Raw genomic sequence first — 115,343 nt, forward strand, 5'->3', positions numbered from 1 at the left:
AGTGGATTAATTTAATGGCTCTGCTTTAGCATCTAATTATGTGCTAAAACAGAGCAAAATACTATCTTAACGGCGTAAGAGTGTTGATAAAATAAAACCAATACCGGCTGCCATTAGTAGAGTTGCCATGGGGCGAGCATGTACTTGTTGCACCAATTCATCAGAATAAGTACGAAGTGACTCTTGTACTTCGGCTACTCTATGTCTTCCTTCTTCATATAATCCGTTAGCTACTTTTTTACCATCTTTTAATAGGTCACTTGCTGCTTCGCTTAAATCGCTATGTCTAGAAGAAGAATTGCCATTAAGTGTAGTGCCTCTGCTTGAACCAGCACCCATGTTTTGGAAATTTTGAGAGCCAGTAGTCCTTCCTGTGACATCCATTTTTTCTCTCCTTGTTGCTTTGTAATTGATTTAGTGTCATATAAGATTCTAATTGGTGATTTCATTTGTGTGAAATCACCGCTCAACCTCATGTTAAGCATAGACAAGATTTTAAAAATAATAAATTTTTTTTGATAAACTGCTATAATTTACGTGAGTCATATATACAAGGAGTTGCCATGAGTCTAATTGGGTTATTGATTCTAATTCTGCTCTTAGCAGCAGTACTGCCTGCTTGGCCGTATAGTAGTGGTTGGGGCTACGGTCCATCAGGAATTGTGGGATTATTAGTTTTAATCCTCGTTGTACTTTTAATCTTGCGTGTTTTACCTGTCTAAGGACTCGAGGAATTAGCTTCCGATTTAGAAGCTTAATTCCTCTTGTTTATCTAAGTTGGGGATAATAAGTTTGGTAAGTCTTCGTTAGTTTATTCAACTTTTATATTGGTAGCACCGTAATTTTTTAAAATATCTATTACTTCATTAATTTGATCTTCGTTAGTGATAGTTACCCAAATAACAAAGCCGCCTTGATTTTCTTGCTTACGATGCGCTTTTTTTCGGCTAAGTGTAATGAGTCGAGAGAGTAAATAGCCTACTGCACCGCCGACTATAGCGCCAAGAACACCAAAAATTAGATTATCAGTGAGCGAGCGTACATCGCCTATGATAAAAATACCAATAACAATTCCTATAAACATAGGAATTGAAAAAGCAAAGCCCATAAGCCAACCAAAATCATCTTCTAAATAAGGTTCTTTTTTAGGTGCATCCTGACTTCTTTGTACAACATCTGGTTCTACATATTTAGTACCAAATTTATCAGCAATAGCACTAGGATCACCTTGGATGGTAATATCATGTCTTGCAACTGTTGTTTGAGTTAATTTATTAAAAACTCGTTCTACTCTGTGCTCGCTGCTAATGATAGCGCTAATTTTTCGGGTGGATACCGTATCCATGATAATTCTCCTCATACAACTTTAGTTTTAAAGACTTTAAAAAACCCGCATGAACGTATAGCTCGCGGGTTTTTTATAAAAAATTAAATTTTAGTTTAATCTGTTAACTATTATTGCTAATCTTGACAACATAATCTATCTTTCTTTAATAAATTGATAATATTGAAAAATTCAATAGCCATAGATTAAAATGATTTTTATACTAGTTAAAAGTTAGCCTATAAGTATTATTGACTAGTTAATTAAATTTCCATAACAATAGATAGTGTTTTTAGATATATCGACCTATAGTAAGATAAAGGAAGTCTATACTAGGGCCGGTGTATAATATTTTGCATACGGGTGAATTGGGAAGGAGAGGACTATGCTTATTACGCGGGAACCTGCTACTGAAAAAAAGACCCAATTTCGAATTCGCATGAGTGAGGCAGTGTACAATGAGATAACTGCTTATTGTGAATGGGCTGGCATTCGCTATAGGGACTTTTTTATTGAGCATGCTTGCCGTTATATTTTTACTCACGATGATGAGTGGGTAACTTATAAACAAAATCAATCAACAGAACAGTCAAACAGTGGTTCTGAATCAAAGTAATTTAGCTTTAAGCAAGTATTGATATAAGCAGCATAGTTTTAGTAAACGATTTATAACTTATTAATAGGGAGTAATAACTATGAGTAGTAGTAGAAGTGTTGTGAAAGCCAGTGAAGTCACTGGAGTCGATGTTAAAAGTGTAACACATGAGAATCTGGGTACAGTTAATGATATCGTAATTGATAAAGTATTTGGCAAAGTAAATTATGTTGTGCTTGATTTTGGTGGATTCTTAAGTTTTGGTAATAAGTTTTTTGCTCTACCTTGGCATTTATTTACATATGATCCTGCCGAAGATTGCTTTATTATTAATATCGATAAAGAAAGATTAAAAAATGCGCCAGGCTTTGATAAAGATAATTGGCCTAATTTTGCTGACACACAATTTACTGCTGCAATTGACGATTATTATCGCTAATTCGCCGCATTAATTTAAAATTGTGACCTGCAATGATAAGACTTAGAACTTATATTAAGTTCTTGTCTTATTAGATATTGACAGTATTTTTATTATGAACTAACTTAGGATGGTCACATTTTTTGAGTTATAATTTGTGACGAAGTAATGGAGTTAAGCTTTAAACTCTTAAAAATAAGAATAATAAAGGAGAGATTTATGTTAAAGAAGAGCGTGCTCTATAGCGCACTAGCTATAGCAGCAATCAATCCAGCAATTACATTTGCTGCGTCTCAAACTAATACTACAGCTCCAGCTACGTCTACTTCAACTCAAAGTGATACTACAGTAACTACGCCTACAACTTCATCTACGCAGGGCGATACTACAGCTACTACACCTACGTCTTCAACGACCAGTAATGCACAACATGCAATAAGTGATACCGAGATCACTAACCAAATCAAAGCACTTTATCAAAAATCACCTTTAGTCAATGAGCAAAACATTACAATAAGCACAGCAAATCAGCAAGTTGTGTTACGTGGTAAGGTTGATACGGACATGGAGTATGAACGTGCCATATCGTTGGCGGAGTCAGTTGCGGGGGTCAATGATGTAAATGCTGATAATTTATTAGTTAAAGATAGCAAATCACCTTTAGCAGATACCTTTATTACCGCTAAAGTGAAAGGCGCTATCATGAAAGAAAAGTTATTTGGTGATAAAGATGTGGAATATTGGCCAGTTAGCGTTGAAACTAAAAATAGCGTTGTTTACTTAGCTGGTAATGTGGATACCAATGAGCAGCGTACTAATATTGTTAATTTAGTAGAAAAAGTTAAAGGGGTGAAATCAGTTAAATCATCTTTGACAGTTAACCAAACTAACAATGCTGCAGGTCAAAATAATAACGCTCAGAATGTTACAAATTCTAGCGAATAAGGACTAAACTTTAACAAGGGTTATTGCATTAGAATTAACTTAGCTAATTTTAGTGTTTGGGCGAGGGTGCCTAAGTAAGATGAGAGTTTACTTAGGTAATTTAATGTGTTTAATCAAGGGGATGGTATTATGGGTACTGACAAAAATAATGGACGTGACGCTGTAACAGATGCTAAAAACTCTGCCAGCGATATGTATGAAGAAGGAAAAGACAGAGTAAATCAAGTCTATGAACAAGGTAAGGAAAAAGCTGAAGAGCTTTATAAGCAAACAAAAGAAAAAGCAAGTGAGATGTATGAAGAAGGTGTAAAAAAAGTGTGTGAAGCTCATGAAAGCTTAAAAGGATATTCAGATGAGCTTGTTAAAAATGTTAAAGAAAAGCCACTTACTTCTTTATTGATTGCAGGCGGTATCGGTTTTATTCTTTCTGCATTACTTAAAAAATAATGAAGTTTATAGAGCACTTAGAAGGGCTTATTTCCAGCAAAATAGAGCTAGCCAAAGGAATTTGGACTCTATTTAAGCTGGAAGCAAAGCTGGCGGGATTAAATATCTATCCCTTATTCCTTAATCTTGCTCTATTACCAATTTTGTTGCTGACTATCTGGTTTTCGGCAATGGCATTGGTAGGATATATTGTAGCGGTATTAAGTGACTATGTTTGGATGGGAATAGTAGCTATTTTATTGCTTAATGCTATTATCCTGGCCATTGTAGTAAAACGCTTAATAACCAATGCACGTCAAATGAGTTTTGAAAAAACACGAGCTTGTTTTACAAGCAATAAAGTGAGGGATGCTCATGAGCTCCAAAAAAGAACTGCTAGCGCTGATAACCAGCACGAGCTTAAAAGTTCGGAACAACCAAGTGCAGTTGGCAGAACATAAGTACTATTTTGAGAAGTTAGCTAATCGACATAAATTAGCGGTCGTTTCCCTGTTGGTGCCATCTTTCGTTGCAGGCTGGCAAAGTGCTAAAAGAATAAACTTTAGGCAGTGGTTAAGGCAGGTGGCTAGGTTAGGGTTTTCATCAGCTTTAAATAGTATGAAGAGTTTGTACCTGGGTATTTAATTATTTTTATAACAAGGAGAGGATTATGCTGAAGTACTTGCTTGCTTGGTTATTAGGCGTACCACTAAGTATACTTGTTTTAATTTGGCTAGTTTCACACATTTTTTAATTGTAGGATTGCCTAAAATCAGACTAAGGAAAGTAACATGAATGAACACACCACTGTTGTTGATCCCGTATCAAGTCCTGTTGCAGGACCTATTGATGAGACGTATCCTTCTTGGAAGCGTATTTCCTGGAGTGCAGTATTTGTTGGTGCGCTGGTAGGGGTAGGTTTAGGATTTTTATTAAATCTATTTGGCATTGCCATTGGTTTAACCGCATTTACTATAAATAGCGATACTGGGGCTACTGCAGTAGCAATTGGTGGCTTAATTGGTATGTTAATTGGTATCATTGCCTCTATGGTAGCTGCGGGTTATACAGCAGGTTATTTAGGAAGACATTATTGCCCTAAAAGAAATATAGGGGTTATCTATGGATTTACTACATGGACCCTTGCTCTTTTATTGAGTGCTATTGTAACTGCTCATATAGGAAATTATGTAGCAAGTTATACAAATAATATGGCTCGCACAGGTACAGTACTTTCTAAAAATAACACCATGGCTACGGCTGCAAACTCCCTTACAGCGACATCTACTCAAGCTGGCAATGGTGGTCAAAATACAGTAGCAGCTTCACCTGAAAGTTTAGCTGTAAGCGCTTTTATTGTGTTTGTGTTATTTTTCATTGGCGCACTTGCTAGTTGTTTTGGGGCAGTCTGGGGTATGAATTGTAAACGAGTTGACTAAAGTAGATTGCCGCAAAGCTTAAATGCTTTGCGGTTTTTGGTTTAAAGTTAAGTAATGGCTCAGATGGGATGCTAAATCTTGTTGAAAACTGGATTTAAGCCTAGGTTGATTGAAGATCATGCTGAAAAGCGCAGCAGGACTATCTACAAGCGCATATTGAAAGATGGTTTTCGTTTATGAACCAAATACGGCCGTTGGTGATAGGGAGGAGCTGTTACAAAACAAAGTTAAAGGATAGAAGATGCCTGATTATATCTATAAAGGGTTTAAAGTTGTTTATAATATCAATAAGGATAAAAGCAACAATAAATTATATAAAGCAGATGGGTATGTGCAATGTCTTCTAGATAAAAATAATAATCCACCACAAAAATTTCATACAGAATACAGTACGTTAGCTGGCGTTCAAGAAGAAATTAAAAAAATGCTTGAAGATTATATTGATTTTGAATGGAATGAATTTAATAAAATGCATGACTAGATACCTTGGTAGCGAGTAGGCTTTATAAAGCCATTAAACCTAGAATTTAATGGGACTCTATAAACAGGAGGCTGATATGAGCAAAGGGGATAAATCAAAATACACTGATAAACAAAAGCGCCAAGCAGAGCATATCGAAGAAGGGTATGAGAAAAAAGGCGTTTCTAAGAAAGAGGCAGAAAAACGCGCTTGGGCTACTGTCAATGATAGAAGCGGCGGTGGTAAAAAATCTGGTTCAGGCCGTGGAAAAAAATCCAGTTAGTCATAAGTTAATGTAAGCTTTAACAGATGTTAAATAGTTTGTTTACAGTAAAGCAAAATAATTTATTCTAACTATTTTTGCTTTACTACTTTCTCTATTTTCTTAATAACAGCTGAAGGCGAAATAGGTGTAATATTGCCTCGTTTATCTGGAATTAATAAAACATCGACTTCCATTATATTACATAAGAATTGCCACTCAGTAATGGTTAGGCCCTGATTAATAATATGATCTACATTAAGAATTTTTGTAGCCAAACCAACAAAGGAGGTAATGACGGTAACTTCATTTTCTGTGAAGTTAATTTTCACTTTTTCCATAGTAATTCCTTACTAACAATAGATTAAGTAATTATTGTAAGTATGACATGAGTTTAAGACTTAGTCTGTATGAAAACTGATTTTAACTTACAAATTTTAATGCCAAACCCGAAGTTGCTAAACAGTTTATCGCTTTTAAGTGAAGCGTTATGTAAGCAATGTTTCTAATCTTCAAATAAACAAGTCTTGTGTTGTTCTAACCAATAAAGTAATAATTCGTCCTCACCAATTGTGCTAAGTTTTTTGCCTCGTCGCTTAGCCCACGTTGAAAAACGATTATCTTTCCACCAGTCAATGATTTCGGCATAGATATAACTTTTTTGGCAAATAGTTGGTGTGTGCCCTAAAAGTTCTGCAACTTCTTTAATCACATCTTTAAGCAAGGCTTGTTCAGTGGCGTCTAAATAGAGTAAGCGCTTTAGCGTTTCTCGGCATGCAGCCCAGGTGCGAAAATCCTTTGCTGTAAAACACTGACCAGTTAAGGTCTGTAAATACGCATTAATATCTTGTGAGGAGATAACATTTAATTGATTATTTTCATCAAAATATTTAAATAATTCATAGCCTGGAATGGCTTCACATTTTTTAAGAACCTTAATAATTTTTTTCTCTTTTAGAACAATATGCCAGGGTTTAGCACTTTTACCCATAAATTCTAAGATAGCTTTATCGTATTCTAAGGTTAAATGTTTTTTGCGCAGCGTAGTAAGCCCATAAGATTTATTTTGTTTGGCATAGATAGCGTTACCAATTCTAATAAAGAATCCATCAAGCAAATAAATAATAGCGCAAATAACTTGCGTTTTAGTGAGCTTAATCGTTTTATCCAATTCTTGATTAATATGCTCGCGAATCATAGGAAGGGCCTTACCAAAATCAACGAGTGCATGAAATTTTTTTTGCTGGCGCTCTTGTTGCCATAAGGCATGGTAGCGATATTGTTTGCGATTTTTAGTATCACGTCCAGTAGCTTGAATGTGCCCATTAGCATAGGGGCAAATCCAAACTTGGCTGTAGGCAGGTGGAATGGCAAGTGATTTAATTCGCGCTAATTCTTCCGGATCAACAACTTGCTTGCCATCAGGATAATGATAGATAAACTTTTTACCCACTTTCTTACGGGTAATACCTGGCATGCTGTCTTTGACATAGCGTAATGACGCAGCCTTCGCGATGCGCTCACATTCTTCTACTGAATATAATGAAATTTCCATATATTCTCTTAGTTCATACAATACGTAAAATAAATTCTGGCTTATATTAATTTAACTAGTCAGACCAAGGTTCAGGTGTTTTAATAGGTTCTGGCTCAGGTGTATTATTGGGTTCTGGTTCTGGAATATCTGAAGGTGGGGGCTCATAAGGTTTAGGACTTTCTAATTTCATTGGTTTAAATGCGGCAGGGTGTAGGTCTGAGAGTAGGTAATGCCTTAACATAGGTTTCTCCTCATTATATTTCACATATACTGTCATAATAGTAGGATATTTTGTAAGAATATACTTTAGGGTTAGGTTATATGATAATTGCGTATTTATATAGTAATACTTTTAAATCAGAAGTTATTTCTGCTGCAAACTTATCTTTGCTGAATGACGCAGTCTGGATAGATTTAATTGAACCAACGAAAGAAGAAGAGGCTTGGGTTGAAAAAATACTGACAATAGAAGTTCCAACGCAGGAAGAAATGCGCGAAATTGAACTTACAAGCCGTTTATACAAGGTAGATGATACATTATTCATGACGGCGATGATGATTGCGCAATCCTCGTCTTTACGCCCTCAATACGATTCCGTCACGTTTGCGCTAACACCTAAAAAATTAATTACCATTCGCTATATCGAGCCGCAATCGTTTAAACTATTAAGTAATAATCTCTTAAAAACAACTAAGAATTATTACGCATCCGATATTTTAATAGCTCTTTTAGAAGCAACTGTTGATAGGCTGGCTGATGTCTTGGAGTATGTAGGTCAACAACTAGACGAATACTCTCATCATATTTTCCAACATGATTATATTAATGGCGCAAAACACAAGCCTGACTATCAGAAATTGATGCAAAACATTGGTATAAAAAGTAATTTAACAACCAAGGTACGGGAAAGCTTAATTAACTTTAATCGTATAATAGTCTTCTTTAGGCAATCCATTGATATCACCAAGGCTAAAGAAAGCAAAATAAGATTAATTAATTTAATGAAAGATTTAGATTCTTTAAGCGATTATGCTAATTTTATTTCTAATAAAATTAACTTTTTACTCGATGCTACGTTAGGTATGATTAGCATTGAGCAAAGTGCAATTATCAAAATTTTTTCTGTTGCTGCAGTTATTTTTTTGCCACCGACCCTAATTGCAAGTATTTATGGTATGAACTTTCAATTCATGCCCGAGTTATCTTTTAAATGGGGCTATGAATTAGCTATTTTAATGATGTTAATTTCTGCTTGGCTCCCTTATAAATATTTTAAGCATAAAGGATGGTTATAAGATGGGGGAGTTAAATGAGATAATTGGATTTGATAAATTACTTGCTTACGATCTTTATATACGCAGTTTGGTTATAACCCTGTATGCGCTGTTTTTATTTCGAGCCACATCAGCGCGCTTGTTTGGCGAGCATTCTACGTTTGATTTTATTATCTCAATTATTCTTGGTGCAATTTTAGGGGAAGCAATCGTTAATAATATACCCTTACTACCTTCTATGATTGCGTGCGCCATTATCGTCATTGTACATCGTATCTTAGCCTTTTTATCTTATAAAAGTCATTATGTCGGCAAATACATAAAAGGCGAAAAAATAGTCATTATTAAAGATGGCCAATATCAATGGGATAAACTTCATTGTTGCCGTATTACTGAAAATGATATTCTGCAGTCGCTAAGAGCTCAACATAGTACAGATGATATGAGTAACGTAGATAGGGCAATTTTAGAGAGAAACGGCGAAATTTCTTTTCTTTTTAAAGAGGCAAAGCGCAGCAGCGTCTAAGTAATATTCGAATTAAATGTAGCCTGGGTGCAGCGAAGCGAAACCCAGGTTCCGGCCCCGCTAAGGACATTAGGTTGCTCTGTGCCATAATTTAAGCGCCACATTACTGGATACCGCGGTCAAGCCCTGTAGATCCTCACAAAATTAAAACACCACGTACCGCGCTTTATACTTAAAATCCTACGTACCACGGCTTGTCCACTGTATCCAGAACAATGGCTTGTCTTAAGCAGGGCCATGTTGTTCTTAGATAAATGCTTTTGGATACCGCGCATAAAGCGCGGTACGTAGGGATGAGATGATGTTTCTATAGATAACAGTTAATTATGGGCAAATTTTGTGAGGATCTCTTAGGGGCAAGCTGCGGTAATTCGCTTTCTCTTTGGCTGCTTTCCATGCTCTCGAAATACCGTGGCTTGACCACGGTATCCATTAGCCTGAGTGCAACCCGGGATTAGTTTTTGTCAACCTGCGCCCAGACTACCTACTGATTTTCCCAAACAAACTTTCGCCATAGGCAGAACTGCTTTCTGAGTTAGACCCCTATAGTTCATTAATATTTTAATCATAAATAAATTTATTTTGTCAAAAAGTATGTTTAATGATCTACTTAATAATTTATTAATCAATTATGCGTACAATAAACATCTAGATAGTTTTTTGTACAGGTTAAAATGTCTAAAGAGAAAAGTGAACTATTTAAAGGTCAAGTAATTATTTATCCTACTTATGTTAAATCTAAAATGCTTGGAGAACATTTTAAAGAAAGAAAATTTCGCAAATTAGATCGTACGGATATACCAGGTGTTGCTTCAAAAATTTTTGAGATTTGTGTTGGCTTAATAGGTGGTATGAAGCTCTATAATCCTATTTTTCATAAATCTTTTGGCGTAAATGTTGATTTCTTGGGTCAAGCTATTTTCTCTGCAAAAGCTTTATCTAGAAGAGGAAATGTTCTAATAAGTAACAAATTCCCACATATTGATCTGATTCATGTCACTGCTAGTGTGAGTGATTTTATAAAGATGGCAGATAACAATTTAATTCATCCAAAAGATAGCCCTTATTATAAGGATGGGCTTACTTATATTCCTACACAGAAAAGTGATTGGTCTATTGTTTATGTTGTCTCTTTATGTCCTTTAAAAGAGCTGATGAAAGAGGGATTAAATTATGGCTACATTACTGAATCATTTAACGATGCGGTTCAATTGGGCGAAATGATTTATGATGGTAAATTTCCACCTCCAGATAAATACCATTCAACACAGCAATATGTAGATACGGGCTACCTTTCTCCCGCCCAAATTGCAGATAAATTGTTTGATGAAGCTTCAGATTCAGAAGTAGAACTCCCTGAAGAGAATCATCAGATAGTAGACGAAGATTCTCCAGTACGTATCATAGATAAATTACTTGATGCGGATTATTCAGATTCCGATAATGAATATTCAGAGACTGAAAGCACGGATAGTCCTGAAGAATCGACTGGTTTTAAAATTTAAAATAAGTAGCCTGGTTGTAAGCAACCGGCTACTTTATAAAATTTAATACGTCTAGCTTTCTGTGATTTCAATCATGTTCTGTAACGCTTTTTTAGCATTGTCTATAACCCACTGCCGGTCATTTAATTCCAAACGATGACGGGCACCTGTGAATTCGTTAACCATATCGCCAGCTTTTACCTCGTTATAGGACATGGTTTTACCCTGGCGGAGGAGATCGATTAAGGCAACTAGATGAGGGGGATCATTTCTTGACATGGTTGCACAGCCACAACCCATGCCTATTTCATCATTTTTACGGGGCGCTTCGGCCAAATTAACTACAGTGATACCTAAGCTTTTACAATACTGCTTTAGATTGTCTACCATGTGATTTTCCGTGCCAATTGCGTAATGCTTGGTTCCAGCGCGATCATTAACGACAAAATCCCAGATAAACGCAGTCGATCCAGCATGCTGTGCGATTTTAATAACGTCATTACGACACTCAGGATGAACAACCGTGGTGTAGCCTAAGTTTTGCCAGTAATCGCACATCTCAGGCGTATAATGGGTGTGGACAGCACATTGACTAGCAAATAAGATAAGCTCTGCTTTATCAAAGCGTTCTAACATTGCTTTTTCTTGATCAAATAAAGAATATTGGGCGCCTGCCGTGCCTCCAGGCCAGTAGGCCAGATTTTTAATACCAAGCCAGTAAGCTACGTTTTCGCCCATGTGTTGATCAGGGATGAAGAAAATCTTTTTGTTTTGTTGCTGTGCCCAACGAAATATTTTTTTAACATTCGAACTTGTACAGACTGCACCTCCCTGGGCACCGGTCATGGCTTTAAGACGGCCAGACGTGTTCATGTAACAAACAGGTAAAATATTATCTCTACCATAGCGTTCGTTTAAATCCATAAAAGCAGGTTCAACCATAAAATCTTTAGCAAGCATTTCCATGGTACAGCCCGATTTAGGATTGGTAATATAAACATGTTGATGATCTTGGGCCAAAATACTAATAGATTCTGCCATAAAATGAACAGCAGACTCGATAATAACCGATTTTTGGGGATTATTAGCAGCCATAAGCGCTAATTGATAAGAATCGCCTATTTGACCACCAAATTGTTCTATTAAGCGTACTATTTCCCCGCCCATATAATAATGAGCCAATAAAAGCAGCCTTTCGCCAAAATGTGCCTGCGCCTTTTGCATGTAGGGCTTCATCCAAGCAAGCACTGTGGTTAATTTTCGATCTGGAAGGGCTTGGTATTCTTCAGCATAAGGGATAAATTCTTCTTGATACCAGTCAAGAGGGTAATCACTCTGACAGATTTGCATATCATTAGTGATATGCATGAGCGTCCTTTCTGGATGATAAACTTCAGGGTTATTAAACATAAACTAACACCTTTTAGATAAATGGATTAAGAGGTAAATTAAGCCGAGAAATACTTTCTTTAGCTTGCGCATTTTTAGCAGGGAAATCCTCACGGTAATGGCCCCCACGCGATTCTCGACGCGCAAGCGCTGCTCGTACGATAAGTTCTGCATTTAAAATAATATTACGCAATTCAATAAAGTCTCGTGTAATACAGTGCTTCCAATAATATTCCTCAATAATTTGTTGGCGCTTCATAATTAATTGTAGTAAATCTTGTAGCCCTGCTTCGGTACGTACGATGCCAGCATATGAGGTCATTTCGCCTCTTAATCCGCGCCAATGCGCATTAATTTGACTGGCTCGACGATTATTGACTTCGCTTGGAGAATTCCAATTATCAATATTGTCGACGTTCTTAACAGGTAGCTTAATATCTTTTAAGCTATGCTGCGCTGCACTACTAGCCATGACAATCGCTTCAAGTAAGGAATTGCTTGCTAGCCGGTTTGCACCATGTAAGCCTGTAAAGGCTACTTCCCCAATTGCATAAAGCCGATTTAAATCAGTTTGACCATAATTATCTGTTAAAACGCCACCGCATTGATAATGGGCAGCAGGGACGACAGGAATCATATCTTGGCTTATATCAATGCCAATGGTTAACAGATTAGCATAAATATGAGGAAACCGTTTCTTTAAAAATTCTTTCGGCTGATGGGTGATATCTAAATAAACAAAGCCACTTTGACCTTGTTCTATTTCAGTAAAAATAGCACGCGCAACCACATCTCGCGTTGCCAATTCTAATTGCTCAGGAGCATAGTGCTGCATAAAACGGGCTCCCGTTTCAGCATTCTTAAGTAAGGCACCTTCGCCTCGTACCGCTTCTGAAATTAAAAAATTATTTAAGGTATGGTGGTGCAGCAGCGTTGGGTGAAACTGATAAAATTCCATATTACCAACGCGAGCCCCTGCTCGATAAGCCATCGCAACGCCATCTCCGGTCGCTACCATTGGATTAGTAGTGTAGCGGTAAGTTTTACCAGCACCACCCGTCGCTAATACAACGCAGCGGGCTAAAAAAGTATGAATCACATTTTTTTGACAATCTAATATGTAAGCGCCTAACACCTCGCCTTGGTTGTCGACTGAATGTGGTTGGAACTGGGTAATAAGATTAACCGCCACATGATCTTCAAAACAGGTAATCTGTGGTTGTTGCTGGATTGCATTGAGTAAGGTCTGGGTAACAATTAAGCCTGTCTGATCACCGCTATTAAATATACGTCGATGTGAATGCCCACCTTCTTTGGCTAAAACATACTCACCGGCCTGCTTAATAAATTCAACAGGGTAATCTTGTAATTCTTTAATTGCCTTTGGCCCTTGGCGAATAATAAATTCAACTGCAGGTAGATAGCATAAGCCGTCGCCGGCATTTAATGTATCTTGAATATGGGATTCAATGGAATCTTTTTCAGAGACGGCAGCCGCAATGCCACCTTGGGCATATTTACTATTGCATTCACTTAAAGAGGCTTTACTAATTAAGGCAATGCGTGTATCAGGTTTAAGTTTTAATAACTGCATGCAGTAATGTAGGCCTGCTAATCCTGAGCCTAAAACTAAAACATCAAACTCATGCGCTATGCCCTGTTGTGAGCTAACACTCATGAAAATGCCTTGACCAGTAATGCCGCAAGTCCTATGTATTTTTCAGGCGTTAAATTAAGTAATTGCTCTTTAGCGGGCATAGGTATTTCTAAAGAATTGATAAAATCAATTAATGCGTTTTTATCAATACCATTTTGACCGCGAGTTAATGCTTTTAATTGTTCATAGGCATTTGGAATTTGATAACGGCGCATCACTGTTTGAATGGCTTCTGCCAACACTTCCCAATTGCTGTCTAGGTCTTCTTTTAGAGCTTGACGGTTAATTTGTAGCTTATCGTTTCCTTTAGCAATAGCTTGATAGGCTATTAAGCTATAAGCAAATGCTGAGCCTAAATTACGCAACACGGTTGAATCCGATAAGTCTCGTTGCATGCGCGATTTAGTTAATTTATCAGCAAAATGACAAAATAAGGCATTCGCTAAGCCTAGATTGCCTTCCGCATTTTCAAAATCAATCGGATTGATTTTATGAGGCATTGTTGATGAGCCAACCTCACTTGCTACGGCTTTTTGCGTAAAATAATTTAAAGAGATATAACTCCAAACATCGTTGGTATAATCCAGTAATATATTATTAATACGCATCATGATATGACAAACTTCAGCAATGCCATCATGGGGTTCAATCTGTGTAGTATAAGCACTAAAAGACAAGCCAAGCGAGGTCACAAAGTTAGAGCAATGTTTACGCCAGTCTACTTCAGGATAAGCAATAATATGTGCATTATAGTTACCTACAGCACCATTGCATTTAGCAGGAATCAGCACTTCAGCTAATTGCTGCTGTGGCCGCTTGAGTCTAGCAACAAAATTGACCAATTCTTTACCAACAGTAGTGGGTGTAGCAGGTTGCCCATGCGTGCGAGCTAGCATTGCTGCATCGCCGTGTTGTTTACCCAACATGGTAATACCACCAATAATTTCAGCTAATGTCGGTTGAATAACTTGCGCAAGCGCTTCTTTCATCATTAACGCATAAGCTAAATTATTAATGTCTTCCGACGTACAAGCAAAATGAATGAATGGTGAGTATTTTGCTAGGGCTTCACATTGGCTAAATTTATCACTTAAATAATATTCAATGGCTTTGACATCATGATTTGTTTGTTTCTCAAGGAGCTTAACTTTCTCAGCTTCACTTTCATTAAAATGATTAATAATATCATTAAGGAAAGTGGCAGCCTCAGCGTTTAGCTCAGGCACTTCTTTAATATCACGGTTAGACGCTAAAGATTTTAACCAGTGAATTTCAACTAATAAGCGATAATAAATAAGAGCAAATTCGCTAAAGTAAGGGCTAAGCGCACTTGTTTTTTTCTGGTAGCGTCCATCAATAGGGGAAATAGCATTTAAAGTCGATAAAGTCATTTAAAATTACCCAAACCTAAGTTGCTTGTTAGTATATAAGATAATCATGAAAAAAGCATGGTAACTATAGGTTAGGTACGGTGTATAAGCAACTATAAATTACTAAGTGATAGCTAAATTAACGGCGCTGAAGGGCCTTAGTCCGGAATATTTAGCCCGTATTTACTTATCTTTAAGACCTTTTCCAAACATGCTTTCACATCCATGTCGCTCGATGAAGGGCATCCATGCCCTTCAACGGTTTGGAAAAGGCCTTAAAGACAAGCAAATATTAGTTCTGTGATTATACTTTGTTGCAAGCTCCCTCGGCTAAGTTATTTACTTCAATGTACACTTCTTCGCCTCGCTCCTTTGCGGCTTGCCTAAAGCTCAGTGGGCGATGCTGTACAAATTCCGAAGTGGGATGAGAAATTTATTGCTTGCATTTCTGCCATTCAATTTACCAGTACTTATAAGCTCATTCACATTAATTAATAATTTAAGTAGAATGGCACCATTTTGAGGATTAGGGGTTTTTATGGCAAGTACGCACACAATCGAATTTGAACACTTAAGTATGAAGGATTTGGAGCAAGTAGGCGGTAAGAATGCTTCGCTTGGTGAGATGATTAGCCATTTAACAAATCTTGGGGTCTCAGTTCCTACAGGCTTTGCAACAACTGCAGACGCTTTTCGGGTGTTTTTATCGACCAATGGCCTAGATAAACAAATTTATTCTCTATTAGATTCTTTAGATGCAGATGATATTGCTGAGTTAGTTTCAGTAGGTAAAACCATTCGTGAGCTTATCATTAAAACCCCTTTTTCTGTTGACTTTGAACAGTCTATTAAACAGGCTTACGACAAACTGGTTCAAACACTTGGCCATGATAACTTTAGCGTCGCAGTCCGTTCTTCGGCTACTGCAGAGGATTTACCCGATGCCTCGTTTGCCGGCCAGCAAGAGACCTTTTTAAATGTGCGTGGTATTGACGCCGTGCTTACCGCGATTAAACAGGTGTTTGCTTCGTTATTTAACGATAGAGCTATTGCTTATCGTGTACATCAGGGCTTTAAGCATCATGATATTGCTTTGTCAGCTGGCATTCAGCAAATGGTACGAAGTGACTTGGCTGCAAGCGGTGTGATGTTTACTATGGATACTGAGTCTGGTTTTAATGATGTTGTTTTCATTACCTCATCCTACGGGTTGGGTGAAATGGTGGTACAAGGCGCAGTCAATCCTGATGAGTTCTATGTTCATAAAGAGGGATTACAACAAGGCAGACCAGCTGTTATACGTCGCACCTTAGGTAGTAAAGCGAATAAAATGGTTTACTGTACAGAACAATTAAAGGGACAAACGGTCAAGACAGTTGAGGTAGCACCACAAGAGCGTCTTAAATTTTCTTTAACAAACCCTGAAATTGAAGAATTAGCGCGCCAAGCATTAATTATCGAAAAACATTATGGCCGCCCCATGGATATTGAATGGGCTAAAGATGGTGAAGATGGTCATTTATACATTTTGCAAGCAAGACCTGAAACAGTAAAAAGCCGTACGAGTGAGCAGAAATTGGAGCGCTATACGCTACAAGCTAAAAGCCCAGTCATTGTTGAAGGGCGCAGTATTGGTCAGCGAATTGGTCAAGGTAGGGCAAAAGTAATTAAAGACATTAGTGAAATAAGTCGAGTAGAGCCAGGCGATGTACTCGTTTCTGACATGACTGATCCAGATTGGGAGCCGGTTATGAAACGTGCTGCAGCCATTGTCACTAATCGTGGTGGGCGAACTTGTCATGCAGCTATTATAGCGCGTGAATTGGGAATTCCGGCGGTCGTTGGTTGTGGTGATGCAACCCGATTGATTGAAGATGGTACTGAAGTGACTGTAAGTTGTGCAGAAGGTGATATCGGCTATGTTTATGAAGGACTAGTCCCTTTTGAGCGCGTCACATTAGACGTAGAAAATATGCCGGAACTACCCTTAAAAGTCATGTTAAATGTAGGTAATCCTGAGCGGGCTTTTGCTTTTCAAGCCATTCCCAATCAAGGTGTGGGTTTAGCAAGGCTTGAGTTTTTAATTTCTAATACCATTGGTGTTCATCCCAAAGCTCTTATTCACTATGATTCTTTAGAAAGTGAAGAGTTAAAAAAATTAATTCAGGAGAAAACGCTAGCCTATGCCTCTCCAATCGATTTCTATATCGATCGCCTAAGTGAGGGGATTGCAACGATTGCGGCAGCGTTCTACCCTAAACCTGTGATTGTTCGCTTATCAGATTTTAAATCCAATGAATATGCTAATTTAGCGGGTGGCAAATATTATGAGCCACTTGAAGAAAATCCAATGTTAGGTTTCCGCGGCGCTTCCCGTTATGTATCACCGGATTTTGCTGATTGCTTTGCGCTAGAATGTAAAGCGATTCGGCGTGTGCGTGAAGAAATGGGCTTTAAAAATGTAGAAGTGATGATCCCCTTTGTCAGAACAACCTCAGAAGCAGAGCAAGTTATCGAGGTACTTAAGCAAAATGGCTTAGAAAGAGGTAAAGAGGAACTGCGCATTATTATGATGTGTGAATTACCATCCAACGCCTTATTGGCCAATGAGTTTCTAAATTATTTTGATGGATTTTCAATTGGCTCAAATGATTTAACGCAGCTAACGCTCGGCCTAGATAGAGACTCAGGCTTAGTTGCGGCGCAATTTGATGAGCGTAATGAGGCAGTAAAAGCATTATTACATATGGCCATATCAACGTGTAAAGCGCAAGGCAAATACGTAGGTATTTGTGGGCAGGGGCCTTCTGATCATCAAGATTTTGCCCAGTGGCTCATGCAAGAGGGAATTGACAGTGTTTCTCTAAATCCAGATTCTGTTTTAGAGACTTGTCTATTCTTAGCAAAATGTAAGTAATGACTATGTTAAATAAGTTTTATTTTTTTAGTTTATTTATTTTAATGCCTGTCCCTGTTTTAGCGGGGACTATGCAGGATCATGATCCTATTGCGAATGTTATTTTATGGGTAACCTTGTTTTTTTCATTTGCTATTTTAGGTCGTTATGTTGCTAAACGCTTAAATCAACCAGGTGTCTTAGGCGAGCTATTAATGGGGGTCTTCGTCGGAAATATTTTTTATTTCTTTGGCTCACCATTGATAGTGGTGCTGCGTGAAGGATCAGCCATTTATTCCATTTTAAAAGACTTACTAACCAATATACCGCTAGCCCAATCTGTAGCTCAAAGTATTTCCAATCCCTATTATGCAGCACAAGTGCTGCAGGCTTTAAGTAGCTCTCATGGTATTGAATTTATTAAAGTAGGCTATGTGCTTGATGTGTTTTCTCGCTATGGGGTTATTTTTCTTTTATTTAAAGTGGGTTTAGAGAGTTCTATTCAGGAGTTAAAACACACAGGTCTTGCCTCTATAAAGGTAGCTGTTATTGGTGTCATTGCGCCTATTGTTTTAGGGTTTGCTGTCGCTTATATGATAATTCCTGAGGCCTCCTATAAAGTAAATTTATTTGTGGCAGCAACCTTATCGGCCACAAGCATCGGTATTACAGCGCGGGTTCTTTCAGAAATGCGTAAACTACAGACCCGAGAAGCTAGAACGATAATTGGGGCAGCCATGCTTGATGATATTTTAGGGCTTATCATTCTTGCTATTGTGAGCAGTATTGTCATCCAGGGGCATATTGAAATGTTTATGGTTGGTCAAGTTATTGTCTCAACAATTATATTCTTTACAGCTGCTTTGTTAATGGGACCCTGGCTTTTGCATAAAACGATTGGGTTTTTTAATTTTTTAGATTTATGGGAAGAAAAATTATTTAGCTCGTTTATTTTTGTCATGTTTTTTGCCTGGCTTGCTACCGTTGTTAAGCTTGCTGCAATTATTGGCGCGTTTGCTGCAGGACTAATTATTAATGATAGTTTTTTTGAGAACAAATCGAAATCACGCCAGCATACTTTAAAAATTAAAGACTTAATTTCTCCTATAGAATCCTTATTGGCCCCCTTATTTTTCATGCTGATTGGCTTACAAGTAAAAGTAGAAGCGTTTATGCATTGGCAAGTGATTATGATAGCGAGTGGCTTAATTGTTGCTGCAATCTTAGGTAAATTGCTCAGTGGCTTAGGTGGTAGCAGCAAAGATGATCGTATGTTAATTGGTATTGGTATGCTGCCGCGGGGCGAAGTAGGGCTAGTGTTTGCTTCAATTGGAAGAACATTAGGCGTCATTTCAGATGAACTGTTTTCTGCTATTATTTTGATGGTTATTGTCACCACAATAATAGCGCCACCTTGGCTTAAGAGCCGTTATGCTAAAAAGAAGGTCGTGATTAAAAATGATTGATTCAGCTCAAGTGCTAATTGATGTTCGCCGTGGCTTAGAGGAAGATATTGGCAGTGGTGATGTAAGTGCTGCTTTATTAGCAGCAGATTTATATGCAGAAGCAGAAATAATTTCACGCGAGCCTATGCTAGTATGCGGCAAGCCTTGGGTTGAGGCGACTTTTCATGAAATAAATCCTAATATAAGCCTGCATTGGCTAGTTCAAGAAGGTGAATGGTTGCCTAAAGAAGCTGTATTGTGCCTGATTAAAGGGCTAGCAAAAGATATCTTAACAGCTGAGCGTTGTGCTTTAAATTTTTTCCAAACCTTATCAGCAACAGCGACCCAAACTCGCCACTATGTTAATGAATTGCAAGGTACTCAGGCTCGCTTATTAGATACAAGAAAAACAATACCTGGTTTACGTTATGCGCAAAAATATGCGGTCGCTTGCGGAGGTGGTGTTAATCATCGTATGGGTTTATATGATGCATTTTTAATAAAAGAAAATCACATAAAAGCCTGTGGTTCTATTACGAAGGCAATTAAACGGGCGCGTGCAATGGGTAATTCGTTATTTGTTGAAGTCGAGGTTGAGACAATCGATGAATTACACGAAGCACTACAGGCAAAGCCCGATCGCATTTTGCTTGATAATTTTACTCAAACAATGCTAGTAGAAGCCGTTGGCTTAAATATACCTTATTGCTGTGAATTAGAAGCTTCTGGAGGTATTAATCTTTCTAATATTAAAGCAGTTGCGCAAACGGGCGTAGATTATATTTCTGTTGGGGCTATTACTAAATCAATTCAAGCAATTGATTTAAGTTTACTAATTAATGAGAGCTTGGTTTGAAAGTAATTCATTTTTATATCAAATCGCTCATTTTGGTAGGTTATAGGATAATATTCTCTTAATGACATAAAAGCTATAAAATAGCTATTATGTAGGATTCATATTAGAGCTTGCTAAGGCATTAGGAGTAGAGATGAAGCCAAAAATCGTGTTTACAGGTGGTGGTACTGCAGGCCATGTGACTCCAAATTTAGCACTAATTGAAGCAGCGCAACAAGAAGGTTGGCAAGTAGATTATATTGGTTCAAAAAATAGTGTCGAAGAAACCATGATAAGGGGCCGGATTCCTTTTTATAGGATTAGTTCGGGTAAATTAAGACGCTATTTTAGCTGGCAAAATTTTATCGACCCCTTTCGAATCTTAGTTGGTATTGGTCAGGCTTATTATTTACTCCGTAAACTTAAAGCAGATGTAGTCTTTTCTAAAGGCGGATTTGTTGCTTTTCCGGTTGTATTTAGCGCTTGGTTAAATCGTATACCGGTGATTGCCCATGAATCTGATATGAGCCCAGGATTAGCAAATCGTTTAAGCCTGCCCTTTGTTGATAAAATCTGTGTTAGCTTTGCAGCTGCGAGGGAGCATTTCAAACATCAAGAGTCTGTTGAGATAACAGGAACGCCAATCAGACCACAGCTTTTTTTAGGCGCGCGTACGCAAGGATTAGCGCGTTGTCAATTTAATGACGATAAAAAACCTTGTTTATTAGTTATGGGCGGCAGCCAGGGAGCAAGTAGTTTAAATGCAATCATCAGGCAATCATTAAGTGAGTTAACCCAAGTTTTTCAAATAATTCACTTGTGTGGCAAAGGAAAAATGGATAACTCGTTGGTCCAACCTGGTTATTGTCAATTTGAATATGCTAATGAGGAACTGCCCGATTTACTAGCCGCTGCTGATGTAGTTGTCTCACGAGCTGGCTCTAATACATTATTTGAGCTACTTGCTTTGCAAAAACCACATGTTCTAGTTCCGTTGTCTTTAAAAGCAAGCCGTGGTGATCAAATTCAAAATGCGTTTTATTTTAATAAATTAGGTATTAGTACAGTGCTTGATAACGATACTTTAACTTATCAGGTCTTAATTAGCGCAATTAATGAGACTTATGAGCGTAGAGAAGGTATTGTTGCTAAGATAAGAGCACTTAATATTGAATCAGCAACCGCCAGGATATTAACTATTATTAAGGAGCAACTTCATGCTGAATCCCGAAGGTTTGTATAATTTTATTGCAGAAGAATGGGATCAAGCAATTTTACCTAGTCTTTGTGACTACATAAAAATTCCTAATAAATCGCCGCATTTTGATGCAGATTGGGAAAAGCATGGATTTATGGAGCAAGCAGTTTGCCATATTGCTCATTGGTGCCGGACGCATGCACCGGCAGACACAACATTAGAAGTAGTCCGACTACCAACGCGTACACCTTTATTGTTTTTAGATATTCCTGGCACTACTGACGATACCATCCTTTTATATGGACACCTTGATAAACAACCTGAAATGGTAGGTTGGCAAGAAGGGCTTAGTCCTTGGGAGCCAGTTATTCGAGGAAATCGTCTTTATGGGCGAGGAGGTGCTGATGATGGTTATGCGGCTTATGCTTCCTTAACGGCTATTCGCGCACTACAAAATCAAAATTTACCTCATGCGCGCTGTGTAATAATTATTGAAGCTTGTGAGGAGAGTGGTAGTTATGATTTGCCTTATTACATGGAAGTTCTTAAAGAGAGGATTGGTAAACCTTCCTTAGTGATTTGCCTGGATTCAGGGGCAGGGAATTATGAACAATTATGGATGACTACCTCATTACGCGGTAATGTGGTTGGTGAATTAAAAGTAGAATTACTCACCGAAGGTGTGCATTCTGGTAGTGCTAGCGGTATTATTGCTGATAGCTTTAGAGTAGCGCGTCACTTACTTAATCGTATTGAAGATGAGCAAACTGGGCAGGTTACTTTAAAATCGTTATACTGTGACATTCCGGAGCAACGAAAAACACAAGCAAGCGAATGCGCAGATGCTCTAGGGGAGAGTATTTATACCGCATACCCTTTGCATGAAGGCGTTGAGCCTACTGCGTATGAAGGCACTGAGTTAATTTTAAATCGCACTTGGCGTCCCGCATTAGCCATTACCGGTGCTGCTGGTCTGCCGGCAATTGCTGATGCAGGAAATGTGCTTAGGCCAACAACCGCGTTAAAATTATCTATGCGTTTGCCTCCTTTAACAGAGCCTAAACAGGCAGCCTTGAGCATGCAACAGACCTTAACCGAAAATCCACCTTATAATGCCCGTGTTACCTTTGATATACATGATAGTGCACAAGGCTGGCATGCGCCGCTATTAGCCGATTGGTTTGCCGAGGCTGTCAATGACGCGTCAATGACTTTTTACCAAAAACCAGCGATTTACATGGGTGAGGGAGGAACAATCCCTTTTATGGGTATGCTAGGTGAATTATTTCCTCAAGCACAATTTATGATTACGGGCGTTTTAGGTCCTCATTCCAATGCGCACGGGCCTAATGAGTTTTTGCACTTAGATATGGCTAAAAAATTAACAGCGTGCGTTGCATTTGTTATTAATAAACACGCTAACTTACCTGATTAAATGGTAATTCGAATCAATAAAATGTTTTATAAATCAATCTGTTTATAATAATTTTACTCGACATTATCTGCATTTACTGACATACTTCACGTGCTTTAGTTACGGAATATAGCTGAAGCAAGAGATGAGTAATCGTATAGTCCAATCAATATGGAGAAAAATAATGAAAAGAAGACTTTTAGGTCTTGCGTTATGCTTTTTTGTTTTACCCGCATTTTCTCAAACTAGCCTTTCTGGCAATTTATCCAAAGTATCGGTTATTGATAAACAAATCAATTTAAATACGGCTGATATTAAAACCTTGTCTAAATCCATTAAGGGGATTGGTAGTAAACGTGCTGAGGCAATTATTACCTATCGTCAAAAGCATGGTAACTTTAAATCAGTAACTGATTTAGCACACGTACCTGGTCTTGGCCAGAAGTTTGTTAATAGTCATGCCGATGAATTGCAGCGCATTTTTATTGTTGAATAATTGTAAGAGGTAAGTTTGGCAGAAAGGGTGGTATGTTTTCTGCTAAACCTGTATTTATACATTCCTGGCGATTTACTTCAGTAAGATACGACAATTAGACTGGATACCGTGGTCAAGCCACGGTATTTTGATAGCATGGAAAGAAACCAAAGAGAAAAACGAATTACCGCGGCTTGACTGCGGTCTCCAGCGATTCACTTAGGTGTTCAACACTTTTTAAAAACTCATTAAAAAACCAGTACTAAATAGGTTAATTTCCTTGCTGCATTATATTGCGGCCAAATAGTTATTTTTTATAGTGAACTCATGTTAATAATAAATCTTCATCAAGAGGTGTCGATTTTTAGGCAAATTTAGGATACAGTACTGTCCCAAAAAGCTTGAGGGTAATGTAGCATATGTTAAGGAAGTTAAGGGGTGTATTTTCCAATGACTTATCTATTGATTTAGGTACTGCCAATACATTGATTTATGTTCGAGATAAGGGAATTGTTTTAAATGAACCTTCCGTTGTTGCCTTACGTAGTGAGTCGGGTCAAAAGCGTGTGGCTGCTGTTGGCTTAGAGGCTAAACGAATGTTAGGGCGAACCCCAGGTAACATTAATGCTATTCGCCCTATGAAAGACGGCGTAATCGCAGATTTCTTTGTGACTGAGAAAATGTTGCAGCACTTTATTCATAAAGTTCACGAAAATCGTTTTTTAAGACCAAGTCCTAGAGTTCTTGTTTGTGTACCTTGTGGGTCGACGCAAGTTGAAAGGCGGGCGATTCGCGAGTCAGCAATGGGCGCTGGTGCACGTGAAGTATTTCTTATTGAAGAGCCCATGGCTGCAGCCCTTGGTTCAGGTATGCCTGTTGAAGAGGCTAGTGGCTCAATGGTTGTCGATATCGGTGGCGGTACGACGGAAGTAGCGATTATTTCTTTAAGCGGTATTGTTTACCATCAATCTGTTCGCATAGGTGGCGATAAATTCGATGATGCCATTGTTTCTTATGTTCGCCGTAATTATGGCACCTTAATTGGTGAAACCACTGCTGAACGAATTAAGCATGAAATTGGCTCGGCATTTCCAAGCCGTGATTTGTTTGAAATTGAGGTTAGAGGTAGGAATTTAGCTGAAGGTGTTCCGCGCAGCTTTACATTAACTAGTGCCGAAATTTTGGAAGCCTTACAAGAACCTCTTTCTGGTATAGTAGGCGCTGTAAGAGCAGCTCTTGAGCTAGCTCCGCCTGAATTAGCAGCAGATATTGCTGAGCGTGGTATGGTATTAACTGGTGGTGGCGCTTTATTAAAAAATATGGACACCCTTTTAATGGAAGAGACAGGGCTACCCGTTTTAGTCGCAGAAGATCCCTTAACTTGCGTCGCACGTGGTGGTGGTAAGGCACTCGAAACAATGGATCTACGTGGCGGTGATTTCCTCTCAACCGAATAATTCCAAAGATAGACTATTTTCACGGGGCAAACACCGTTTTTTGGGTTTTTTGTTTGCCTGTGTGCTATCAATTGGACTCATGTTTTTTGACTATCATTATCATTATTTAAATAATGTGCGTCATGCTTTTTCTTTTATTGTAGCTCCCCTACAATATGCCGTGGATTATCCAGTTCGAATTATAGGCTGGGTTCAGTCGCTAGTGAGTGCTAAGACTGCGTTAATCAATGAAAACATGCAACTTCGCTATCAACAAACACTACTGGAAGCGGAGCTACAAAAATTATTGGTCATTAAAGAAGAGAATTCACAATTAAGAGAATTGCTTTTAACTTCTTCGCGCGCAAAGATGAAAGCGATGGCCGCCCAAATTTTAGCAGTTGATACAACGATAGCAAGGCAAGTTGTTATTTTAAACAAAGGAAAACGAGACGGTGTCTATGTTGGTCAGCCTGTATTAGATGCTAAGGGTGTGATGGGTCAGGTTATTGATGTTGGTTATATGACAAGCACGGTCTTATTAATCTCCGATGCAAAAAGTGCTGTTCCCGTTCGTAATAATCGTACGGGTGAGCGTGCTATTTTAGTCGGCTTAAACAATATAAGCCAACTTTCTTTAATTAATCTTCCAAAGACCTCATCCATTGCTAAAGGTGACTTGCTAGTTACCTCAGGTTTAGGCAGACTTTATCCTGAAGGTTATCCTGTTGGCAAGGTAGATAGTGTGACAAGTATTCCGGGAGAAGCATTTATTAAAGTGGATGTAAATCCAATTGCTTTATTAAATAGAAATCGTTTAGTGCTTTTAATATGGCCGGATAAAGACCAGTCAGAATTAACAGCCCAGCTTAATGAACGCATGAATACCATAGAGGCCTCTCTATGAGCTCGCTAACAGTTCGGTTAATGATTGCTTTTGTTATTGCCCTGTGTTTAACCATTTTTCCTATGCCTCATTGGTTAGCAGGCATTAAACCACCCTGGGTTCTCTTACTTGTTTTGTATATTCAATTTTATATTCCTGATCGCTTTAATTTAATAAGCTTAATTATCCTTGGGCTTACATTAGATGTCTTGTTATCAACGGTGATCGGTGAGCATATGTTTGCTTTGTCTCTTGTAGCCTGGGTTGCTACGAGCAAAGCACGGCGATTTTATTTCTTTTCAATAGGGCAGCAAATGGCACTTGTTGGCTTTTTCTGCTTTTTATATCAACTTATTATCATCATTATTGATGCTTTTTTAGGATTTCATATTAATTTCATTCCTGTTTTTGTAAACGCGGTAATTAGTATTTTAATATGGCCTTGGCTGCGATTAATAGCCGATGATGCCTTGTTTAACAAGATTAAAAACTATTCATCATAATGGTTTTTAATCTCGCATAAGCGATATTCCCCAGGTAATAAATTGCCTAATGACCAATCAGCGATACGATGACGGACAAGCCGGAGCGTTGGAAATCCAATGGCTGCTGTCATCTTACGAATTTGATGGTTTTTCCCTTCTTTTAAAATGACTTCAAGCCAGGTAGTGGGGATTGATTTCCTAAACCGAATAGGAGGAATTCTTTTCCACAGCGCAGGTTCGTCAATACAATGAGCTTCTGCAGGCAAAAAATGGCTATCTTTAAGAGTAAGGCCTTTTCTTAGCGGCTCTAAATCCTGTTCAGTAGGCTGGCCTTCAACTTGAACCCAATAGTGTTTGCGCTTATTGTAATTAGGGTGACTTAATTGATGCTGAAGCTTGCCATTATCCGTTAAAAGAAGTAAACCCTCGCTATTTTTGTCTAAGCGTCCTGCGGCATAAAAATTAGGTAATGAAATAAAATTAGCAAGCGTTTCTTCGCCAAGACTGCCGGTAAATTGACTAACTACGCCAAAGGGTTTATTGAAAAGTAAAATGGTAGTCATTGTCTAAGTTAGGTTAGATAAAATTGTAATTATGGCGTTATTCTTTCTTGGGGCAAGACTTTTCGCATGTTATGATGGTTCTCTTTAAAAGTAGGGGATAGCGATGACATTTGAGAAAATTCATATACCAGAGCAAGGACAAGCTATTACTTGTGCTAATGGAAGATTAAATGTACCTGATTTTCCAATTATTCCGTTTATAGAAGGTGATGGAATTGGGGTAGATGTTACGCCAGCAATGCGCAATGTCGTCGATGCTGCCGTAGCGAAAGCCTATGGCAATAAAAGAAAAATCGCCTGGATGGAAATTTATGCCGGAGAAAAAGCCACTCAAGTTTATGGTGGTGATCAATGGTTACCTGCTGAAACATTGCAAGCAATCAAGCAATTTATTATTGCCATTAAGGGACCATTGACAACGCCTGTTGGCGGTGGGATCCGCTCATTAAATGTTGCCATTCGGCAAGAATTAGATTTATACACCTGTTTGCGACCCATTAAATACTTTAAAGGCACGCCTAGCCCACTTAAAGAGCCTTGGAAAACCGATATGGTTATTTTTAGAGAAAACTCTGAAGATATTTATGCGGGTATTGAATGGCAAGCCAATTCTGAAAAAGCAATAAAGGTCATTAATTTTTTAACGCATGAAATGGGTGTGACTAAGATTCGCTTCCCTGACAATTGTGGCATAGGCATTAAACCCGTTTCACAGCAAGGAACAGCGAGACTTGTAAGAGCGGCTATTCAATATGCTATTGATAATGATCGTGACTCCGTCACTTTAGTGCATAAAGGTAATATTATGAAATTTACTGAAGGTGCATTTAAAGAATGGGGTTATGAAGTCGCACGTGATGAGTTTGGCGCTGAGCTTTATGAAGGTGGCCCGTGGATGCAACTCACTAATACTAAAACAGGTAAGAAAATTATTGTAAAAGACACGATAGCAGATGCATTCCTACAGCAAATCTTACTGCGCCCAGAAGATTACAGTGTCATTGCCACACTTAACTTAAATGGCGATTATATTTCAGATGCGCTAGCGGCTCAGGTAGGGGGGATTGGTATTGCTCCAGGTGCAAATTTAAGCCAAGAAGTTGCTGTTTTTGAAGCAACGCACGGCACAGCGCCAAAATATGCTGGTCTTGATAAGGTGAATCCTGGCTCTTTAATTCTTTCAGCCGAAATGATGCTAAGGCATTTAGGTTGGGTAGAGGCAGCTGATTTAATTATTAAGTCAATGGCAGATACTATTGAGTCTAAAACCGTTACCTATGATTTTGCGCGGATGATGGAAGGTGCGAACTGCGTTAGCTGCTCAGGATTTGCACAGGCGATGATTGAGAGAATGTAAGGTCTAATGGCGTTAAATTGTTCTTTTTAAGTTAAATCCCGTATAAATGCTTTGCATTTTACGGGATAACTTTTATTTAGCGTCCCAAGCTATTTTATAACTTTTACGTTAAACGCATTTTACATTAAGAAAAAGTGGCTATAATTAACTTAAGTTGTTAAATTGTTCATATCGGAAAGAGTAGCTCTCTTGCCATTACTTTTCCACTAACTAAGTAACAAACCTTGAGCCAAAAGTAACGCCAGCATTTAGGTCATTACTTAAGTTCATATTGTCACAATGTATAATTGAATTTCAGTAAACAGGCATGTGACTAACTGGTAGGGTAGATAAATAAACCTGGTTTACTTGAGGTGAGACATATAAAAAAAGTATGGTAGAAATCAATAAAAGCATTGTTCAAAAGTATCAGTATGGGTGCTATCTAATCATCATGATATACATTGCCACAAAGTTTGATTTTTTTATAACAATAAAATCATTTTTTACTGGCCAAATGCTCATTGAAAGTCTATAAAATTAGTAAAGGGTATAAAGATGAGTGGCCGGTATTTAGAGGAGTTTGTTGAATATAAAAACGCAGAGGCAGAAGTTCTCCCTGCAGTCAAAGTTCCAAAGAAATATAAAGTCATTTTATTGAATGATGACTATACACCAATGGATTTTGTAGTGGATGTATTAAAGCGTTTTTTTCGATTAAACGAGGAGCTGGCAACCCAGATTATGTTACAGGTTCATATTTTGGGAAAAGGTGTATGTGGTATTTATACCAGGGACATAGCAGAGACTAAAGTTGCTCAGGTAAACGATTATGCCAGAAGTCATGAGCATCCTCTATTGTGTACTATGGAACCAGAATAATGCAGGTGGGTGAAGAGGAGCAATGCCAATGTTAAATAAAGAACTTGAATTCACCTTGAATCTTGCTTTTAAGGAAGCCAAAGAAAAACGTCATGAGTTTATGACGGTTGAACATCTACTGTTGTCTTTACTTGACAATCCTGCTGCAGGCAATGTTCTCCAAGCTTGTGATGCAAATATTGACTCATTAAGACGAGATTTGATTGAATTTATTGATGAAACCACGCCTCGAATTCCTGAAGGGGAGCATGACAGAGAAACGCAACCCACCTTAGGCTTTCAACGTGTTCTGCAACGCGCAGTGTTTCATGTGCAGTCAGCTGGCAAAACTGAAGTAACAGGTGCTAACGTACTGGCAGCTATCTTTAGTGAACAAGAAAGCCAAGCTGTTTATTTTCTGCGCCGCGAAAACATTACCCGACTGGATGTCATTAACTATATTTCTCATGGGGTTTATAAACACCATAGTAACGAAGCCAATGATCACCTTAATTCTGCTATGGATGAAGAAGCAATGGCAGGTGAAGGCAGTGAATCACCTCTAGAGAGCTATTGTCTGAATCTTAACAGAAGAGCTCGACTCGGGAAAATTGACCCGCTTATTGGCCGACATGAAGAAATTCAACGTACTATCCAAGTGCTTTGCCGACGTCGTAAAAATAATCCGCTCTTAGTGGGCGAAGCAGGGGTAGGTAAAACTGCAATTGCAGAAGGCCTTGCTAAGCGTATTGTAGATGGCGAAGTGCCAGAATCCATTAATAACTGTGTGGTTTATGCGCTTGATTTAGGTGCACTGCTAGCAGGTACTAAGTACCGCGGTGATTTTGAAAAACGTCTAAAAGCCGTATTAAAACAGTTAGGCCAACAAGACGGCGCTGTGCTGTTTATTGATGAAATTCATACCATCATTGGTGCCGGTGCTGCTTCGGGTGGCGTGATGGACGCATCAAATCTAATTAAACCATTACTGGCCAATGGTGAATTGAAATGCATAGGTTCTACAACTTATCAAGAGTATCGCGGCATCTTTGAAAAAGATCGCGCACTCGCACGTCGTTTCCAAAAGATTGATATTAGCGAGCCTACAGTTGAAGAAACATTTGAAATCCTTAAAGGATTGCGCTCTAAGTTGGAAGAACATCATGGCGTGAAGTTCTCAATTCCGGCACTAAAAGCAGCGGCTGAGCTTGCAGCAAAATATATTAACGATAGATTTCTCCCTGATAAAGCAATCGACGTAGTTGATGAAGCGGGTGCTTATCAAAACCTCTTAACAGCCAATAAGCGTCGAAAAATTATTAGTGTGACGGAAATTGAAAATGTGGTCGCTAAAATTGCCCGTATCCCGGTTAAAAAAGTATCTGCCAGAGATAAGGATACATTACGTAATTTAGAGCGTGACTTAAAATTACTTGTCTATGGTCAAGACAGTGCAATCACAGCATTAGCTTCTGCTATTAAGTTAGCGCGCTCAGGGTTGCGTGACCAACAAAAACCAGTCGGTTGCTTCTTATTTGCAGGCCCAACAGGCGTAGGTAAAACGGAAGTCACGAGACAACTAGCTAATGTATTAGGCATTGAATTACTGCGTTTTGATATGTCTGAATACATGGAGAAACATACGGTTTCACGTCTAATCGGCGCACCTCCTGGCTATGTTGGTTATGATCAAGGCGGGTTACTCACTGAAGCTGTGACTAAAAATCCTCATTCAGTTTTATTGCTTGATGAGATTGAAAAAGCACATCCTGATGTGTTTAATCTCTTATTACAGATTATGGATCATGGCACTTTAACTGATACGAATGGCCGCCAAGCCGACTTTAGGCATGTTATTTTAGTCATGACTAGCAATGCTGGCGCTACGGAAATTACCAGAAACTCCATTGGTTTCTCATTGCAAGATAATGCTAATGATGGACTTGAAGTGATTAAGAAACAATTTAGTCCTGAATTTAGAAATCGCTTAGATGCCATTATTAATTTTGCTTCCTTAGATACAGAAACCATTGGACTTGTTGTTGATAAATTTATCATGGAATTAGATGAGCAGTTAAGCAACAAAGGGGTTACCTTTAAAGTTGATAAAGCCGCACGTGATTGGTTAATTGAACATGGTTATGATAGAACAATGGGCGCTCGACCAATGGCTCGCTTAATTCAAGAACAAATTAAAAAACCGTTAGCAGATGAGTTATTGTTCGGAAAATTAATGAAAGGTGGTCATGTTGTTATCAAAGTAAAAGATGGTAAATTGCATTTTGATAGTCATGATCATTGTGAAGGAGTTATTTAATTAACTAATTAATTATCCTATCTAAGGGGTCTAAGCGTTAAGCTTAATCAGAGGGTTTAAATTGAGCTAAGTCAGGATAAATGCATTAAATTTATCCTGATTTAAGCCATAACATTTTATATCTTATTTATCCACTCTTGGTTTATCTATTATTTTTGCCTGTAAATACATTTGCTTGAAGTACGACACCTAGCTACAATTACAGCAATCTAGGTAAATGATTAATTATATTTTTAGGTTACTTTATGCTAAGCGTAATTATTATCAGTAAAAATGAAGAGGCTAATATTAAGCGCTGCCTTGAGTCAGTAAGCTTTGCGGATGAAATTGTGGTACTTGATTCAGGAAGTACTGATAAGACAATAGAAATAGCTCAAAAATATACAGAAAATGTCTATACGAGTGAGGATTGGTATGGCTACGGTGTGCAAAAACAACGCGCGCTTAACTTAGCAACAGGCGATTGGGTTTTAAATCTTGATGCTGACGAATCAGTCTCAGAGCATCTGCGTACCGCGATTGAAGAAGCGATGGAATCTGATGAAGCAGATGCTTATCGAATTCCTATTTGCATGAATTTCTACGGTAAACCGTTGCGCTATTCATCAAGCCCCACCAGACATATACGGCTTTTTAAACGCGAAGGCGCTCGTTATAGCGATGATATTGTGCATGAAAAAATAATTTTACCGGCAGAAGCACGCATTAGTAAACTAACACTTCCTATCATGCATCATTCATTTCGTGATGTAAGCCATGCTTTATACAAAATTAATCGCTACACTTCTTATAGTGCGAAAATACGTTCACAAAAAGGTGATCCGCCAGGGATTGTGAAAATTCTATTTAGTACAGGTTGGATGTTTTTCCGTTGTTTTTATTTACAGCGTGGCTTTATGGATGGTGTTGCTGGATTTCTGTTAGCCGTATTTAATGCCCAAGGCACCTTTTATCGGGGCATTAAGCAACTTTATCCGGACGTTAGACACACGATTTCAATGTCACCTGACCGAAAAGACATACAGGCAGTTCCTAGTCTGCCAGATAAGTCAGCTGACGAAGTAGAGGATAAGCCTCTTCCTCAAGAGCAACTGACCACTGAGTCGGAATCTATAATAGAGGTAACTGAGCCTAACCAAGAAGCAACGGATAATGATGAAAAGCTTCCAGTTGAAGAAGTGATTGAACACGATGCTTTTTTGCAGCGAGAGCAAGATGAGCCATTGGAAGAAGATGTGATTGAGCCGGAAGATATTTTTGAGGAAGAGGAAGCTATTGAGCAAGATAAATTGCTAGTAAATAAGCAATCTTCAGAAGAGAAGTAATATCTTTATAATCTGATTACTTTAAAAAACCAACTTAAGTTGTTGCCAATATTGGTTATATAAAGCAAGTGTCTCTTCACCAACATCGCGCTGAAAATAACCTCTCGCCAAAATATTTGCTGGCGGATAAACAACCGTGTTATTTCGAATAGGCTCGGGTAATAAGGCGCGCCCTTTCGCATTGGTAATTGCTTGCCCACTAATTAATGCCAATTGCGCAACAACATCAGGCTTAAGTAAAAAATTAATAAAGGTGAGCGCTTCCTGCTGATGAGGCGCATTTTTAGGGATTGCTAAACAATCTACCCAAATAACAAATCCGTCTTCGGGATAAATAAAATTAACCTCTTTATTTTCTTTGGCAGCCTTGTAAGCATCTGCATTCCAAGCAACGCCTAATGAGCTGTCTTCATCAATCATGATTGCTTGAATGCTGTCGCTAGCGAATAGTTTAATGTTTGGGGCAAGCTTTACTAATTGCTGATAAGCCGCTCTAATAAGATTAGGATCTCTACTATTAGGATCAAAGCCAAGGCTAAGTAAAGCGATAGCAAAAACTTCACGGGAGTCATCAAGCATCATTAGTTGATTAAGCCATCGCTTATCCCATAATCCTTGCCAGCGCTTAGGTGGGTTACTAACATTAGTTTGGTTAAAGAAAATCCCAGTTGTTCCCCAGATAAAGGGAATACTGTATTGATTGCCTTTGTCATAGTCGTTTTGAGTAAATCTTTGATCTAAATTAGTGATATTAGGTAATTGGCGGTGATTAAGCTTAGTTAACATACCTTGATTGACCATGCGCTCTACAAAATAGGCAGAAGGTAAAATTACATCATAAATAGCTTGCCTACTTGCCTTGAGTTTAGCATACATGGTTTCATTGCTGTCGTAGGTAGAGAAGTTAACTGTGATCCCTGTCTCCTTTTCAAAGCGCTGGATAATTTCTTTAGGTATTTCACCGCCCCAAACATACACATTAACAACATTGGCATAAACAGCAGGACAAAGCAGTAATAGAATTAATACTCTAAATCGTTTCATGATGGTTTACCTGAAAGGCGATAAGATAAAGTCACCAAAATCATAGAAATAAAAAAAGTAATGGTGCACAGCGCATTAAGCTCAGGAGTTACGCCTGTGCGTACTAAAGAGTAGATGGCAAGTGGTAAAATATTAAAATCAGGCCCTGCGACAAAATAACTAATCATGACATCATCAAAGGACAGAGTAAAACTTAAGAGCAAAGCACTTAATATAGCTGACCAGAGTAATGGTAATAAAACCTTGGTTAAAGCAACATAACGGCTTGCTCCTAAATCTAGGGCACTAAAATAAATATTTGGATCGAGTGTATTGATACGCGATTTAATCGTTAAAATGACAAAAGGTAGGCAAAAGGTAATATGAGCAATAAGCAGGCTTAAGAAACCGAGCGGTATTTGCATAATATTAAAGAAAAGGAGTAAAGCAACACCAAGCACTAAATCAGGAATGATAATTAATAATAACAGTAAAATATAAAACGAATTTTGTTTTCTTGTGCGAAATAAAAATAAATTCACACTGGCAAGCAAACCTAATAAAGTAGCAATGAAGGATGCACATACCCCTAGAAAAATAGAGTTAAAAAAAGCAGACCATAAACCTCTGTCTTGGAAAAGCTCTCTATACCACTGCCAAGAAAAGCCATGCCATTGTAAGGAAAATTTAGCATCATTTACTGAATAAAGAATTAAAATTAAGATAGGTGTATAAAGAAAGAAGAAAACAAAAAATAAAAAAGCTTTTTGTGTAAATGCCTTCATTTAATAACCTCACTGCTTTTATGACGATAAAAAGCTAATAAAATTAATAACAGTAAGGTTAAAATAACGCTTGTTGCCGCACCCTGCGGCCAATTCTCAATGACTAAAAATTGATTTTGAATTAAATTGCCTAACAAAATAGAACGAGCGCCACCTAAAATATTAGGAATATAAAATAACGTCATGGCCGGTAATAACACGAATAAACAACCTGCTAAAATTCCTGGTGCGGTGTTGGGTAAGAAAACACGCGTAAAGATAGCCCATTTACTTGCACCTAAGTCTTTTGCAGCTTCAATTAAGCGAAAATCAAAGCGCTCCATGTTAGTAAAAATAGGTAAAACCATAAATGGAAATAAGTTATAAACGAGTCCGCTAATTACCGCAAAGTTAGAGTAAAGTAGATTGAGTGGCACATGAATAAGATGAAATTTAAGTAATAGAGCATTAATCACCCCTTTGTACTTAAGAATTGCAATAAGTGCATAAGTTCTAATTAAAGAGCTAGTCCAAAATGGAATAATAATTAACAACAGTAAAACAGATTGGTGTTTGGATTTAATAAGTAGATAGCTAAAAGGGTAAGCCAATATAAGACAAAGGCCAGTCGCAATGAAGGCAATTGCTAACGAGCGGAAAAAGATTTTAGCAAAGACAGGTGTAAATAAACTAAGGTAGTTAGCAAAGGTAACAGGCAAAGCAACTAAGTTTGTACTGTCATTTGTTAAAAAACTTGCAATTAAAATAAATAATAATGGAATAAAGCTAAAAAGGATTAGCCAACCATATAATAAATAAAGTGAAACTGATTTAGCCTTCATAGGGCAATAAAACCTCCCAACCAGGTAGCCATTCTACCCAGACCGATTCATTAGGCGAGTATTCTAATTTATCATCGTCTTCATCAAAAAATTCAGACGCATTAATAAGCTTACCTGACGTTAATGCCACTTTAAGATCGACAGTCGATCCTTTATAAACAATTTCCACAATCCGCCCGGGCAACATGCCTGCTGTATCATCTACCTCAGATAGGCTCCATACCCGAATATCTTCTGGACGAATCACTAAATGTAATCGGGTGCCAGGCTGATAATCGCCGGTATTTTTGCAAGTTAAGTTAACGTTTTCAACCTTAGTCGTTAATTGTTGATTATCACTCGCTTGAACTTGAATATCAAAAATATTAGCTTCGCCAATGAATTTAGCGACATGTAAATTGGCTGGGTTTTCATAGACTGCTCTGGGCGTACCTATTTGCTCAATATGGCCATGATTAAAAATAACGATTCTATCGGACATGGATAAGGCTTCTTCTTGATCGTGAGTGACAAAAATAAATGTCATGTTCAAGGTTTTTTGTAATTGCTTTAACTCAGATTGCATTGATTTACGTAAACGATAATCTAAGGAACTTAAGGGCTCATCAAGTAATAATACTTGCGGTCGATTCACAATGGCCCGAGCGATTGCGACTCGTTGCTGCTGCCCACCACTTAAATGTTTAATATTACGGTCAGCTAAGGTTTCTAATTGCACAAGTTGTAGTGCTTTTTTAACACGCTGGTTAATTTCACTGGCTTTAACTTTCCTACATTGGAGTGCAAAGGCGACATTATCAAATACTGATAAATGAGGAAAAAGGGCATAGCTTTGAAAAACCGTGTGGACATCACGTTTTTGTGGTGGTAATAAATTAACACACTGCCCATTAATAAAAATTTCACCCTGACTTGGTTGCTCAAAGCCTGAAATGAGACGCAGCAAGGTTGTTTTACCACAGCCAGATGGGCCTAAAAGGGTTAAAAACTCACCATCGAAAACAGATAAAGAAATATTATTAAGGATTAAGGCACTGCCATAAGATTTATAAACTTGCCGAATTTCAATTAGCGGTACCGTCATGATAATTTCAAAACAAAACCGTAATTATGAGCGCTGACTTGGCACTTGTCTAGTAACAATCACATAATACTCAAAGTCTACACGTGAAAAAATTTTATTAACGCCCTACGCACTGCGCTTTGCGTGTAGTATTAAGAAAGGTAGGTTGGGCTAAACAAAGTGCAGCCCAACAAACAACCGTTGGGCTGCGTATTGCTTAGCCTATGTTGGATACCGTGGTCAAGCCACAGTATTTCGATAGACTGGAAAGAAGCCAAAGAGAAAAACGAATTACCGCGGCTTGACCGCGGTAACCAGCACTGTGGCATTTAATTTATCCCAGCATGTCACCCGCAAATTAATTATAACTATTGCAATCATTATGATTGAGTGCAGATTGTGATGAGCAAAGTTCAGATATACCGCCATTATTGCAAATAACGAGTCCTTGTTCATCCATTGTTAATACGCCACCTTGCCATAAACAACAGCCTTGTACATTTTGTAAATCCATAATGGCGTGTCTCGTACAATAGCACGAAGAGTAATAGCCATTTTTGCACACTAAACGACCTGCCGTAGAATCACAATAACTTACACCACCCATCATGGCACAACATTTATTAGGGCGACAGTTTTTAGGACAATCATCCCCCTGACAATCGCCACAGCGTCCTGCATGGGCTAACGCAAAACAAGCCATAAGTACCCAGATTGTCAAGAGACGAGTAATGAATTGCATGATAGATTCCACTTTTTTATTTTTTTGAGAATATCATAGGTAGTTAAACAAAATAAATAAGTAATGGAAGGAGACAACCCATGTAGTTACTTTATGTTACAGCCAGCAATTAACAAACCTATGTCTTTGCGAGCGTCAGCGAAGCAATCCAGGTGGATGCTTTGTTAAAAAGCTGCTCTAAATTGTTTCACGTCTTTCGCAATGACAATAATTATTTTTACAGTAGGTTTAAGTTACTAAATATACCGCACTATGATTCTTCATGCGCCAACAAATCAACTGATTCAATTTTTTGAAACTGTTGGGTTATTTTTTTGGCTGAAATAGATACTTCACCTACATCTTGGTGGGCTAAGTCAATGTGTTTTGAGAGTTTATCCATTCGTTTTTCAAAGCGTTGAAAATCGGCGGCAAGCGCTTGTAAATGTTGCTGGATAATATGGACTTGTTTACGAGTTGCATCGTCTTTAAGGACAGCACGTGCTGTCGTTAAAACAGCCATTAAAGTGCTAGGTGAAACAAGCCAAACTTTAAGTCGTTGTGATAGAGCAATAACATCTGGGTAATTAGCATGGATTTCAGCAAAAATAGCTTCTGCTGGAATAAACATCACAGCGCCATCGGTTGTTTCATTCGGAATAATATACTTCTCAGCAATGTCTTTTATATGCTTTTGGATATCTTGGCGAAATTGTTGATGGAGGAGTTTTTTTTCAACGGAGTTAAACTCAGTGCCCATTAATTTTTGATAAGTTTCTAGGGGAAATTTAGCATCAATTACTACATGGCCGGTAGGCTCAGGTAAAAATAAAATACAGTCAGCGCGTTTTTGATTGCTAAGTGTGTGTTGCATCCGATAATGAGACGAGGGGATCATGTTTGCAATTAAGTTAGCAAGTTGTACTTCACCAAAAGCACCGCGCGCCCGTTTATCGACTAAAATATCTTGTAAATTGACCACATGTGATGAGAGTTCGGTAATCTTTTTTTGCGCCTCATCAATGATAGTGAGCCGTCTTACTACGTCAGTAAATGTTGAGGAGGTTTTTTCAAAGCCTTCGGTTAGCTTATGATTAACCTGGCTAGTTAAGCTATTTAAATGCCCTCGTATTTCTTCGGTTAAAGTTTGTAGGTGGGATGTAAGTGAATGTGCATGTTGCATGAAACTATGGTTTATTTGCTCCCGTACATCAGTCATCGCACGCTGAATCGTTTGGTTAATAAGCTGATGATTAGCGAGTTGTCCTTGGGAGATTTGCTCTAAGATACGCTGTTGATGAACTTGATAGCTATCCTGTACATCAAGTTGCAGTTGATGTAATTCGTCAATAATAAGCTGTTGTAATTTTTCAAATTGCACATTAGTTTGTTCGCGCAACGTAGTTAGGCGTCTACAAAAGAAAATAATCAAGCAACATTGAAAGGCTAAAATAGCTATTATTCCTTGTGTCAGTGTAAACTGCCATCCAATCATTTTAACCTAAGCTAGCAAAATCGATAGGCATGCTATGTTCAAAAACTGGTTTGAGCTGCCCGTAATCGATAAGTTGAATCGACCCCAAATAATACGGTGAATGTTTAGAATTAGCAATCTTATGTTTAATAGTAAATTCGCAAAAATAATTCCTAACTGCTAAAAATAGTATTGATGCTAACCGATGAACTGTTCATACTTAACTGCTTTTAGATTTCATGGTTAGGTTGACGAATAATGAGTGTTGATAAAACGTTAGCAAGGATGGAGGCGTTACGCCAACAAATTCGGTTGTATGATTATCATTATTATGTGCTAGATGAGCCTCTAGTGCCTGATATTGAATATGATCGCCGTTTTCGAGAATTACAATTGCTTGAGAATGAGTTTCCTCAATACATCACTAATGATTCACCTACTCAACGTGTAGGGACACATCCAGTTACAGCCTTTGAGCCAGTAGCGCATCGACAACCTATGTTGTCTTTGGGAAATGTATTTACTCGTGAGGAATTACAAGCATTTATTAAACGGGTTGCAGATCGCTTAAAATATTCAGAGCAAGAGTTACTCTTTACATGCGAGCCTAAACTTGATGGGCTGGCCGTGAATTTAACCTATGAACAAGGTATTTTAGTTCACGCAGCGACTAGAGGCGATGGGGCGGTTGGTGAAAATATTACCACAAACATTAAAACCATTGCTGCTGTACCACTGCGCTTAATGGTTGATAATCCGCCTTCTTTTATTGAAGTTAGAGGTGAAGTGTACATGCCTAAGGCGGGTTTTGACGCACTTAATCAACGAGCACGCGACCACGGTGAGAAAACATTTGCTAACCCTCGTAATGCAGCAGCAGGCAGTTTACGGCAATTAAATCCTCAAATCACCGCCTCTCGACCTTTAGCAATTTATTATTATGGCATTGGGGCTTACGAAGGTGAGCGACTACCAGATAGTCATTTTGGTCAACTGCAATTACTGCAGCAAATGGGTTTTCGAGTATCGCCTGAAAATAAGCAGGCGAAAGGCTTAGAAGGTTGTTTAACGTATTATGAAGCAATGGCTGCTAAACGACTCGCTCTACCTTATGATATTGATGGCGTAGTCTATAAGATAGATAGCATCAGTCAGCAACAAGAATTGGGCTATGTCGCACGGGCACCGCGATTTGCCTGTGCTCACAAATACCCGGCGCTAGAAGAAATGACTGAAATCACTGCGGTCGATTTTCAAGTAGGGCGAACAGGCGCGCTAACCCCCGTTGCTCGTTTAAAGCCAGTTAATGTTGCCGGCGTTATGGTAAGTAATGCTACCTTACATAATATGGATGAAATTGCGCGTAAAGATATCTTAATTGGTGATACAGTCATTATTCGCCGAGCGGGTGATGTCATTCCTGAAGTTGTTTCAGTAGTAAAAGATAGACGACCTCTTACGACCATTCCCATTACAATGCCAGAGAATTGCCCAGTTTGCGGAGCAAAAGTTGTTCGTGAAGAAGGCGAAGCAGTTGCGCGCTGCACTGGCGGCTTATTTTGTGCGACCCAACTTAAGCGCACTATCTGGCATTTTGCTTCCCGCAAAGCGATGGCTATTGATGGATTAGGAAAAGGTATCATTGAACTATTAGTCAGTACAAAATTAGTTAAAGATGTTGCTGATCTTTATCAATTAAACTTAGAAGAATTAATTGAACTACCTAGAATGGGTAAAAAGTCAGCAGAAAATTTACTACAAGCCGTTGAGAAAAGTAAACAAACTACCTTTAAACGATTTTTATATGCGTTAGGTATACGCGAAGTCGGGGAAGTTGGAGCAGGTGTTTTAGCGGCTCATTATCCTAATATCACTTCCTTAAAAAATGCGAGTTTAGATGAGTTAATGTTGCTTAAAGACATAGGGCCTGTGGCTGCCCAATACATTATTAACTTCTTTGCCCAAGCACATAATTGTGAAGTGATTGCCAAGTTAATCAATTATGGGGTGCATTGGCCAGATACATTCCAACAGGAATTTGATAAGAAGCATCCTTTGTACGGTAAAACAGTCGTGCTAACTGGTACGCTTGCTAGTATGGGACGTGATGAAGCTAAGGCAAAACTAGAAGCACTTGGTGCTAAAGTGACAGGCAGTGTGTCAGCTAAGACAAACTACGTAATTGCCGGCAGTGATGCGGGCTCTAAGCTAGATAAAGCCAATCAGCTTGGTGTATTTGTTTTAAATGAAGACGAATTATTACAATATTTAGATTAAATTCAGTTCAATGCAAGGTAGGTTGGGCTAAACGAAGTGCAGCCCAACAATTAATCGTTGGACGTCTTGTTGCTTAGCACAAGCTATCTTGATAGGGCAGGGATGGATACCGTGGTCAAGCCACAGTATTTCGGTTAAGGGTGGTTGTTGGTGAAGTGTATGATAGCTCGTGAAACGCAAGTAGCTAATGAAAAACGAATTACCGCGGCTTGGCCGCGGTATCCAAAGTTATAGCGGTGAGGGTGAAACGAAGAGCAAAAATCGAATAAAATTTTATCAAGTAGCCTGGATGAATGAAGTGAAACCTGGGTTCCGGCCCTACGGGCCTGCACCCAGGCTACATTTATTGTTTTAAGCAAGCAATATTAGCTATCGGCTATCTTCTTAGCCTGCTCCCAAATTTCCATTAATTCACTAAAAGAATGCCCTTCCAAATTAGTTAAACCGCGCATGCCTGCTATTTGTTTAACCGCATTAAGTCGGCGCTCAAATTTAGTCAGAGTTAAATTTAAGGTGTCTTTTGGATTAAATTGGCAAAATACACATAAAGAAAAAACTGCATGCAGTAAATCGCCGATTTCTTCTTGTAAATCAGCACTAGGAGAAGTGTCTGAAAGTTTAGGTAAGTGTTCACTGACTTCCAGACATTCACTTTTAATTTGCGCCATGATTTGGTGAGCATTGTCCCAACGAAAACCAAATTGTGCTGCCTCTTGCTCTAATAAGAGGACTTTCTCTAATAAATTCATATTAAACTCGCTTTGATTAGCCCGCAAATAGCTAATACGTTATGATAAGAGGTTTATAGCTAGCAGTAGAAAATTCTCACCAGTAGCTTTAAAATGATAACCTGATCATTATAATGATTTATTTTCTAGGACCGCAATTTTGGCAAAACAGCATCTAACAGGAAGTTTTGTTTTCGTTTTGCTTATCGCTTGTAAGAGTTATGCTTTAAGTTGGGTGTTTAATAACCCTTATCCTAATGAGCAATCAACACAAAGAATTTATTATTCTTCGTTTAATGAACAGCCCAAAACGCTAGACCCAGCACGTTCTTATTCAAGTAATGAATACCAATTTATTTCGCAAATATATGAGCCTATTTTGCAGTATGATTATTTCAAAAGGCCTTACCAACTTATACCTCTGACCGCAGTTAATATGCCATCTATTAGGTATGTTAACGCACAATTACAACCAGTCGAGCAAGGCTCTGCTGATATTGCTTATAGTATTTATACTATATCTATTAAACCAGGTATTTTGTATCAGCCACATCCAGCATTAGCAAAAGACAAACAAGGCCAGTCTCTTTATCTTAATTTATCTAGCGATTATTTAGATGAACATGACATTACGCAATTGGCAGATTTTCCGCTGACAGGAACACGTGAATTACTCGCTGATGATTACATTTATCAAATTAAACGATTAGCAAATCCAGCCGTTAATTCCTCTATTTATGGTTTAATGAGTGATCATATTGTCGGTTTTCGTGAATTTGCCTCTACATTACCTACTACCCATACGTTTATTGATCTTAGAAACTATACATTAAGTGGTGTGCGAAAAATAAACAACTATACATTCGAAATTACTATTAAAGGTCAATACCCACAGTTTATATTTTGGCTCGCCATGCCATTTTTTGCGCCTCTGCCTTGGGAAGCTGATAAGTTTTACAGCCAAGCAGGTATGGATGATAAAAATTTAAGCTTTGATTGGTATCCTATTGGTACTGGCCCCTTTATGCTTACTGAGAATAATCCTAACAAACAAATGATTCTAGCTAAAAATCCTAATTTCCATAATGAATATTTTCCGGCGCATGCGAGTGCTGAAGATAGACAAGTAGGTTATGCTCATTCAGCAGGTAAAAAATTACCGCTTATTGACGAAGCCATTTATACATTAGAAAAAGAAGCGATTCCCAGGTGGAATAAATTTTTACAAGGTTATTATGATTTATCAGGTATTAGTACCGATAGTTATGCGCAAGCTATTCAAATTAATGCTGCAGGTAAACCTAGTTTAAGTGCAGATATGCAAGCTAAAAAATTGCATTTAACCACGACCATTGATCCCAGCATTTATTATGTTGGATTTAATATGTTAGATCCCATTGTTGGCGGTAAGAGCGAGCGGGCACGTAAGCTTAGGCAAGCCATCTCCATTGCTGTTCATTATGAAGAAAATATTGCTATTTTTTTTAATGGTCGAGGTATTGCTGCTCAAGGACCAATTCCACCAGGAATATTTGGTTATAAAGAAGGAAAAGATGGCATTAATCCTTATGTGTACCATTGGCATAGTGAAAAAGCAAAAAGACGCACTATTAAAGAAGCTAGGGAATTAATGAAACAAGCGGGTTACCCAAATGGCCGTGATAAAAAAACAGGAAGGGCGTTAATCTTACACTATGATGTACCTATTACTGGTGGGCCAGATGATAAATCCCAATTAGATTGGATGCGCAAACAGTTTGCCAAACTTGGTATTGATTTAAATATTCGTGCCACACAATATAATCGCTTTCAAGAAAAAATGCGCAATGGAAATGCACAAATTTTTAGTTGGGGTTGGAATGCTGATTACCCTGATCCAGAAAATTTTCTCTTCATGCTCTATGGCGGTAATGGTAAAGTGTTACATGGCGGAGAGAATGCAGCAAATTATGATAATCCTAAATATAATCAATTGTTTAATTTAATGAAAAATCGTCCTAATGATGCTGAGCGACAAAAGTTAATTGATGAGATGGTTGAAATTGTGCGACATGATGCCCCTTGGATTTGGGGAATGAATACGGAAACATTTCTTCTTACGCAACAGTGGATGTCTTTAACTAAGCCAAACACCATAAGTTTAAATTCATTAAAATATATTGCCGTTGATGTGCCTTTACGCAATCAAATGAGGCTTAACTGGAATAAACCTATCATATGGCCGCTGTTAGCTATATTACTGCTTTTTTTAGTGCTTATTATATTGCCTTTGTTTATAGTTTATAAGCGAATGGAACAACAGCGTGCTAAGAGAATGAATCTATGATTTATTACTTTATTAGGCGAGTGCTTTATGCACTACCCATTTTATTTGGTATTAATTTAATTACCTTCGCCTTATTTTTTATGGTTAATTCCCCAGACGATATGGCACGTATGCAGCTTGGCCAAAAACATATAAAGCCTGCTGCCATTGCTCAGTGGAAAGAGCAACATGGTTACGATTTACCTCTTTTTTATAATGATGCCAAGCTAGGCTTACAAAAATTGACCCAAACTCTTTTTTTTCAAAAATCACTTAAATTATTTGCATTTGATTTTGGTATGTCTGATGCAGGACGAGATATTAGTTTTGATATTTCTCATCGTATGTGGCCAAGCTTAGCTATTGCAGTACCCATTTTGATTTTTGGTATGCTAGTAAATATTGTTTTTGCCATGGGCATGGCTTTTTTTCGTTCCACTTACCTCGATTTAAGTGGTGTGGTGCTCTGCATTATACTCATGTCCATTTCAAGTCTTTTTTACATTATTGGTGGTCAATATATTTTTGGTAAAATCCTACGCTGGGTTCCTATTTCTGGTTACGATAATGGCTTAGATAGCTTAAAATTTATTGCCTTGCCAATATTAGTGGCAATACTAAGTGGTATAGGAGCAGGCTCCAGATGGTATCGTACTTTATTTTTAGAAGAAATGAATAAAGAATACGTTAAAACAGCACGAGCAAAAGGACTCTCTGAAACACGAATACTTTTTAAGCACATTCTAAAAAACGCGATGTTACCTATTTTAACTGGGGTCGTTGTCATTATCCCATCCTTATTTATGGGAAGTTTAATCCTTGAGTCTTTTTTTGGCGTACCAGGTTTAGGTAGTTATATTATTGATGCGATTGGGCAGCAAGATTTTGCTATTGTTAGGGCCATGGTTTTTTTAGGCTCTGTCCTTTATATCATTGGTTTAATTTTAACAGATCTCTCCTATATTTGGGCGGATCCACGGGTAAGGTTGAATTAATGATAGATTTGTTCTGGACCGATCAATGGTTTTTATTTTTGTTAAGTGTAGGTTTTATTTTTTTATTAGTTAGCCTACGCAAAGAACCCGTTAGGCGCTCCTGGCGTTATTTATTTTATAATCCTATCGCGGTAAGCGCAGGGATTATTTTATTCTTTTTTCTAAGCATTGGTATTTTAGATTCCATTCACATTCGTACAGTTGATGCAGAAGATAATGGCGTGGTAGTTTCTGTTCTAGATAAATTGATTGCACCGGTTGGGCAAATGTATGAAAAAACATACTCAGCACCTTTAGCACTAACATTATATAGTACTGAAACTGCCATTATTAATGGGCAAGCTAAACAAATTTATCCACGTTTAAAGTATGTGCCAAGCAATATTAAAACGTTTGAAGCGAAACAACAGCTTATTTTTTATTTATTAAATAAAGCATTTCTGCAAAGCTTAATTGTGTTTGGTATCTTAGTAATACTGGGCTGGTTATTGCATTGGTTATTGTTTGCAAAGAGAAAGATTAATTTTAATGCAAGTCTTAATTGTGGCTTAATTACCTTATTTATTTGCCTCTTTTTTTTATTGTCTAGCTACTGGTTATCACGAAACTTTCATCTTTTTGGTACCGGAAAAATTGGCCAAGATATTTTTTATTATACGATTAAAAGTATTAGGACTGGCCTTATTATTGGTACATTAACCACGCTATTTATGCTGCCTTTTGCAGTCATACTTGGCATCGCTGCTGGCTATTTTGGCGGTATCATCGATGATGTTATTCAATACATTTATACCACGTTAAGTTCTATACCAGGGGTATTACTGATTACCGCCTCGGTGTTATCGATGCAAACTTATATTGCTAATCATCCTGAACAATTTGCAACCCTTGAAGAAAGTGCCGATGCTAGGCTTTTTGCATTGTGTTTAATCTTAGGAATTACTAGCTGGACTAGTTTATGCCGTATTCTGCGAGCCGAGGCATTGAAGCTTCGGGAAATTGATTTTGTCTTAGCTGCAAAAGCATTAGGTAGTAGCGCTTGGCGAATTCTTTATAAACATTTATTGCCCAATGTAATGCCCATTGTATTAATTAATTTGGTATTGGATTTTAGTTTTTTAGTATTAGCAGAAGCCGTTTTATCTTATGTTGGTGTTGGTGTATCGCCCATGACGATTAGTTGGGGAAATATGATTAATGGTGCGCGCTTAGAATTAGCACGTGAGCCTATCGTATGGTGGCCGATGATGGCAGCTTTTCTATTTATGTTTATTTTAGTGCTCGCTAGTAATTTATTTGCTGATGCAGTTCGCGAGGCATTTGATCCGCATCGTGTTCAGGGGAAAAACGTCTAATTAATGCTGGTTTAACAGATGATATTTGTTTAGCGGCTCAAACACTATTTCATTGCTTTTAGGTTGAACTCGCGTTAATTAGCTTCTTTTTGTGTTACTATGAGAAGATTAATTTTAACTAAAAAGGTGATCCTATGCGTTCGATTCTTTCATTAATAATGATTGTGTTTCTCTCGTTTGGCTTGGTTGTTAATGAAGCAGCAGCTAAGCGATTTGGCGGTGGCCGTGCCATAGGATTTCCTCGTTCAACGAGTTCTTATAATAAAGCATCACCGAAGCAATCTTATGTCAAGCAAAATACAGCAAGCCGGTGGCGAAGTGGGTTAACAGGTTTTTTACTCGGTGGATTATTAGCTAGCCTTTTCTTTGGGCACGGGTTTGGCAGTGCTCTTTTTTCATGGTTGATATTGATAGGACTCGCGTTAGTTATAGTACGCTTATTTCGCCGGCCACGTAATCACAATAACCCACGGGATTGGCACTAATCAGAAGCGGGAGCATGAGCAATCTCTTGTCTAAATGCACAGCCTGCCTTTAAATCTAAGTGAATAGGAATGGATGCTATTATATTTACAGGCTTTATTGGATTTATCGTTGCCATTTGTGTAGGAATAGGGGAATTTCTTTTGCATTTTAATGCAAAAGACGATAGGTCGCAGGAGCCTTATCAGTTTATGCGCACTATTCCTAGGCGGCGGTTAACGGCAGGCCATTTCATTAGTGTGTTAATCGCTCCCCTTTACTTAATCGGATTTTGGCATTTTTATAAAATGCTAGAACCCGGTGGTGGCTTTTTACCACTTGCTGTTGCAGGGTTAGCAGGTTATAGCTTGATTATGGATATGGCTTGGCTTAGCTCTAGAGCTATGCTTGGTGCAATCATGCAAGGTCAAAAGAAATTGACCAATCTAACAGATGTTATTCGTGCCTATCGGCTTTATGGGGAAACGCTACTAGAAATTGTTCGCTTTGTAATGCAAGTGATGTCTGTTGGTTTTATCTATTTAGTATGGCAGGGCGCTACCTACTATCCAACTTGGATGATTGTTTTTAATCCAATTTTAATTTTAGCAGCACTATCTATTTTATATGCGGTTTTCCCTAAAGTAGGAAAATATTTAATGCCTGGTGCTTTGCATATAAATTATGCCATCTTTTTCGCTCTATCAACCTATTTTGCAATACGCTTAAAAGTAGGATAGCTGATGGCTATAAATATTAACCTGCATTGTGTCAATTAGTAATTAGATAGTTAATAAGCCAGGCAATTTTAATCTTTTTAATAGGATTTAGGGACGGGCCCCTCTTATTTAGCACATTACCTAAAATGATAAGTAATATTAGATAAGCATTGTTGCATGGATAAATAAGTAATCAAAGCGACCTTGTAGCCCGGCTGCTAGCAGCCGGGCTCGGTTAGCTAAACTAAGATTTAATCCCCGCTTGCTTGCAACCGGGCTACGATAGCTGGGGTGGTTGCTAAAACACTCTGTCATTGCGAACCTTTACGCCGTAAAGGTAAAGCAATCCAGATCGGTGCTCCTTACCACACCCGACCTGGATTGCTTCGCTTCGCTCGCAAAGACTTAACTCATCTAGCTTGGCTTTCTTCTACGCAACAATGCCTGTTAAGTATGATCGAAATATTTAATCTATTTAAGCTAATGACTGCTATTAATAGTGCAAATTGAATTTTATTAAATCATTCTATTGATTATTCATTAATACCTTAAAATTCTTTAGCCACGGCGAATGTATTATCACCATTATTTTTAAGAAGAAATCTTTTTGCGCTATGAGCATTTTGATTAAATGCATTTGGTTTTTTAAAATAAGTAGGCTTAACGTAGGTTATGATTAAGTCAACCACACTTTTTCTTAAATCAGCAAGCGCAATTGCAATAGGTATAAAATCTTTATCAATAGGTATATTAAGCTTTTGCATGGTAAATTGACCTTGTTGATTTTCATAAAAGTAAAGTCCGCTATGACGTGCTAAGAATAAATCGTCTAAGCCATCGCCATTTGCATCTATTGCCATTGCACAATAGGTAGCGTCCTCGGCTAGTTTAGAAAAAGTTAATTCATGTGTCACTTCTAAAAAATTTTCACCTTGAAAAAGAAATACTCTATCCATTTGATTAGGCTTGCCACCTATAAACAAATAAGTGTCCCCTTGTCCTTTTAAATCAAAGATAGCAGAACCGATGAAAGGAAGTGTAGGTTTGTTGATTTGATAATTTGAATTATTGGCTGATGGTGCTTTAAGTGGTACTGAGTATGAGTGTTGCTCATTTTTAGTTCGGATAAATTTTCTCAATAAAAATGCTTCTAGTGAAATGATAATAAGGGCGATAATAATTTTTATCATTACAATTATCATGAGTTTCTCGCAAATCAATTTGTATTAATCTTGTAATATTACTATAACTCGATTCCATTACTTTGATGAATAAAGAATACAAAATGACTGTCATTGCGAATAACGTGAAGCAATCTAGCATGTAGCCTGGGTGAAACAAAGTGAAACCCAGGTTTAGGCCCTCTGGGCCTGCGCCTAAGCTAAGTTTATTTAGTATGAATAAATCACAACCAAATTACCACGGCGTGTCTGCGGTATCCAGTGAAATGGCACTCAGGGTGTGGATACCGTAGACACGCCGCGGTATTTCGGACTGGAGTAGATAAAGCTAGTTAATGCTGTCTTAAAAAAAAACAAAAAAACTTTTAATGAAATTGTTACTTACTTTTAAAAACAGCAAGTAGCCTGAGTGAAACGACGTGAAACCCGGGTTTCAGTCCTTTGTACTTGCACTCAGGCCATGTTAGTTTAAGTAAAAATTGGCAAAATTGTGCAATCAACCATAACAAATTTTATAGCTTTTTTATAGTTAAAATAATGAATTGTAATTGAACAATAATTTTTCTTAATTCTACAAAGAAAGGGTACCCAGACCTACTAGGATTCATTACAATAGGTAAGCGAGTTTGGCAGAAAGTTACCTTCTTTTATTCAAACTCACATTTAATGAGCTGAAATTTAGTTTACTGTTAAATCGACCTTCTATCTGGTTATAATTTGGGATTAATGCTCTTATGCGCTCGCAGTTTGTTCATCTACGTTTACACACTGAATTTTCTTTAGTTGATGGATTAGTTTGTATTAAGCCCTTGATGAAAGCAGTTGTTAATCGGGGCATGAATGCTATTGCTATCACGGATTTTTGTAATTTATTTGCAGCAGTTAAAGTATTTAAAGCAGCAGTAGAGCATGGTATTAAGCCCCTTATTGGCAGTGATTTGCTCTGTCATTTTCAAGATCAGCCTACCATAAATTCTTCTCTTTTATTGCTTTGTCAAAATAATGACGGCTATCGCAACTTAACCTGTTTAATTTCAAAAGCCTATCAGGAAGGACAACATCAAGGTGAACCGCGTATTCAATATGAATGGTTGGCTGATTTTTCTGAAGGTTTAATTGTGCTGTCAGGTGGTTGTAAAGGTGTTATCGGTAAAGCCTTATTGGCTGATGATAAGGCACAAGCTTATGAGTTAGCTCGTTATTTTTCTAATTTATTCCCTAATCGTTTTTATCTAGAAATACAAAGAACGGGTAGGAAAGATGAAGCGCTTTATAATGAACAAATACTACAAATTGCCGAGGAATTACACTTACCCATTGTCGCTACCAATGATGTGCGCTTTATCAATCAGGATGATTTTGACGCCCATGAAGCACGAGTATGTATCCGTCAGGGCTGTACCTTAGCCGATCCAAGACGTTCACAAGACTATAGTGCGCAGCAATATTTGCGCTCAGCAGAGGATATGGTTGCTTTATTTAAAGACTTACCACAAGCTATACAAAATACGGTACAAATTAGTCAGCGTTGTACCGTTAAATTAGATTTAGGCAATAACTTCTTACCCACTTTCCCTATTCCTGCGAATTTTACTGTTGAGAGTTATTTATCGCAATTATCTAAAAATGGATTAGAAGAACGCTTGGCGATTATTTTTCGTGATCACGCGCCTGAGGAAGTGAATATTAAGCGTATCCCTTATGATAAACGGTTACAAGTAGAGTTAGATGTCATTAATAACATGGGTTTCCCAGGTTATTTTTTAATTGTTGCTGATTTCATTCAATGGGCAAAGCAAAATGGTGTACCGGTTGGCCCAGGTCGGGGTTCTGGAGCCGGTTCTCTTGTAGCTTATGCACTTAAAATAACTGACCTTGATCCACTGCTTTATGAATTACTCTTTGAACGTTTTCTAAACCCTGAACGGGTATCCATGCCTGACTTTGATATTGATTTTTGCATGGAAGGCCGTGATAGGGTGATTGATTATGTCGCCGAAAAATATGGCAGGCAAAGTGTTTCGCAAATTATTACGTTTGGTACGATGGCTGCCAAAGCGGTGGTGCGTGATGTGGGACGGGTTTTAGGGCATCCCTATGGCTTTGTTGATAAAATAGCTAAATTAATTCCTTTTGAAATTGGCATTACGCTTGAAAAAGCGCTACAGGATGAAGAAGAACTGCGGGTGCGTTATCAAGATGAGGACGACGTTAAAGAGCTTATTGATCTTGCTTTAAAATTAGAAGGAATTACGCGCAATGCAGGTAAGCATGCAGGTGGGGTAGTTATTGCACCATCGAAACTAACTGATTTTACTGCTATTTATTGTGAAGAAGGTTCTCAACAAATAGTGAGTCAGTTTGATAAAGATGACGTTGAGGCAGTTGGTTTAGTTAAGTTTGATTTTCTAGGGTTACGTACTTTAACGATTATCGATTGGGCGCTTAAAATTGTTAATCAGCAAAAAAGGGATAATCAAGAAGAAGAAGTTGATATTACCTTAATTCCTACAGATGATACGGCTACCTTTAATTTACTGAAGGCATGTCAAACGACAGCCGTGTTTCAATTAGAATCCCGGGGGATGAAAGAGTTAATTAATCGCCTGCAGCCTGATTGTTTTGAAGACATTATCGCGTTGGTTGCGCTGTTTCGGCCTGGGCCTTTGCAATCAGGCATGGTCGATGACTTTATTGATCGTAAGCATGGGCGGGCTAAAGTTGAATATCCACATCCTGATCTTGAATCTATTTTAAAGCCTACTTATGGTGTTATTTTATACCAAGAGCAGGTCATGCAAATTGCTCAGGTTTTGGCAAATTATACTCTAGGGGCTGCCGATTTATTACGTCGCGCCATGGGTAAGAAAAAACCAGAAGAAATGGCCAAGCAGCGGGCTATTTTTACAGATGGTGCTGTCGCACGTGGTGTAGCTAAAGACACAGCAACTTATATTTTTGATTTAATGGAAAAATTTGCGGGTTACGGTTTTAATAAATCACATTCTGCAGCTTACGCGCTTGTAGCTTATCAAACAGCATGGTTAAAAGCCCATTATCCTGCTGCCTTTATGGCGGCCGTCTTATCTTCTGATATGGATAACACAGACAAAGTCGTTAATTTCATTAATGAAAGCAAGCAGATGAATTTAAACGTGTTACCACCGTCAGTTAATCTATCTAATTTCACGTTTACCGTTACTAAAGATCAAACGATCCTATATGGCTTAGGGGCTATCAAAGGGGTTGGTGAATCAGCAATTAATTGTATTGTAAATGAAAGACTAGAGGGCCCTTATAAAAGCTTATTTGATTTTTGCCGGCGCCTTGATTTGCGTAAAGTGAATCGTCGCGTTTTAGAGGCATTAATTAAAAGCGGTGCTATGGATGATTGGCAAATTGAGCGCTCGGTACTGTTTGAGTCGTTAGAAAAAGCACTAAGAATGGCTGATAAAATACAACAAAATCAGTCAACGGGGCAAGCTGATTTATTTTCTTTGTTTGAAGAATCAGCGCGAGAAGAGGAAGATTATTGCGAGTGCAAACCTTGGCCCTCCTCACAAAGATTAGATGGCGAGAAAGAAACATTAGGATTTTATTTAACGGGTCATCCAGCTGCGCAGTACATGGAAGAGCTTAAAAATTACACCACGCCAATGATTCGTTTAAATACTTCCTCGGCTAAAAAAGCCTGTATATGTGGTCTTATTGTTTCTTTAAAACGGATTATTACGAAACGTGGTAAGAAATTAATTATTACGTCATTAGAGGATGCAACGGGTAAAGTTGATGTTGTTATTTTTTCCGAAGTTTATGAGGCGTTAGCAGCACCACTACAAGTAGGTCAAATGCTAATTGCTGAAGGTGAAATAGGGCATGATGAATTCAGTGGCAATGCGAGAATGACTGCCAGCCAGCTTTATTCTATTGCAGAGGCGCGTACGCGTTTTGCTAATTCTTTAGTGCTTTCAATAAGCGAAAAGGATAAAGCAATGATGTCATCTGTTAAAGCTATTTTATCTGCTAATCGTGGTCATTGTGCCGTACAAATTAAATATTTAAATGAAAAAGCACAGGCTTTACTGAATTTACCGCAGCAATGGTGGATAATACCAACTGATGAAGCTATTAATTCGTTGGTTGATATTTTAGGAACAGACCATGTCATTTTAAACTATTAACATCCATTAGAAGGATTTTGAGACTGTGAAAATGAATTTTTTTTGCCGTAAAAGTTTTTTATTTATTTTAACCCTATTAATGCTGCACAGTGCTCATGCGGCACAGCGTTCCCAGCTGTTTTATCGCAATTTTTGGCAACCATATTATCATGGACAGCGCTTAGATTATTGCATGGTAGGCGGGGTTAAATGCGGTCTTCCAGTAGCAAATCGTTATTGTCAAATGATGGGTTATGCACGTGCTGATCAGCAAATTATAGCCCATAATGTGGGTTTAACTAATTATATTTCTTGCCCTAAGCGGTGCAAGGGCTGGCAGTGCAACGGGTTTAAAACCATACGCTGTGTTGGCTTTTTGCTACATAATCCGCCAAAAGCTTATCACTATCGTTATCGCCGCTTTGTCTACCCGCGCTATAATCAATACCGGGTTGCTTGGTGTTATGACGGTAAAACTGGTTGTGGGCGTCGAGCTGCGTATTCATTCTGTCGTCGTTTGGGCTATTTACAAGTAAAAAGTTATTCAATACAAAAACATGTAGCAGCCACCAAAGCGATAGGTAACCAAAAGCTTTGTTTTGGTAAAGAATGTTGTCATGCATTTAGTCAAATTACTTGCTATCGTTAGTCAATTTCAAAGCCTGTAAGTCAGAAAATATAGGCTTATTTAAAGAAGATAAGATGGCTGTGTCATTTATTTGACAGGTAAGAATCATTAACTAATACTCAAGGATAACGCCATGCCACTTTAAGGATAAGTTTATGCGTGCCAATGATGTTATATTGATAATCGATGACAACAAAGAACGGCGCGATAAACTTATTACTATTTTAGATTTTTTAGAAAGGCCAAATTCTTGGACAGACATTAGCAATCCTTTTACACTTCATTCGCGAAAGAAGCAAATTTTAATGGTTGGCGCCAGCCCCTCCCCGCAAACTACGCTTGAGATTTTACAAGAATTAAAAAATTTTACGCCCAAATTACCAGTAATTCTTATAGGGCCGCCTGCGTTTACTGTGCCTGCAGAATTTAATAGCGTTATTGCTATACTTAATTTTCCTTTTACGTATACTCAGATTTTAGAAGCTTTGCATAAATGTCAGGTTGCCTTAGAAAATGTTGACTATTTAATCGCTTATGAGAATCGTACGCCATTATTTCGCAGCCTAGTTGGCAATAGCGAAGCAATCCGTCAGGTTCGTAAATTAATTGGGCAAGTAGCTGACACAGAAGCAAGTGTCTTAGTATTAGGCGAATCAGGCACGGGTAAAGAAGTGATTGCCCGTAATATACATGCTTTATCAGCGCGTTCTACAAAACCGTTTATCCCTATAAATTGTGGAGCAATCCCTGCAGAATTATTAGAAAGTGAGCTGTTTGGCCATGAAAAAGGGGCATTTACTGGGGCAATTACTTCAAGGCAAGGGCGATTTGAGTTGGCACATGGTGGTACATTATTTCTGGATGAAGTAGGTGATATGCCTTTAGCCATGCAGGTTAAGTTATTGCGAGTTTTACAAGAAAGGTGTTTTGAGCGAGTAGGGAGCAATAAAAGTATCACAGTTGATGTACGTATTATTGCAGCAACCCATAGAGATCTTGAACAAGCGATTAAAGAAGGAAAATTTCGCGAGGATCTGTTTTATCGTTTAAATGTCTTTCCTATTGAAGTGCCGCCATTACGAGCTCGTAAAGAAGATTTGCATCTGCTTTTTAATGATTTAGTCGCTAAAATAGAAGGGGAGCATAGACCTGGGGTGCGCTTATTACCCGCAACACTTGATAGCTTAGCCCAATATAATTGGCCCGGTAATGTGCGCGAGCTGGCTAATTTAGTTGAGCGTTTAACTATTTTATACCCCAATGGCATTGTTGACGTTGATGACTTGCCACGCCGTTTTCGTACAGGTGATATGAGCTTAATTGATACAGGCGTATTAAGTAGTGAGCGCGAAACGTTATTACAGCGAGCAAATCACGAGTTTCCTCCTGCTGAGAAAATTAACTTAAAAGAACATTTAGTTAAAACAGAATTAGCTTTAATCAGCCAAGCGCTCGAAGAATCAGATTGGGTAGTCGCACATGCTGCTAACTATTTGAACATGCGTCGCACTACGTTAGTAGAAAAAATGCGTAAGTACAGATTAATACGCCCAGAGAGAGCATAGAAGCGAGCTTCTATCGCTCTTTGGGATAGATTTTAAACCTAGCTTATAGTACATCATCCTTTAGAGGCTTTTGTTCATCAACATGATGCTCTATATTGACTTCAGGATTAGTATCAGTTGGATCAGAAGCTTTTTTATCAGTATTTTGCCCAGCAAAGCTGTCTTCGACAGATATATTCTCTTTAACAGGCCCTTTCGTGCGCTTTTTAGGATTATTAGATTTTTCATCTAAATTAAGCGCGCTTTTACTAACCACAGGTGGCTCATCCAGTGATTGTATAGTTTGCGTTTCAATAGGCGTTGCTGAAGAGGTGGTAGTACTGCTGGCTACTGAATCTGCTGAGGCTGCCGTCGTTGTGTCAACCGAGCCTTGATTGGTGGCCGGTGTTGACTGAGTTGTTGCTTTATCCTGCCCAGGGGTGGAAGAATTAGAAGCGGTGACGTTATCAGAGGATGCACGAGCCGTATACTCTTCTTGCGTACGTTTTTGCTTGTACTCATCTATAATCTCAGAAACGCTATTTTTTACATCTTTAAATAGCTTGCCTACGATGTGAGTAACTTCCTGAAAACTTGGCAATTTGGATTTAAAATCGCTCATCATTAACTCCATAGAATGGATTGTTTATCCTTAAAGTATACATAACTCTAAAAAAAGCTGCAAAATATAAGCACCAGATATTTTACACCCAAATTAAAAAATCTCATTTGCCATTTTTAAATTCTTAAACTATGGTTAAAACACCACTTAAAAAAGGAGATAAACCATGGATAAGAACCCAATGAATCAAAATCAGCAAGGTGGGCAACAAAAACATAACCAAGGCCAACAAGGTCAACAAGGCCAACATGGTCAACAAGGTCAACAAGGTCAACAAGGTCAACAAGGTCAAAATAAGCAATCTCAAAGCTGGAATGAAAAAAATTCTGACCAAAACAAAAAATGGTAATTATGAAAAATAAGGCGCCTCGGCGCCTTAGATTAGTGTTTACTTAAATAATCATTTTTTAAGTTATCTAGTAAGTTTACAGCCGGTTTAAATAATTTCTCAGAAAGAGAAGGTTTGCTTGGTTTAGAGACTTTAAAGACATTAAAATCATTCATTTTCTCAATGACATAATCATCGCTGGTTTTAAGATAATCAACAAGTTTTAAGTCATAAGCATCGGTAGCAAGCCAATGTTCACCAGTTGATACTTTATCAATATCTAGTTGTTGACGGTGGACAAAGACATAATCCCGAAATGTTTGGTGGATTTTTTCAATTTCTTCTTGAAATTTCTTACGGCCTTTTTCAGTATTTTCGCCTAGCATCGTTAGTGTGCGTTTATATTCACCAGCCGTTATTAATTCAACATCAATATTATTTTTCTGCAGCCAACGATGAAAGTTAGGTAGTTGTGCAACCACCCCAATAGATCCAATCACCGCAAAGGGTGCAGCAACAATGCGATTAGCCACACAAGACATTAAATAACCACCACTTGCAGCGACTTTATCAATACAAACTGTAAGGGGTATTTGGCGGTCACGAATGCGTTGTAATTGTGATGCTGCCAGTCCATAGCCGTTGACCGAGCCACCTGGGCTTTCTAAGCGTAATACCACTTCATCATTTTTCTGCGCAATAGAAAGTACAGCGGTCACTACTTCACGCAATTGTTCAACTTGTGATGCTCTAATATCACCTATAAAGTCAAGAACATATAATGAGGGTCTATCTTTTAAGCTTTTTTTAGCTTTTTTAGAACGTTTATCTTTTTCCTGCTTTTTGCCCTTTATTTCCTGATGCATGCGCTGCTTAAGCTCATCATATTGCTTATTTAACGGGGTAATTTCTAATTTAGGTTTAGTTTTTTTTCCGATTGCTAATAAGCCTGCGAAAAGCAGTAAAATGGCAATGACGCTCGTTAACGCTTTTAAAGCAAATAAACCATATTGTGCGAGAAAGTCCATGGTTTCCCTTGATTAAAAAAGAAGAAAACGATTATCACAGCGACTGCTCTTCGGCGCAAGTCCTTTGGTAAGCAACAATTAACTATTGCAAGCCCAATAAAAGACAGGATATAGTCTCATGGTTCTATTTTCTATTAAACGTTATGCTTGAGATTTGTTCGCTTTCCTTTGATTATCAAGATAAGCCTTTACTAAATAATGTGCAGTTTGCTATTAAGCCAGGGACCTTGTTGCATTTAAAGGGCGGCAATGGTGCTGGAAAAACGACATTATTAAAATTACTAGCCGGACTGCTGCGGCCAATAGAGGGTAATATTTATTGGCAAGGTCATTCTATTTATAATAACTTAGCGCAATATCAGCAAAATTTATGTTATGTTGGGCATAAATTAGGGTTAAGTAGTCAACTAACTGTTAAGGAAAATTGTTTGCTTGATTTACACTGGCAACAACCTGTCTCAAACCTCATAAGCGTTTTAGAGCAATTTTCTTTGCATAATCTAGCTGATAAACCTTGCTCGCAGCTTTCCATGGGGCAATTACGACGAGTTGCTTTACTGCGGCTAATATTGAGCAAGACGCTGTTATGGTTATTAGATGAGCCTTTAGTGGCGCTTGATAAATCAGCAATTACCGAGTTAGCAATGAGCTTTAGCCAGCATCTTGCTTGTGGTGGCTTTATTATTATGACCTCTCACCAAGCGTTACCCAGCCAATTTAGTCATTGCCAGGAATATCAGCTATGTTAACGGCATGGCAATGTTTTAATAAGCAATTTAGGCGGGATTGGTTATTAAATATGCGTCAACCGCGTTTATTAATTAATGCGGCCCTTTTCTTTGTCATGATTGTAGTTTTTTTTCCTTTAACTATGCCGCCTAATATGGACATCTTAAGGCAGGTTATACCAGGCGTTATATGGATTGCTGTTTTGTTAGCCATGTTGTTGGCAGCTGACCGACTTTTTCTACAAGATTATGAAGAAGGAATAATTGAGCAGTGGTTAATTTCAGGTTATTCTACCTCATTGATTGTTACGGCTAAATTAGCTGTACATTGGCTATTAACGCTATTACCTTTACTCCTCTTTTGCCCTTTTTTAGCACTATTTTTCCATTTCTCTTGGCTTGAATTAATAGTTTTAATGTTAAGTTTAATTGCTGGCACGCCTGCAATTTTAGCACTATGTTCTTTAGCCGCCGCATTTAGTGTGGGCCTGCAACAAAAAGGCATTTTCATGGCCTTGATTTTATTGCCACTTACCTTACCCATTATGATATTTGGTAGCAGCAGTTTAGCTGTGATGGAGTTTTCACAAGTAACAGGCAACTTAGCTATGTTATTAGCGTTCTCACTGCTTTGCGTTTGCTTCTTACCCTTTGCTATTGCAGCAATTATTCGCATTAGTTTGATAGGTTAAGCTTAATTTACAATAAAATTAGGCACATAAAAGTCATTTCAGAGCTTTTATGTCGAACTTTTTAATCAAGCTATAGTATGTGGCCTTTAATACATGATAAAATTTTCCTTTTATGATGGTTTTATACCGGCTAATGTGGAAATTTTTATATCAATTAGCATCTCCAAAGTCTTTTTATGACCGAACTGGACGTTGGTTACCGAGCTTAGGTATATTGACTGCGCTATTTTTAATGCTAGGCCTACTGTGGGGCTTAGTTTTTGCGCCTCCAGATTATCAGCAAGGCGATGCGTTTCGAATTATTTACATCCATGTTCCTACTGCGTTTATGTCGATGGCACTCTACGCGGCCATGGCTTTTTGCGCGTTGCTCTTATTGGTGTGGCATATTAAGATGGCTGGTGTTATGTTAAGCACCTTAGCACAAACAGGTGCTATCATGGCTTTTCTAGCTTTAATAACGGGCAGTATCTGGGGTAAGCCAATGTGGGGGGCATGGTGGGTTTGGGATGCCCGTCTAACGTCTGAGTTAATCTTGTTATTACTGTATGCCGCTATTTTAGCAGTTGATAAAGCGTTTCAGAATCGCGAGCAAGGTGATAAAATTGTAGCAATATTATCATTAATTGGCGTGATTGATTTACCCATCATTCACTATTCTGTCTATTGGTGGAATACACTGCATCAAGGGGCAACGTTATCAGTTTTTGCTAAACCTAAAATTGCAGCACCAATGCTTTATCCTTTATTGCTAAGTATTCTTGGATTTGCTTGCTATAGCTTATGGGTCGTTTTACATAAAGCGAGAAACGAAGTATTGCTACGCGAGCGTCGGCAAAATTGGGTTAGGAACGTCATTGAGAAGGGAAGTATATGAATCAACTAGTAACATGGTTAGCCATGAACGGTTACTCAATTTATATTTGGCCTGCGTATGGTTTAGTTTGTGTGGTATTAGTGATGAATTTATTAGGCATTAAAATACAACGTGTGCAAACTAAAAAAAAGTTACAGCAATGGTTTAAGAGACAATAACTATGAATGCTGCGCGGCGTCGGAAGCTGACAATGGTATTATTTATTTTGTTAACCGTAACTGCGGTGTTAGCTCTTATTATGTATGCATTGCGGCAAAATATCAGTTTATTTTATACGCCAAGCCAGGTAGGTCAAGGCGAGGCGCCACAGAGCAAGCCTATTCGTATTGGCGGCATGGTGGTTGAAAAGAGCATTGTGCGCGCTGCAGATGGTTTAACCGTGCAATTTAAATTAACAGATTTTAAGCAAACAATTTCAGTAAGTTATCGTGGTATTTTACCTGATTTATTTCGAGAGGGGCAGGGCATTGTGGCGTTAGGTACAGTTCTTGATAAAGAGCATTTCAAAGCAACAGAAGTGTTAGCAAAACATGATGCTAATTACATGCCGCCTGAAGTAAAAAATGCTTTAGCACAGCAACAACAGCAAGGTGGTAAGACAGGATGATTGCTGAAATAGGGTTATTTTCACTTATATTAGCATTCGTGTGTGCTGGCGCATTAGCAATCATTCCTTTAATGGGCTTAGTGCAAAAAAAACCAGCTTGGATTGCGGCAGCACCCAGCTACGTAGGTGGCCAGTTTCTGTTTGTTGCTATTGCTTATTGCTGTCTTACGTATTGCTTTTTAACAAATGACTTTAGCGTGACTTATGTTTTAGCTAATTCAAGTACATTATTGCCATGGTTTTATAAATTATGTGCAGTTTGGGGCGGGCATGAAGGCTCGATGCTTTTGTGGGTTGGTATTTTAAGCTTCTGGATGATGGCTGTTAGCTTTTTTAGCAAATCGCTTGCCCAAGAATTTAAAGTAAGAGTCTTAGTTGTGCTTGGTTGGCTAAGCGTTGGTTTTATCCTTTTTCTTTTGTCGACTTCAAATCCGTTTGCTCGGCAATTTCAGTTACTCCAAACCGAAGGTCGAGATTTAAATCCATTATTACAAGATCCTGGCTTTTTATTTCATCCACCGATGTTGTATATGGGGTATGTTGGTTTTTCAGTAGCTTTTGCTTTTGCCATTGCAGCCCTTTGGTTAGGTCGGCTTGAATCGTCTTGGTCGAAGTGGACTAGGCCTTGGACTTTGGCTGCTTGGTGTTGTTTAACTGCAGGTATTACTTTAGGTAGTTGGTGGGCTTATCGTGAGCTAGGTTGGGGAGGCTGGTGGTTTTGGGATCCGGTAGAAAATGCGTCTTTTATGCCTTGGTTAGTGGGCACAGCTTTATTACACTCCTTAGCCGTCAGTGAGCAAAGGCAACAATTTTTAGCATGGACACTCTTATTGGCTATCACTGCCTTTTCATTAAGTTTGGTAGGTACATTTTTAGTGCGTTCTGGTGTATTAACGTCAGTACATGCCTTTGCAGTGGATCCGCAACGAGGAATTTATATCTTAGGCTTTTTATTAGTGGTTATTGGTGGCTCTTTAAGTCTTTTTACATTTCGGGCGCAAACCTTACAAAATCGGGTAAGCCCAAGTTTATTTTCTAAAGATAGTGCGTTATTGCTTAATAATGTGTTTTTAGTCGTCATGATGCTCACAGTGTTGATGGGAACTGTTTATCCTTTATTAATAGATAGTTTAGGTTTAGGGAAATTATCGGTTGGCGCACCTTATTTTAATACCGTTTTTATTCCTTTAATGATTCCTCTTTTACTGTTAATGGGCTTAGGTATTCATTTAAACTGGCACCAGGATAAAGGTCGTCGACTCTTAAAACGCCTAGGTTATCTGGGGCTGGCTAGCATTATAGTCCCTACCTTAGGTTTGTTTTTATTAACAGATTCTATTAACAACATGACCTTGCTCGGATTAGTGTTTGCTGCATGGGTTTTATTGAGCACAATAAAGCTGGTTTATTTGCGCTTAAAGCAGCGTGCTTGGTATAACTTAAGTCAATCTTTTATAGGAATGGTTATTGCGCATTGTGGTTTGGCCATGACGGTTATTGGTATTAGTGTGTCAACGGGTTATGGTGTGCAAGATGATGTCAAAATGGCGCCTGGGGATAGTGCACGTTTAAATGGTTATACGGTCACTTTTCTTAAGGAAACTAAATTAACTGGCCCAAATTATCATGGCTATCAAGCGCGCTTTGAAATCCGTAAGGGACATAATCTAAATGTCATTTTCCCAGAAAAACGTATTTATGATGTTGGAAAAATGCCTATGACGGAGTCAGCGATTGATGTTAGTCCTTTTAGGGATATTTACATTGCTCTAGGTGAGCCTCTTGATGAAAATGCATGGTCAGTAAGGCTTTATTATAAACCACTTATTCGTTTTATTTGGGGTGGGGGATTTATGATTTTAGCGGGTGGTTTTCTTGCTATGACTGATAGGCGTTACTATTTAAAACATCGACAAACTGCGATGAATGTAGGAGAAAATCCAGCATGAAAAAGTATATCTTGCGTGTAGTTCCTCTTATCCTATTTGCAACGTTAGCTATTTTTTTAGGGCGTGGTTTATTTTTAGAGCCACAAAAGTTGCCATCAGCTCAATTGGGACAGGCATTACCAGCCTTTAAATTGCCAGTACTAGGTGCTGAGAATAAAACATTTGCTGATTCTGATTTATATGGTGATGTATCAATCTTAAATGTATGGGCGAGTTGGTGTACTGCATGCAGTGAGGAGCAGGTATTTTTATTGCGCTTAGCGGATGTAGGTGTGCCTATTTTTGGCTTAAATTATAAAGACAATCCTGAAAATGCTAAAAAATGGTTAGCAGAGTGGGGTAATCCTTATAAAAAAATTGGCACAGATACAGGCGGTAAGGTAGCTATTGATTTAGGTGTGTATGGCGCACCTGAGACTTTTTTAATTGATAAACAAGGAAAAATTCGTTTTCGTCATGTAGGTGTTTTAGATGAAAAAGTGTGGATGGATGAATTTTTACCACGTATTGAGCAGTTAAAAGGCCAGGCATGAGACAGCTAATTTGTGCTCTTTTTTTGTTATGGTTACCTATAGCGGATGCTAATACGCTTTATCCTTTGCCTACAACAAAACAAAGGGTGCAATTTGAACATTTACTTAAAGAATTACGTTGCTTAGTTTGCCAAAATCAAGATTTAGCTGACTCTAATGCGGGTTTAGCTAAGGATTTACGTGATCAAGTTTACACCATGGTTGCTGATGGTCGTAGTGATAGTGAAATTATTAATTATTTAACTGCACGTTATGGTGATTTTATTTTGTTTAATCCACCTGTTAAATCCTTAACTGTATTATTGTGGTATGGGCCCATGCTATTTTTATTGTTGGGGTTTTTTATTTTTTGGCGTACTTGTATTAAGCGGCGATCGTTATGAGTCATTGGGTATTAATTAGTTGTTTGATTACACTTGCAAGCTTTGCTGTGGTCATTATCATTTATCCTTTAGGCTCTACGCTTAAAAGAGGTTTTGTGCCTGTTGTTGTTAGCCTAGTTATGTTTATTACCTTAGCTTATTATCAGTGGGGCGCATACCCTGCTTGGCGGCAATATAAGCACAATGAAATGGCAGAATTTCGAGCAAAGACATTATTAGATAATATTAAGTCACCGCAAGAATTAATTAAAACATTAAAAAGTCATTTAGATGATACGCCGGCAAGTGCGCGAGGGTGGTACTTATTAGGTCGTCTTTATGTATCGCAAGGTGATTGGCTTTCCGGTCGGGATGCCTTTGCTAAATCTTATCAACTCAATCCTAAGGATGAGTTAATTGTTATTAATTATGCGACTAGTTTATGGCAATTAAACCAACAGCATTTTAATGAAGACATTCGCGCGCTTTTTGAGGGCTTGTTGCGTCAAATCCCTAATCAGCCTGATGCATTGGCTATGTTGGCTCTAGATGCTTATGAAAATCAAAATTATGGGCTAGCAATTAATTATTGGCAGCAGTTATTAAAGTTTGCGCCACCTGAGTCTGATGAGGCTTCTTCTTTGCGCAAAGCAATTGCGAAGGCACATGCCAAACAGCAAGCTTAGTATCTGACTTACAATCCCTTAATCATATTTCTTGAAAACTAGGCTTCGGCCAACAAAGACTTTCTAGCGAGGAGCAATCGTAAACACGCATGAAGCCGTCGTGGCGCTCTCAAAGCATATCCTTGTGCTTCGAAGGTTTACGATTGCTCCCCACTCGAAAGACTTTGTTATTCCCAACGGTAGGAGGCATTGTTGCTTGGATAAATTAAAACGTAGCTCAGGTGCAGGCCCATAGGGCCTAAACCCGGGTTTCATTGCGTTTCACCTAGACTACATTTATTTAGTATGAAATAAATCACAACCGAATTACCGCGGCGTGTCTGCGGTATCCAGTGAAGTGGCACTGACGGGTTGGATACCGTGGTCAAGCCACGGTATTTCGGACTTAAGATAGATAAAGCAAGTAGAGACTGTCTCAAAAAAAAACAAAAAACTTTTAATAAAATTTTGCTTGCTTTCAAAGACAGTATCTACTTGCTTGGCTTTCTTATATGCAACAATGCCGTGCGTGTGTGCGAAAGCAGTTGTTTTGGTATTAGCAGTTTCGTAATCAGTTTGTTGTGGTATACTTTTTGCTTCATTGCATGAAATCAAAATTAGCAGCTTGCTCTAGGGAAAGAACATGACAAATCGCGTTTATCAAATTATAGAATTGGTAGGAACCGCTGAGGAAGGGATTGAGGAAGCAATTAATAATGCAATTGCTAAGGCCTCAAGTTTATACGGTAAGCTTGATTGGTACGAAATTGTGCAAACGCGTGGGTTTATTGAGGATAATAAGAATAAATATTATCAAGTGCATCTAAAGATTGGCTGTCATACTCATTAAAGTGGCTTGAGGTAGGGTCGATTAAATGACAGCCTCAGTGTAGTTTCTTAGTACGTCTAAGAACTGCGTGCCATATCGGTCGAGTTTGTATTGGCCTACGCCTGAGACAGAGAGTAATTTTTCTAGATTTGTAGGTTTTTTAACCGACATTTCATATAAAGTTTGATCGCTAAAAATCATAAATGGCGGTTTATTTTCTTCATCAGCAATTTGTCGTCGTAAAGCGCGTAATTTTTCAAAAAGTGGGTTATCTTTAACTGTAATAGGGGTCTTGGTTTTCTCTTTTCTTTTAGTTAACTCAAGCTTCTCAACAGTTGGCAGGCAAATCATAATCGTGACTTCACCCCGTAATACAGCAACGGCTTTTTGAGTTAGTCGCAAGACATTAAAATGACTCATGTCTTGATAACAATAATCTTGATGAATTAATTGCCAAGCCAGTTGTTTCCAGTAATGCGCTGATTGATTGCTGCCAATGCCATAAGTACTTAATCTATCATGGCCTGCCTGTATGATTTTATCAGCATGACTGCCTCGTAAGACATCAATTGTATAAGCCATGCCATAATTTTGCTTAAGTCGGTAGATACATGATAAGAATTTTTGTGCATCTTCGGTTGCATCTTGCGTAGTTGGCGGGTTGTCGCATACGTCGCAATAATTGCAAGCAGCATCACATTGTTCATCAAAATAGCGTAGTAAAATTTGTCTGCGGCAGTGGCTTGCTTGGGCAAAAGCTATCATATGATTTAATTTACTTGTTTCAACACGTTGCTTGTGGGCGTCTTCAATGGACGTTACCCAGCTGCGTAGGCGAGCACTGTCGGCTGGGTCGTAAAGTAATAGGGCTCTCGCGGGTAGGCCATCGCGACCAGCTCGGCCTGTTTCTTGGTAATAGCTTTCTATGGTTTTAGGTAAGTCATAATGCACTACAAACCGAACATTAGGTTTATCAATACCCATACCAAAAGCAATGGTTGCGACTACGAGTTCAATGCGATCGTGTCTAAATAATGTTTGTACTTCGCGGCGTTCATTGTATGAAAGGCCGGCATGGTAACCGCGTGCTTGAAAGCCTTGTTCTCTTAACTTTTCAACTAGGCGATCGACACCATTGCGTGTACCACAATAAATAATACCTGCTTGCGAAGTTTGTGTTTCTAAAAAGGCTTGCACTTGTTTGAATGGGTTATTTTTAAGCAGTACTGAATAATGAATGTTAGGGCGGTTAAAAGAAGCTAAATAAGTTGCTGGTTTATAATTTAATTTATTAATAATATCTAAGCGTGTTTGCTGATCAGCTGTTGCTGTCAGGGCAATAATAGGGACATCTGGAAAATAAAGCTTAAGCTTACCAAGCGAGGCATACTCTGGGCGAAAGTCATGTCCCCATTGTGAAATACAATGGGCTTCATCAATAGCAAATAAGCCTATGCGGCATTCTTCTAAGCGCTCAAGAAATGAAGGGCTAACTAGCCGCTCTGGGGCGATATATAATAAATCTAACTGTTCATTATGTAATTGATTAAGTACTTGTCTTGATTGTTCATTGTCTAGTGATGAATTGTAGTAGGCTGCGCGAATCCCTTGTAACTTCAACGCAGCGACTTGATCTTCCATTAAGGAAATTAAGGGGGAGACAACAATGGCAACACCCTTAAGAATTAAAGCTGGAATCTGATAACACAAGGATTTGCCACCACCGGTGGGCATTAAAACTAAGACATCTTTTTTAGCTAAAACATCATTAATAATGGTTTCTTGTAAACCTCTAAACTCTGTAAAGCCAAAATAATTTTTTAAAGCAACGGCTGGCTCCATGTCATTTGCAAGCGATTCGAACAAAATTTCCATGTGTTTTTCTTTTTTATTTCATGTACGGCGAAAATTAGCAATAATAGCATTTTGTACGCGTCATCATAAAGAAAATAAGTAAACTTGACGAGTATGAGTTATAGTAATCGACAGATTAAATTAAGGATAAGCTAATGGACTTCTACTATAGCGATGAGCATTCTGCATTTCGAACCATGGCTAGTGAATTTGCACGCAATAAATTAGCACCTAATGCAGCTAGCTGGGATGAGCATAGCTATTTTCCGGTAGAAGTGTTGCGGGAAGCCGCGCAATTAGGCATGGCAGGCATCGTTGCTGGTGAGGATATTGGCGGCTCTAATTTAAAGCGTTTAGACGCAGCCCTTATCTTTGAGCAATTGGCGGCAGGCTGCGTTACCACCAGTGCTTATTTATCAATCCACAACATGGTTGTCTCTCTAATCGATCGCTACGCAGATAGTTCATTGCGAACCCTTTGGGGGCCACGTTTAACATCAATGGCGGTTTTGGCAAGTTATTGTTTGACGGAACCGGATTCAGGCTCAGATGCAGCGTCCTTAAAAACACGTGCTGTAAAAGATGGTCAAGATTATGTTGTTAATGGCACTAAGGCGTTTATTTCAGGCGGCAGCGTTAGTGATGTTTATTTATGCATGGTTCGTACCGGCGATGATTCGCATCAGGGCATTTCTTGTTTATTAATAGAAAAAGATAGGCCGGGCTTAAGCTTTGGTAAATTAGAAAAAAAATTAGGTTGGCGCAATCAGCCAACGTGCATGCTTTATTTTGAAAATTGCCGTGTCCCTATAAGTAATCGGGTTGGGGATGAAGGCATGGGATTTAAGATTGCGTTAAATGCATTAAACGGTGGTCGCGTTAATATGGCCTCCTGCTCGCTAGGCGGTGCGACTGCTTGCTTGCGTCTAGCACAAGCTTATTTAAAGGAGCGCAAACAATTTGGTAAACCATTAACTAAAATGCAAGCCTTGCGTTTTTATTTTGCTGACATGCTAACTGATTTCGAGGCAGCAAGGCTCATGGTTTATCGTGCTGCTGATGCCCTTGATAAACAGGATAAAAATGCACCTATGTATTGTGCGATGGCAAAGCGATTAGCAACGGATGTTGCGTTTCAGATTAGCGATAAAGCCATGCAGTTACATGGGGGTTATGGTTATTTACATGATTATCAAATAGAGCGTATCTTTCGCGATTTAAGGGTTCACCAAATCCTTGAAGGAACCAATGAAATTATGCGTGAAATTATTGCTAAAACATCGTTGGATGAAGCATTTTTTATTGATTAAAAAGGAGTATTTTACATGAGGGTTGTAGAACAAAGTTTAGACAATAGCGGTATTTTAACAATTACGCTTAATCGTCCTGAAAAGTTAAATGCGCTTAATGATGACGTCTTACAAACATTAACTGAAATCATGAATTACGCTAAACGTAATTCAGAAGTAAAAGCCCTTTTATTAACAGGTACAGGAAAGGCATTTTGCGCTGGTGCTGATATTACTCGTCTGGCTGAATGTAATGCACAACGCGGTTATGAGTTTGCTTGTGAAGGACAAGATGTGTTTCGGCAATTAGAAACGTTAGGAAAACCTTCTTTAGCAGCAATTAATGGGTTTGCTTTTGGTGGGGGCTGCGAACTTGCTATGGCTGCTACATTACGTATTGCTGCTAGTACTGCTCAATTTGGCCAGCCTGAAATTAAATTAGGTATCATTCCGGGCTACGGTGGTACGCAACGCTTAGCACGTCTTGTGGGCAAGGGACGCGCATTAGATTTATGTTTAACTGGCCGTTTTATTGATGCACAAACAGCACTAACGTGGGGTTTAGTGACAGATGTAGTAGAAAATGGCGAATTATTAGATAGGGCCATTAGTATTTTAACTTCCGTGATTTCAATGGCGCCTCTGGCTGCAGCGAGTATCATGGAAGTCATTGATCGGGGCTATGACTTGTCATTAAGTGATGCTTTACATCTTGAAGCTGTTCATTTTGCTAAGGTATGTGCTAGTGAAGATAAGAATGAAGGAGTTGATGCCTTTTTAAATAAGCGGCCAGCGTCATTTAAAGGAGCTTAAGATGAATGATGTTCGCTTTGATTGCCAGCATCACCTTGGCATCATTACGTTAGCAAGACCACAGGCCTTAAATGCCCTTAATCTACCCATGATACAAGCGATGCAGCAACAATTGCTGCATTGGGAACAGGATGACTCTATTTATGCTGTCGTGATTCAGGCAGAACCTGGTAAAGCGTTTTGTGCAGGTGGTGATGTGCGCTGGCTTTATGAAACAGGTTTAAAAAATAAAGCAGAGCAGATGCAATTTTTTTGGCATGAATACCGCCTAAATCATTTCATTCATCAATTCCAAAAACCTTATATTGCTCTTCTTAATGGCATTACCATGGGCGGTGGTGTAGGTGTTTCATTACATGGCGCTTATGCAATCGCTAATGAGCAATTTATATTTGCTATGCCAGAAACAGGGCTTGGTTTATTTCCTGACATAGGTGCGAGTTATTTATTAGCGCACTGTCCCGGACAGATAGGTTTGTATTTGGCTTTAACAGGCAATCGCTTAAATGCCAAGGAGGCTAATAAAGCTGGCTTGATTAATTATTTAGTAACGAATGAACAGTTTGAGCAGCTACTTGGTGGTCTTTATGAATTAGATTTAAGCCAAGATGCAGATGAGCGTATTAAGGCTTTTTTAAGCCAAGTGACAAAGCAAGAGCAATCAGTATTTCCTGACGTTGAGAAAATTAATCATTATTTTTCTAAGCCAAGTGTACAAGCAATTATGGAGGCACTTAAGGCGAGTGATGATGCTTGGGCGTTAGCAACACTGCAAACCCTAGAGCAAAAATCGCCATTAAGTTTAGCAGTGACGTTTGAACAAATTCATAAAGCGCAAACCTTATCGATGGCAGAGTGTATTAAGATGGATTATCGCTTAGTTGCTCATTTTATGAATGATCATGATTTTTATGAAGGTGTTAGGGCTTTATTAATTGATAAAGATAAAAACCCGCGCTGGTCACCTGCTAGTTTAGATGCCGTAACGCCCGGGTTAGTTGCTAATTATTTTGAACATCGTGGCGACGATGAATTAGCATTATTGCGCTAGAAAAAATGGGCTAGGATAGGATTGGATATAGAGTCTTAAGTCAGAGCGCCGTTGTTTATGTATGTAAATTTATAGGAATAAGGTTCCTGCAGAAGCAGGAACTCATTTCTATCCCTGAGGTGATAATGAATATTGTATAACAGGCTGCTGCGCTTTAGGTTCTTCCTCTGTCCCCATAAGATGGGCTGATAGACTAGTGGGCATAGAATGCGCTGACGGTTGAGGTTGAACGAACTCATGGCGTTCAGAGTTATTTTGTGGATCAACTCCTAGATCAGCAATCATTCCTTTCAAAACCTGATTATGATCTTCTGAATCTTGAGGTGAATGATCCATGGGCGGATTATTTGGAATGGGGTTCATATCTACAGTAGTTGGCTGCTTAAACTTCTGAATCAATTTTACCAAGCCTGTGGTAATTAAGGTAGCGCCTGCACCGATACCCGCGCCAATCACAGCACCAATTGCAGTACCTGGGCCTGGGAAAAGTAGCGTACCTATGAGCGCGCCAGCGCCTGCGCCTAAGCCAGTACTACCTATCGTCGTCATTAAGGCACCAAAGATAGGGTGATTCGTAACGGCATTATAAATACCGGTAGCAAACAAACTGGTAGAGGCACTCACACCGGCACCAATGGCTGCCCCAATGGCAGTTCCTATACCTGGGAAGGCAAACGTACCTAAGATAGCGCCAATACCTGCACCTAAACCTGTGCTACCTACTGTGGTTAAGGCTGTGCCCAGAGCTGGTTTTTTCTTGAATAATTCGAGAAGACCAGTTCCTGTTAAGCCTAAACTTAATCCGGTTCCTGCACCAATTGCACCGCCTACAGCGCCACCAAGCATACTACCAAGTCCAGGTATAGGGATTAAAAAGGTGCCGAGGAATCCGCCAATGACAGTAAGACTTACAATGGCTGCTGCTTTTAATTTATTTTGGTGTTTAACCCACCATGGCTCTGTAACAGGTTCTATTGCAACGAGTTGAGGCTCGGTGTTCAAATCATCAATTTGCTTAAGCTCAACACTTAAATTTTTAAGTTGTTCTAACAAATTCTCAAATTGTTCTAGTAACTCTTCTTGAAGATTACGCTCTAAATCTTCAAGAAGAACATTTCTTAAATGGCCTAGCTGGCTATCATCGATTCGACTAAAATCCATGTTTAATAGTCGAGGCAGTGCGCTTCTTAAGAAAGAAGTATTACCCGTTTTTAGCATCGCTAAAACAGCAACATGCTTATCAGAGGTATGGAGTAGCTCAATTGAAAGAGGATTTATTAAAGACTTATTAGGGAGTGACTCGTCAAAATATGTGAAAAATTCAGCAAAATGCTGCGGCAGTAAATTAAGTATTTGCTTATGGAGCGCATTAAAATAGCGGCCAACTTTCGCCTTGTTTTCTTCAATAATTTCGCGCGACAGATAGATGTACAACTCTTGCTGAAACGCTCGTAAAATGGCTTGTTCATCTGCGTCTTGTGAGTCTTGCTCATCTGATGGCTGTATCCATTTTTTATATTCTTCACGCACATGTTCAGCGGTTTGGCCTGGCTCTAGGTGGCCAGAAACTTGAGCCCATTGAACTAATGCTTCCAAGCTTTGATGCTGATAGATGTCAGCATACAGTTCGTTTTGTAAAAAACCCGTAACAAAGCCGCTGCCTGTTTGATAATGAGGAAGATAGCGGCTATCGCCATTATTAAACAAGGAAATATTTACTTTTTGTTCATTAATAATTGTTTTAGTTGCGATAATCACTTGGCCGGCTTCGCCACGACCCGTTGGAAAGCGCGAACGAAGCACTTTATTTGCTTCTAAATTCTCAATACGCTCTTTAAGATCAGGAAAAACCAATTGAGCAATTTGCCGAGTGTATTCAGCAACTTTTTCTTCATAGTCAGCCGCATCCTCGTTATTCATCATAGACATAGGGATTTCAGTACCTATGTATAAAATATCATTCGCGTAAAAGACTCGAATGCGCGGTGGGCGTACTAAATTCCAGCCAAATTGTTTTAAAGGTTCTTGCCAATCGGTTAAATCTAAAGAGCGTTGATTAGCTTGTAATTCATCGCAGGTAATAATTGGTTTATCGTGCTTATTTTTTATAAAAAAAGTGACAGTCCCATGGACGGGAACAACGGGCATAGCTGCTACATCGTCTGTGGTATGTTTTAGGTGATGAGTTGCCTTATCCGGGTAAATAATTTCATCTTTTTTATCGCCACGCAAAGCACCTGTTGCCACATGAATATGAACGTCATTGTCTACAAAACCATTGATTTTCAAATAGTTGCTAACTTGTTTTCGCAATATTTTAAGTGAGGATGTGTTGAAATCTTCAGAAACTAAATAAAGTTTTCCTTTTTCTTTCAAGGTCTCAATTAATGCATGCTGAAGATCACGAATTTGAATCTGGCTAAATGGTTTAGAGGAAAAAACGTTATCATCGCCTTGTTGAAATCCTTGTGCAACAGAAAAGTCGCGTTGATGCATAAAGCTCAGTAAATAATTCTTATCAACGCCATCTGCAATTAATTTATCTGTGACATCCTCGGTTTCAAAGCGGAAAATATTAGCGCGTCCATTTTCTCTATTAATGTTCCCATCTGATTTTAAACGATTATCTATGATAATAATTTCTGCATCGGGCTCAAGTTTTCTCACTTTTAAAGCGCGATGCAGATTTGCAGGGCCCGCACCGATAAAAACATGAATAGTCACAACACACCTCTTTGAAATTTTATTTCTTTGTGCATTTGGGCAAATTGTATTCATTAAAACTTAAGGTTTTATTAATCAGATAATTTTTTGTTTAACTGTTTGAAATATTGTCATATTAAGGCTGCTATTGGCTGCTGCAGGGGTAAGAGATAGTGTTGAGGAATACTTGGCATCCTATAAAAATCATTATAAAGTACACGGCACTTATTTGACCTGAGGCTAAACCCTAGCAGGTTGTACAATTAATCTCTTAAATTAAAAGGAATAACATGCAAAACACGGAATGGCCCGCCGAAGACTATGCAATTGGTTCATATATTCAAGCGACTCTTGCCGATAAATTTTTAAGTGATTTGCACTTAAATGCAACGGATCACGTATTAGATATTGGTTGTGGCAATGGAGCTTATACTCGTAAAATTCTAGATAAAGTCCCGCAAGGCTCGGTATTGGGATTAGATGCTTCAGCTAATATGTTGCGACTTGCCAAAGAAGTAAGCCTAGATTATCCCAATTTTTCTGTTGCAAAAGATAATGTACTTAACATGAATTATGCCAATCAATTTGATCAGGTTGTGTCATTTTGGTGTTTGCAATGGGCTAGCCATGATATTAGAAAGGCCTTTACCAACATTATCAATGCGTTGAAGCCAGGCGGCAAATTCTTTACTCTCTTTCCAGCTGGCGATGATGCCTTTATTAAAGCTTATTGCGTGCTCTCCGAGGCAGAGCAATTTGCCTGGCTTAGAGATTTTAAAAAACCGGTTGATTATAACGATTTAGATAATCTTCCTGAGAAACTAAGTGATATGCCATGTAAACACCTTAGCGTGACGCTACATCGTGATTTTATTACGCTGCCAAACTTAGAATTTTTTAGAAAATTTGTAAATGGCATTGCCTTTTATCAGGGGCAAGCGTCTGATGCAGAAATTAAGCTTATTAACGAAGCCATGGTTGACTGGTTTGCAGAAGAATGCCAGAAAAAATATCAGGGTGAGTATAGATTTAATTGCTCTGTTTATCTCGTGACTGGTGAAAAGTAAACTTAATCAATATAAATTGTAATCTTTTCAAGACCTAAAGAGTGGTGGTTAAAAAATTAACGAGTACTTTTTAGGTTAATTGAGAGGCGCTAAAGCCTCTTTTTTGCAAGTAAACTCCATTTATTTTCTTACGTTTATAGATGCTCACTTATTACTTTATTAAATTTAAGGGCAAAATAACTAACTTAGCTGTTAAAAATAAGATTTTAATGGTTAATTTTTAAATTTGTTAATAATATATTAATCTGAATGATATAAAATATATCATATAGTTTAATTAATGGGGTTTGCTTTGACTTGGTATATCGAGGCCTTGCAGCCTGTGATTGATAAGTTACCTTCTGAGCAGAAAGAAAAAGCCAAAAATTTTTTAAATAACTGTTTTAGTGAATTTGGGCGTATTTTGAATCCTGAGAAGCCTAATCAAATAGATACCCTATTTTGCTTAGCTGTTATTGAAAAAGCAAATAACCGACTGATGCCGCGTAAAGGTAATTTATCTTTAGAAAAATTTGCACAAAGCATGTTTTCATTGATGTCACTTTATGCAAAACAGCGCTCTACAAGCCGTCTTACTAATGACGAAATTCTACGGGTTTTTAATCCAATTTATGTAGCATCTGATGTCTATCCTTTAGCAAATATAGCCCAAAAAGAACAGTTGCAAAAATTAAAACAATGGGAAATTGAATGGCTGCGAAGGTTAAATTATAAGTTAGAGATAGATTATCAAGCATTTAAGAATTTATTAAGTGGAGTCAATGGAATCCCTGAAGATATAACTGCTCATCTTAATAGAAAAGCAGCGTTTAAACTATTAGATACCCCTTCTAAATCAAGTGTTAGCAAATTAGGTAGCGAATCATTAGGTATTCTCACGTCAACTGGAGCGGGTGCCGCTATCGGCGCAGTTATTGGCTCTATCGTCCCTGGCATTGGGACAGTCATTGGAGCAATACTTGGTGCTGGTATTGGTGCTGGTGTAAGCTCTAGTGGCGTGGGGCTAAAAAGGCTATGGGATAGTCATATAAAAAGTGGGGCTGCCATTACATCTGCAGGTAGTACAAGCTTAGGCCTGACTATTGGTATAATAGTAGGTTCAGTTGTTTTTCCTGGATTAGGTACAGTGCTTGGTGGAGGTATTGGTGCAGTTACAGGGTTTTTAGCGTCAATTATACCATCAGCTATTAAAAAGCTTGTTCATAGAGCTAAAACGGCAAAAAAAGAAGCAGAGCGCTCTGATTCTATAGAGAAGCTTAATATTACCGAACCTGATTCTGCTGATTTATCTTCTCCTGATTTACCAAAGGCTGACTATTACCATCGTCAAATAGTTACTTCACCACCTCAAGAAGGTGATATAAAAGTCCTCATGGTCCAAGCGCAGAATAAGCTCATTGACTTGCTTCGTACCCTTGAATTCAAAGGTTCAGAGGATAAAAATAAAAACGCAGAGGATCAAGAAAAGTTTACAACAGCTTTAGACAGCAAAGATATTGAGACAATTGTTGCTATGCTACCGAAAGAAGTAGAAAAGGCTCCAAATATAGAAACAAGAAATTCACTGGCAGATTATTTAATGATAGCTTCTGAGTTACATAAGCTTAGCCATTTAACTGAAACGCAGATCCCGAGCCGAGATGAGCAAGGCCAGCCTACTAATTTGCTCTATTATACTGTTGCTACCCAAGTGGGTGGGGTGACTAAAAAAGTTCCTTTAATTAGTGAAGATGCACTCAGGAACAAATTAACTAAGTTGCGTGATAAAAATATAGCTAATGTTACAGATTATATTAATGATTACTCTGAGTACCAACTAAAGCCCAACGCGATTATCAAATTACCCAAAAGCAGTAAAATTCCCTTTGAAGGCGAGATGATAGAAGAAGTACAACATGAGCTAGTCGCATTAGCTATGTCTAAAATATTAGATTGTAAGACAACCGATGTAGCAATGGTTATGTATGAAGAAAAGCCTGCACTTTTTATACCCTTTGAGGAGATTAAGCTTTTAGGCGAAGTTGCAGAAGGAAAAGTATTTACAGGAATGGGCAATACCTATGAGCATTATTCTACGATTAAACCTATAGGTTCTGGCTTACAAAGTAATGGCTTTATAGACGATTTCGGTAAGGCTTTTTCATTGTTATATGTATGTAGCGACCCTGATAGCATTGGGGCATATAATCAAAATAAAGCGCTTGTTAATGATCGCTCATTATTTATCTTTGACCAAGTTGTCATGTTAAGTAATAAACTGAAGCTGGATTCACGCTTAAGTCTTCAACCTGATCAAGCGATAATGAAACATACGAGGCACGGTCGTGGTCGCAATCGAAGCTTAATTGAAGATTCATCCCTGAAGGAGAAATTTGCGAGCTTAGAAAAACTAATCCAAAAGCAGGATGTTATTTATACTTACCTTTATAACATAGTAAAAGCACATGAGGCTCAAATTAGCCAAATAAATGCAAGCTTAAAAACTAAATCTAATCTTGAGGACAGTGACAAAGAGGAGATTGACAAGCTTCGCGAACAAAAAGAGCAAGTCACCCAGCTACGAGACGATGCAATTGCTTTATTTAATACGATTAAAAATCGCATTGCAGAGATTCAGGCGGTCTTACCATTGGTAAGCAAAGATTTACCTCGAAGTGCTGTGTGTTCTGCTTTAATTCTTGAAAAGCTTATGCATAATCCTAGATTATATACTGATACTGGCAAGCCTTATAGAAATCCTTGGACTTACCGGCATAATAATCCTGTACAACGTGTCTTTACTCAAGGTGACCACGTTGTGGTTAATTTTACTAATAATATCCCGACTAAGATGGTAGAGCTGTTAAATCGAAATAGGCAGTTGTTAATAACCATTGATCCAGAAAATCCTAAAAGTTTAACCATGACACGCGCTGATTTTGATAGCTTAAAGGAAGATATGCTTTATCCTGAAATGCGCCTTGAGTTGCAAAAAGATACAAACTACTTAGACGTAACTTCTTTAGAAATCATTGGTAAAGCTTATGGGGCAGGGCACCAAAAGGATATCTTGCTTTTAATCAAAAAATATCAAGAAGAAATGAATTCTTCTAATGCTACTCCGACATCGAAGTTAGACGCAATGTGTACATTAGATACTGCGCTACAAGTCCATGCTAAGAATGCAGACGATAAAGGGTTTGCAATGCATGTGCGTAAGAAACTACAATTTGATATTCAACAGCGTTTACTGGCAATAATACCTGAAGATTTAAAAGCTCGTTTAAGTGATCAAATGAAAGCAGCCTTTGTGGCTGCATTAAGGCTTGATCAAGGTGATGTTTTTAATAACGTGGTTATGTCTGTCATTCGCAAAAACAAAATGGATTCGCAAGAATTTTCAAACTTTTTGCAGTTATGTATTGACCAAGCTACGACAGCTAATAATCACCAATCTGCAATAAATGCTAGAGCAAAAATTAGCAAGAAAGCAAATAAATTAGGTGAATTCTGTGCTGCAGCCAGAGAGGAGCAGGCCCTGGATATCGTTGTTGATATAAACTTTGATCCTGTTCAGGCGCGTAAAGTTGAGTTAAATGCTCAATATCAAATCATAGATAAGACGACAGCACCTTGCCTAGGCAAAGAAGACATATTCGTTGAAGAGCCATTTAATCCAGCACCCTCAACAATTTAGGCGCAATAAAAGCCGCTAGCAACTAAACGTAGTAGGTAGTAGTTATTATTTAATACAAATTGGGTTAACGCTTACTAAAAGGTTTGCGAATTTGTTCAACTAAATCAGGTGGTGCTTTTTCTGGAGAACCGGTATTAAAAGGCGGTTTAGGATCATACTCAAGCCTAAGCTCTAAACCTTGCGCAGTTTTTTCATCAGCAATTTTCGCAGCCAATGAGAGAGCCATGTCAATGCCGGCAGAAACCCCGGCTGCCGTAATTATCTTTCCTGCCTCAACAATGCGTTGCGATGTGGGTTTAGCACCCCAAGTTTGCAATTGATTTAATACAGCCCAATGCGAGGTTGCGTTTAACCCCGTGAGAATACCGGCTGCTCCTAGAATAAGGCTGCCTGTGCATACAGACGTAGTCCAAGTTGTCGTCGCATGAATTTGCTTTACCCAGTCTAAGATATCAGGAAATTGCGTTAAGGAGGTGGCATTACCAGCGCCAGGGACAAGCAATATATCGGCATGGGTTACTTCCGCTAAACTATAATCAGCAATGAGCTTTAAATCGGCAGCATAAGTATTAATAACGCCTTTTGTTTGAGCGACCCTTTTAACCTCAATACCAGGAACTCGACTTAACACTTCATGCGGGCCAATGGCATCTAAGGCGGTCATGCCATCATAGAATAAAAATACCAGTTGCAAGTTATACTCCTTTTGATGCGACATAAGAAGCAAAAGGGCTCAAAAGAGCCCTTTAAAGCAAAGATTAATCATTTACTTCACAGGTAATTTTAGTGCAATCACGACAATGTTTAGAAGCAAATTCAAATGCTTCTTTAGCTGACATTTTTTGGTTTGCCATTTTATCATCAGCAGACTTGTCAGCTGCAACATCGCTACTGCTGGCATTGGTTGTGCACATCCAATTAGCTTTCATGCTTGTTTGCGTAGTATTGCCTGTGCCAGTACCATTGGTTGTGCTGGTAGAGCTTGTCGTGTTAGGTGTATTGGTATTATCTGTGCTAGCTGCAGCGAAGCAAGCTACACTGCTTGACATTAAAACAGCAAATCCTAGGATTGTCTTATTCATGATATCTTCCTTATGTTTAGATTATATTTCTGTCCTTCTTTATGGCAAACATCTAAAACATACGACTCTTAATTATAGCAAAATAATCAGGGGTTAGAATTAAAGCAATCTAAAAACACGACTAAATAACACATCGTTTAAAGTGGCTGCAAACCATTCTGCAGCCACTTTAAATTTGATTTGTTTAACGAAGAGCAAGTGCAAAGAAGACATAACTCCAACCGCTAATCAGTAATTCAATAGCAATAAGTAAGCCAATAACCCACAAGCCACTTACAGGCCAACTGCTAAGAATAATAACCCCCATAATAATGGATGCAAGGCCTGCTAAAATGAGCCAAAATGAACCTTTATTTTGCTTTAAGGTAAAAGCCATGACAAAGCGGATAAAGCCAATGGCAATCAGTAACCAGGCTAACATCGCAGTTAAAATAGCAGAAGCAAGCACTGGGTCGTAAATAATTAAAGCGCCTGCCCAAATATAAAGTAAGGCAATGAGAACATGCCAGAGTATAGCCTTCCAGCCTTTACATTTAAAGGCATCAATCAACTGGCCCGCGCCCGCAATAATAAGAAGAACGCCAATTACTAAAATACTGGCTAAGGTAACACTAACAAGCATGCCTAAGGCTAATGCACCAAGCACAATAAATAAAATGCCTAAACCAAGGAGCCAGCCCCAATGACGCCTTAAGCTCGCGGGAATAGCCAATTTATTGCTAGTATTGTTGTCCATAACCTGTCACCTATTGATAGTTATACATATCAATAATAGATTATTTATAAGTCTACATGCCAATTTTAGACAGAAAATCATAAAAACGCTTTTAGATAAAATAGAAATAGATCAATCAATTAGATTAAGTTAGCTTTAAGAGATTTGCCGGACACGATAAAAGCGCAATGCATTCTGATAGAAAATCTTGTTTATAATGTCTTTAGGAAAATTATCGGTAATGATTTGCATATCAGCTTCATCAAATGGCTTAGGGGCCCGCGTACCTGGTAAATCTGTGCCAAACATTAAGCAATCAGAATTAACTGCTATGATTTGTCTTAATCCCAATAATACGGGAAAGTCTACTCTACTAAATCCCGTTGCTTTGATGTAAATACCTTTATCAATTAGTTTTAATAAATGCGGGAAGCCTGCTTTGCTTAATCCTAGGTGATCGATACTGACTTGTGGCAATTTTAGCAACATAGGCGCCATGTCAGGCAAATTGCTTGCATCTAGATAAAATTCACTGTGCCATTTAGCTAATTCATAACAACGGGCCCCAAACGATTGTATCTCATTAAGGGTTAATTGCATGCCTCGTTTAATATTAAAACGAATAGCCCGCACGCCAGCTTCATTTAACTGCAGGATGGTTTGATCATCAACGTCAAGCGGCAGCTGTGTAACCCCAACAAATGTTGAGCCTAATGTTTTTAAAGCTGCCAACAAATAGGATTGATCAAATGCTTGAAACGAGCCAGAAACAATGGCACCACCAATGACATCCAATTGAAACTTAGCCATTGCTTGTAAATAATCTTCGCAACTAAAAGGGGAAGGCAGATAGCCCTGATTAGGTACCAGCGGAAAACTTGGGTCAATAATATGAAAATGGCTATCAAATAATTGCATATTTTAACTCCTGGCTTACCCTAATTTTAGCATTAGTTATAGATAGCGAGGCTTAATGTTAATTTATGTTATAAGTATTTAAGCAATTAAACCCAGTTTTATCTTGATTTTTGGTACTGTAAATGAATTTACCTTCCATTAAATCACATAATTTTTCTGTAGGTAATGTATCGAGACATGCTGCTAAAGGTAAACCGGCGCAAGTTGAAAAAATAGCGTCATTCTCAGCTGCAATGGCATGATAATAATGATTAGTCCACTGGCTCTCATTGAGTGAATAATGAGTGGTAAAATCTTGCAAATAAAATTCATCATTTAAATGGAATACCTTCATAGCCGGGTTATTATAATGACTACGACTGATGGCGGGTGTCGCATAGGCATAAATGGGCTTGCCATTGGTGAGGGTAATTTTTCTAAGCTCATCATAATGACTGTGAGCTGTTAAAAGGGAAATTTGCTGATAATTTTGCTGATAGTTATTTAATAATTTAATAAACGCTTGTAAATAATTTTCCTGCCAAATCGCTTGTTTGTGGTAATCAACGCCTGGTTCTTCATGCATAGCAATTAATAATTGTTTTGCTTTATTATTTTTTAATTGTGACTCTAGCCATTTTAACTGACGATTAGCGTCCCTAGATTGCTTTACATAAGGCATAGCCAACCAGGGTAACTTAGCAAATTGGGTCGTATTTAAAACAATGAGTAAAACTTCTTTATTATTAGGTAAAACATAACTTGAGTAATAGCCATCACTATGCATAGCCGTTTTATCAATAATTAACTCCTGACAATAAGCACAAGCACCTTGCCAATTGTAAGCATAATCAAGCGGGGAGCTGCCATTTTTGGCAAAAGGTTGGTAATTACCGGTTAAAGAATCATTATTACCAGGTACATAAAATATCGGTTTATGCTGGCTATTGGCCTTATATAAATCTTGAAATACTTTTGCCTCATACTGGGCTTTTTGGGTTTTGTTACTAAGTAGTGGCAATGAATGGGTTGGTAAGTCACCGAGCACAATACTAAAATCTACCTGGCGTTGGAGCTCATGTAATTTTTTAAGCGTCGTAGTCCATAATACATCGCCTGTATCATGGCCATTGCCTATTGTATTATTCGACCCATAATGAATATCAGCAATGGTTAAAAAATGCAGCGCAGGCCAAGCGTAGCTTGAGCATATTAAAGCTATTAGACCAATTATATTTTTCAGTAACGTGTTCAAGGACAACGAGAGATAATAGTACTTATTGTGTATATATAATAACCTTTAATAGGGTTAAAACGCAAAATCTAATGGTTAGGTAAGAGTTCTCATGACTTTTATTTGTTTGTTTTAGCACTTTCCCTTAAAATTACCCCCTTTTAGCTAGTTAGGTTACTGTATGTCCGACTTTTATGAGGATTTTACTAAAAGAAGAACGTTCGCCATCATCTCGCATCCGGATGCTGGTAAAACGACCGTGACAGAAAAATTACTCCTATTTGGAGGTGCTATTCAATTAGCAGGTACGGTAAAAGGGCGCAAGGCCGACCGGCATGCTACATCAGATTGGATGGAAATGGAAAAAGAACGAGGTATTTCCATTACCACCTCAGTCATGCAGTTTGTGCATAACGAGCATGTGATAAACCTTCTTGATACCCCAGGCCATGAAGATTTTTCTGAAGATACCTACCGCACGCTAACAGCTGTCGACTCAGCGTTAATGGTCATTGACGTGGCGAAAGGGGTAGAAGAAAGAACCGTTAAATTAATGGAAGTATGTCGATTACGTGATACGCCCATTATGACCTTTATTAATAAGTTAGATAGAGAAGGGCGCGAACCCATTTCTTTGCTGGATGAAGTTGAAGACGTACTTGGTATTCGCTGTGCACCGGTTACCTGGCCTGTTGGTATGGGTAAACGTTTTAAAGGGATTTATCATTTATACCAAGACAAAATTTATCTTTATCAAGCTGGCAAAAATGCCCAAAAGCAAGATGCACAACAGATAGAGGGCTTAGATAATCCCGAATTAGATGAATTATTAGGGCCAATAGCGCAAGAACTTCGGGATGAAATTGAACTAGTCAAAGGTGCCTCGCATGAGTTTAATTTAGATGAGTATTTAGCGGGTAAATTAACCCCTGTATACTTTGGCTCAGCGATTAATAATTTTGGTATTAAAGAGTTACTTGATGATTTCACCAGCTATGCGCCAAAGCCCAGGCCACGTAATGCGATGGAACGAGTTGTTAATCCCGATGAACCTGCCTTTTCTGGCTTTGTTTTCAAAATTCAAGCCAATATGGATCCTAAGCATCGTGATCGCATAGCCTTTTTACGCATTTGTTCTGGCACCTTTAAGCGCGGGATGAAATTAAACCATTTGCGTTTAGGAAAAGACATTGTCATTGCGAATGCGTTAACCTTTATGGCAGGCGATCGCTCGCATGCCGAAACAGCCATGGCTGGCGATATTATTGGCCTGCATAATCATGGCACGATTCGGATTGGTGATACGTTTACCCAGGGGGAAGCGTTAAAATTTACTGGCATTCCTAACTTTGCGCCAGAGCTATTTCGCTTGGTGCGGTTAAAAGATCCACTAAAAAGTAAAGCATTATTAAAGGGGTTAATTGAATTATCGGAAGAGGGCGCTACCCAAATATTTAGACCCTTAAACAGTAACCAATTAATTTTGGGCGCAGTCGGTGTGTTACAGTTTGATGTCGTTGCTCACCGCTTGCATCATGAATATAAAGTGGATTGTATTTATGAATCTGTAAGTGTCAGCTGCGCGCGCTGGGTTTATGCAGAAGACGATAAAGCAATGCAAGAATTTCGAACAAAAGCGCATGATTATTTAGCACTTGATGGCAGTGATGCATTAATTTATTTAGCGCCAACGAAAGTCAATTTAACGATGGCACAAGAGCGTTATCCAAAAATTCACTTTTCAGCAACTAGAGAGCATTAATAGACAAATTGGGGTTGTTCTATTTCTTGGCACATAGGTGTCGATAAAGTTTGACTCAAATTACTTATGCTGTGATTAAGCGAACTAAACAGATGGTATCGAGTGAGGTTATGCGTAGCCTGAACACCCGCTAACAGCATCATGAACGCGGTGCTTAATATAAGACCTAATTTAATGCCAATAGCTGCACCAGTAATACTTGTTACTGGTGCTAAAACCACGCCACCTAAAATCACTCCAATCCCCGCCCCTACAATAGCCCCTATTAAGGCACCAGTTAAGGTAGCTGCGGTAATCTTCATGTTCTCATTGTTAAGCGTTTTAGCACAACATTGTTCATATTGGTTAGCCGTTAGAATAAATTTTAGCGCAAGCTTATAAGCTTTCTTTGAAGATTTGGCTGGCAAGGCATCTAATTGTGATTTTGTATCGATAAATTCATTTAATAGCAGTTGCGTATGTTTAATAATTTCATTAATTTCGGTTGCTGACTCTTCTAAATTACTATCTAAATAAGCTTGCGATAACCACTGATGTAATTGTTTTTTTAGCTGCCAAATAGGGTCGCGGGCATAGTGTTTATATTGACTATTTAAATTTAAATCTTCAATGGCTTTAAAGGTGGCAAAAAAGATTTTATTTTCATTTTTTAAATTGTGAAAAAATTCCCTAATTAATCGCTCTTTTAATGAGAGCTCAGTAAGTGCATCATGACGCTGATAACCATTCATTAAATTAAGTTGGGTGGTGTAGTCTAAATTGCAAAAATGTTCTAAGAAAAGGGCTTTTGCATGTTGTTGGCGATTTACAAAATTAATAAGTAAGTGCTCTTGAATGCACTGGTTTAAGGTAGGTAAATCTATGGCATTGTTAATCTCTAAACCGATTCGCTCTGCAAATCTGATTAAAATGTCTGGCTTGTTTTGATAAACGTCAAAGGTGTTATTAATTTGCTCATCAATGAAATCGGCAATTTCAAATTTATCAATCATTGAAAAGCGAGCGAGCGTTTCATAAAAGTAAGTCGCTTTGCTCGTTAACGCATCTGAAATTTGATTAAAGTAAGCTGGCGGGCCGCTATAAGAGGGATGATAGCGAAGTAGATTGCAAAAATGCCTAAGGTGTATTTTACCATCTAATTTTCGGCGACTAAATAAACGAAAATCGCCAAGCGAGCCGCCAAAATCAACGTGTACAGCTTGGGTATTACCTATATTAGGCACAAGATAATAATGGTGATTGTATTTAATACACGCTTCTTTAAATTCATCCAGCTCGGGTTCAGGTGTACGGCTTAATTGATAGTACTGGGTGTCTGCTATGTTTATCTTTTTTAATTGTTCAGAATAGCCGCTTGCAGGTGCTGATTGCTGTAAACAGTAACCACTATAGCTACCATTTTCATAAATGGGAATAATATCCTTAAGACCTGATTGCTCAACAGGGACTGCACCAATATTTTTAAAATGGGTATCAGGATCATCAACGATAGAGCGTAGCGCAAGTCCGATACTGATTTCTTTATAGCGTCCAGCTTCTGTCATGCTATCGATGCAAGGGTCGTGTTGAAAATAATAAGGTCTTTGCTTAGGTAACTTCGCCCATTTATTATTAGTCATTGACCTTAAATTTTGGTAAGCGGGTAAATGATAAGCAAGATAGGCATCAAGAAATAAATCGCGATAGCCTGCATATAACTTAGAAGCAATATAAATTTGTTCGTTAGGCTGAAGATTAACATAGGAAACATCGGCAATAATAGCTGGATCCTCACCGATTTTTTGCGCAATAAAGCGCATGAATTGGCTGGCGAAAACTTCACAGATATTCTTATCCTCATGCGAGTCTTGTTTTAGATAATAATTTGTAAGTTTTTCAATCTTATGATTAGTCATTGGCGCAGCTTACTCATGTTTTGTCAGCCTTTTAACTAATTTACTTATCTTTAATCAGTCAGTTTAGCTCCATTATAATCAAAAAGTGCCAATATTCTAGTCATCTTGAGTTTATCTCAACAAATAATTGTTGGGCGGCGTCTTGCTTGAGCCAACTTACTTAATGTTCACTTAATATTTCGAGTTTACACTGGACCACTATTAGATACGTAGTCTTTATAGGTAAGCTAAAATGCCAAAAGTTCAATATCGTGAAACTCCTTTTATAAAAAAAATTCTTGAATTGTATGACCAGGGTCGAGTGGGTATTCAAAGCAGTATTCATTATGGTCTAGCGTCAGTTCAAGGCTGGTTAGCTACTTTAAATTTAACTTATAAAGAAGGTGTCATTGAGGGATTAAGATTGCCAACGCAGGGAGGGATTGCGGCGTTAGCTAAGGCTTTAAGTGATGCTGAGCCTCAAAATCAGCAGCTAAATAAAGAATGTCGTTATTATAATTTTATTTACAATACTTGTTATGAATACATTGCTGATAATCAGAATCGTTATTTTGGCCGCGCTGATTTATCAGATATCTCTCATGGCAAAGTAATTGCTATGGCGCTCTTAGCGCACCTGTGTGAGCAAGCACTACGCGTACCTGAACATAGAGAGCAATATTATCAGCGCATACAATCCTTTGTGCATGAATTGCTAAATGATAAAGATATTGTTGAAACGCGCAGTAATGATACTGACTATTTGTCTTGTGGATCAGCCTTAGAGCGAATTTCTGAGGCAAATAAAAGTATACTTCAAAATGAAGGCAGTTCTATTAAAGATAGAATTAATGGCTTTTATAATGATGTTCAGCACATGTTAGTCTCATTAGAAAACCTTAATTTAAGAGTCAATCAATTTATTTTACCGTTGTTAAGTTCACAAGAGGTCAATGTTGAGTCACTTACAGAGCTTGCGCAACAAGAACACGATGCGCCGATTGTTGCCTCTAGAGAGCGCCAGCTATTAGGTAATCCTGTTATTAATGCCGTATTTATAGAGCCAACACGTGCTTATGAAGAACATTATAAAAAATTTTATGATGGCTTCCCTTATCAATTAGCAAACCCTAGCGGCGATTATAGTCATAATTATTTGTTAGATAGATTAACAGCTGAAGGCCGCGAAAATTTAATTTCGTTACTTAAATTAAGGGATAAATTACTGGTATTAACGAAAGAATTTTTAAACGTTTATAAGGCTGCTAAGAATGATGAGATAGCGCTATTTCATCAATTCCTCTCACTTGCTAATACCTATTTAATTGAAATTGACAAGGTCAATAAGCAACTTCACACCGCTATTGAACAATTCGAAATTCATTGCAATCAAGTTTATCGACAAGGCCAAAGTAATGGCGGTAATGATAAAAATTGGAAACGAGTTTTCTTCAATAAAAATCCAATCAGTGCCATTGCAGAAGCGTTTATAACTGTGTCTAGAAAGATAAATGAAACGTTCTCAGCTATTCCTATTGATTATTACCAAGCATTTTCTGATATCCAACAAGAAACAAAAAACTTATCTGAACGCAGCGCCGCATTATTTGGTCACCAATTAGCAACTTTTGAAAATGGTTTATTTGACCAGGCTATTTATGGCGCCCAAAATTTAGAGCTGAAACGACAAGATAAGCTCCTGTTAAGCAAATTAACTGACATTGCGGCAGAATATGACGATTTAATCGCTAAAGCAATGAGCAAAGCACGTGAGTCATTAAATCAAGACGATAAAGCAAATTTAGATACACTTATCAAGCTTTTAAGCTATAGAAAACAAGTTATCGTGCAAGCCATTGAAACAATGAATCAGGAAAATGCACAAAACGAAGACACCGAGTTTGATGATTGGGTGCTGGTTTCTACCAACAATGAAGCAAGCACTATTTTCCGAGAAGATCAAGCAGGTAATTTCCTACACATTATTAGAAATTATTTAACCCCAACGCCTGCAGGACTTAAGTCTGAAGAAAAAGAAGCACTTCATGCAGAACTTAAGAAATATAAAACGACTGCCGAGCAATTAGCTATTGAGAATCAGCAGCTGAGTCAGAGGAATAGGGAGCTTGAGGAAGAAGTTCAGCAAGTGCAAAAGAGAGAAGCTCAAGCTCTAGAAAAAATTGATAAATCAACTAAGCAAAAAGAAAATAATGTTGGGGCGATTACTCGTCTAGATATATTTAGTGACCATAATAAGCTTAAACTTTGTGCTTTTGCTAGTGAGCGCTGTGCACCAGAAGCAACACAACATTTGTTTAATGTTTTAAATAATGTTCAGACGCTTATTAAGCAAGCAAGAGCTATCGCGAGTGCTTATCAAATTGAAGCACATAAACATGACAGTTCTTTCTTGTTTAGTCATAATCAGCGCGGCTGTGATAATGCTAGAAAAGTCATGAGAAAATTTGAACAGGAAATCCTGCAGCAAGTTACTAGTCAGCTTAATTTATTAATGGGCAGTCCTGAAGATGTAACATCAGAGCACTTAAAAAAATTAGCTCAGACATTAGATAGAAATATTGTCACCAGCATCAGTTTAGCGCTAGCAAATGAAACATTCAGCAGCCATAAACAATATTCTTTCCGTAATTATTTACGCCATTTGCATGCTCAGTTAGTTAATCCCAATGGAACGCCTGCGATTAAGTTACTGAGAACTGAGCCACGTGAGTTAGCCAACCTAAGTGGCACTGTAGCAAATGAGGTTGCTCAAGGTTTTGCTCGTAACGAATTAGAAAGCTACGAAGTTCAGAATATTCAAAAAAATTGTTCTCGCTGAATCTAACTTATTTAGCGATCTACCGGATTTATTTCTGTTAGATCCTAAACCCCCAAACCAATCTAGTTGTATTTCGCTTTTTTTCTAGTCTTCTGGCAAAATCAAAAAAATTTAACAGGGAAAATTAAATGAGGAAATCACAAACTATTTTGATAACAGGTTGTTCAAGTGGCATTGGTTATGATACCGCTATCACCTTAGCAAAACGTGGGCATCAAGTGATTGCGTCTTGCCGCAAACCAGATGATTTACAAAAGCTATTGGATTTAGGTCTTGATGCCATACTTTTAGATGTCAATGATTCACAATCAATTCATAAAGCATTTGCCGAGATGTTAAGTAAAACAGGCGGTCGCCTTGATGTATTAATCAATAATGCAGGTTACGGGCAGGGGGGAGCGCTTGAGGATATTTCACGAGATACATTACGAGCCCAATTTGAAACCAATGTCTTTGGCTTACTTGAGATAACTCGTTTAGCAATACCTGTTATGCGAAGCCAAGGCTCGGGTCGCATCATCAATATTAGTTCTGTACTTGGTTTAGTAAGTATGAAATTTCGCGGAGCTTATAATGCGTCTAAATACGCTGTTGAAGGATTAAGCGACACGCTGCGCCTTGAGCTTGCACCTTACGGGATTAAAGTGGTTACGATTGAGCCTGGCCCTATTACCAGTAAATTTAGAGACAATGTTATTGATGTGTCATTAAAGCAAATTAATCTTGAAGCAAGCTATTTTAATAAAGAATATAAGCATATGCTGACTTCTTATCGGGATCAAAAAGATGAGTCTCCGTTTACCAAAGGCACAGATGCGGTGATTAAAAAATTGATTCATGCCATTGAATCACCGCGCCCAAAGGCTAAGTATTTAGTGACCTTTCCAGCGCACTTATTTGCCGTATTAAAACGTATCCTAAGTACTAGAATGCTAGATAGACTGCTTAGTTTAGCCTCACGTCAAGAAATGAAGCCGCGCTAGTTTGGCATAATAACTTCTCTCCGCCTTAAGTGGAGAGAAGTTACGTGCTTTAAAGATTAATTAATTTGGCATTTCGCCTTAATAAGGTGTTCACCCTTATTGGTTAATTCAACTTGTGCTGCCGATTCAGCAACTAAGTCTATTGTTTCACCATTGTGCAGGGTAAGATCTAATTCATCGCCAGTATTGATGACCTGGCCATTGACTTGGCCTGAGCGATTAAGGGCTTTGATATGGATGACATTACTTTCATCTTGAGTCTGAATTTTACAAATTGCATGTACTTTAAAAAAAGTGAAGTTGGTAAAAACCTCTGGCGCATTCACTGGCAATTCATATTCTACACTCACGCCTGCGTTTAGGCTGTGATTCATTGCCAGGACTGGAGCACTGATGAAGGCGCCAGCAGCTAATAAACTTAAAACCACTTTTCGCATTATATATCCTTTTACTAAGAAAAACGGGTTCTAAGATACCCTTAATTTTTTCCTATAGCAAATGGGACTTTGTTAAGTAGTATGAATTTTATGCTAAATAGAGGGCAAGCCGTGGATTTATATCGCCTATTTTTTTTAAATTTCTAACCTTGTTGCAAGCATCTGTCTTTTGGTCATATCTTATCAAGAGACAGGGGCCTGTTGTTAGGATATATTGACATGTTGCTAAAATTTAAATGCCACATCGTTGGATACCGCGGTCAAGCCGCGGTAATTCGTTGTTCTCTTTGCCTTCTTTCCATGCTATCGAAATACCGTGGCTTGACCACGGTATCCATTAGCTTGAGTGCAACAGGGTTCGTTTCTGTGGACTGCATGTCGCTTGAGATGTGGCCAAGAGACAGCTGCAGGCACCTGCAGCAAGGCTTATATTATAAATTAGCAAGCGCTTTAACAATCGATTCTGTCATGGCTTTGGCATCGCCAAATAACATGTAGGTGTTATCGCGGTAAAATAAATCATTTTCAACTCCCGCATAGCCTGCGGCAAGGCTGCGTTTTACGAATAATACTGTTTTAGCTCGTTCAACTTCTAAAATAGGCATACCGTAAATAGGGGAGCTTGGGTTTGTTTTGGCTGCGGGATTGGTAATATCATTCGCACCAATCACAAATGCCACATCACAACTGGTAAAATCTGAATTAATTTCGCTTTGTTCAAAGACGCGATCATAGGGAATATTGGCTTCAGCAAGTAAAACATTCATATGACCAGGCATACGACCTGCTACGGGATGGATAGCAAAGCGCACGCGAATACCGCGCTTCTCAAGGGCATCCATTAATTCTTTAACCGCGTGTTGGGCATGCGCTACCGCCATACCATAACCAGGAACAATAATAACGTCTTGGGCCGTGCTTAATAAAAAGGCCGCATCTTCACCATTGGCTTGGCGAACAGATTGATTATCGCGTTGGCTGACCGCTTGATTGGCATCAACGGTGTTGTGTAAGCCGCCAAAAATAACATTAATAATGGAGCGATTCATACCCACACACATGATATAGCTTAAAATAGCACCGCTTGCGCCAACTAACGCCCCGGTAATTACCAACAGATTATTACTCAACGTAAACCCAATACCCGCTGCTGCCCAACCTGAATAGGAATTGAGCATTGATATAACCACTGGCATATCAGCGCCACCAATAGGAATAATTAAAAAGATACCAATAAGAAATGCTAAAAAAGCAAGGCTGCCAAAGATAATTAAGGATTGTTGTAAGACAAAGGTAACCAGCAGCGCTAAAATAGCAAGGGCTACGATTAAATTGATAAAGGCATGTCCTGGAAAGCGTATAGGCTGCCCAGACATGATGCCTTGTAATTTTAAAAAGGCAATTACCGAGCCTGAAAATGTAATAGCCCCAATAATTAAACCTAAGCTCATCTCAATTAGGCTTTTTAATTCAATATTGCCAGGCAGGCCTATATTAAAAGAAGCAGGTGCTAAAAAAGCACAAAAGGCCACTAAAACCGCCGCTAAACCTACCAAGGAGTGGAAGGCTGCCACCAATTGCGGAATAGCTGTCATATTGATTTTTAAGGCAATAATCGTTCCTACTGCCCCGCCTGCGAGAATTAAGCCAAGCAGTATAAAATGATGATTGACACTCGGCATGATCAAGGTGGCGCCAACGGCAATCACCATCCCAAGTATACCTAATAAATTGCCCCGTCTAGCGGTCGCAGGACTTGCCAACCCTTTTAACGCTAAGATAAAAAAAACAGCCGCAATCAAATAAAGAAATGAAATTAATGAAGTCATAACGGTATCCATGGTTATTTTTTATACATCCGTAACATACGCTGCGTCACCACAAAGCCACCAAAAATATTGATTGCAGTAATGAAAATAGCAAATCCCCCAAGTAGCGTAATGGTTCCTAGCAATTTGCTGCCAGCAGCGATTAAAGCACCTAAAATAATGATGCTTGAGATAGCATTAGTCACTGACATTAATGGGGTATGCAAAGCAGGTGTTACTTTCCAGATGACGTAATAACCCACAAAGCAGGCCAGTATAAAAATAGTTAAAATAGCAATGTAATCATTGTTGATAGCAGCATGGTTAAGCATGATTAAGCCTCCTTGGCAGCTTGGAAGGGCATATAATTGCCTTCGTGACAAAGCATCGCTTGTTGAATGATTTCATCTTCAGCATTAAAAACTAAAGCAGTCGGTGCAACCGTAATTAAACGAATTAAGTGGACTAAATTATTGGCATAAAGTTCACTGGCAGTGGCTGGCACTAAACCGGCGACATTACTGTAACCAACTAAAGTAACCTCCCCATGTTTAATAACTCGGTCAACTTCACTTAATTCACAATTCCCGCCCCGCGCGGTAGCTAAGTCTACAATCACTGAGCCCGGTTTCATTTCTTCTACCGTTTGCCGGGTGATTAAAATCGGTGCTTTGCGACCTGGAATAAGCGCTGTGGTGATAACGATATCAGATAATTTGGCGTATTTATGAATAAGTGCTGCTTGCCGCGCTTTATAGTCTTCACTCATTTCATTGGCATAACCACCTGCTGTTTCAAGGTCTGCGCCATCTTCAACTTCAATGAATTCAGCCCCAAGACTTTCGACTTGTTCTTTAGCCGCGCGACGCACATCAAACGCATAAACCACAGCGCCTAAGCGTTTTGCCGTAGCAATGGCTTGCAAGCCTGCAACACCTGCGCCAAGGATTAAGATTTTTGCCGGCTGAATCATGCCAGCTGCGGTCATCATCATAGGAATTGCCCGATTAAAATGATGAATGCCTTCTAAAACCGCGCGATAACCTGCCAAGTTGGCTTGCGATGATAAACTATCCAAACTCTGTGCACGACTGATGCGCGGGATTAAATTCATTGAAATTAAACTGATGTTTTCGGCACAGCACCATTTAATTAATGCACTGTCAGGATCATTATCAACAGGCGCCACCACTAACGCTTCAGGCGGCAAGCACGTTAAGTCATCAGGATTAGGTGCATTCACCAAGACCACGACATTGGTATTTTTTAACAATTCTTGGCGATTAGAAATGACATGAGCCTCTACGTCTTCATAGGCTTTATTCGCAAAACCAGAAGCAATACCTGCATTTTCTTCGATATAAACCTTAAAACCTAATTGGATGTAATGCTTTACAGCAGCGGGTGTAATAGCAACACGTGATTCATTGGGGCTTTCATTTAAAGCGGCAATAATCATAGCTAATCCTTTAACTAAATATCATGAGAATGTAGGTTAGGCTCTGGTCCGACAATAACCACCGCATGTTGAGCCAAGGGCCCAACCTACATAAATGTTCCTAACTTCATCGTATTGTAAACAGCACAATTTTTCTAGAAGATTAAGAAATTTATTACAATCTATCTAGCCAAACCTGCGGTGCCTCTTGTTGACTCAATCATTGAATTACCCTGTAGGTTGGGCCAAGGGCCCAACAAACGATGCCTATTGTTTAACCAATACCCACCAACAAAATAAAAATGAGCTAAACAATTGATTTAAAAATTTATTTCCAATAAATTACCCAGCACGCAAGTCCAAAACAAAATCTATGGAAATCCTCTGCTTCGTTGCTGGAGTAATATGGTTTTATACAAAATCATTCTACCCACTGCTATTTATTGGCATTGCCTTATATTTAAAAGCGCCTAAGCGCATTATCATTTGGTTTGGTATAGCCATCTTATGGACATCCTTTCACCAATGGTGGCTAACCGATAAATACATGCCTGCAAGCCGCGTCATTCAACAGGCTACTTTAATCGGAGAAATAGTTTCCATTCCCATGACCAGCGACGTTAAAACCCAATTTAACTTCCGCTTATCTAAACTAAATGGCAAGCCCACCAATACCCTGGTAAGTTTAGCCTGCTATAACCATTGCCCAGCCTTTAAACTCGGCCAACTATGGCAAGTAAACGCTAAATTAAAACGCCCAGAAAATTTAGGCAACCCAGGCCATTTCCCTTACCAAGAAAGCCTTGCCGCGCGCCATATTTACTGGACTGGCTACCTTAAAGGCCGCGCACAATTATTAAGCGTGAGTCACAAAACTAACATGACGAGTATTCGCGAACGTTGGGCTGCGAAACTCGCATCGTTTCTGCCTGACAAAACCTCGCTTGGCATTATGGAGGCATTAACCTTGGGGCTTACCAATCACATCGACAAAGCCACCTGGGATTTATTTCGCCGTACAGGCACCACCCATTTAATGGTTATTTCTGGCGCTCATATTTATTTAGTGGCTAGCCTTTTCTATGGCATGATTTATTGGAGCTGGCGGCAGGTGAGTGTGTTGTGTTTATATAAACCTGCCATGCAAGTTGCAGGCTTAAGTGGCGTACTGATGGGGCTCATGTACGCCTTGCTTTCAGGTTTTGCCATACCTGCGCAACGTGCAGTTATTGCTTGCGCCGTTTTACTGTTAAGACCTTTTTTAAGCCGTCAGTTTTCAGGCTGGCAAGCTTGGCGGTATGCCTTATTAATCGTCGTCATAGCAGAACCGCATGCGGTATTGCTGCCAGGTTTTTATTTATCCTTTTTAGCAGTAGCTGTCTTAATCACCTCAAGTCAACGCATTGCTTACCAAGGGGTTAAACGACTCATTGCCTTGCAATTTGCCTGTTTAATCGGCTTACTGCCATTTACCCTGTATTGGTTTTCTTATGGAGCAATCAATGGCCTTTTGGCTAATCTAATTGCCATTCCGCTAGTCGGTTACCTGATTGTGCCCATTTCCCTCTTAGGATTGCTGTTGAGTGTCGGGCTTGGACAGTTATGGGTATTACCACTGGTTGACTGGTCAATCAAAGGATTATTAATGATCTTGCACGGTATTGATCAGGCGGCATTCATTAATTTAAATTTTTCCCTGCCTAATTTTTCTATCTTATTAGCATTAATCTTAGCCATTGCTGTGTTATTTTTCTTACCCCTTAAAGCCTTAATACCAGGTGCCTTGATATTGTTATTAGCAGCATTGTTCCCAGGTTTTCCAAAAATTAAGCCAGCTGATGCGCGTATTGATGTATTAGATGTGGGGCAGGGGCTAGCTATTGTTATTAGCACGGCAAAGCATGTGTTGCTTTACGATACCGGCATGAAATTCTACCAAGGCAGCGACATGGCGCAAATGGCGATTATTCCTTATTTAACAACGCGCGGCGTTAAAAAAATTAATAAAATCATCATTAGCCATCCTGATTTAGACCACCGCGGCGGCTTACCCTCGTTGGAAGAAAAATACGGCCAAGTAGAGTTGTTAGTTGATAATGTGACATTTTATCAGCGCGGTAACAATTGCCATACTTACCCTGATTGGGAATGGGATGGGGTTTATTTTCATTTTTTACCCATTCATTTACCGGGACACACTAAAAATAATTCCTCCTGTGTGCTCCAAATCACCACATCTAGCGGAAAGGCGCTATTAACTGGCGATATTGAAAAGCCAGCCGAGCATTATTTAATGACTCACTATGCTAAACAACTGGCTGCTGATGTGTTAGTTGTTGCGCATCACGCAAGCAAAACCTCTTCAACTCCCGCCTTTATTAAGCACGTTGCGCCAAAACTTGCGCTTATTTCCGCAGGTTTTGATAACCGTTATCACTTTCCTCACCCACAAACAATTGCAACGTTAACCAAACAGCACATTAACATCCTAAATACCATCGATTGCGGTATGATAACCATTGAATTTAATCAACAACAAAAAGCCATAAAGCCTGCTTGTTATAGAAATCTATCCTGATTACATCATTGACATGAAAATACACATTATGTATCATACGCGCACTAATGATTTACCTGGCAGTATCATGCGCTTAGCCTTAACGTTTTGTTTATCAAGCCTTATCTGTATTTCATCTGTAAATGCGGCCTCAACAGCCGGATGTGAGCAACAACAATGTGTCATTGTGGTTGATGTAGGAAGTACAGGTTCGCGCATGCATCTCTACTCGTATGACTTAGATAAGACCAATTCCCCCGTTAAAATCACTGAGCGCTTTAACAAAAAAATCAAACCAGGTTTTGCTACCATAGAGCCTAATCAAGCCACGATCGATGCTTACCTTACCACGTTATTTGCGGGTGCACCTAATGTACAGGTACCTGTGTATTTTTACGCCACAGCGGGTATGCGCCTGCTTCCGCAAGCTAAACAACAGCAATTTTATTCCCTCGTTGACCAATGGTTTCAAACCAATTCAACCTGGCAACTTGCGGCTGCGAAAACCATTAGTGGCAATGATGAAGGATTATACGGCTGGCTCGCACTTAATTATAAATTAAATAATTTAGCCATCAAAAAGCCAAAACCAATGGGTTACATGGACATGGGCGGGGCATCGGTTGAAGTGGTTTTTCCGGTTAATAATACAGTACGCAGCGACAATAAAGACGTTAAAACGATAACGCTCTATGGCAAGAATTTCAAAATTTTCAGCCACAGCTTCTTAGGCCTTGGCCAGACTGAAGTAACACACCAATTTTTAGACACCGACAGCTGTTTTAGCAGGGATTACGACATGCCAACAGGCGATAAAGCCCAAGGTGATGCCTACAGCTGTAAAAATGAAGTCTCATCCTTAATGAATGCCGTCCACCACGTAAACCAAGTCATTCAACCCCTCTTAAGCGCAAGCCGGGTCAATAAATGGTACGCAACAGGCGGCTTAACCGAGCTCGTCAAAACCCCACCCTTTAGCTTCTCAACCGCCTTCACCAGCCAAGAGCTATTAGACCAAGCAAACAGCGCGGTTTGTAATCAAAGCTGGCAAGACCTAAGCAACCAATACGCCAACAACGACTACCTCTACGGCTACTGCCTCTTCCCATCCTACTACTACGCCCTCATGGTAGACGGCTACGGCATAGAATCAAACACCCAAGTGAACTACCTGCCTCCGGGCCAAGAAGCAGACTGGACACTAGGCGTAGTACTACAACAAAAAACAACCTAAATCAGTACCTACTTGCCGACTAAAATCCCCAAGTATATACTGAAAAATCGCCGTTGTAGCTCAGTCGGTAGAGCAATTGACTCGTAATCAATAGGTCCGCGGTTCGATTCCGCGCAACGGCATAGAGCTGGTAAGGGCTTCCATGGTTCCCGACTTTTAAATCAGAATTTTTGGTACCGATTTTGGTACCGGATTTGAAATGTAATTATTTGATAGCGTTTTTTAGTCTTTAGGTCTTTCCCATTTATGGGCAGTTTTAGTCACCCGCAGAGCCACTAAGCATAATAGAGTAAAAACCTATCAAAAGAAAGTAAAGCAGAACTTTCAGATACGTATTTATCTCGAATAATGCAATAGAGTTGTTTGATGTGCTTTTGATAAATACTTTAACTTTCAAAAGCATATAATTATCCGGACTTTATAAATGAAAAGCACTCTGAATTTAATTGCCTCAATACAGTAATAAATCTATAATCCGCCAGGCTACTAGAAATGATTTTGAATAAGGAGATGTTATGAAAGAATATTATTCTAATAGAATCGATAACGAAGAAGATAAAGATGAATACATGCCTTGGTAATTAAAGGAGAGATGATCCTTCCTTTAAAATCTTGCTATCGATTATGAAATTAACTTTTAACAATGACGTTTTTGTAGTAGTTGATGACTTTTTAGAGTCATCAGCTTTCGAAAAAATTTGGAATTTTATTCAAACTGAAAAGTTCAAATTTGTTCACTCTTCTAAATGGATAAATGCGTTTAGCCTTGAAGATGGCTCCCCTTTATGGGGCGGCGTTACAATTTCTCACCCTAGATCTGAACCGTGTACTACGGAACAAATCTATCCTACAAACACAACAATCGATTTATTCATTTATGAACTCATTGCCACCTCGTGTGAGTTTGCCCATTTAATAGGTTACAAAGATAAAGATTGGGATTTTTTCTTTGCAAGGCCTTATCTTTATCCCAGAGGCTCAGGGCTTTCTTGGCATACGGATGGAAAATATAAGATATCAGGTGCATATGTATATTACTGCCACCCCGCTTGGGATGCGGCATGGGGAGCTGAGTTACTAATTAATCCTATTCCCCAGCTAGATTTTGAATACCCTGAAGTGACTTTAATTGATAATAAGAAGAAAAAAGTAGGTTTTCACCTTAATAGTTCTGGCTTAAATAATTACATAGGTGATGGAATAGGCCATTATATTGTACCAAAACCTAATAGGTTGGTTATTTTTAAAAACGATATCCTGCATTGTATAAAAAAAGTAGAGAATGCAGCCGGAAATCACGTGAGAGCATCGATAACTGGTTTCTTTATGAATGACCACAAAATACACGAAACAAAAGAGGCTGAAAAAGATCGCTCTTTTTCATGATTATTAATTTGTCCTTGTAAAACCAATATTTAAAAAAAATATAAAATAAAAATAATTTGGAATTAGGCAATGAATTTAGTGTATGACGTATTACCAACGCAGGCCCAAGAAAAAGTAAACTTTGTTATTTTGATACCTAACACGGATAAAGTTAATTTATATAATTTTATACTTAGAGAAGAGGATATTCCTTATAATCAACAACCAAGTCATTATCAATTCAAAACATGGTCTGCTTGGTGCTCCGCCCATTTTTCTTCTTATTACTTTTATATTAAGTATAAAGACGCTCTTTTGAGATGTAAGCAGTTTTTATATGATTTTGGACCTTTGTCAACATTAGATCATGCGGCTTTATATGATCATTGGGTTTGGGAAATAAGACCCCATGCTCTCAACCAAGAAAGTATTTGTTGGATTGGGTATGATTATTCTAAATCAAAAACATTAAGTTTTTTTTCATATGGAACTAACATTGAAATTCGTTTACTTGAGGGTAATTTAAAGGATGAAGAACTCGTAGAGCTTGCTAAGTTTTTTTCTCCTATTCCTTCATCTAATAAAATTTTACACGAGAATTTTTATAAACTAACGTATTGGTCACGTCACAATAATTGCATGGAGAATGCTCTAATTAATAGAAATGAATATAAACCTCCTTCGAGTATATGGAATTTAAGATGGCCAATGCATAATGTCTCTACATGTAGTAAGCCAGAGAAGTCTATTAAGCTTTTAAACCTCCTTAACTTAGACTTTATTCTAGATAGTCAAATTACTTACGGTAATAAAAATCAAATTGAAGAAACTCAACTTGTTTTGTTTCCTAAGAATGGAAAGAAAAACCAAGTTGCATGGTTTCGTATTTTTAATAAAGCGTCTTTCCCAACAAGGAAACCAGCAATTTCTAGATTGCCTAATATGAGTTCATTTAGTGGCTATAGTAGTTTTAATTTAAATGTTATTAATCCAAAAGGTAATATAATTTCCAGCAATATCTACATTGCTAGTTTTAATAATTCTTATGGACCGCATGATGCGCTTTGGTGGGATGATGAAAACGCTTATTTATTGCAGTTAAGCGCAGGTACTAAAAACTCTATAGAAAGTTTTAAAGAAATTTTTTATCAACTCTAATATAAAAAATAGTATTGAAAATAGATTGAGGGAATATAATATTATCCATGATCTATCAGTAGATTTTCTGCCCATAATCATATAACCAACACAAGCTATTTACTAATTTCATTTGCTCAATTGTTTTACAAGTAATATTTAATAGTTTCTTACTAAAAACTACTATAGCTAAGCAGTGGGCTCGTGAAATGGCAACATTCAAACGGTTTTTACTATAAAGAAATTCAATATTGCGAGGTAAATCTTCTGCGCTTGAAGTAGCCATCGAAATTAGAACAATAGCTGCTTCTTGACCTTGAAATTTATCGATTGTGCCTACGCGAGCACCTGCTGGTAGGATAGAGCGTAAATAATTAACCTGCACATTATAAGGAGAGACTATTAAAATATCAGCTGGTGTTAGCTTACGCTGATCTTCATCATCTTTAAATTTTTGCTCTATTAACGTTTTATATAATGATTTAATAATCTCTCCTTCTTCAACACTTTTTTGCGAGCAGCCTTCATGATCCATAGGTACAATACAAATACCATCATTAGGTAAATTTACATTATTAAAAAATAGTTGATATTTATTAACAGAGGGATGAGCATTTAAGAGTCCATCATAAAACGCTTGGGAAATAAAATTGCAGATGCTAGGACGCATTCGATAGCTATCTTTTAAAAAGATACCGCGATCAGGAGAAACCGTTGCATGATTGCCTAGCAAAAAATCAAGAATAGAAAGGCCTGATTCACCGGGATGAGTTCCTTGCATAGGTTGCGCTAGCTGCATTTGATCACCAACAAGGATAATATTTTTTGTTGCTGTGCCCATAGCTACTACATTGGCTAAACAAACTTGACCTGCTTCATCAATAAATAAGTAATCAAGTGGATTTTCTTCAAAAAACTCGTCCACAAAAAACCAAGCAGTTCCAGCATATAGTGAGTAATCAGAGGGAATTATATTTCCACTTTTGTTATTACTAATAAATGTCCCTTCATAACTGTCCTCATTTTCACTGCTGCGTTTTATACCTTTAAAATGAAAGCTTTGTTCTATAGCTACTTTTTCTATCTTACCAAGTAAATTATGTATTGCTTTATGAGAGTTAGAAGCAATCCCTATTTTTTTATTGTTTTTAAGTAATTCAACAATAATATGGCTGCTAGTATAGGTTTTTCCTGTGCCTGGTGGACCCTGAATAAAAAGGTAACTGTTATTGAGAGCTTTAATAGCTTCAAATGTTTCATCCTGTAACTTATCAGAATTAATAATAGGTTGGCCTGCAAGTTTATTATTAAGATAAGGCGCTCTCTTATTTAAAATATCTAAAATTGCTTGATACTTATCGTTTGCATTAAGAATATTATCTGCCACACGGTAAAGGGCTGAGCGAATTTTTTTTGTATCCCTTGGCCCAGTAGGACTTATAGATAGGTGTGGCGGTAGCTCGCCGCTGGCTTTACCCAGCTTAATTTTAACTAACCTTTGCTCATCATTTAGTTCTACAATCGTTCCTGCCCCTTTGGTTGACGCAGTGTTTAAAACACTACTGCCAGCGTGAAGCTTAAACTCTTGAGGCGGAAAGCGGTAAGTATAGATGTAGGATCTTTTTTCAGAAATGGGTTCTCCTAATAAAGTCAGGCCGCCTAAACATTCTGTGTCCTCAATTAACTCATAATCGAATTTATCTTGCCGTTCAAATACTGACCACCATTTTGGTTTTGATTCTCTTTTATGATATTCAAGTAAATTAATTAATCGCTCAGATAATTTTTTATTTTCTATCTTAGTTTTTAGAAGTTTTTGATATTGTTCATAGGTAATTTCTGGCTCGTTACGTTGACTAGGTGAGCGAGGTTTAGTTTTTTTTACTTCTTCTTCTTTTCTAAACCAAGCAGTATTAATCGGTTTAATAGAAATTAACCAATCGCGTAATTTTAATGTCGAAATACAATCGACCTTATTATATTCTTCTATATCATTTAATAGCTGAGGATTTTTAGTAATCAGCCATTGATTATAAACATCAATACTATCCATAGCTGTTTGAACTGAGTTATCTCGTTTATCCATATAAAAAACTTCTAAATCTTTTATAGAATAACCAGATTCTGAAATGCGAATACCTTCCCGTACGACTTTATAGAGATCAACAAGTTTTTTTTCACGTAATAAATTATCTACCTGATCTTCGCAAACGCCATAACGGCAAGCTAAGCGCTTTAAAGCAGTATTTTCATAGTGATTGTAATGATAGATATGAGCATCGGGGAAACGAGTTAAATGCTGTTTAAGAAATTTCATAAATTGCTTAAATGTTTTCTTTTCATCAGGATGGTTATGTGCCCAAAATGCTTTAAAGTGCCATTGTTTATTTTCTTGAAAATAAACGCCAAATAAGTACTCAAGTCCTTGTGGATAAAGTGGATCTCCTTCCATATCAAAAAAAAGATCTCCTTCATTAGGCTGGGGTAAACGTTCAAAACCTTTATGTGGGATGGGAGTAAGTAGTTCATATTTTTCATGCCCAGTTTCGCGTTTATACAACTGTAACCTTGCTTGCTCACGTAAGCGCTGTAAAATTTCGAGGTTCATTTCTTCAAGCGGAAAATCATCAGCTAAGTTTGCTAGCGCAGCAACGGTTGTGATGCCACCTTTATTCAATTGATCTATTTCAGCACGTTTAATATTAGCAACTAAACTTAAATGATCCTCTGTTTGCCATTGCTCTTTACAGCGCGACTGCCAGTGACAAACTTTACAATGTTCACAAGGTTTTGGAGAAGATTGGGTGGGCGGGTTGTTAGCATAGCCTTCAAAATTATTTTTGATAATTTTGTAGTAATAAGCAAAATCACTGTAGTTAAAAGGGCGCTGCTGGCTATCGCCTAAAACTAGTGCCATTTGCTTAGGCAGCAGGCTTTGTAATTTACTTAATAAATCAGTATAAGCGCATAGTTGAATGAGATGCTTTGGTTCGGGTGTTCTAGTTAATTTAGTATCAATTACTTGATAGCTATAGGAGCCTAAGGAAGAGGGTATATCAACTTTAATTAAGAAATCAGCATGACCTGTCCAAAAATCATCATGAAGATGAGCTTGGTAAATGACATCTGCACCCGTGTGTAGTGCTTCTTGAGTTAATTTTATTGATTCCGTTAAAGTTGTTGTGCGAGAAATTTCTATAATCTTTTTATTTTGTTCTCGTAACTGTTTTAAATAATTTTTTTCATGCTCAAACCCTTTCTCCTGTAGAAGTCGATTACTTTCATTGACCACAGGCGGCGGGATTTCCTCCCTAAAGCATTTTAAATCAAGATAAGTAGCATGTTGACAGCCGAGGAAATTAGTTAAATCTGTAGGAGAAAATAACGTCCTGTTATTATCAAGTTGCCTCATGCACTTAATTCCCAAATTAGATTTAGCTTAAATAGATAATTTTCTTACGTTAAGCATATACCTCTAAAATTGGTTTAGCCAATTTAGACATAGATAAGTGCTTTACCTATAAACTAACTAATCTTCTAAGGTAAGAGCAAAGCGGAAATGATATTGCTAGATGCCATTAATTTTTGATGAAAAATAAATTATTTTAACATGCAAGATTAAATATATTTTTAGCCAAGGTAAACTTTAGTAATGCTCAGTCTTGAATGTCCAAGCTCTTGACTAATTATTTCCCTTGCAGTCTTGTCCCAATATTTTTCAAGAAAGCTAAGTTCTTTATAGTTTTTTCCTCCTTGAATAGGGCAAAGTAGACCATGGGCATTTTTATCGTAGTGCTTAGTAATTTCAAGATATCTTCGTTGTGCATAGGCATGGCGAAGCCCATGACATTTACTTAAGCCCATTTTGGCCAGGACGTCATGATAGTGAGATAAGTGACTTTTATACGACTTTCCTCGTGGGATTAAAGAATGGCCAAGCGGTATTTGGTTCATGGCTTTAATTAACCACTGTCTTTGCGACTCGCTTGTTATCTTAAGGGTACGGCCAATACCTCCTTTAGTCCAACTAGGTTTAATTACTAGCTTTTCTCTTTGCCAGGCCTCGCTAATTATAATTTTCATTGATTCTTCACGGCGAAGCCCAAAAAGATATTGAACCTCTAAAGACAAGCGAATCAACGGATCTGCGCATTTGGTGAAATCGACACCTTTTATTGCTTTATTATATTGAGGGGCATAGCTGCGCTTATTAATTTGATAAGCGTCATTACTTTGTTTAATTAATTCAGGCTTGTTTAAGACCGATGATACCTTGCGTAATTTAGCCATGTAATTTTTGATAGTCGCAGGATTTTTATTTTGTTTCTTCCAGTATTCAACCAGAATATAGATATGTTTCGGCTTTAAACCTTTGATATGTGTTAACTTATAGCCAAGCTCGTGTAAATCTTTGATGCAACGAGTAAGCATGTGCTTCATATCGGCTTTACTGGCATAAGAGTAGTTATGAATTTTTTTCAGACATTCATGAATGGAGTACTGAGCATTTTTAAGTTTAGTTTTACTCATTAAGGTATCTCCATAGCGTATCACGGGATTTGATACCCATTTCGCTACGAATTAACCAGTAGGTTTCATACCTACCTATTAATGGTAAAAGATATTGACGCATCTGCTTTGCATATAAATAACGCCATGATTTCTTGAATGGCAAAGCATATTTTTTCAATTCTTTTCGCCAGACGAATTTTGTTTCTTCATAACCATTAAAATCAGCAATGGATTTCCCTTGAGTTAGTTGCTTAATTTCAGAGAGAATGGCTTTTTGTGTTTCATTGCGAATAGGAATAGTTCTATCCAACGAGTTAAAAGAAATATTACGGGTTATCCAGAGACTATCTTCTTGAATATTAATTTCAGATTTAATGTATATAGCTTCTTGGAAGGTCAGGCCAAATTCTGCTTGAAGCGCCATAATTAAGCGTGGAATCTGTGTATCCCATGCTTTCCAATGGTCATCCTGAAGTTTGAGTTTTCTGCGGCGTTTTTGGCTTTTACTTAGTTGTAGCGATTTATTATCTATATTCGTTAATGAGCAATCAATGCTCTTTAAGTAACGCCTGACTATAGTCATGTGATTCATAATCGTGCCGGCTCGTAGTTTACTTTTTTTCCAATAAGCGACTAGTTTATGAATATGGTATGGTTGAAGAGCGTTCCAGGTTGGCGGCATATCACCAACAGTATACAAATCATCTATCAGCTTACGAATCACATAAGCCTGCTGCTTTCTTTCCTTGTAGCTGCCTTGATTAGCTAATTTTAAATATTGATTGGCAGTTTGTCTTAAGCTGTATTTTCTCATTAGGCTATTCACTATTAATAACTATTTGCCCTGTCTTTGGTTTAGTGTTGATCGAGCGGCTCACTCAAAGATGAAACCTGGCTAAAGCCATAAAGCTCGAAGTAGGGGGCAAATCAATCGTTATAAGGCAACGATCTCGCCAAATTACAACAGTGTTTTTAAGGTTATTTTCTCCTTGTTTAATGATTAAATAAATGACAAAACAATGGGCCTTGTCATACAAGTCCATGGCCAAATTGAAATAAGTTGACTTAAGCTCCAAGAGCTGCCCTGTCGAATGACAGAGTTTCCTAGATAGGTTTCCCGACTGAACGTCCAGCCACCAAGTTAGGGAAAGGAGTGGCTTTGCATAAGACGTCAGATGACGTTTCGCCAGAACTGTACTGGCTCATCAGTTATGCTGATTTAAAATTAGCAAAATGGTGCTTGCTAGGCAAGAGATTTTAGAAAGAGCTTTGTCCAATCCCGATTGGCGGGATCGGACAAAATAGCTAAAAGTGTTGATTTTAAGCCGTAAAATTAGGTTGTTTTTTCTGCGTCACTGCACAATATTGCAGTGACGCAGATTGGCTAACATTATTTTTGAACTAAAATATTAAGTTAGTACTCTAATAGATGTTATATATTTCCTTCATCAATTTTAAAGGATTAATATGCATTTATTTTTTATAGATAACTTTTGTTCTATCGATTCAAAAGTAATTGTTGAGAAATTTCAAATGAATAATTGGCCAAAGTGGCAAGGAATAATTTTATTTGAAAATGAAATTTTACCATGTGATTTATATTGCTTTCTATATGCAAAATTTGGACCTCCAAATGGGATTCATAGTATTATTCGAGATGATGATTCAGATAGCCTCATTCATTGGGATTGGACACTTAATTCTAATGAAGGTTGGATACAATTTCTGGGCATGAATTTTAGAACAGAGGTCCATTTTTATGGAGACTGGGATGTATCAAAAATAGATAAATATCAATTGATAAAATCAATAAAGGATGATTTAAAAAATTACGCAAGGAAATTATCGGATATAAAGAAAAACATGTTGGAAAGTTGGGATCAATATATTAACCCTTATTATCAAATTAAACAGGCAATTAATCAATTAAGAAGTGAACTAGATAAATTGGAGTTAGATCCTAATAATAAATCGGCTAAGATTTCAAACGATTGGATTTGTGACAGTGGTTTTGCAGAAAATTATAAGGAAATATCTCAAAAGTTCTCTTTAGGAATAGGACTTTCATATTCTTTAAGATTAATAATTCCAGTTTTAGCTGAATCTTTTATTAATTTTTTAATTTTTATTCTTTGTATTCCAGAGATAAAGGAAAATAATAGATTACTAGAAAATTATATTAGGAGTAACATCGATATAAAAATTCAATTGTTGCACATTAACTGCAAAGGTTTTGCTAGCCCTGTGAATTGGAAGTCTCATGAGTGTAAAAATTATAATTCATTAATAAATATTAGAAATGATCTTTTACATGGAAATGTGAATCTCAAGAGATTAAAAATTAATAAGGTATTTTTTAATAAAAAAGTTCCTATTTTTACAGAATATGAATCTCTATGGCAAAAGACACTAGGCGTAAATTTTGATACATGTGGATTTCATGAAATAGATAAAGAATTCAAAATTGTAAATGATTTTATAAAATATGTTTTATCGTGTCTTAATTCCCAAGTGCGTGAACACGTTGAATGTATAATGGACTCGCCAAAATTTGGAATTAATAAGAATAATGCAAGTTTTGGTATTTTATTTCCAAACCATATAGTAGATTTTTCTACTCCTCTGATTATCTATAATAAAGATAGGATTCTATAAAATCTATGCTTTAGAAACTTTATTTATTATTACTTACCACTTGTTTTCTAATATTTTAAAGTATTAAATTCTGTTTAAATTGCGTCTACATGGAAATCTAAACTTCGAGAGTTCACGTAATTGCTTGATATTAAATAGGGGCTAGAGGTGGAATCGAACCACCGCACAAGGATTTGCAGTCCTCTACGTAATAAGTGTTTGTCTGGAGCTACGCTTATTTATCGTCGAATGTAAGGGAATACGAATTTTATAAATTTCTCCCCCACCAGCTAAAATAAATGCCTGTCCTTTAGGTAAAGAGATAATATCATCTTGCCCAATCATAGGAACTGAAGAACTTTGCACCCTATCCTCATTAGTCGTATTAAAATAGACCCCATCCTTCCCATGCGGCGTATCACTTACTATAGACGCCTGTGTATGCCCAATAACATCAACTTGAGGCAGCATTTTAACTAATAGATTGGCTGTTTCTTCATTCTTAACACGCAACATAATAAGCGTATTAAAATTTCCTTCAGAAACTTCAGCCTTAGCTCTCGAGCCAAGAGCAACCTCCATATCTTGAATAGTTTGAGCATAAGCAGTAACTTGAAATCCAGCGCCGCCCGCCTTATTAAGAATTTTTACAAAGGAATCTTGGATAATTTCTGATAATTCATCACAATGTAGGTTTAAAGTATAGTGAGCATTGGGTTTTTTATAGATTTTGCCAGCGGTAGAGACTAGATCGGATAAGAAAGCTTTACCAACTGCTTGAGCAATATTGGGATTCGTTAGACTATCTAAACCAATATAAAGCACTTTTTTATTTTTAATGACATCCATTAACTCAATATCATAAAGTTGTGGTTTTGAAGACAAGATTTTAGAAGCATTACTATTATTGATTTCAGATAATACAGGCCCCACACTGGCTGTTATTTTGTCATAGTAATGTTTATCCATAATGGCTGCGTCGTAAAGATCTATGAGAATCTGGTCGTGCAGGGCTTCAGCATTATTGTTTTTAATGGTTTTGTTGATGTGATCTTTAACGTATTGAATGACAGCTTGATGGCGCTCCATACGGGACTTTGTTCTATTATTTTTGCCAATTTTACTGTCATGTTCTTCAATAATGTCTTTAATCACTTGACGGTAGTTAGAGTAGTGATTGGGTAAGATAGTGTCCGCATAAGCCATTAATAGCTGATCAAGTCGGCTAATATAAAAGGCGATTGATTGATAAGTTATAGGTTGCTTCATTTCTTCAAGGCAGATAGCAACAATATTGACATATTTCCAGGCAAAAGCGGCAAATTGTTTACCTTCACCTTCAGCTGATATAGCGTCGGTAATGCGTGTAGCAACTTCACTAATTTGATCATAATTTTTGAGTGGATTATATCGAGCGGATTGCTCAGGAAAACCTAGATGAACGATTTTGAAATCTTCTAGTCGCCCAGCTACCTCGCAGGCAGCTATCATATCTCGCACTAACTCTTGATCACCTTTAGGATCCACAACAATGACGGCATCGCCATTTCTAATGTCTTGATTAATGAGAATACTAGCTAATCGCGTTTTGCCAACTCGAGTAGTGCCTACTACAAAAGTATGGCCTACGCGTACATTTTGGGGAATGTATATTAGTTTGTCCTCTTCACCAACACCATGAAGAAAAGGGTTACCGCCAACTGGCGGATCGGGTCTAAATGGATTGAGTTTTGATGGATTGTTAAGCCATTTGGCTAACCTTGTACGCTCATGGTTTCGGCAAAATTGTCTAGCAAAGCGATAAAAATAGCTTCGCTGTATAAATTTCTCATTTCTAACCTGTTTAATCTGATGCAATCGTTGTGTATGACTAGGCCGCCAACGAAAACCTCGGCCTAAAAATAGCCAGTTTTTAGATAAAGGAATTTCTGAAGTTGATAGAGCATAAGTTGGCATGGCTAAAAGCCTGCGATGGTAGCGTTTCACTTTGATAGCCTGCCACCCTCTATATATCCCTGGAATTAAAAGCGTAATAGCTGCATATCTACTCATACCTTGAGTTAATAAGAAGAGGTGGGGCTGGCAATAAGCTAGTAGAGCTAAGGATAAACACGTGATTGCTGACCAAGCTTCTGTAGGTTCGCGCAACAAATTGTTAATAGGATAATCTTTCATACTATCTCCATATCATAAGCGCATCTATGAATATGAAAATGGTAAGTAAATACCAACGTATATTTAATGCTGAACTTAATTGTGGTGGTGATAACTGATTTTGAGTTTGTAGCCGTGTAATGAGCTTTGGCCATAGCCAAACTAAGGCTAAGTAAAATAGTCCATGTAAGATAATAAACACTGGTTGATTATTGGTTAAAACATGTTGCCACTGGGCGAAGGAGTTTTTATTAATCAGTAAGGGAGCAAGTATGAACAATGCTAGGATTGGTAAAATGGCTTGAAGCAGTATTATAATGGTTGAACGGATATAGTGTTTGATCATAAGGATAACTCCACATGCAAAAAGTATTTCGTTTGTTAGCTGTCGTGCTTGAGGCGTTTGTGGGCATAGCGGACGATAAGCCAAATAAAAGCCGCCTGACGGTCTACGAAGCTCGGGAAAAATTGGATAAGGGCTCGATCAGTATTCGTGAATACAACGAATCTCTTGAATCTAAATAAATTGTTCATTTAAGACCTTTTGATAGCAGTTTGACTCCGGCTTTTGCTACCTCCATTCCTGATTGACTCATGCTTTCGCTATGACGCTCAGATCCACTAATTAAATCCATTAGGCCCGCGCCAGCTTCACCACCAAAATGGCTAGATAATCTTAACAATAAGATAGGAGCAACAAAGTAAAAAAGCACAGCCATATTCTTCATTGCGGCAATAGCTTCATTCTCATCGAGTGGATCAAGTACTGAACGTTCAATAAAGCCGACTAGGTGCCAAAGGTATTGAAGAAAGATAGCCATAACAAATAATGCACATAAGCTGCCTAGTGCTTTTGGGCTGTAGCAACTTAAAGCCAATACCATTGGGGTTAAAATAATTAAAAAGAACATAAAAAACGCTTGCATTACTGGCAAGGTTTGCATAATAGATTCGCGTTTTAAGGGCGTGGATGTCCAGAATTTTACCCACTGTCCAGCATTAACTAAGTTATGAGTAATAGCTGAACCAACTTTTCCATTGCCATTATCTATCAGATTGGCAACTGAATTTATTTGTAGATCTTTGCTTTCACTTAAAAGCATTTTTGCAATGAAATCTTCAGCACTAATATCAGCTTTCCAGGCTTTAGGATGTTTTATCTTATACTGACGTACTCGCTCAAGCATGACATAGTAGTTTAAATGTCGATTAAAAAAGCTGGCTTTATTGGATACATCAACAAGATCATTTCTGAGTTTGTTCCACCATTGTTGACAGCTAGGGTAACCATCTTCTGGTAACTGTTCTGGCGGTATATCACCACGGTTAGCTGCTTTTTCAAGATTGGAATTTGGCGCTTGCTTAAAAGTGAAACCTGGTACTGGCTGGCGTGCATGGAGTCTGCTGTAATACATGTTTTGTAGAATTTTAGAACCCATCCAATTTAAATCATCTTCGCCGCCATAGAGTTTAAGCATAGGATCTAGTTCACTAGCTTCATGTTTTTCACTATTAAACTGAGTTTTCGCCTCAATAAAGCATTGCCTATGAAATTCTAAGGCTTGTTTGCGTACACCTTGAGGTAAATAAGTTGATACTAAATCGCCTTGAATAGATTGTAAGCTATCAGTACAGCCAGTTACTTTCATGATACTGTAAGTAAAGCTAGACATAAAATTTTGAATGATGGCAAAGCCTATGGGCATTTTGACTTGTTTAGTCAGTAGATCAGAAAAAGCTTCGTCATAGGTCGTTCCACTATCACCAATGACTGCGGTTGTTGTGTTTTTTAATCCGCATAATGGTTTAAATTGTAGAGCAGTAGTTTCTAGTGGAACACAAGGATATACAAATAAACTACAAATAAGAAAGGTCACTGCTAATTCATATAAAAAATTATTTAAGGCATGTTCAGTAGCGTAGAAAGCGCCTGCTGGATTAAGCACATTTTTAAGAAAGCGATAGCCAATGGCTAAAAACCCAAGATATAAAAGCCCTGTTTGCCACAGAGCATTAAACAGAATTTCATATTGTTGCCATCCTAAATAGGTGGTGTAAAGAGATAAAGGATTAAATACAACCATTACTAAGTTCCTTTATTTTCTTTAAAATAAATAGCGCCGTTTTTGACAGTAGGTTGCTCGTGATCTTGGCCAGGGATGTTTTGATTTCGTGCTTGGTGGCGAATGTCCATAATCGTGCCTAATGTTTCAGTCATCATTTTTTTACGAACATCATTTTCAAAAGACAAAGAGTGAATATCATCATCAAGTTTTTTCAGCGCAAAAAGTACCATAGTCATGGCAGGTTTTAAGTTTTGTACTTCCTGAACTTGTAGTCCAGCTTGTAAAATACGGCGCATCATTAACGCCTTATCTAACATATTCTGAACAGCGATTTCTTCTGCTAATTTTGATACGGTGAGCATTTGCTCTTCGCGTGGTAAATGCTGAATGGTAATGATAATTTCATCGGTTATTAATAAATTAGAAGCACTCACTTTACGTAGGTTATCTTCAGTGATAATCCAGGTACCATTGACTAAATTCCATAGTGCTTTCGCAATATTTTGGCTGCAGGTATTGGCATTAGCGCAGCTTTGTAAAAGAGTAGAAAGTCCAATGCCTGCTTTGGCGTCATGATTCTTTTTGTTTTCACTGGTACTTACTTGAATATCTCCTAAAACCTTAACAGCCCAATTGGCAGCATCATTAGGTGTAGGCCAACTTTGTGTCATGGGCGTTTTGGCTTCTGGTTTATCAAGCGAATCTAAAGGTTTTCTTTCTAGGAGAATGTTGTAGCCTGCAATAACTACGTCATTAATCACTTTAATAGGACGTTGGAATTTACCACCAGCATTGCCTTTTTCATGACCAATCCAAGGCAAGCCATACTCATCGCGTTTTTGTGCGATGCTTTTAGCGGTCTCTGTAACATCCACATTTTCTTTTTTCGCACGCTTGTAAGCCTCAAGCCATCCTTGACTATCTGATACTGATAACATGCCTTCCATAGGCGATTGGTTTTGTTCAAGCGCTTGTTTGACTTCTTGGCAATCTTTAACCCTAAGAGTAAATTCGTTTTGTGCACTAGATGCAGCATTTTGCAGAACATTGTATAAAGCAGGCATTGATTGTTGCAGCTTATAAAGAGGGAAGCCTGCGACTGCTCCTTTTAAGTTATCAATAACGCCACTAGGAATGTTTAGAGCTGACTTTTTTAAGTCTTGAAACGTATTGGTAATGGAAACTACCGGATTAAAACCACTACACGAAAATCCAATCCGCCCCTTAATGTCAGCACCGATGCGTAAAGTTTGATCTTTATTTACTGGTGGAACGAATAAATTGGACATTCCTCCTAATTCATAATAATAATCCGACTGGCTAGGCATAAAGCTTCCAGCATTAATTACTGTAGGGATAAGCAAAGTAAAGAATAGTGATTTTTTCATGGCATAGTCCTATCTCTTTTGAGGGTGTCCCACCTTAGGGGAAGTTAAAAAATTGATGAGTTTGCCCTTGTGCTGAATGCAGCCACGGTATTTTCGCCAAAGAACAAATACATAATTCCCATGGCCAGCTTTCTCATCTTTTGTACCAAAGTCTTGTGGGTCACCAGGGTGGATATTACGATTAAAAGGGTATACTTCTTGCCAGATTACTTTAGTATTTTTGGGGTCATAAGTTACATTAGCAATAACGCAATTTTTACCACATGAATTACGAGTTGATTTGGTGACATGAAGAGGACTGTTATTAGTAACAATATCCGCTGCATGCATAGCAGCAACAACTGACGCTCTATAATTATAAGGTTGTGTTACACGCATTAATCTTGGAATTTCAGAACCCCATTGTTGAGAAAAGGTGCCAATTTCATGGTTGATTAATAGGTGTGGATGAGTTCCCATATATAATAATTCAGCCACTTCTGTCCTATCCATAACGGCATCAGCTTCAGCAAGGTAGTAAGGTGTGCCAAAGCCTGTTTCCGGTTTATGCGACAGATAAGGAATACGGTAGAATGCAGCAGGGCTACCAATGACATCAACGATACGAGTACGTTCATCATTGATATGAAGATCAGTGGCTTGTCCGCTATCATTGCCAAAGCCAAGGGTGGAGCCAGTGGCTGCTTTATAAGCTTGCTGATAAACAGCTCTGGCTGTTTTATTTTCGTAGAGTGTTCTTATTTCCAGCCAGGGATTTTCTTCTGGCTTATTGCTTACAGTAATAACTAAATCTGGTAAAAATTGTTCAATGGCTGGCGTTACAAAAAACTTTGGTGGCGAGTGGCCTACACGCCAAGCACAAGATCCAATGACTTTATAATGACTGTTGTGAAATAGTTTTTCTAAAACACGGGTGGCAAGAGTGAATGTGTTAATAGGATGTGGTGGGCTAGTGCTTTCTATAGCAAATGATAGTTTAGTCATAAAAATAAGCCCCATTATGAGTAGATGTTTTAGGTTGCTCGAGCTTTTGGGCCATGAGTTCGGCAGCAGCAAGAACATCATGTTCTTTCTCCAGTTCATTGCGGGCAGCTTTTTCGTTCTTTTCATTCATGAGAAGAGCTAGTAGATATCGAGGCGGTATCACCCGAAATAATCCTTGGTAACGAGAGCCAAGCAATACAGCTTCAGAGTAAAAACCCTTTTGTGAGTCAATATCTCGAATGAGGGCTTCTTGTTGCGGAGTTAGTGTTTTAAATTTTTTAATATTGGCAAGTTCATTTTCATCTAGCCCTAAGACAATCCAGGTTTCAATTAGGGATAAAATCTTGGTGGCTTTATCAGAACTCATATCAGCTATATTTTGAGTTAAAGGAATTAACCAAAGGCCAAGCTTACGCGCTACTTTAGCGATTAAAGTGGCATAAGACACAATCACATCAATTTCAAATTGCAGATGTGCTTCATCAATAATTAGAAACATCGGTCTTGTTTCATTTTGAGTGCGTTCAGCCAAAGCTAAAATTCTTGGTAACAGCGACACCATGACTAACGCTAATTTTCCTCTATCATCTTTAATGGCCGAAATATCAATATGAAAAATATCAAAGTCGTCCAGGGGTTCAGTAGGAACATTGAAAAATCGAGATTTAGCTGTGTTAATGACATAACTTTTTAACCTATCGGCCATGTCTTGCAGGCGCTCTTTTTTGCGTGCAATAGTTTCAACGGCAATACGTTTTTCAAAAGCGCTTAACACATGCTCGGTTAGCATTTGGGGGACTTGCTTTTGAACAGATTCATAAATCGCATCACTTAGAATTTCTATAAGCAATGTTTCATCAGCCAGGGTAAAACCTTCTTCTTCACGAACATTTGCTTCTGTAATCATGGTTCTTAAAGCTAAACAAAGTTCTGCTAAATAAGAGCGAGACTCGTTATGGCAATTTAATTCTTCATTTGATGCTTGCAGGGATTGCTCTACTTTTAATTTTTGCAACTGCTGAGCAATCATTTCAGAATGCTCACTAATTTCAGGTAAAGCTTTATAGGCATCGCAAAAAGGATTTAGTGGTATGGCTTGTTCTTTCTGATTAGAAAGCAATAATTGCTTTACTTTTAGATTGTGTTTTTGACAATGCATTAACATGCGGTCAAAGGAATTTCCCATTTCAAATAGCACTACACGAGCATTTTTTATAGCCAATAGCGATTGAATCATCCAGCCAATTAATACAGATTTACCTCCACCAGAATTGGCAAAGATTGCGCAATGCGAATTTTGACTAATGAAGTCATGATGTAGTAAATCAAAGAAAACAGGTTCACCTAAGCGATTGAAAAAAGGAAAGCAGGGTAGATGCCTTGCCCCTTGATTACGGCCATAAACAGGTAAGAGCGCGGCTAACTCAGTGGCATACATTAAGCGATCAAAACAAAGGTATTTCCGTGCATAATGAGGATCAAAATTAAAAGGAAGCGCATTAAGCCAGGAGTTGAGTGGGTGAATATCATAGGCTGAATGAATAAGGGGTATTTTTGCTTCATTAAATAGGTTGTGCAGTTGCTTCTCTATATTTTGAGCATCAAGATCATCTTTCGCCTGGTAGAAAACAGCTTGATTGACCCAAAATAGGCGATTGCCAGTACTTAACTCATTACGAGCTGCTTTAATATCATTTCTTACTTCTTGTGGCTTTAAGCTTGTACCAACAACACCTTTTTCAAGTCGCGATAAATGCGCATCCAAATTGGCATCATGACTAAATACGACTTGAATAGTGTAGATGCTACCTTCTGGTAAAATATCTAGAAGGGCATAGCAATGTTTAGGATTAGCTTGCTGTCTCTCCCGAGAAACTAAACCAATAGTAGGCGCTTCTTTCAACCCATCGACATATAATATTCGTTGTTTAACGCCTTCAAAAATAAACCCTTTGTCATCACTTTGGGGCGGCGAGAAAAAAACATTTTGAGCTAGATTAAATCCGGCTGGGATAGGAATTGGATAGGGATATTGCGTTAAAATTTTTTCAGCAGATTTAGGATTAAACCAGCGTACCCACCATTGATAATAATCTTGCCCTTTAAGACGTTTTATTTCTAATCCCGGTGAGCGAAGTTTTGCTTCAATTTGGTTGATAACTTCTTGGTGCTCTTGAAAAGTCTGCTCTCTACTGAGAGTGGTTTGATGTAGCTGACGGTAAAATAATACTCTAATTCTTCGCCTACGACCGCGATAGGGGGAACCTGTTTTAGGATCAATGAACAATCCTTCCGGCCTAGTCATTTTAGTGTAGAGATCTTGCAAACGTTGCAAGTAATCTTGAGTTAATGAGCTCTTTTTAAGCGGCTCAGAAATTTGAGCTTTGATATGTTCTATAACTGGAGCAAGACAATACTCGTCTTGTACAAATATCTGCATGACCCAAGGATCAACAGCGTATAATGGAACTACCGAAGCAAAGGTGTCGCGAATTTTATTAAACACCGCTTGCAAATAGTCAGGCGAAGCAGCTTCTGCTGGAATATCGCCTAATTCAAATCCTGAACCTAAACTTTTGCCATCAGCAAATAAAAATACTTGTTCTTGTTCATTAAAATCAACAATGGCAAGCCTATCTGCAAAAGAAGGTAGCGGATTGGTATAACTCTTTTTAATCTCTTGTTCTTTAATGGCTTGGGGGTTTGTTTCGCCAAGCAACCAATTGGCTAAGCGTTTCATTATGCCTCCTTAGTATAGTTCTGATGCCAAGGCATATTGGTTTTGCTTGTAAAGAAAAAAACGAGTTGTATAGGATGGTTTTATAATTTGCTCGTCGCCTAACTGCGCAACGTGAGCAAACACATGAATTGGTATTTCTGGATTAGGTAATTGCTTAAATTCTTCACCTAGATCATTAAAATTTACGCGCTGATAAACAGGTTTTTGTATGGGCTGTTGCAAGCTTTGCTGATACAGTTGGCTAACAGTTAAACCTTGTTCAGGAATCGCGCCTTTAGATATCTTGGCAGTGGAACAAGCACTCAAAGATAAACTAGCGCAAAGCATTGTCAAAATTCTTTTGTTGATGGTAACCATAATCTAATACTCTCCCATGGTTTTCTTTATCAATAGCGATGGTTTGACTGAAATGAAGACTAAGTTGATTGGGTATAAAGCCCAAATGCGTACGGATGCTGGCAGGGACAAAGACCATATCAAAGCTACCTTGGGTTCTTTTCTCAAGCCAGTCGGTAATTTTTTGAGTACCTTCGCTGGTGGCGCCACCTGCTGCAAAATGGGCTAATTCACCTGTAGGAGTTGTAATAGCAGAGCCGCCTTCGGCTTGGTAACTCATTTGCCATTTAGATAGAGCAGTTCCTGCGCCCTGAATGCCACCGGCTGCCATAAAAGCTGCTAGTACGCTAGGGGCGTTAGTAACATATTGCCCTTTAATACAAGGATTACCGAACTGAGTGGTTAAATAACCGATACTGTCATTATTAACTAGCTCAGCGGAGTTTTTCATTTGCTCTTGGCCGACACTAACAAAATGTCCATCTTCAAAAACAAATAAAGCGGAGGTGACATAAGCACGAACACAGCTAATGTTATCGAGAAAAGAGCCTACACCAATTGCGTAGCCACTGATTTTCATGCCAGTAATTTCTTCTGGCAATTGCATGCCATTGGCTGTCATTAGGTTTCCTCGGCTCACAATTGCCGTAAAAGGAAACAAAGGCTGCATGAGT

The 115,343-nt window shown here is 38.2% G+C and carries 103 protein-coding genes, 1 tRNA gene and 1 pseudogene (1 of these 105 running past the window's edge); 60 read left to right on the forward strand and 45 right to left on the reverse strand.

Annotated features, from left to right (window positions below; genetic code table 11):
* Positions 1 to 66: 66 nt before the first annotated feature.
* On the reverse strand, positions 67 to 384 hold the full coding sequence (locus DYE47_RS16215) for a hypothetical protein (protein WP_176579709.1): 318 nt from the start codon (positions 382 to 384) through the stop codon (positions 67 to 69).
* Between the two features lie 179 nt (positions 385 to 563).
* Between DYE47_RS16215 and DYE47_RS04345 the strand changes: the two genes are divergently transcribed.
* Positions 564 to 722: a DUF3309 family protein gene (locus tag DYE47_RS04345; RefSeq protein ID WP_115302092.1), complete on the forward strand. Its 159-nt coding sequence runs from the start codon at positions 564 to 566 to the stop codon at positions 720 to 722.
* An 89-nt stretch (positions 723 to 811) separates the two neighbouring features.
* Here the strand turns inward: DYE47_RS04345 and DYE47_RS04350 are convergent, their stop codons facing one another.
* The gene (locus DYE47_RS04350) at positions 812 to 1,345 is read right to left on the reverse strand and encodes a hypothetical protein (protein WP_115302093.1); all 534 of its coding nucleotides are present in this window, start codon (positions 1,343 to 1,345) and stop codon (positions 812 to 814) included.
* A 364-nt stretch (positions 1,346 to 1,709) separates the two neighbouring features.
* Between DYE47_RS04350 and DYE47_RS04355 the strand changes: the two genes are divergently transcribed.
* From DYE47_RS04355 to DYE47_RS04390, 8 genes are all read left to right on the forward strand, one after another.
* Entirely contained in the window at positions 1,710 to 1,940 is a 231-nt protein-coding gene (locus DYE47_RS04355) for a hypothetical protein (protein WP_115302094.1), read from the forward strand.
* Positions 1,941 to 2,019: 79 nt separating this feature from the next.
* Complete coding sequence (locus tag DYE47_RS04360) at positions 2,020 to 2,358, forward strand: PRC-barrel domain-containing protein (protein ID WP_115302095.1); 339 nt, start codon at positions 2,020 to 2,022, stop codon at positions 2,356 to 2,358.
* 198 nt (positions 2,359 to 2,556) lie between these two features.
* Positions 2,557 to 3,282 (forward strand): BON domain-containing protein, encoded by a 726-nt coding sequence (locus DYE47_RS04365; RefSeq protein WP_160149841.1) that lies wholly within the window; start codon positions 2,557 to 2,559, stop codon positions 3,280 to 3,282.
* Positions 3,283 to 3,411: 129 nt separating this feature from the next.
* On the forward strand, positions 3,412 to 3,729 hold the full coding sequence (locus tag DYE47_RS04370; protein ID WP_115304011.1) for an ElaB/YgaM/YqjD family protein: 318 nt from the start codon (positions 3,412 to 3,414) through the stop codon (positions 3,727 to 3,729).
* Positions 3,729 to 4,169, forward strand: a complete 441-nt coding sequence (locus DYE47_RS04375) for a hypothetical protein (RefSeq protein WP_115302097.1) — start codon at positions 3,729 to 3,731, stop codon at positions 4,167 to 4,169. Before DYE47_RS04370 ends, DYE47_RS04375 begins: the two co-directional genes overlap by 1 nt.
* Positions 4,170 to 4,499: 330 nt before the next feature.
* Complete coding sequence (locus DYE47_RS04380; protein ID WP_242604179.1) at positions 4,500 to 5,147, forward strand: hypothetical protein; 648 nt, start codon at positions 4,500 to 4,502, stop codon at positions 5,145 to 5,147.
* A 241-nt stretch (positions 5,148 to 5,388) separates the two neighbouring features.
* Positions 5,389 to 5,628, forward strand: coding sequence for a hypothetical protein (locus tag DYE47_RS04385; RefSeq protein WP_115302098.1), 240 nt, complete (start codon positions 5,389 to 5,391; stop codon positions 5,626 to 5,628).
* Positions 5,629 to 5,704: 76 nt separating this feature from the next.
* Positions 5,705 to 5,890 (forward strand): plasmid stabilization protein, encoded by a 186-nt coding sequence (locus DYE47_RS04390; protein ID WP_115302099.1) that lies wholly within the window; start codon positions 5,705 to 5,707, stop codon positions 5,888 to 5,890.
* Positions 5,891 to 5,961: 71 nt separating this feature from the next.
* Here DYE47_RS04390 and DYE47_RS04395 read toward each other — a convergent pair whose 3' ends face one another.
* From DYE47_RS04395 to DYE47_RS15985, 3 genes are all read right to left on the reverse strand, one after another.
* A complete protein-coding gene (locus tag DYE47_RS04395; RefSeq protein WP_115302100.1) occupies positions 5,962 to 6,210 on the reverse strand; it encodes a hypothetical protein in 249 nt (82 codons plus the stop codon).
* Between the two features lie 164 nt (positions 6,211 to 6,374).
* Positions 6,375 to 7,424 (reverse strand): DNA topoisomerase IB, encoded by a 1,050-nt coding sequence (locus tag DYE47_RS04400; RefSeq protein ID WP_115302101.1) that lies wholly within the window; start codon positions 7,422 to 7,424, stop codon positions 6,375 to 6,377.
* Between the two features lie 55 nt (positions 7,425 to 7,479).
* Positions 7,480 to 7,647 carry a hypothetical protein gene (locus tag DYE47_RS15985; protein ID WP_160149842.1) on the reverse strand — a complete coding sequence of 56 codons (168 nt, stop codon included), beginning with the start codon at positions 7,645 to 7,647 and terminating at the stop codon, positions 7,480 to 7,482.
* Between the two features lie 80 nt (positions 7,648 to 7,727).
* On the opposite strand from DYE47_RS15985, the gene DYE47_RS04405 reads away from it, so the two are divergent.
* The 3 genes from DYE47_RS04405 to DYE47_RS04415 all read left to right on the forward strand — a co-directional run bounded on the left by DYE47_RS04405 (position 7,728) and on the right by DYE47_RS04415 (position 10,712).
* The gene (locus DYE47_RS04405) at positions 7,728 to 8,702 is read left to right on the forward strand and encodes a magnesium transporter CorA family protein (RefSeq protein ID WP_115302102.1); all 975 of its coding nucleotides are present in this window, start codon (positions 7,728 to 7,730) and stop codon (positions 8,700 to 8,702) included.
* 1 nt (position 8,703) lies between these two features.
* Positions 8,704 to 9,207 (forward strand): DUF421 domain-containing protein, encoded by a 504-nt coding sequence (locus DYE47_RS04410; RefSeq protein WP_115302103.1) that lies wholly within the window; start codon positions 8,704 to 8,706, stop codon positions 9,205 to 9,207.
* Between the two features lie 674 nt (positions 9,208 to 9,881).
* A complete protein-coding gene (locus DYE47_RS04415) occupies positions 9,882 to 10,712 on the forward strand; it encodes a hypothetical protein (protein WP_115302104.1) in 831 nt (276 codons plus the stop codon).
* A 51-nt stretch (positions 10,713 to 10,763) separates the two neighbouring features.
* On the opposite strand, the gene nadA is transcribed toward DYE47_RS04415, so the two are convergent.
* Genes nadA through purB form a run of 3 tightly spaced genes read right to left on the reverse strand, consistent with a single transcriptional unit; the run spans position 10,764 to position 15,128 of the window.
* Positions 10,764 to 12,101: a quinolinate synthase NadA gene (nadA, locus tag DYE47_RS04420; RefSeq protein ID WP_115302105.1), complete on the reverse strand. Its 1,338-nt coding sequence runs from the start codon at positions 12,099 to 12,101 to the stop codon at positions 10,764 to 10,766.
* A 13-nt stretch (positions 12,102 to 12,114) separates the two neighbouring features.
* On the reverse strand, positions 12,115 to 13,758 hold the full coding sequence (nadB, locus tag DYE47_RS04425; RefSeq protein WP_115302106.1) for an L-aspartate oxidase: 1,644 nt from the start codon (positions 13,756 to 13,758) through the stop codon (positions 12,115 to 12,117).
* Positions 13,755 to 15,128, reverse strand: a complete 1,374-nt coding sequence (gene purB, locus DYE47_RS04430; RefSeq protein WP_115302107.1) for an adenylosuccinate lyase — start codon at positions 15,126 to 15,128, stop codon at positions 13,755 to 13,757. Before purB ends, nadB begins: the two co-directional genes overlap by 4 nt.
* Positions 15,129 to 15,645: 517 nt before the next feature.
* Here purB and ppsA point away from each other — a divergent pair.
* The 9 genes from ppsA (at position 15,646) to mreD (ending at position 26,195) form a co-directional block, all read left to right on the forward strand.
* On the forward strand, positions 15,646 to 18,024 hold the full coding sequence (gene ppsA, locus DYE47_RS04435) for a phosphoenolpyruvate synthase (RefSeq protein ID WP_115302108.1): 2,379 nt from the start codon (positions 15,646 to 15,648) through the stop codon (positions 18,022 to 18,024).
* A 5-nt stretch (positions 18,025 to 18,029) separates the two neighbouring features.
* Complete coding sequence (locus DYE47_RS04440; RefSeq protein WP_115304013.1) at positions 18,030 to 19,469, forward strand: cation:proton antiporter; 1,440 nt, start codon at positions 18,030 to 18,032, stop codon at positions 19,467 to 19,469.
* Complete coding sequence (nadC, locus tag DYE47_RS04445) at positions 19,462 to 20,304, forward strand: carboxylating nicotinate-nucleotide diphosphorylase (protein WP_115302109.1); 843 nt, start codon at positions 19,462 to 19,464, stop codon at positions 20,302 to 20,304. Before DYE47_RS04440 ends, nadC begins: the two co-directional genes overlap by 8 nt.
* 133 nt (positions 20,305 to 20,437) lie before the next feature.
* Entirely contained in the window at positions 20,438 to 21,526 is a 1,089-nt protein-coding gene (locus tag DYE47_RS04450) for an undecaprenyldiphospho-muramoylpentapeptide beta-N-acetylglucosaminyltransferase (RefSeq protein WP_115302110.1), read from the forward strand.
* Entirely contained in the window at positions 21,501 to 22,916 is a 1,416-nt protein-coding gene (locus tag DYE47_RS04455; RefSeq protein ID WP_115302111.1) for a M20 family metallopeptidase, read from the forward strand. Before DYE47_RS04450 ends, DYE47_RS04455 begins: the two co-directional genes overlap by 26 nt.
* A 163-nt stretch (positions 22,917 to 23,079) precedes the next feature.
* Positions 23,080 to 23,391 (forward strand): ComEA family DNA-binding protein, encoded by a 312-nt coding sequence (locus DYE47_RS04460; protein ID WP_115302112.1) that lies wholly within the window; start codon positions 23,080 to 23,082, stop codon positions 23,389 to 23,391.
* 398 nt (positions 23,392 to 23,789) lie between these two features.
* The gene (locus tag DYE47_RS04465; protein ID WP_115302113.1) at positions 23,790 to 24,827 is read left to right on the forward strand and encodes a rod shape-determining protein; all 1,038 of its coding nucleotides are present in this window, start codon (positions 23,790 to 23,792) and stop codon (positions 24,825 to 24,827) included.
* On the forward strand, positions 24,805 to 25,713 hold the full coding sequence (gene mreC, locus DYE47_RS04470) for a rod shape-determining protein MreC (RefSeq protein WP_115302114.1): 909 nt from the start codon (positions 24,805 to 24,807) through the stop codon (positions 25,711 to 25,713). The genes DYE47_RS04465 and mreC overlap by 23 nt, the downstream gene beginning before the upstream one ends.
* On the forward strand, positions 25,710 to 26,195 hold the full coding sequence (gene mreD, locus DYE47_RS04475) for a rod shape-determining protein MreD (RefSeq protein WP_115302115.1): 486 nt from the start codon (positions 25,710 to 25,712) through the stop codon (positions 26,193 to 26,195). Before mreC ends, mreD begins: the two co-directional genes overlap by 4 nt.
* Here mreD and DYE47_RS04480 read toward each other — a convergent pair.
* Positions 26,183 to 26,740 (reverse strand): pseudouridine synthase, encoded by a 558-nt coding sequence (locus DYE47_RS04480; protein WP_115302116.1) that lies wholly within the window; start codon positions 26,738 to 26,740, stop codon positions 26,183 to 26,185. The two genes, mreD and DYE47_RS04480, sit on opposite strands and share 13 nt — an antisense overlap.
* A 103-nt stretch (positions 26,741 to 26,843) precedes the next feature.
* Here DYE47_RS04480 and icd point away from each other — a divergent pair, with 103 nt between their 5' ends.
* The 4 genes and pseudogenes from icd to DYE47_RS04500 all read left to right on the forward strand — a co-directional run.
* Complete coding sequence (gene icd / locus DYE47_RS04485; protein ID WP_115302117.1) at positions 26,844 to 28,097, forward strand: NADP-dependent isocitrate dehydrogenase; 1,254 nt, start codon at positions 26,844 to 26,846, stop codon at positions 28,095 to 28,097.
* Between the two features lie 537 nt (positions 28,098 to 28,634).
* A complete protein-coding gene (clpS, locus tag DYE47_RS04490) occupies positions 28,635 to 28,958 on the forward strand; it encodes an ATP-dependent Clp protease adapter ClpS (RefSeq protein ID WP_115302118.1) in 324 nt (107 codons plus the stop codon).
* Between the two features lie 28 nt (positions 28,959 to 28,986).
* Positions 28,987 to 31,254, forward strand: coding sequence for an ATP-dependent Clp protease ATP-binding subunit ClpA (clpA, locus tag DYE47_RS04495; RefSeq protein WP_165482027.1), 2,268 nt, complete (start codon positions 28,987 to 28,989; stop codon positions 31,252 to 31,254).
* A gap of 245 nt (positions 31,255 to 31,499) precedes the next feature.
* Positions 31,500 to 32,234 (forward strand): annotated as a pseudogene (locus DYE47_RS04500) (glycosyltransferase family 2 protein); the annotation flags it as partial.
* A gap of 366 nt (positions 32,235 to 32,600) precedes the next feature.
* On the opposite strand, the gene DYE47_RS04505 reads toward DYE47_RS04500, so the two are convergent.
* The 7 genes from DYE47_RS04505 to DYE47_RS16590 form a co-directional block, all read right to left on the reverse strand.
* Complete coding sequence (locus tag DYE47_RS04505) at positions 32,601 to 33,623, reverse strand: ABC transporter substrate-binding protein (protein ID WP_115302121.1); 1,023 nt, start codon at positions 33,621 to 33,623, stop codon at positions 32,601 to 32,603.
* On the reverse strand, positions 33,620 to 34,387 hold the full coding sequence (locus DYE47_RS04510; protein WP_115302122.1) for an ABC transporter permease subunit: 768 nt from the start codon (positions 34,385 to 34,387) through the stop codon (positions 33,620 to 33,622). Before DYE47_RS04510 ends, DYE47_RS04505 begins: the two co-directional genes overlap by 4 nt.
* Positions 34,384 to 35,208 (reverse strand): ABC transporter permease, encoded by an 825-nt coding sequence (locus tag DYE47_RS04515; RefSeq protein WP_115302123.1) that lies wholly within the window; start codon positions 35,206 to 35,208, stop codon positions 34,384 to 34,386. Before DYE47_RS04515 ends, DYE47_RS04510 begins: the two co-directional genes overlap by 4 nt.
* Positions 35,198 to 36,292 (reverse strand): spermidine/putrescine ABC transporter ATP-binding protein PotA, encoded by a 1,095-nt coding sequence (gene potA, locus DYE47_RS04520; RefSeq protein WP_115302124.1) that lies wholly within the window; start codon positions 36,290 to 36,292, stop codon positions 35,198 to 35,200. The genes DYE47_RS04515 and potA overlap by 11 nt, the downstream gene beginning before the upstream one ends.
* A gap of 337 nt (positions 36,293 to 36,629) precedes the next feature.
* Positions 36,630 to 37,013, reverse strand: a complete 384-nt coding sequence (locus DYE47_RS04525) for a hypothetical protein (RefSeq protein WP_242604177.1) — start codon at positions 37,011 to 37,013, stop codon at positions 36,630 to 36,632.
* Positions 37,014 to 37,263: 250 nt separating this feature from the next.
* Positions 37,264 to 38,487: a DNA recombination protein RmuC gene (locus tag DYE47_RS04530; protein ID WP_115302125.1), complete on the reverse strand. Its 1,224-nt coding sequence runs from the start codon at positions 38,485 to 38,487 to the stop codon at positions 37,264 to 37,266.
* A 1-nt stretch (position 38,488) separates the two neighbouring features.
* Positions 38,489 to 38,659 (reverse strand): DUF4785 family immunoglobulin-like domain-containing protein, encoded by a 171-nt coding sequence (locus tag DYE47_RS16590; protein ID WP_425324456.1) that lies wholly within the window; start codon positions 38,657 to 38,659, stop codon positions 38,489 to 38,491.
* A gap of 65 nt (positions 38,660 to 38,724) precedes the next feature.
* On the opposite strand from DYE47_RS16590, the gene ligA reads away from it, so the two are divergent.
* On the forward strand, positions 38,725 to 40,743 hold the full coding sequence (gene ligA, locus DYE47_RS04535; RefSeq protein WP_115302126.1) for an NAD-dependent DNA ligase LigA: 2,019 nt from the start codon (positions 38,725 to 38,727) through the stop codon (positions 40,741 to 40,743).
* 365 nt (positions 40,744 to 41,108) lie between these two features.
* Here ligA and DYE47_RS04540 read toward each other — a convergent pair whose 3' ends face one another.
* Complete coding sequence (locus DYE47_RS04540; RefSeq protein ID WP_115302127.1) at positions 41,109 to 41,492, reverse strand: MazG nucleotide pyrophosphohydrolase domain-containing protein; 384 nt, start codon at positions 41,490 to 41,492, stop codon at positions 41,109 to 41,111.
* Positions 41,493 to 41,631: 139 nt separating this feature from the next.
* Here DYE47_RS04540 and DYE47_RS04545 point away from each other — a divergent pair, with 139 nt between their 5' ends.
* The 5 genes from DYE47_RS04545 to DYE47_RS04565 all read left to right on the forward strand — a co-directional run bounded on the left by DYE47_RS04545 (position 41,632) and on the right by DYE47_RS04565 (position 47,328).
* Complete coding sequence (locus tag DYE47_RS04545; protein ID WP_165482026.1) at positions 41,632 to 43,797, forward strand: ABC transporter substrate-binding protein; 2,166 nt, start codon at positions 41,632 to 41,634, stop codon at positions 43,795 to 43,797.
* On the forward strand, positions 43,794 to 44,771 hold the full coding sequence (locus tag DYE47_RS04550; protein ID WP_115302128.1) for an ABC transporter permease: 978 nt from the start codon (positions 43,794 to 43,796) through the stop codon (positions 44,769 to 44,771). The genes DYE47_RS04545 and DYE47_RS04550 overlap by 4 nt, the downstream gene beginning before the upstream one ends.
* Positions 44,771 to 46,126 carry an ABC transporter permease gene (locus tag DYE47_RS04555; RefSeq protein WP_115302129.1) on the forward strand — a complete coding sequence of 452 codons (1,356 nt, stop codon included), beginning with the start codon at positions 44,771 to 44,773 and terminating at the stop codon, positions 46,124 to 46,126. The genes DYE47_RS04550 and DYE47_RS04555 overlap by 1 nt, the downstream gene beginning before the upstream one ends.
* A gap of 134 nt (positions 46,127 to 46,260) precedes the next feature.
* Complete coding sequence (locus tag DYE47_RS04560; protein ID WP_115302130.1) at positions 46,261 to 46,611, forward strand: DUF1517 domain-containing protein; 351 nt, start codon at positions 46,261 to 46,263, stop codon at positions 46,609 to 46,611.
* 69 nt (positions 46,612 to 46,680) lie between these two features.
* Positions 46,681 to 47,328 carry a DUF6796 family protein gene (locus DYE47_RS04565; protein ID WP_115302131.1) on the forward strand — a complete coding sequence of 216 codons (648 nt, stop codon included), beginning with the start codon at positions 46,681 to 46,683 and terminating at the stop codon, positions 47,326 to 47,328.
* 138 nt (positions 47,329 to 47,466) lie between these two features.
* Here DYE47_RS04565 and DYE47_RS15990 read toward each other — a convergent pair whose 3' ends face one another.
* Together DYE47_RS15990 and DYE47_RS04570 are read right to left on the reverse strand one after the other, a co-directional pair.
* Complete coding sequence (locus DYE47_RS15990) at positions 47,467 to 47,622, reverse strand: hypothetical protein (RefSeq protein ID WP_160149843.1); 156 nt, start codon at positions 47,620 to 47,622, stop codon at positions 47,467 to 47,469.
* A 233-nt stretch (positions 47,623 to 47,855) separates the two neighbouring features.
* On the reverse strand, positions 47,856 to 48,497 hold the full coding sequence (locus tag DYE47_RS04570; RefSeq protein ID WP_115302132.1) for an FG-GAP repeat domain-containing protein: 642 nt from the start codon (positions 48,495 to 48,497) through the stop codon (positions 47,856 to 47,858).
* Positions 48,498 to 49,222: 725 nt separating this feature from the next.
* Here DYE47_RS04570 and dnaE point away from each other — a divergent pair.
* The 3 genes from dnaE to DYE47_RS04585 all read left to right on the forward strand — a co-directional run bounded on the left by dnaE (position 49,223) and on the right by DYE47_RS04585 (position 54,841).
* The gene (gene dnaE, locus DYE47_RS04575; protein WP_115302133.1) at positions 49,223 to 52,669 is read left to right on the forward strand and encodes a DNA polymerase III subunit alpha; all 3,447 of its coding nucleotides are present in this window, start codon (positions 49,223 to 49,225) and stop codon (positions 52,667 to 52,669) included.
* Between the two features lie 31 nt (positions 52,670 to 52,700).
* The gene (locus DYE47_RS04580; protein WP_115302134.1) at positions 52,701 to 53,297 is read left to right on the forward strand and encodes a hypothetical protein; all 597 of its coding nucleotides are present in this window, start codon (positions 52,701 to 52,703) and stop codon (positions 53,295 to 53,297) included.
* Positions 53,298 to 53,431: 134 nt separating this feature from the next.
* The gene (locus DYE47_RS04585) at positions 53,432 to 54,841 is read left to right on the forward strand and encodes a sigma-54 dependent transcriptional regulator (RefSeq protein ID WP_115302135.1); all 1,410 of its coding nucleotides are present in this window, start codon (positions 53,432 to 53,434) and stop codon (positions 54,839 to 54,841) included.
* Positions 54,842 to 54,884: 43 nt separating this feature from the next.
* Here DYE47_RS04585 and DYE47_RS04590 read toward each other — a convergent pair whose 3' ends face one another.
* Entirely contained in the window at positions 54,885 to 55,445 is a 561-nt protein-coding gene (locus DYE47_RS04590; protein ID WP_131750064.1) for a hypothetical protein, read from the reverse strand.
* Between the two features lie 163 nt (positions 55,446 to 55,608).
* Here DYE47_RS04590 and DYE47_RS04595 point away from each other — a divergent pair, with 163 nt between their 5' ends.
* On the forward strand, positions 55,609 to 55,791 hold the full coding sequence (locus DYE47_RS04595) for a hypothetical protein (RefSeq protein WP_115302137.1): 183 nt from the start codon (positions 55,609 to 55,611) through the stop codon (positions 55,789 to 55,791).
* A 32-nt stretch (positions 55,792 to 55,823) separates the two neighbouring features.
* On the opposite strand, the gene sohB is transcribed toward DYE47_RS04595, so the two are convergent.
* Entirely contained in the window at positions 55,824 to 56,798 is a 975-nt protein-coding gene (sohB, locus tag DYE47_RS04600; protein ID WP_115302138.1) for a protease SohB, read from the reverse strand.
* A 143-nt stretch (positions 56,799 to 56,941) separates the two neighbouring features.
* Between sohB and ccmA the strand changes: the two genes are divergently transcribed.
* The 9 genes from ccmA to DYE47_RS04645 all read left to right on the forward strand — a co-directional run bounded on the left by ccmA (position 56,942) and on the right by DYE47_RS04645 (position 63,232).
* Positions 56,942 to 57,547, forward strand: a complete 606-nt coding sequence (gene ccmA, locus DYE47_RS04605; RefSeq protein ID WP_115302139.1) for a cytochrome c biogenesis heme-transporting ATPase CcmA — start codon at positions 56,942 to 56,944, stop codon at positions 57,545 to 57,547.
* Positions 57,541 to 58,218 carry a heme exporter protein CcmB gene (gene ccmB / locus DYE47_RS04610; protein ID WP_115302140.1) on the forward strand — a complete coding sequence of 226 codons (678 nt, stop codon included), beginning with the start codon at positions 57,541 to 57,543 and terminating at the stop codon, positions 58,216 to 58,218. Before ccmA ends, ccmB begins: the two co-directional genes overlap by 7 nt.
* Before the next feature lie 115 nt (positions 58,219 to 58,333).
* Complete coding sequence (gene ccmC / locus DYE47_RS04615; protein WP_280524207.1) at positions 58,334 to 59,095, forward strand: heme ABC transporter permease CcmC; 762 nt, start codon at positions 58,334 to 58,336, stop codon at positions 59,093 to 59,095.
* On the forward strand, positions 59,092 to 59,253 hold the full coding sequence (ccmD, locus tag DYE47_RS04620) for a heme exporter protein CcmD (RefSeq protein WP_165482025.1): 162 nt from the start codon (positions 59,092 to 59,094) through the stop codon (positions 59,251 to 59,253). Before ccmC ends, ccmD begins: the two co-directional genes overlap by 4 nt.
* A 2-nt stretch (positions 59,254 to 59,255) precedes the next feature.
* Complete coding sequence (ccmE, locus tag DYE47_RS04625) at positions 59,256 to 59,702, forward strand: cytochrome c maturation protein CcmE (protein ID WP_115302142.1); 447 nt, start codon at positions 59,256 to 59,258, stop codon at positions 59,700 to 59,702.
* Positions 59,699 to 61,651, forward strand: a complete 1,953-nt coding sequence (locus DYE47_RS04630) for a heme lyase CcmF/NrfE family subunit (protein WP_115302143.1) — start codon at positions 59,699 to 59,701, stop codon at positions 61,649 to 61,651. The genes ccmE and DYE47_RS04630 overlap by 4 nt, the downstream gene beginning before the upstream one ends.
* A complete protein-coding gene (locus DYE47_RS04635; protein ID WP_115302144.1) occupies positions 61,648 to 62,184 on the forward strand; it encodes a DsbE family thiol:disulfide interchange protein in 537 nt (178 codons plus the stop codon). The genes DYE47_RS04630 and DYE47_RS04635 overlap by 4 nt, the downstream gene beginning before the upstream one ends.
* A complete protein-coding gene (locus DYE47_RS04640; RefSeq protein ID WP_115302145.1) occupies positions 62,181 to 62,567 on the forward strand; it encodes a cytochrome c-type biogenesis protein in 387 nt (128 codons plus the stop codon). The genes DYE47_RS04635 and DYE47_RS04640 overlap by 4 nt, the downstream gene beginning before the upstream one ends.
* A complete protein-coding gene (locus DYE47_RS04645; protein ID WP_115302146.1) occupies positions 62,564 to 63,232 on the forward strand; it encodes a tetratricopeptide repeat protein in 669 nt (222 codons plus the stop codon). Before DYE47_RS04640 ends, DYE47_RS04645 begins: the two co-directional genes overlap by 4 nt.
* Positions 63,233 to 63,538: 306 nt before the next feature.
* On the opposite strand, the gene DYE47_RS04650 is transcribed toward DYE47_RS04645, so the two are convergent.
* A complete protein-coding gene (locus tag DYE47_RS04650; protein ID WP_115302147.1) occupies positions 63,539 to 63,826 on the reverse strand; it encodes a hypothetical protein in 288 nt (95 codons plus the stop codon).
* 28 nt (positions 63,827 to 63,854) lie between these two features.
* On the opposite strand from DYE47_RS04650, the gene DYE47_RS04655 reads away from it, so the two are divergent.
* Positions 63,855 to 64,061 (forward strand): dodecin, encoded by a 207-nt coding sequence (locus DYE47_RS04655; protein WP_115302148.1) that lies wholly within the window; start codon positions 63,855 to 63,857, stop codon positions 64,059 to 64,061.
* A gap of 21 nt (positions 64,062 to 64,082) precedes the next feature.
* On the opposite strand, the gene recQ is transcribed toward DYE47_RS04655, so the two are convergent.
* A complete protein-coding gene (recQ, locus tag DYE47_RS04660; protein ID WP_115302149.1) occupies positions 64,083 to 65,915 on the reverse strand; it encodes a DNA helicase RecQ in 1,833 nt (610 codons plus the stop codon).
* Between the two features lie 134 nt (positions 65,916 to 66,049).
* On the opposite strand from recQ, the gene DYE47_RS04665 reads away from it, so the two are divergent.
* From DYE47_RS04665 to DYE47_RS04675, 3 genes are read left to right on the forward strand one after another with little or no spacing between them, the layout of a single operon-like run.
* On the forward strand, positions 66,050 to 67,204 hold the full coding sequence (locus DYE47_RS04665) for an acyl-CoA dehydrogenase family protein (protein WP_115302150.1): 1,155 nt from the start codon (positions 66,050 to 66,052) through the stop codon (positions 67,202 to 67,204).
* 15 nt (positions 67,205 to 67,219) lie between these two features.
* Positions 67,220 to 67,996, forward strand: coding sequence for an enoyl-CoA hydratase/isomerase family protein (locus tag DYE47_RS04670; RefSeq protein ID WP_115302151.1), 777 nt, complete (start codon positions 67,220 to 67,222; stop codon positions 67,994 to 67,996).
* A gap of 1 nt (position 67,997) precedes the next feature.
* Entirely contained in the window at positions 67,998 to 69,047 is a 1,050-nt protein-coding gene (locus tag DYE47_RS04675) for an enoyl-CoA hydratase/isomerase family protein (protein WP_115302152.1), read from the forward strand.
* A 108-nt stretch (positions 69,048 to 69,155) separates the two neighbouring features.
* Here the strand turns inward: DYE47_RS04675 and DYE47_RS04680 are convergent, their stop codons facing one another.
* A complete protein-coding gene (locus DYE47_RS04680) occupies positions 69,156 to 71,771 on the reverse strand; it encodes a hypothetical protein (RefSeq protein WP_115302153.1) in 2,616 nt (871 codons plus the stop codon).
* Between the two features lie 269 nt (positions 71,772 to 72,040).
* Between DYE47_RS04680 and DYE47_RS04685 the strand changes: the two genes are divergently transcribed.
* Together DYE47_RS04685 and DYE47_RS04690 are read left to right on the forward strand one after the other, a co-directional pair.
* Positions 72,041 to 72,817 (forward strand): class I SAM-dependent methyltransferase, encoded by a 777-nt coding sequence (locus DYE47_RS04685; protein WP_115302154.1) that lies wholly within the window; start codon positions 72,041 to 72,043, stop codon positions 72,815 to 72,817.
* A gap of 292 nt (positions 72,818 to 73,109) precedes the next feature.
* Positions 73,110 to 76,493, forward strand: a complete 3,384-nt coding sequence (locus DYE47_RS04690) for a hypothetical protein (RefSeq protein WP_131750063.1) — start codon at positions 73,110 to 73,112, stop codon at positions 76,491 to 76,493.
* Between the two features lie 64 nt (positions 76,494 to 76,557).
* Here the strand turns inward: DYE47_RS04690 and DYE47_RS04695 are convergent, their stop codons facing one another.
* The 5 genes from DYE47_RS04695 to DYE47_RS04715 form a co-directional block, all read right to left on the reverse strand.
* Complete coding sequence (locus DYE47_RS04695) at positions 76,558 to 77,187, reverse strand: DJ-1/PfpI family protein (protein ID WP_115302156.1); 630 nt, start codon at positions 77,185 to 77,187, stop codon at positions 76,558 to 76,560.
* A 64-nt stretch (positions 77,188 to 77,251) separates the two neighbouring features.
* A complete protein-coding gene (locus tag DYE47_RS16220; protein WP_176579710.1) occupies positions 77,252 to 77,575 on the reverse strand; it encodes a hypothetical protein in 324 nt (107 codons plus the stop codon).
* Positions 77,576 to 77,759: 184 nt separating this feature from the next.
* Positions 77,760 to 78,311, reverse strand: a complete 552-nt coding sequence (locus tag DYE47_RS04705) for an HdeD family acid-resistance protein (protein WP_115302157.1) — start codon at positions 78,309 to 78,311, stop codon at positions 77,760 to 77,762.
* A 135-nt stretch (positions 78,312 to 78,446) separates the two neighbouring features.
* Positions 78,447 to 79,208, reverse strand: coding sequence for an amidohydrolase family protein (locus DYE47_RS04710; protein WP_115302158.1), 762 nt, complete (start codon positions 79,206 to 79,208; stop codon positions 78,447 to 78,449).
* A 58-nt stretch (positions 79,209 to 79,266) separates the two neighbouring features.
* Positions 79,267 to 80,442 carry a metallophosphoesterase gene (locus tag DYE47_RS04715; protein ID WP_160149844.1) on the reverse strand — a complete coding sequence of 392 codons (1,176 nt, stop codon included), beginning with the start codon at positions 80,440 to 80,442 and terminating at the stop codon, positions 79,267 to 79,269.
* Positions 80,443 to 80,602: 160 nt separating this feature from the next.
* On the opposite strand from DYE47_RS04715, the gene DYE47_RS04720 reads away from it, so the two are divergent.
* Positions 80,603 to 82,183, forward strand: a complete 1,581-nt coding sequence (locus DYE47_RS04720) for a peptide chain release factor 3 (protein WP_115302160.1) — start codon at positions 80,603 to 80,605, stop codon at positions 82,181 to 82,183.
* On the opposite strand, the gene DYE47_RS04725 is transcribed toward DYE47_RS04720, so the two are convergent.
* Entirely contained in the window at positions 82,180 to 84,078 is a 1,899-nt protein-coding gene (locus DYE47_RS04725) for a glycine zipper family protein (protein WP_115302161.1), read from the reverse strand. The genes DYE47_RS04720 and DYE47_RS04725 overlap by 4 nt on opposite strands.
* Before the next feature lie 232 nt (positions 84,079 to 84,310).
* Here DYE47_RS04725 and DYE47_RS04730 point away from each other — a divergent pair, with 232 nt between their 5' ends.
* Together DYE47_RS04730 and DYE47_RS04735 are read left to right on the forward strand one after the other, a co-directional pair.
* On the forward strand, positions 84,311 to 86,896 hold the full coding sequence (locus DYE47_RS04730) for a hypothetical protein (RefSeq protein ID WP_115302162.1): 2,586 nt from the start codon (positions 84,311 to 84,313) through the stop codon (positions 86,894 to 86,896).
* Positions 86,897 to 87,024: 128 nt separating this feature from the next.
* Positions 87,025 to 87,879: an SDR family NAD(P)-dependent oxidoreductase gene (locus DYE47_RS04735; RefSeq protein ID WP_115302163.1), complete on the forward strand. Its 855-nt coding sequence runs from the start codon at positions 87,025 to 87,027 to the stop codon at positions 87,877 to 87,879.
* Between the two features lie 56 nt (positions 87,880 to 87,935).
* On the opposite strand, the gene DYE47_RS04740 is transcribed toward DYE47_RS04735, so the two are convergent.
* The 4 genes from DYE47_RS04740 to DYE47_RS04755 all read right to left on the reverse strand — a co-directional run bounded on the left by DYE47_RS04740 (position 87,936) and on the right by DYE47_RS04755 (position 91,583).
* A complete protein-coding gene (locus DYE47_RS04740; protein ID WP_115302164.1) occupies positions 87,936 to 88,316 on the reverse strand; it encodes a hypothetical protein in 381 nt (126 codons plus the stop codon).
* A 431-nt stretch (positions 88,317 to 88,747) separates the two neighbouring features.
* A complete protein-coding gene (locus tag DYE47_RS04745) occupies positions 88,748 to 90,145 on the reverse strand; it encodes an NAD(P)(+) transhydrogenase (Re/Si-specific) subunit beta (protein ID WP_115304016.1) in 1,398 nt (465 codons plus the stop codon).
* Positions 90,146 to 90,159: 14 nt separating this feature from the next.
* Positions 90,160 to 90,456: a proton-translocating transhydrogenase family protein gene (locus tag DYE47_RS04750; RefSeq protein ID WP_115302165.1), complete on the reverse strand. Its 297-nt coding sequence runs from the start codon at positions 90,454 to 90,456 to the stop codon at positions 90,160 to 90,162.
* Positions 90,457 to 90,458: 2 nt separating this feature from the next.
* Complete coding sequence (locus DYE47_RS04755; RefSeq protein ID WP_115302166.1) at positions 90,459 to 91,583, reverse strand: Re/Si-specific NAD(P)(+) transhydrogenase subunit alpha; 1,125 nt, start codon at positions 91,581 to 91,583, stop codon at positions 90,459 to 90,461.
* Between the two features lie 352 nt (positions 91,584 to 91,935).
* On the opposite strand from DYE47_RS04755, the gene DYE47_RS04760 reads away from it, so the two are divergent.
* The 5 genes from DYE47_RS04760 to DYE47_RS04780 all read left to right on the forward strand — a co-directional run bounded on the left by DYE47_RS04760 (position 91,936) and on the right by DYE47_RS04780 (position 97,876).
* Positions 91,936 to 94,140 (forward strand): DNA internalization-related competence protein ComEC/Rec2, encoded by a 2,205-nt coding sequence (locus DYE47_RS04760; protein WP_115302167.1) that lies wholly within the window; start codon positions 91,936 to 91,938, stop codon positions 94,138 to 94,140.
* Between the two features lie 28 nt (positions 94,141 to 94,168).
* The gene (locus DYE47_RS04765; RefSeq protein WP_115302168.1) at positions 94,169 to 95,353 is read left to right on the forward strand and encodes an acetate and sugar kinases/Hsc70/actin family protein; all 1,185 of its coding nucleotides are present in this window, start codon (positions 94,169 to 94,171) and stop codon (positions 95,351 to 95,353) included.
* Positions 95,354 to 95,402: 49 nt separating this feature from the next.
* Positions 95,403 to 95,475, forward strand: a tRNA-Thr gene (locus DYE47_RS04770).
* 502 nt (positions 95,476 to 95,977) lie between these two features.
* Positions 95,978 to 96,739, forward strand: a complete 762-nt coding sequence (locus DYE47_RS04775; RefSeq protein ID WP_115302169.1) for a 2OG-Fe(II) oxygenase — start codon at positions 95,978 to 95,980, stop codon at positions 96,737 to 96,739.
* Positions 96,740 to 96,808: 69 nt separating this feature from the next.
* Positions 96,809 to 97,876, forward strand: coding sequence for a hypothetical protein (locus tag DYE47_RS04780; RefSeq protein WP_115302170.1), 1,068 nt, complete (start codon positions 96,809 to 96,811; stop codon positions 97,874 to 97,876).
* 55 nt (positions 97,877 to 97,931) lie between these two features.
* Here DYE47_RS04780 and DYE47_RS04785 read toward each other — a convergent pair whose 3' ends face one another.
* The 3 genes from DYE47_RS04785 to DYE47_RS04795 all read right to left on the reverse strand — a co-directional run bounded on the left by DYE47_RS04785 (position 97,932) and on the right by DYE47_RS04795 (position 103,181).
* Positions 97,932 to 101,267 (reverse strand): TM0106 family RecB-like putative nuclease, encoded by a 3,336-nt coding sequence (locus DYE47_RS04785; RefSeq protein WP_115302171.1) that lies wholly within the window; start codon positions 101,265 to 101,267, stop codon positions 97,932 to 97,934.
* A gap of 218 nt (positions 101,268 to 101,485) precedes the next feature.
* The gene (locus DYE47_RS04790) at positions 101,486 to 102,385 is read right to left on the reverse strand and encodes a phage integrase N-terminal domain-containing protein (RefSeq protein ID WP_165482024.1); all 900 of its coding nucleotides are present in this window, start codon (positions 102,383 to 102,385) and stop codon (positions 101,486 to 101,488) included.
* Positions 102,378 to 103,181 carry a phage integrase N-terminal domain-containing protein gene (locus DYE47_RS04795; protein WP_115302173.1) on the reverse strand — a complete coding sequence of 268 codons (804 nt, stop codon included), beginning with the start codon at positions 103,179 to 103,181 and terminating at the stop codon, positions 102,378 to 102,380. Before DYE47_RS04795 ends, DYE47_RS04790 begins: the two co-directional genes overlap by 8 nt.
* 653 nt (positions 103,182 to 103,834) lie before the next feature.
* Between DYE47_RS04795 and DYE47_RS04805 the strand changes: the two genes are divergently transcribed.
* Positions 103,835 to 105,022 (forward strand): hypothetical protein, encoded by a 1,188-nt coding sequence (locus DYE47_RS04805; protein ID WP_115302174.1) that lies wholly within the window; start codon positions 103,835 to 103,837, stop codon positions 105,020 to 105,022.
* Positions 105,023 to 105,205: 183 nt separating this feature from the next.
* Here the strand turns inward: DYE47_RS04805 and traD are convergent, their stop codons facing one another.
* Both traD and DYE47_RS04815 read right to left on the reverse strand, forming a co-directional pair.
* The gene (gene traD / locus DYE47_RS04810; protein WP_115302175.1) at positions 105,206 to 107,176 is read right to left on the reverse strand and encodes a type IV conjugative transfer system coupling protein TraD; all 1,971 of its coding nucleotides are present in this window, start codon (positions 107,174 to 107,176) and stop codon (positions 105,206 to 105,208) included.
* A 1-nt stretch (position 107,177) separates the two neighbouring features.
* Positions 107,178 to 107,501, reverse strand: coding sequence for a hypothetical protein (locus tag DYE47_RS04815; RefSeq protein ID WP_115302176.1), 324 nt, complete (start codon positions 107,499 to 107,501; stop codon positions 107,178 to 107,180).
* A 14-nt stretch (positions 107,502 to 107,515) separates the two neighbouring features.
* On the opposite strand from DYE47_RS04815, the gene DYE47_RS16185 reads away from it, so the two are divergent.
* On the forward strand, positions 107,516 to 107,680 hold the full coding sequence (locus DYE47_RS16185; RefSeq protein ID WP_165482023.1) for a hypothetical protein: 165 nt from the start codon (positions 107,516 to 107,518) through the stop codon (positions 107,678 to 107,680).
* A gap of 5 nt (positions 107,681 to 107,685) precedes the next feature.
* On the opposite strand, the gene DYE47_RS04820 is transcribed toward DYE47_RS16185, so the two are convergent.
* The 6 genes in view from DYE47_RS04820 to DYE47_RS04845 are tightly spaced (at most 9 nt apart) and all read right to left on the reverse strand, a layout consistent with a single transcriptional unit that may run on beyond the window.
* Positions 107,686 to 109,239: a conjugal transfer protein TraG N-terminal domain-containing protein gene (locus tag DYE47_RS04820; RefSeq protein WP_115302177.1), complete on the reverse strand. Its 1,554-nt coding sequence runs from the start codon at positions 109,237 to 109,239 to the stop codon at positions 107,686 to 107,688.
* A 2-nt stretch (positions 109,240 to 109,241) separates the two neighbouring features.
* Positions 109,242 to 110,609 carry an integrating conjugative element protein gene (locus tag DYE47_RS04825; protein ID WP_115302178.1) on the reverse strand — a complete coding sequence of 456 codons (1,368 nt, stop codon included), beginning with the start codon at positions 110,607 to 110,609 and terminating at the stop codon, positions 109,242 to 109,244.
* Between the two features lie 9 nt (positions 110,610 to 110,618).
* A complete protein-coding gene (locus DYE47_RS04830) occupies positions 110,619 to 111,593 on the reverse strand; it encodes a TIGR03756 family integrating conjugative element protein (protein WP_115304017.1) in 975 nt (324 codons plus the stop codon).
* On the reverse strand, positions 111,586 to 114,333 hold the full coding sequence (locus DYE47_RS04835) for a conjugative transfer ATPase (RefSeq protein ID WP_165482022.1): 2,748 nt from the start codon (positions 114,331 to 114,333) through the stop codon (positions 111,586 to 111,588). The genes DYE47_RS04830 and DYE47_RS04835 overlap by 8 nt, the downstream gene beginning before the upstream one ends.
* Before the next feature lie 9 nt (positions 114,334 to 114,342).
* Positions 114,343 to 114,690, reverse strand: a complete 348-nt coding sequence (locus DYE47_RS04840) for a TIGR03751 family conjugal transfer lipoprotein (RefSeq protein WP_115302180.1) — start codon at positions 114,688 to 114,690, stop codon at positions 114,343 to 114,345.
* On the reverse strand, positions 114,647 to 115,343 hold the 3' portion of the coding sequence (locus tag DYE47_RS04845; protein ID WP_115302181.1) for a TIGR03752 family integrating conjugative element protein. 563 nt of this gene lie beyond the right edge of the window; 697 of the gene's 1,260 nt are visible here — the last part of the coding sequence; the start codon falls outside the window, past its right edge; the stop codon is at positions 114,647 to 114,649. Before DYE47_RS04845 ends, DYE47_RS04840 begins: the two co-directional genes overlap by 44 nt.

The organism is Legionella beliardensis, from assembly GCF_900452395.1.
In the GTDB taxonomy this organism is placed as follows: Bacteria; Pseudomonadota; Gammaproteobacteria; order Legionellales; family Legionellaceae; genus Legionella_C; species Legionella_C beliardensis.

Bases quoted from the DNA above. Each gene is read 5' to 3' on its own strand.
- DYE47_RS16215 (WP_176579709.1), bottom strand. From the start codon at position 384: ATGGATGTCACAGGAAGGACTACTGGCTCTCAAAATTTCCAAAACATG.
- DYE47_RS04345 (WP_115302092.1), top strand. From the start codon at position 564: ATGAGTCTAATTGGGTTATTGATTCTAATTCTGCTCTTAGCAGCAGTA.
- DYE47_RS04350 (WP_115302093.1), bottom strand. From the start codon at position 1,345: ATGGATACGGTATCCACCCGAAAAATTAGCGCTATCATTAGCAGCGAG.
- DYE47_RS04355 (WP_115302094.1), top strand. From the start codon at position 1,710: ATGCTTATTACGCGGGAACCTGCTACTGAAAAAAAGACCCAATTTCGA.
- DYE47_RS04360 (WP_115302095.1), top strand. From the start codon at position 2,020: ATGAGTAGTAGTAGAAGTGTTGTGAAAGCCAGTGAAGTCACTGGAGTC.
- DYE47_RS04365 (WP_160149841.1), top strand. From the start codon at position 2,557: ATGTTAAAGAAGAGCGTGCTCTATAGCGCACTAGCTATAGCAGCAATC.
- DYE47_RS04370 (WP_115304011.1), top strand. From the start codon at position 3,412: ATGGGTACTGACAAAAATAATGGACGTGACGCTGTAACAGATGCTAAA.
- DYE47_RS04375 (WP_115302097.1), top strand. From the start codon at position 3,729: ATGAAGTTTATAGAGCACTTAGAAGGGCTTATTTCCAGCAAAATAGAG.
- DYE47_RS04380 (WP_242604179.1), top strand. From the start codon at position 4,500: ATGAATGAACACACCACTGTTGTTGATCCCGTATCAAGTCCTGTTGCA.
- DYE47_RS04385 (WP_115302098.1), top strand. From the start codon at position 5,389: ATGCCTGATTATATCTATAAAGGGTTTAAAGTTGTTTATAATATCAAT.
- DYE47_RS04390 (WP_115302099.1), top strand. From the start codon at position 5,705: ATGAGCAAAGGGGATAAATCAAAATACACTGATAAACAAAAGCGCCAA.
- DYE47_RS04395 (WP_115302100.1), bottom strand. From the start codon at position 6,210: ATGGAAAAAGTGAAAATTAACTTCACAGAAAATGAAGTTACCGTCATT.
- DYE47_RS04400 (WP_115302101.1), bottom strand. From the start codon at position 7,424: ATGGAAATTTCATTATATTCAGTAGAAGAATGTGAGCGCATCGCGAAG.
- DYE47_RS15985 (WP_160149842.1), bottom strand. From the start codon at position 7,647: ATGTTAAGGCATTACCTACTCTCAGACCTACACCCTGCCGCATTTAAA.
- DYE47_RS04405 (WP_115302102.1), top strand. From the start codon at position 7,728: ATGATAATTGCGTATTTATATAGTAATACTTTTAAATCAGAAGTTATT.
- DYE47_RS04410 (WP_115302103.1), top strand. From the start codon at position 8,704: ATGGGGGAGTTAAATGAGATAATTGGATTTGATAAATTACTTGCTTAC.
- DYE47_RS04415 (WP_115302104.1), top strand. From the start codon at position 9,882: ATGTCTAAAGAGAAAAGTGAACTATTTAAAGGTCAAGTAATTATTTAT.
- nadA (WP_115302105.1), bottom strand. From the start codon at position 12,101: ATGTTTAATAACCCTGAAGTTTATCATCCAGAAAGGACGCTCATGCAT.
- nadB (WP_115302106.1), bottom strand. From the start codon at position 13,758: ATGAGTGTTAGCTCACAACAGGGCATAGCGCATGAGTTTGATGTTTTA.
- purB (WP_115302107.1), bottom strand. From the start codon at position 15,128: ATGACTTTATCGACTTTAAATGCTATTTCCCCTATTGATGGACGCTAC.
- ppsA (WP_115302108.1), top strand. From the start codon at position 15,646: ATGGCAAGTACGCACACAATCGAATTTGAACACTTAAGTATGAAGGAT.
- DYE47_RS04440 (WP_115304013.1), top strand. From the start codon at position 18,030: ATGTTAAATAAGTTTTATTTTTTTAGTTTATTTATTTTAATGCCTGTC.
- nadC (WP_115302109.1), top strand. From the start codon at position 19,462: ATGATTGATTCAGCTCAAGTGCTAATTGATGTTCGCCGTGGCTTAGAG.
- DYE47_RS04450 (WP_115302110.1), top strand. From the start codon at position 20,438: ATGAAGCCAAAAATCGTGTTTACAGGTGGTGGTACTGCAGGCCATGTG.
- DYE47_RS04455 (WP_115302111.1), top strand. From the start codon at position 21,501: ATGCTGAATCCCGAAGGTTTGTATAATTTTATTGCAGAAGAATGGGAT.
- DYE47_RS04460 (WP_115302112.1), top strand. From the start codon at position 23,080: ATGAAAAGAAGACTTTTAGGTCTTGCGTTATGCTTTTTTGTTTTACCC.
- DYE47_RS04465 (WP_115302113.1), top strand. From the start codon at position 23,790: ATGTTAAGGAAGTTAAGGGGTGTATTTTCCAATGACTTATCTATTGAT.
- mreD (WP_115302115.1), top strand. From the start codon at position 25,710: ATGAGCTCGCTAACAGTTCGGTTAATGATTGCTTTTGTTATTGCCCTG.
- DYE47_RS04480 (WP_115302116.1), bottom strand. From the start codon at position 26,740: ATGACTACCATTTTACTTTTCAATAAACCCTTTGGCGTAGTTAGTCAA.
- icd (WP_115302117.1), top strand. From the start codon at position 26,844: ATGACATTTGAGAAAATTCATATACCAGAGCAAGGACAAGCTATTACT.
- clpS (WP_115302118.1), top strand. From the start codon at position 28,635: ATGAGTGGCCGGTATTTAGAGGAGTTTGTTGAATATAAAAACGCAGAG.
- clpA (WP_165482027.1), top strand. From the start codon at position 28,987: ATGTTAAATAAAGAACTTGAATTCACCTTGAATCTTGCTTTTAAGGAA.
- DYE47_RS04505 (WP_115302121.1), bottom strand. From the start codon at position 33,623: ATGAAACGATTTAGAGTATTAATTCTATTACTGCTTTGTCCTGCTGTT.
- DYE47_RS04510 (WP_115302122.1), bottom strand. From the start codon at position 34,387: ATGAAGGCATTTACACAAAAAGCTTTTTTATTTTTTGTTTTCTTCTTT.
- DYE47_RS04515 (WP_115302123.1), bottom strand. From the start codon at position 35,208: ATGAAGGCTAAATCAGTTTCACTTTATTTATTATATGGTTGGCTAATC.
- potA (WP_115302124.1), bottom strand. From the start codon at position 36,292: ATGACGGTACCGCTAATTGAAATTCGGCAAGTTTATAAATCTTATGGC.
- DYE47_RS04525 (WP_242604177.1), bottom strand. From the start codon at position 37,013: ATGCAATTCATTACTCGTCTCTTGACAATCTGGGTACTTATGGCTTGT.
- DYE47_RS04530 (WP_115302125.1), bottom strand. From the start codon at position 38,487: ATGATTGGATGGCAGTTTACACTGACACAAGGAATAATAGCTATTTTA.
- ligA (WP_115302126.1), top strand. From the start codon at position 38,725: ATGAGTGTTGATAAAACGTTAGCAAGGATGGAGGCGTTACGCCAACAA.
- DYE47_RS04540 (WP_115302127.1), bottom strand. From the start codon at position 41,492: ATGAATTTATTAGAGAAAGTCCTCTTATTAGAGCAAGAGGCAGCACAA.
- DYE47_RS04550 (WP_115302128.1), top strand. From the start codon at position 43,794: ATGATTTATTACTTTATTAGGCGAGTGCTTTATGCACTACCCATTTTA.
- DYE47_RS04555 (WP_115302129.1), top strand. From the start codon at position 44,771: ATGATAGATTTGTTCTGGACCGATCAATGGTTTTTATTTTTGTTAAGT.
- DYE47_RS04560 (WP_115302130.1), top strand. From the start codon at position 46,261: ATGCGTTCGATTCTTTCATTAATAATGATTGTGTTTCTCTCGTTTGGC.
- DYE47_RS04565 (WP_115302131.1), top strand. From the start codon at position 46,681: ATGGATGCTATTATATTTACAGGCTTTATTGGATTTATCGTTGCCATT.
- DYE47_RS15990 (WP_160149843.1), bottom strand. From the start codon at position 47,622: ATGACAGAGTGTTTTAGCAACCACCCCAGCTATCGTAGCCCGGTTGCA.
- DYE47_RS04570 (WP_115302132.1), bottom strand. From the start codon at position 48,497: ATGATAAAAATTATTATCGCCCTTATTATCATTTCACTAGAAGCATTT.
- dnaE (WP_115302133.1), top strand. From the start codon at position 49,223: ATGCGCTCGCAGTTTGTTCATCTACGTTTACACACTGAATTTTCTTTA.
- DYE47_RS04580 (WP_115302134.1), top strand. From the start codon at position 52,701: ATGAATTTTTTTTGCCGTAAAAGTTTTTTATTTATTTTAACCCTATTA.
- DYE47_RS04585 (WP_115302135.1), top strand. From the start codon at position 53,432: ATGCGTGCCAATGATGTTATATTGATAATCGATGACAACAAAGAACGG.
- DYE47_RS04590 (WP_131750064.1), bottom strand. From the start codon at position 55,445: ATGATGAGCGATTTTAAATCCAAATTGCCAAGTTTTCAGGAAGTTACT.
- DYE47_RS04595 (WP_115302137.1), top strand. From the start codon at position 55,609: ATGGATAAGAACCCAATGAATCAAAATCAGCAAGGTGGGCAACAAAAA.
- sohB (WP_115302138.1), bottom strand. From the start codon at position 56,798: ATGGACTTTCTCGCACAATATGGTTTATTTGCTTTAAAAGCGTTAACG.
- ccmA (WP_115302139.1), top strand. From the start codon at position 56,942: ATGCTTGAGATTTGTTCGCTTTCCTTTGATTATCAAGATAAGCCTTTA.
- ccmB (WP_115302140.1), top strand. From the start codon at position 57,541: ATGTTAACGGCATGGCAATGTTTTAATAAGCAATTTAGGCGGGATTGG.
- ccmC (WP_280524207.1), top strand. From the start codon at position 58,334: ATGGTTTTATACCGGCTAATGTGGAAATTTTTATATCAATTAGCATCT.
- ccmD (WP_165482025.1), top strand. From the start codon at position 59,092: ATGAATCAACTAGTAACATGGTTAGCCATGAACGGTTACTCAATTTAT.
- ccmE (WP_115302142.1), top strand. From the start codon at position 59,256: ATGAATGCTGCGCGGCGTCGGAAGCTGACAATGGTATTATTTATTTTG.
- DYE47_RS04630 (WP_115302143.1), top strand. From the start codon at position 59,699: ATGATTGCTGAAATAGGGTTATTTTCACTTATATTAGCATTCGTGTGT.
- DYE47_RS04635 (WP_115302144.1), top strand. From the start codon at position 61,648: ATGAAAAAGTATATCTTGCGTGTAGTTCCTCTTATCCTATTTGCAACG.
- DYE47_RS04640 (WP_115302145.1), top strand. From the start codon at position 62,181: ATGAGACAGCTAATTTGTGCTCTTTTTTTGTTATGGTTACCTATAGCG.
- DYE47_RS04645 (WP_115302146.1), top strand. From the start codon at position 62,564: ATGAGTCATTGGGTATTAATTAGTTGTTTGATTACACTTGCAAGCTTT.
- DYE47_RS04655 (WP_115302148.1), top strand. From the start codon at position 63,855: ATGACAAATCGCGTTTATCAAATTATAGAATTGGTAGGAACCGCTGAG.
- recQ (WP_115302149.1), bottom strand. From the start codon at position 65,915: ATGGAAATTTTGTTCGAATCGCTTGCAAATGACATGGAGCCAGCCGTT.
- DYE47_RS04665 (WP_115302150.1), top strand. From the start codon at position 66,050: ATGGACTTCTACTATAGCGATGAGCATTCTGCATTTCGAACCATGGCT.
- DYE47_RS04670 (WP_115302151.1), top strand. From the start codon at position 67,220: ATGAGGGTTGTAGAACAAAGTTTAGACAATAGCGGTATTTTAACAATT.
- DYE47_RS04675 (WP_115302152.1), top strand. From the start codon at position 67,998: ATGAATGATGTTCGCTTTGATTGCCAGCATCACCTTGGCATCATTACG.
- DYE47_RS04685 (WP_115302154.1), top strand. From the start codon at position 72,041: ATGCAAAACACGGAATGGCCCGCCGAAGACTATGCAATTGGTTCATAT.
- DYE47_RS16220 (WP_176579710.1), bottom strand. From the start codon at position 77,575: ATGAATAAGACAATCCTAGGATTTGCTGTTTTAATGTCAAGCAGTGTA.
- DYE47_RS04705 (WP_115302157.1), bottom strand. From the start codon at position 78,311: ATGGACAACAATACTAGCAATAAATTGGCTATTCCCGCGAGCTTAAGG.
- DYE47_RS04710 (WP_115302158.1), bottom strand. From the start codon at position 79,208: ATGCAATTATTTGATAGCCATTTTCATATTATTGACCCAAGTTTTCCG.
- DYE47_RS04720 (WP_115302160.1), top strand. From the start codon at position 80,603: ATGTCCGACTTTTATGAGGATTTTACTAAAAGAAGAACGTTCGCCATC.
- DYE47_RS04725 (WP_115302161.1), bottom strand. From the start codon at position 84,078: ATGACTAATCATAAGATTGAAAAACTTACAAATTATTATCTAAAACAA.
- DYE47_RS04730 (WP_115302162.1), top strand. From the start codon at position 84,311: ATGCCAAAAGTTCAATATCGTGAAACTCCTTTTATAAAAAAAATTCTT.
- DYE47_RS04735 (WP_115302163.1), top strand. From the start codon at position 87,025: ATGAGGAAATCACAAACTATTTTGATAACAGGTTGTTCAAGTGGCATT.
- DYE47_RS04740 (WP_115302164.1), bottom strand. From the start codon at position 88,316: ATGCGAAAAGTGGTTTTAAGTTTATTAGCTGCTGGCGCCTTCATCAGT.
- DYE47_RS04745 (WP_115304016.1), bottom strand. From the start codon at position 90,145: ATGACTTCATTAATTTCATTTCTTTATTTGATTGCGGCTGTTTTTTTT.
- DYE47_RS04750 (WP_115302165.1), bottom strand. From the start codon at position 90,456: ATGCTTAACCATGCTGCTATCAACAATGATTACATTGCTATTTTAACT.
- DYE47_RS04755 (WP_115302166.1), bottom strand. From the start codon at position 91,583: ATGATTATTGCCGCTTTAAATGAAAGCCCCAATGAATCACGTGTTGCT.
- DYE47_RS04760 (WP_115302167.1), top strand. From the start codon at position 91,936: ATGGAAATCCTCTGCTTCGTTGCTGGAGTAATATGGTTTTATACAAAA.
- DYE47_RS04765 (WP_115302168.1), top strand. From the start codon at position 94,169: ATGTATCATACGCGCACTAATGATTTACCTGGCAGTATCATGCGCTTA.
- DYE47_RS04775 (WP_115302169.1), top strand. From the start codon at position 95,978: ATGAAATTAACTTTTAACAATGACGTTTTTGTAGTAGTTGATGACTTT.
- DYE47_RS04780 (WP_115302170.1), top strand. From the start codon at position 96,809: ATGAATTTAGTGTATGACGTATTACCAACGCAGGCCCAAGAAAAAGTA.
- DYE47_RS04785 (WP_115302171.1), bottom strand. From the start codon at position 101,267: ATGAGGCAACTTGATAATAACAGGACGTTATTTTCTCCTACAGATTTA.
- DYE47_RS04790 (WP_165482024.1), bottom strand. From the start codon at position 102,385: ATGAGTAAAACTAAACTTAAAAATGCTCAGTACTCCATTCATGAATGT.
- DYE47_RS04795 (WP_115302173.1), bottom strand. From the start codon at position 103,181: ATGAGAAAATACAGCTTAAGACAAACTGCCAATCAATATTTAAAATTA.
- DYE47_RS04805 (WP_115302174.1), top strand. From the start codon at position 103,835: ATGCATTTATTTTTTATAGATAACTTTTGTTCTATCGATTCAAAAGTA.
- traD (WP_115302175.1), bottom strand. From the start codon at position 107,176: ATGAAAGATTATCCTATTAACAATTTGTTGCGCGAACCTACAGAAGCT.
- DYE47_RS04815 (WP_115302176.1), bottom strand. From the start codon at position 107,501: ATGATCAAACACTATATCCGTTCAACCATTATAATACTGCTTCAAGCC.
- DYE47_RS16185 (WP_165482023.1), top strand. From the start codon at position 107,516: ATGCAAAAAGTATTTCGTTTGTTAGCTGTCGTGCTTGAGGCGTTTGTG.
- DYE47_RS04820 (WP_115302177.1), bottom strand. From the start codon at position 109,239: ATGGTTGTATTTAATCCTTTATCTCTTTACACCACCTATTTAGGATGG.
- DYE47_RS04825 (WP_115302178.1), bottom strand. From the start codon at position 110,609: ATGAAAAAATCACTATTCTTTACTTTGCTTATCCCTACAGTAATTAAT.
- DYE47_RS04830 (WP_115304017.1), bottom strand. From the start codon at position 111,593: ATGACTAAACTATCATTTGCTATAGAAAGCACTAGCCCACCACATCCT.
- DYE47_RS04835 (WP_165482022.1), bottom strand. From the start codon at position 114,333: ATGAAACGCTTAGCCAATTGGTTGCTTGGCGAAACAAACCCCCAAGCC.
- DYE47_RS04840 (WP_115302180.1), bottom strand. From the start codon at position 114,690: ATGGTTACCATCAACAAAAGAATTTTGACAATGCTTTGCGCTAGTTTA.